Genomic DNA, 115343 nt, shown 5'->3' with positions numbered 1-115343 from the left:
CAACATCACCATTCCCTTCACCCCCGGTGCAATAATAAATTGCTCCTGAGACTGCGCCATAAAGGTCAGGTATTCGCGGTAGCATTCGGTTTTGCCATGCTTCTGGCAACCAATTGCCATATACATTTCAGCGGTGGTTTTACCCGGCAGAATTTCCCGCAACCACTCAACCATCGCGGCTGGCAGTGGCGCGTAAACCATAAAATAAGAGCGGGCAAAACCAAACACGATACTGGCTTCAGCCTTGCTGGTCAGGCAGGTATCAATAAACAGTGCGCCAGAATCACTATGATGGATCGGCAGCAGGAACGGATAAACACCGTCGGCCAAACGCAACTTCCCAACCAACCAGGCCGCTTTGTTACGGTAGAACAGTTCATTGGCGATTTGGAACGTCATCCCGGCCAATTGTTGCGAACTGAAGGTTTGCAGCAGAGCCTGGGAGATAGAGCGGATATCACGTGGCAGATCTTCCCAAGGCAAACGCAACGGTAAATCGGTCAGCAAGCTGTGCAGCATGGCCGCCAAATCACCATTGGGGGTAAAGTTGCGGGCCAAAGGCCGTGGAATATCACGAAAACGCCTTTCCGGCTGCGAACTGAAGACGAACAGTTTTTCCGGGGTTAAATCCCGGTGCTTGAACAAACGGCAGTAAACCGAGTTGAAGAAGCTTTCGGCAATCTCAAAACGTGGATAGTCCGGCAACAGGTCGGTATAAACCGCTTTTACCCGGTTTGGGAAATCCGTATCGTAAATTTTCTGCCCGGTAATGCAATTCAATTGTTCGACCACCAGACCGACATGGTGATCGTAAAGATGGATACGCTGTTTCATCGCCTGTTGCACAGCGGGCCAGTCTGCCTGCTCAAAGCGCTGTTGCGCACCGGCGGTCACTTCAAGAAAGCGACCATATTGTGCATCAAAGCCCTGCAGGATCGTTTGTGCAATCAACAGTTCCAGTTTTGCAGCCATCTTTGCCTCTGCCATCAACACGCGATGAAACAAGGGCTTGGCATGCCAAGCCCTGCATAAGTTCTCTCTGAAAAATCAGAACTGCTGTTCTTCGGTGGAACCGGTCAACGCCGTTACGGAAGAAGCACCGCCCTGAATTATGGTGGTCACTTTATCGAAGTAACCGGTCCCCACTTCCTGCTGATGCGAGGCGAAGGTATAGCCACGCTCGACTGCGGCAAATTCCGGTTGCTGCACTTTTTCCACATAGTGCTTCATGCCTTCACCACGGGCGTATGCGTGGGCCAGATCAAACATGTTGAACCACATGCTATGGATCCCGGCCAGCGTGATGAATTGATACTTGTAGCCCATGGCAGACAGCTCATCCTGGAAACGGGCGATGGTCTGATCGTCCAGGTTTTTCTTCCAGTTAAAGGACGGCGAGCAGTTATAGGCCAACAGCTTGCCCGGGAATTTGGCATGGATGGCATCGGCGAAACGTTTGGCCGCTTCCAGATCTGGTGTTGATGTTTCGCACCAGACCAGGTCGGCGTAAGGGGCATAGGCCAGACCACGGCTGATCGCCTGCTCAATACCGGCATGGGTACGGTAGAAACCTTCCGCAGTGCGTTCGCCAGACACAAAGGCGCTGTCATATGGATCGCAATCAGAAGTCAGTAAATCTGCTGCATCAGCATCAGTACGGGCAATCAACAGAGTTGGCACGCCGAGCACGTCTGCGGCCAATCGTGCTGCAACCAGCTTCTGAATAGCTTCCTGAGTCGGCACCAGCACCTTGCCGCCCATATGGCCACACTTCTTCACCGCCGCCAGTTGATCTTCAAAGTGCACCCCCGCCGCACCGGCTTCAATCATCGCCTTCATCAGCTCAAAAGCATTGAGGACACCGCCGAACCCGGCTTCTGCATCTGCCACTATCGGCAGGAAGTAATCGGTATACCCCTTGCTGCCCGGTTCAATCTGATTCGCCCACTGGATCTGATCGGCCCGGCGGAAGGTGTTGTTGATGCGCTCTACCACTACCGGAACGGAATCTACCGGATACAGAGACTGGTCTGGATACATGGCGGCGGCAGTGTTGGCATCGGCGGCGACCTGCCAACCAGAAAGATAAATCGCTTCCACCCCGGCTTTCGCCTGTTGCAGCGCCTGGCCACCGGTCAACGCTCCAAGGCTGTTGACGTACCCTTTGCGGGATTTACCGTGCAGCAGTTCCCAAAGCTTGGCGGCACCATTTTGTGCCAGCGTGCAAACCGGGTTTACCGATCCACGCAGATTGATCACATCTTCGGCGCTATACGGGCGGGTAATCCCTTCCCAGCGTGCCGATTTCCATTCCTGCTCCAGTTGTTGGATCTGTTGGGTACGAGAGGTCGTCATATTTTTTCCTTTTCAAGACTTGTAGGGTTGATGTTCAGGAACGGTTTCAGGCCAGCAATTCATAGCCAGGTAGAGTCAGGAAATCGATTAATTCATCTTGTGTGGTGATTCGTTCCATCAGGCACGCGGCCTCATCGAACCGGCCTGCGCGATAACGCGCCTCGCCTACTTCCTCACGGACGACCAACATCTCTTCCTTCAGCATCTGACGGAACAGATCTTTGGTGACCAGTTGACCATTGCTCAGGCTTTTCTGGTGGTGGATCCATTGCCAGATAGAAGTGCGTGAAATTTCTGCGGTAGCGGCATCCTCCATCAGGCCATAAATGGGTACACAGCCGTTGCCGGAGATCCAGGCCTCAATGTATTGCACCGCTACGCGGATATTGGCGCGCATACCAGTTTCGGTACGTTCACCATCACAAGGTTCCAGCAACTGGGCCGCAGTGATGTGAGCGTCATTTTCACGCAGCACGTCCAATTGATTCTGGCGATCGCCAAGGATACGGTTAAACACTTCCATCACCGTATCTGCCAGCCCCGGATGCGCAACCCAGGTGCCGTCATGGCCATTAGTCGCTTCCAGCTCTTTATCGGCACGAACCTTGCTCAATACCACCGCGTTTTGTTCTGCGTCCTTACTTGGGATAAATGCCGCCATCCCCCCATCGCAAAGGCACCGCGTTTGTGGCAGGTTTTGATCAGCAAGCGTGAATAGGCGCTGAGGAACGGTTTGTTCATGGTGACAGACTGGCGATCCGGCAAGACGCGATCGCCATGGTTCTTCAGCGTTTTGATATAGCTGAAGATGTAATCCCAACGACCACAGTTCAGCCCGACGATATGGTCACGCAGGTGATACAGGATCTCGTCCATCTGGAATACTGCTGGCAGGGTTTCGATCAATACGGTGGCCTTGATGGTGCCGCGTGGTAGCTCGAAACGATCTTCAGTAAAGCTGAATACCTCACTCCACCAGGCCGCTTCTTGCCATGACTGGGTTTTCGGCAGATAGAAATACGGGCCACTACCTTTTGCCAACAGTTGGCGATAGTTATGGAAGAAATACAGGGCAAAGTCGAACAGCCCTCCCGGAATGGCCTCTCCCTGCCACTGCACATGCTTTTCTGGCAGATGCAGACCGCGCACACGGGCGATCAGGACAGCCGGATTTGGCTTGAGCTGGTAAATTTTGCCGGCTTCATTGGTATAAGAGATGGTGCCATTCACTGCATCGTGCAGGTTGATTTGGCCATCAATGACTTTGTCCCAGCTTGGAGCCAGCGAGTCTTCAAAATCGGCCATAAACACTTTGACGTTGGCGTTCAGGGCATTGATCACCATTTTGCGCTCAACAGGGCCGGTAATCTCTACCCGCCGGTCGCGTAAATCGCTGGGGACACCGCGGATCTTCCACTCACTATTACGAATGGAATCCGTTTCCGAAATAAAATCGGGAAGTTCGCCCCGATCGATTTTCTCCTGCCCACAGGCACGTGCAGCCAACAGCTTATTGCGCTGAAGGGTAAATTGCCCCACCAGTTCCGCCAGGAAGTCGACTGCATCATCCGTTAATACCTGCCGCTCAGCTGCGCCGAAAGCCTGTGTAAACGTTAATTCCGTGCCTACCATCTGTTGCGTCATTATGTTAATCCTTTCCATCATTTCGCCCCGTTCTAGCTGGCTGGGCGAAGTATTGTTTTCAGAAATCACGGCAATTCAGCGGTGAAAAAGCGACCTCGGACTGGTCAGATGTCATCCCGATTACCCCTAGAATAACCAACAAAAATTAAAAATCAAAAACGATTTCCATTTTTTTATTAAATATTTTATTAACCTTTTATTATCAATCAATTAGAATATTTATCATGCATAACAAACCAGGAAACCGGTTCCACTACAAAAACGATGGGTTTATAGCTGGTTGTTTTTAAAAGAATTGTTTCTGCTGAAACGTTGCAGGGAAGGGAGGGAAAACAGGAAGGGATTACAAGGCGGCCTCGATTCAGCCGCACCAGGTAAGAAAGAAATGTTACTCGAGGGTAGGATTCATATGGCGCAGATCGAATGGCGTGATCTGATACACGTAGTAGTTTAACCAGTTGGAAAACAACAGATGACCATGGCTGCGCCATGAGGCTGCTGGCGTCAGTTCGGGGTTATCATCAGGGAAGTAATTTAGCGGTATGGCCGGGTTAAGGCCTGCATCATTATCACGACAATACTCACCCGCCAGCGTTAAAGTGTCATATTCCGGATGCCCGGTCACAAATGCCAGACGCTTGTCGCGACTAGCGAATAGATATGCACCAGCCAGCGCCGACTCGGCCAGGATCTCCAGATCGGTATACTGGCGGATAATATCCGCTGGGAAGTCAGCATAACGTGAATGTGGGGCCAGGAAGGTCTCATCAAACCCTCGGGTCAACAAGGCATGTTGCTGCAGTGTCTGATGCTGGTAAACGCCAGAGAGCTTGACCTCGCGCGTCTGCTTCGGGATCCCGTACAGGATGTTCAGCGCGGCTTGTACTGCCCAACAGACAAACAGCGTGGAAGTCACATGTTCCTTGGCCCAGGCGATAACACGTTCGATCTGCGGCCAATAGGCAACATCACAGAAATCGACCAGGCCGAGCGGCGCACCGGTGACGATCAACCCGTCAAAGTTCTCTTCCTGAATATCTTCAAAGTTACAGTAGAAATTATTCAGGTGTTCTGCAGGTGTGTTCTTCGACTCGCGGCTATCAATACGCAGCAGTTGGATATCGATCTGTAGCGGAGAGTTGGAGAGCAAACGCAGAAACTGATTTTCAGTTTCGATCTTTTTTGGCATCAGGTTGAGGATTAGCACCTTTAACGGCCTGATTTCCTGTGTTTTTGCACGTGAGGATGTCATGACAAAAACATTCTCATCACGCAAGAAATTGACCGCAGGTAACTCATCAGGAACACGAATCGGCATTGCTTAACCCTCACACATCCGTTTATACGTTTAGACTTCTAGATGCCCGAAGATAGCTTTTTTTAGCCTGATGTCGAGGATTCAACGGAAAGGTGAAAATGTTTCATTGCCGGGGATGGGATTAGGATTGGGATGGCGTTTGCGCAGGCAATTTTGTTGGCCAGAAAAGCAAAAAGGCCATCCTTACGGATGGCCCCTTGGCCGAGTTGATCTTGGCAGTGCCCTACATTATTCGTCTCGTCCTGAGACGCCTCATTAGGTATAAAACAAAAAGCCCTACGCTTTCACGTAGGGCTTGTTGCTTTAATTGATGCTTGGCAGTGTCCTACTCTCGCATGGGGAGACCCCACACTACCATCGGCGCTACGGCGTTTCACTTCTGAGTTCGGCATGGGGTCAGGTGGGACCACCGCGCTATTGCCGCCAAGCAAATTCTTTAATTCTTTTTTTGCCGAACTTCTAAACCACTTTAAATAAAGTGGTGCTGATACCCAGAGTCGAACTGGGGACCTCACCCTTACCAAGGGTGCGCTCTACCAACTGAGCCATATCAGCACACTAATTTGATGCCTGGCAGTGTCCTACTCTCGCATGGGGAGACCCCACACTACCATCGGCGCTACGGCGTTTCACTTCTGAGTTCGGCATGGGGTCAGGTGGGACCACCGCGCTAAGGCCGCCAGGCAAATTCTGTTTTATCAACCCGCATCACTTCCGTCATGCCAGCCAATCCAATCTCGGAACTTCGCTGAAAATCAATTCTCATCTCTCTAAAACACCTTCGGTGTTGTAAGGTTAAGCCTCACGGTTCATTAGTACTGGTTAGCTCAATGCATCGCTGCACTTACACACCCAGCCTATCAACGTCTTAGTCTTAAACGTTCCTTCAGGGACCTTAAAGGCCCAGGGAAGACTCATCTCGAGGCAAGTTTCGCGCTTAGATGCTTTCAGCGCTTATCTTTTCCGCACGTAGCTACCGGGCAGTGCCATTGGCATGACAACCCGAACACCAGGGGTGCGTTCACTCCGGTCCTCTCGTACTAGGAGCAACCCCTCTCAATCTTCCAACGCCCACGGCAGATAGGGACCGAACTGTCTCACGACGTTCTAAACCCAGCTCGCGTACCACTTTAAATGGCGAACAGCCATACCCTTGGGACCTACTTCAGCCCCAGGATGTGATGAGCCGACATCGAGGTGCCAAACACCGCCGTCGATATGAACTCTTGGGCGGTATCAGCCTGTTATCCCCGGAGTACCTTTTATCCGTTGAGCGATGGCCCTTCCATTCAGAACCACCGGATCACTAAGACCTACTTTCGTACCTGCTCGAGCCGTCACTCTCGCAGTCAAGCTAGCTTATGCCTTTGCACTAACCTCACGATGTCCGACCGTGATTAGCTAACCTTCGTGCTCCTCCGTTACTCTTTGGGAGGAGACCGCCCCAGTCAAACTACCCACCAGACACTGTCCTCACCCCAGATTATGGGGCCGAGTTAGAACATCAAACATTAAAGGGTGGTATTTCAAGGTTGGCTCCATGCAGACTGGCGTCCACACTTCAAAGCCTCCCACCTATCCTACACATCAAGGCTCAATGTTCAGTGTCAAGCTATAGTAAAGGTTCACGGGGTCTTTCCGTCTTGCCGCGGGTACACTGCATCTTCACAGCGAGTTCAATTTCACTGAGTCTCGGGTGGAGACAGCCTGGCCATCATTACGCCATTCGTGCAGGTCGGAACTTACCCGACAAGGAATTTCGCTACCTTAGGACCGTTATAGTTACGGCCGCCGTTTACTGGGGCTTCGATCAAGAGCTTCGCCTTGCGGCTGACCCCATCAATTAACCTTCCAGCACCGGGCAGGCGTCACACCGTATACGTCCACTTTCGTGTTTGCACAGTGCTGTGTTTTTATTAAACAGTTGCAGCCAGCTGGTATCTGCGACTGGCTTCAGCTCCAGGAGTCAATCCTTTCACCTACGCGCCAGCGTGCCTTCTCCCGAAGTTACGGCACCATTTTGCCTAGTTCCTTCACCCGAGTTCTCTCAAGCGCCTGAGTATTCTCTACCTGACCACCTGTGTCGGTTTGGGGTACGATTCAATGTTACCTGATGCTTAGAGGCTTTTCCTGGAAGCTTGGCATCAACTACTTCTGCACCGTAGTGCATCGTCATCACGCCTCAGGGTTAATAGCATTCCGGATTTACCAGGAACACCCCCTACACGCTTAAACCGGGACAACCGTCGCCCGGCTAGCCTAGCCTTCTCCGTCCCCCTTCGCAGTAACACCGAGTACGGGAATATTAACCCGTTTCCCATCGACTACGCCTTTCGGCCTCGCCTTAGGGGTCGACTCACCCTGCCCCGATTAACGTTGGACAGGAACCCTTGGTCTTCCGGCGAGCGGGTTTTTCACCCGCTTTATCGTTACTTATGTCAGCATTCGCACTTCTGATACCTCCAGCAGACCTCACAGTCCACCTTCAACGGCTTACAGAACGCTCCCCTACCCAACAACGCCTAAGCGTTGCTGCCGCAGCTTCGGTGCATGGTTTAGCCCCGTTACATCTTCCGCGCAGGCCGACTCGACCAGTGAGCTATTACGCTTTCTTTAAATGATGGCTGCTTCTAAGCCAACATCCTGGCTGTCTATGCCTTCCCACATCGTTTCCCACTTAACCATGACTTTGGGACCTTAGCTGGCGGTCTGGGTTGTTTCCCTCTTCACGACGGACGTTAGCACCCGCCGTGTGTCTCCCGTGATAACATTCTTCGGTATTCGGAGTTTGCATCGGTTTGGTAAGCCGGGATGGCCCCCTAGCCGAAACAGTGCTCTACCCCCGAAGATGAGTTCACGAGGCGCTACCTAAATAGCTTTCGGGGAGAACCAGCTATCTCCCGGTTTGATTGGCCTTTCACCCCCAGCCACAAGTCATCCGCTAATTTTTCAACATTAGTCGGTTCGGTCCTCCAGTTAGTGTTACCCAACCTTCAACCTGCCCATGGCTAGATCACCGGGTTTCGGGTCTATACCTTGCAACTATTCGCCCAGTTAAGACTCGGTTTCCCTACGGCTCCCCTATACGGTTAACCTTGCTACAAAATATAAGTCGCTGACCCATTATACAAAAGGTACGCAGTCACCCAACAAAGTAGGCTCCCACTGCTTGTACGTACACGGTTTCAGGTTCTATTTCACTCCCCTCGCCGGGGTTCTTTTCGCCTTTCCCTCACGGTACTGGTTCACTATCGGTCAGTCAGGAGTATTTAGCCTTGGAGGATGGTCCCCCCATATTCAGACAGGATGTCACGTGTCCCGCCCTACTCATCGAACTCACACCTTGTGCATTTTAGTGTACGGGGCTATCACCCTTTGCTGCGCGACTTTCCAGACGCTTCCACTAACACACAAACTGATTCAGGTTCTGGGCTCCTCCCCGTTCGCTCGCCGCTACTGGGGGAATCTCGGTTGATTTCTTTTCCTCGGGGTACTTAGATGTTTCAGTTCCCCCGGTTCGCCTCGTATGGCTATGTATTCACCATACGATAGTGCAACGGATTGCACTGGGTTTCCCCATTCGGGTATTGCCGGTTATAACGCTTCATATCAGCTTACCGACACTTTTCGCAGATTAGCACGCCCTTCATCGCCTCTGACTGCCTAGGCATCCACCGTGTACGCTTAGTCACTTAACCTCACAACCCGAAAGTGTCTTTTCTTTATTGGTGTGGCTGCGAACACACTCTGCTGCGTTGTTCCGTGCGCGCAATCCTCATGGACCTTAAGTCCACTGCGGTTGCTGTGCGCGGTACGCCTTGCCGAGTATCTTCTCGCTCACACTGCAACAAGGAAGATGACCTTCGCATTGCAATTATTTGAGAGACTCTATGACAGGTTACTGCTTACCCCAATAGTTCTACGGAGGGATAAGTTTCAGCTGTCATGTTTCAATTTTCAGCTTGTTCCAGATTGTTAAAGAGCAAAATACTTCGCAGCATACTGTCACCAGTACACTCTGAAGTATTCTTCGAGGACTATATGGTGGAGCTAAGCGGGATCGAACCGCTGACCTCCTGCGTGCAAGGCAGGCGCTCTCCCAGCTGAGCTATAGCCCCATACAGTCACTGGCAGAAACCTTTATTTACCACTCGGAGAGTTACATTCGCCTTAAAATGCAAATGTAATTTCTTTTCAGGCAAGGCATGTGAAAGGGCAGTTTACTTCGGTAAACGACCGCGCACATCACGCAGCATGAGAAGAAATTTGGTAGGCCTGAGTGGACTTGAACCACCGACCTCACCCTTATCAGGGGTGCGCTCTAACCACCTGAGCTACAAGCCTATAAAGGGTTTCCTGCTCGTTACTTTTTCATCAGACAATCTGTGTGGACACTGCACTCAACCAATATCTTTAGGTAAGGAGGTGATCCAACCGCAGGTTCCCCTACGGTTACCTTGTTACGACTTCACCCCAGTCATGAATCACAAAGTGGTAAGCGCCCTCCCGAAGGTTAAGCTACCTACTTCTTTTGCAACCCACTCCCATGGTGTGACGGGCGGTGTGTACAAGGCCCGGGAACGTATTCACCGTAGCATTCTGATCTACGATTACTAGCGATTCCGACTTCACGGAGTCGAGTTGCAGACTCCGATCCGGACTACGACATACTTTATGAGGTCCGCTTGCTCTCGCGAGTTCGCTTCTCTTTGTATATGCCATTGTAGCACGTGTGTAGCCCTACTCGTAAGGGCCATGATGACTTGACGTCATCCCCACCTTCCTCCGGTTTATCACCGGCAGTCTCCTTTGAGTTCCCACCATGACGTGCTGGCAACAAAGGATAAGGGTTGCGCTCGTTGCGGGACTTAACCCAACATTTCACAACACGAGCTGACGACAGCCATGCAGCACCTGTCTCACAGTTCCCGAAGGCACTAAGCTATCTCTAGCGAATTCTGTGGATGTCAAGAGTAGGTAAGGTTCTTCGCGTTGCATCGAATTAAACCACATGCTCCACCGCTTGTGCGGGCCCCCGTCAATTCATTTGAGTTTTAACCTTGCGGCCGTACTCCCCAGGCGGTCGACTTAACGCGTTAGCTCCGGAAGCCACGCCTCAAGGGCACAACCTCCAAGTCGACATCGTTTACAGCGTGGACTACCAGGGTATCTAATCCTGTTTGCTCCCCACGCTTTCGCACCTGAGCGTCAGTCTTTGTCCAGGGGGCCGCCTTCGCCACCGGTATTCCTCCAGATCTCTACGCATTTCACCGCTACACCTGGAATTCTACCCCCTCTACAAGACTCTAGCTTGCCAGTTTCAAATGCAGTTCCCAAGTTAAGCTCGGGGATTTCACATCTGACTTAACAAACCGCCTGCGTGCGCTTTACGCCCAGTAATTCCGATTAACGCTTGCACCCTCCGTATTACCGCGGCTGCTGGCACGGAGTTAGCCGGTGCTTCTTCTGCGAGTAACGTCAATGCCCAGTGCTATTAACACTGAACCCTTCCTCCTCGCTGAAAGTGCTTTACAACCCGAAGGCCTTCTTCACACACGCGGCATGGCTGCATCAGGCTTGCGCCCATTGTGCAATATTCCCCACTGCTGCCTCCCGTAGGAGTCTGGACCGTGTCTCAGTTCCAGTGTGGCTGGTCATCCTCTCAGACCAGCTAGGGATCGTCGCCTAGGTGAGCCATTACCCCACCTACTAGCTAATCCCATCTGGGCACATCCGATGGTGTGAGGCCCGAAGGTCCCCCACTTTGGTCCGAAGACGTTATGCGGTATTAGCTACCGTTTCCAGTAGTTATCCCCCTCCATCGGGCAGTTTCCCAGACATTACTCACCCGTCCGCCGCTCGTCACCCAGAGAGCAAGCTCTCCTGTGCTACCGCTCGACTTGCATGTGTTAGGCCTGCCGCCAGCGTTCAATCTGAGCCATGATCAAACTCTTCAATTAAAAGCTTGATTTGCTGCAACTCGTGCAGCGATGCTCGAAAATTAACTTTCGTAATAATTCATTCGCATGAATTACTGCTTGGTCACTCTTCAAGACTTGATATTTTTTTGCCACCGAGGTGGCTGGATATCGTCTTGTGAGTGCCCACACAGATTGTCTGATAAATTGTTAAAGAGCAGTGAGTTACGCGCTTTCGCTTGCTAACTCGAGGTGGCGTATAATACGCTTTCCTCTTTCAGAGTCAACCTTAATTTCAGGTTTTTCTCTGCGACCCCCGGAGACTCTGTGAAGTTGTTCACATGTTCCGTGTCGATGGAGGCGCATTATAGGGATCCTTGTTTTTTCCACAACCCCTTTTTAGATCTTTTCTCACTGACTGCGCACTTTTCAGCCCTTTCGTGTGGATCTTGCCCGATCGAGGTCATTTAACAAGGGATCCGCACGGTAGAACGATTGTAATTCCACCATCAGAGTCTAGTATTGCCGGTAATATGATCCTGATGTGAGGCTTTACCATGTCCAATAATGTGCGTTCTTATCTTCATTACTCCCCTCAAATTGGCCTGCGCGTCATGATCGATCCTTCCAGCGTAGTGATCGGCAACGTTGAACTGGCTGATGATGTGAGCATCTGGCCCCTGGTAGCCATCCGCGGTGATGTTAATGCGGTGAAGATCGGCGCACGCAGCAATATTCAGGACGGCAGTGTTCTGCATGTCACACATCAATCCAATTATAACCCGGCGGGTTTTCCTCTATTGATTGGCGAAGACGTCACGGTTGGGCACAAAGCGATGCTGCACGGTTGCAGCATCGGTAATCGCGTTCTGGTTGGGATGGGGTCAATTCTGCTTGATGGTGCAATAATAGAAGATGATGTGATGATTGGTGCAGGTAGCCTCGTCGCCCCCGGCAAACGCCTGGAAAGTGGCTACTTATATGTTGGTAGCCCTGCACGCCGAATCCGCCCTTTAACCCCAGAAGAATTAGAGGGTTTACTCTACTCCGCCAATAACTATGTCCGTTGGAAAGACGAATACCTTTCCGAAGATATCTGACCACCCGCCCTGCTTAACAGAGCGGGGCAAATCTCAAACCGCCATTTCCTTACGCAGTTGCTGCAACACCGGTTCGATCTCCGGCATAACGCCGTGCCAAAAAAGAAAGCATGTGCAGCCTGCGCCACCAGCATTCCCAAACCATCGGCGTACTGTTGCACACCCAGTTGCTGTGCCCAAGCCAAGAAGGGAGTAATGCCTTGCTGGTAGAACATGTCATAACAGCGGGTTGAGCTATTCACGATGCTGTCAGGCAGAGCCGGGATCTCGCCGTTGATCCCAGCAGCGGTAGCATTGATCACTAAGTCGAAATGCTGTTGATCAAGACGATCCATCGGCAAAGCGACGATCTCCCCCAGATGTTGGAACACCTCGGCCAATTTCTGCGCCCGGCTAAATGTCCGATTAGTCAGTACCACCTCACAACCAAAAGATAGCAACGGTAAAATAACGCCTCGCGCAGCACCACCGGCCCCAATCAGCAGCACACGGTCGTTTGGCCGTATAAGTTGCTGACATTCCAGATCCGACAGTAAACCAATGCCATCGGTGTTATCTCCTGACAACTGCCCACCTGGCAATATCTTGAGCGTATTTACCGCACCGGCCATTGCAGCCCTTTCACTCAGCTCGGTGGCCAACTCATAGGCACGTTCTTTAAACGGCACGGTGATATTGGCCCCTTTGCCACCAGCAGCAATAAACTGTTGTAAAGTGGAGTCGAACTCTTCTAACGGGGCCAACACGGCGCCATAAGGGTGCTCGATCCCCGTTTGCTGTGCGAAAAGCGCATGGATACGGGGAGACTTACTATGAACAATGGGATTACCTAATACCGCGAACTTCTCCATACACCTAACCTCTAGCCCTGTCGGATCAGCTCACCGGTCAAAGCATCTTTTATTTCAGAAGGGTTCAATCTCCCCCACGTTACCTGCCAATATCGGGAAAGAACCACCAAACTGCTGCATCACTTCTGCAACGGTACGGCATGGCTCCTTACCACTTAGGTTGGCACTGGTAGAAACCAGTGGTTTGCCAAATTGACGACAGAGTTGCTGCACCAGAGGATGATCGCTGACGCGAACCGCCAGCGAACTGAACTGCCCGGTAAGAAAACGTGGCGTTTGTGATTTGGCCGGGATCACCCAGGTTACCGGACCGGGCCAGGTAGCAAAAATTGCGCTACGCTGCCGATCACTCAGCAAGCTGTCGTCAATATAAAGCGTTAGCTGCGCATAATCAGCAGCTATCAGGATCAGACCCTTTTCCCAAGGGCGCTGTTTCAAGGCCAGCAACTCCCTGACGGCCTGTTCGCTATCAGGATCACACCCAAGGCCAAATACGGCTTCTGTGGGATAAGCGATAACTTGCTGATTTTCCAGCGCGGTAATAATTGGGATGAATGAGGAAATGTGTTCTGAGCTCATGGCGTGATTATTCTGTGATTGCGACGGGTTTTCCGCACAGTTTACTGGCGCAACAAAGCGTCGGGCCTTTTGCCGTGCGCTTTTCCATCAGTAACGGATAGTGACAATAGGCACATTCACCGGCGACAGGTTTAAAATTGAGGACAAATTGGCATTCAGGGTAGCGATCGCAACAGTGGAACACTTTGCCAAAACGGGACTTACGCTGCAGCAGTTTGCCTTGACCACACTGAGGACAAGCGATGCTGGTTTCATCCGGTTTGTCGATCACTTCAGTATGATCGCATTCAGGATAGTGGCTACACCCGATAAACATCCCATAACGCCCTTGGCGCAGCACCAGAGTCGCCTGACACTTCGGGCATTCCTGGCCCTCCAGAACTTTGACAATATGGCCGTCAGCCTGCGCTTTTAAAGGCCGAATATATTGGCATGCAGGATATTGGGAACAGCCAAGAAAGGGGCCGTGGCGACCACTACGGATCACCAGTTCGGCCCCGCATTCCGGACAAGGTTCATTTTGCCTGGCGGCAAAAATCGCGGTTTTTGTCATAACTTCTTCATATGTTTGTTACCGGCTCAGTGCAAGTAACCTTCGTTTACTTCAAATAACAGTTCTTCCATCTGCTGATAAGCGCTCTCATACCCAGGGATATTGAACAACACCATCAACACGACCCATTTCAGATCTTCGAGATCGAATTCCGTATTATCTAACGCCATAACACGATCGATAACCATTTCACGGGTTTCGAGGTTCAATACCTGAATCTGTTCTAGGAACAGGAGAAAACCACGGCAACTGGCATCTAAACGCACGCCCTCTTCTTCGGTGTAGATCCGCATAGCCAACGGATCGGCATCCATAAAATAAGGTGCATTCTCACCTTCCTGGAGGTCTGCAAGCTTTTCGAGCCAATTCAATGCATTGAAGATATCATCTCGGTCAAATCCTGCTTCGGCAAGATCGTCGGTCAAGGTATCTTGGTCAACCCGCATCTCTGGCTCATTGTGGATATAAGTTTCAAACAAATACATGAGTACGTCGAACATGGCCTGCCCTCCTAATTCGGACATAGCCGCCGGGTACAGCTGCGATCCACCCTGCTAACTCCAGATCGAGTAACTTGATTACCACCTCTGGCACAGGTTGGCCGGCACGTTCAGCGACGACGTCAACAGGTGTCACCTCATCTCCTACGTTAGCCAACACATCAGCAAATGGCAATTCAACTTGAGCCTCTGATGCAGAAATAGTTGTATTTTCGCTCACACGCAACCAACTCAGGCCACTTCCCAGCTGTTCCGCGATATCTTTTGGCCCGGTCACCAGGCTGGCTCCCTGCTGGATCAGCCAATGCGTTCCTTCGCTCATTGGATTCCCTAACGCGCCCGGCAATGCAAACACTTCGCGTCCTTGTTCCAACGCGTAGCGGGCGGTAATCAGTGACCCGCTACGCAAAGAAGCCTCTATGACCACAACCCCCACACTTAACCCGCTGATAATACGATTACGGCGTGGAAAATGCTCAGCCAAGGGTAAATCCGTCACTAAATACTCCGAAATAACGGCCCCCCTCGCTCAATGATGTGTTCAGCAAGATGCCGGTGCCGACGCGGGTAAATATTTGCCAGGCCGCTACCCAGCACGGCAACCGTAATCCCCTGAGCGGCTAATGCTGCACGGTGGCAGAAGCCATCAATACCCATGGCCAGGCCGCTGGTTACGGCAAAGCCGCAATGGACTAGACCGGTAGCAAAATAAGTGCCCCAATGTTCACCATAGTGGCTGAACTGGCGGCTACCGACCATGGCGATCTGCGGTAGCTGTAAAGCCGTAATATCGCCCTTTATCATCAGTAATAACGGCGCATCATCGATATGCAGCAAGGATTCGGGGAAACCCGGTTCACCGTAAAGCACCATCTGGTTCCCCGGTTGTTCCAGCCACTTAAGCGTGGCTTTTAGATACTGCCCATGCCCCTTCTGGAACTGTGTACATTGTTTGTCATTCAACCCCAATGGCCTTAGCAACGGGTAAGGATCGCCACTTTCAGTAATCAGTTGCTTGATAATATGGCTGGCCCGCTGCGCGTTTATCCCTGTCACCGCATGCATACGTAAACCGATTTCTTCTGGCTGCATCCTGCATTCCCTCGCTAATTATGGGTATTACCAATTCGTGCAATTGGGTATGGATGCTGTCAATCAGGCCAAGAAATGTCTAGAATAGATACTAATCACCCTTTATCACTCGGATACAGATCTAAAGATATATGTCAGTCTTGCAGGTATTACATTTCCCAGACGAGCGGCTACGCAAAATTGCGGCCCCGGTAAAAGAAGTCAATGCAGATATCCAGCGCATCGTGGATGATATGTTTGAAACCATGTACGCAGAGGAAGGCATTGGCTTGGCTGCGACACAGGTGGATATTCATCAGCGCATTATCGTCATCGATGTTTCTGAAAATCGCGATCAACGCCTGGTGTTGATCAACCCGGAACTGCTGGAAAAGAGCGGTGAAACCGGTATCGAAGAAGGCTGTCTTTCCATTCCTGAGCAACGTGCGCTGGTGCCACGCGCAGAGAAAGTGAAGATCCGCGCTCTTGATCGTGAAGGACAACCTTTTGAACTTGAGGCCGATGATCTGCTGGCTATCTGTATCCAGCATGAAATGGACCATCTGGTTGGCAAGTTGTTTGTCGATTACCTCTCGCCTCTGAAACGCCAGCGTATCCGTCAGAAACTGGAAAAAATGGCCAAGCTTGAAGCTCGCGCCTAACCGATCAGGAAATCAACGTGTCTGACTCTTTACGGATTATTTTTGCCGGCACTCCGGACTTCGCAGCGCGTCACCTAGACGCGCTGTTGTCATCTGGGCACCAGATTGTAGGAGTATTCACTCAGCCCGATCGCCCGGCTGGCCGTGGAAACAAACTGACGCCAAGCCCGGTTAAAGTATTGGCCGAACAACACCAAATCCCCGTTTTTCAGCCTAAATCTCTGCGTCCGCAAGAAAATCAGCATCTGGTGGCCGATCTCAATGCAGACGTTATGGTCGTGGTTGCCTATGGCCTTATTCTGCCAAAAGCCGTGCTGGATATGCCGCGCCTGGGTTGCATCAACGTTCATGGTTCTCTTCTACCACGCTGGCGTGGTGCTGCCCCGATCCAACGTGCTTTATGGGCAGGTGACAGCGAAACCGGCGTGACGATCATGCAGATGGACGTGGGTCTTGATACTGGCGACATGATGCATAAAATCGCTTGTCCAATCGAAGCCACAGATACCAGTGCCAGCCTGTACAATAAGCTGGCTGAGTTGGGGCCAAAAGGGTTGCAGGCTACTTTGCAACAATTAGCCGCCGGAACGATCAAGCGGGAAGTCCAAGATGAAGCACTGGTTACCTACGCAGAAAAATTGAGTAAGGAAGAAGCCCGTCTCGACTGGGGCCTTTCTGCTGAACAGCTGGAGCGCTGTATCCGAGCGTTCAACCCGTGGCCAATCAGCTATTTCACCATTGAAGATCAGCCAGTGAAAGTCTGGCAGGCAACCGTTATTTCCGAAACCGCCAACGCAGAACCAGGTACCATCGTGCATGCCGACAAGCACGGCATTCAGGTTGCCACTGCAGAAGGTATTCTGAACATGACGCAATTACAGCCTGCGGGTAAAAAGCCAATGTCGGCGCAGGATTTACTGAATTCACGTCGCGAATGGTTCATACCGGGTAACCGGTTATAAACCACACCTATTGCCCGGCTGCCTATGCCGGGCTGTTTCTTTCTTAATGCCGATCGTTATCAGCTTCAGCCTATGAAAAATAATTACAATCTCCGCAGCATTGCAGCCAAAGCCATCGGCCAGGTTCTGGATCAGGGGCAATCACTCAGCACCATTTTGCCGGTATTACAAAAGAACATTTCTGACAAAGACCGGGCGTTATTGCAGGAGCTTTGTTTTGGTACGCTGCGCGTGTTACCGCAACTCGAATGGTGTATTCAGCAACTGATGGCAAAACCAATGACCGGCAAACAGCGCACGTTGCACTATTTGCTGATGGTTGGACTTTATCAGTTGTTATATACCCGCATTCCCCCACGCGGTGTTGGCAGAAACGGTAGAAGGCGCCGTCGCTTTGAAGCGCCCACAGCTGAAAGGGTTGATAAATGGCGTGCTGAGACAGTTCCAACGCCAGCAGGAAGAGTTGTTAGCGCGTGCAGCCAATAACGAAAGCCGCTATCTGCACCCAAGCTGGCTGCTTAAACGCATCAGACATGCTTACCCTGCCCAGTGGGAGCAAATTGTTGATGCCAACAACCAGAAACCTCCCATGTGGTTACGCGTCAATCGTTTACACCACACACGCGAAGATTATCTGCAGTTGATGCAGCAAGCGGGTATTGCTGCCGAACCTCATCAAGAATATCGCGATGCCGTGCGTTTGCTTTCACCTTGCGCTGTGACAGATTTACCTGGCTTTGCAGAAGGTTGGGTGACCGTACAGGATGCTTCGGCCCAAGGCTGTGTTGATCTGCTGGATCCACAGGATGGCGAACAGATCCTCGATCTGTGCGCGGCCCCGGGCGGAAAAACTACCCACATTCTTGAAGCTGCCCCCAAGGCCCAAGTTATGGCCGTAGATATTGATGAACAACGTTTGAGCCGCGTGAAAGAGAACCTGCAACGCTTGCGGCAGCACGCAGAAGTTCGGCAAGGTGACGGCCGGACACCACAGCAATGGTGTGGCGACAAAATGTTTGATCGTATTCTGCTGGATGCTCCCTGCTCCGCCACCGGTGTTATTCGCCGTCATCCCGACATTAAGTGGTTGCGCCGTGAAAGTGATATCGCGGAGTTGGCAGCCTTGCAGGGCGAAATTCTAGAGGCTATCTGGCCACGCCTGAAGCCTGGTGGCGTGTTAGTCTATGCAACCTGTTCCATTTTGCCGCAAGAAAACAATGAGCAGATAGCCGCATTCTTGCAACGCCACAATGATGCCAAGCTGGTTGAAACTGGCGATATCCAATCACCTGGTAAACAGAATCTTCCTCATCCTGAGGATGGCGATGGTTTCTTTTACGCTAAGCTGATTAAAATATAAGTGTAAGAGGGTACCTTTGTTATCGGTGCTCTCAACTATCGGCTGCGGCCGTTGCAGATCGAGCAGAGAATTCGATGAAAATAATTATTCTTGGCGCTGGTCAGGTGGGCGGAACACTGGCGGAGAACCTGGTTGGCGAAAATAACGATATTACCGTTGTCGATACTGACACCGGGCGTTTGCGCCAACTGCAAGACAAGTTTGACCTGCGAGTCGTTCAAGGGCACGGTTCTCATCCCCGCGTATTGCGCGAAGCTGGTGCCGAAGATGCCGATATGCTGGTAGCCGTCACCAATTCTGATGAAACCAATATGGTTGCCTGCCAGATTGCCTATTCGCTGTTTAATACCCCGAACAGAATTGCCAGGATCCGGGCACCGGATTATATCCGCGAATCAGAGAAGTTATTCCATCCGGAAGCTGTGCCGATCGACCACTTGATTTCACCAGAGCAGTTGGTCATCGATTACATCTATAAATTAATCGAATATCCCGGTGCGTTACAGGTGGTCAACTTTGCCGAAGGTAAAGTCAGCATCGCCGCGGTCAAAGCTTATTATGGTGGCCCACTGGTGGGTAATGCCCTGTCTTCTATGCGCGAGCATATGCCGCATATTGATACACGTGTGGCTGCCATTTTTCGACAGGATCGGCCAATTCGGCCGCAGGGTTCGACCATCATCGAAGCAGGGGATGAAGTCTTCTTCGTGGCTGCATCCCAACATATTCGCGCGGTAATGAGTGAGCTGCAACGCCTTGAAAAACCGTATAAGCGTATCATGATAGTCGGTGGTGGTAACGTTGGTGCAGGGCTGGCGCAGCGGTTGGAAAAGTCATACAACGTGAAGTTGATTGAGCGAAACCAACAACGAGCTGCCGATCTGGCAGAACAGTTACACGACACTATTGTGTTTTACGGTGATGCCTCCGATCAGGAACTGTTGGCTGAAGAACATGTTGAGCAGGTGGACGTATTTATAGCTATCACCAACGATGATGAAGCCAATATCATGTCTGCCATGTTGGCCAAACGCATGGGGGCCAAGAAGGTCATGGTGTTGATCCAGCGCCGCGCCTATGTCGACTTGGTGCAAGGCAGCGTGATTGATATCGCTATTTCGCCACAGCAAGCCACAATCTCTGCACTGCTGGGCCACGTGCGTAAAGCCGATATTGTCAGCGTCTCCTCATTGCGCAGAGGGGTTGCCGAAGCCATCGAGGCTATTGCTCACGGTGATGAAAGCACTTCCAAAGTGGTAGGCCGCAAGGTGGAAGAAATCAAATTACCGCCAGGCACCACCATTGGCGCCATTGTACGCGGTGATGATGTGATTATTGCCAGTGGCAATAGCAGAATTCAGCAAGGCGACCACGTCATCATGTTTATTACCGATAAGAAGTTTGTACCGGACGTTGAGCGCCTGTTCCAACCAAGCCCGTTCTTCCTGTAGACACATTAATCATGTGAATGCTTCTGGCATATCATCGGCTGCTGAGATAGGAAAAACGCAAAACTTTTCTATACTCATTATGTCAAAGGGACGTTGCTTTGTTAAACTTGTGTTATCAATTTCTTAAGGGGTGTTCTGATGGGTATGTTAAAAGAGTTCCGCGAGTTTGCCATGCGTGGCAACGTGGTCGATCTGGCAGTCGGTGTGATCATTGGGGCTGCATTCGGTAAAATCGTTTCCTCTTTGGTTGCCGATATCATCATGCCGCCATTGGGTATGCTGCTAGGGGGAGTCGATTTCAAACAGTTCCATCTGGTATTGCGTGAAGCCAAGGACAATATTCCGGCCGTTGTGATGAATTACGGTTCGTTCTTGCAGAATATTTTCGATTTCGTCATTGTCGCCTTCGCTATCTTTATGGCAATCAAATTAATGAACAAAATGCGCCGTAAAGAAGTTGAGGAGCCGGCTGCACCGCCAGCACCAACGGCAGAAGAGAAGCTATTAACCGAAATCCGCGACCTGCTGAGCCAGCAACAGCAACCAAAACTGTAATTGGTTCTTTATAATAAAGTAAGCCATCTTGCGAGATGGCTTTTTTGTGACTTAAAACCAGAAGGCCAGTGGTAAATTGCTGTTGGATAATTTACCACTGGCCTCCCAGTTACCCCCTTTTGCGTGTTTGCTCTTACGCTGGTAGCTGCCCTTCCCTTTATTGTTCTTCTCAATGCGTTGGCGGAAGAGAGGATCGTGTAGCAACGCCTCAATGGCATTGTCCTGTATCTGGCCTTTGGTATGGCGGTATTTGGTCATAATAGTCTTCCTTTAGTTGATGATAATAACCGCGCTGATAATACTGCTGGAAAGGTCAAAATTAAAGCCCGCGAGCATTCAAACCGCGCTTTTTGTTTTCTCTTCACTCGCTCCCTGCTCCAGCGCCTCCAGGATAGAACAATAATTGCTGGCGTGAGCGCTCCCGCAACAGGCATCGCTGAGTCGTTTAAGCGATTCCCGCATTCTGGTTAATTCAGTCAATCTATCTTCAACCTCACGCAAGCGTGCATCAACGATAGATTTAGATTCCTGGCAAGTATGATGTTCTGGATCTACACGGATCGATAATAGCTCCGCGATAGTCTCCAGCGTAAAGCCTAACTGCTTGGCATAACGAATGAAACGCAGGCGCTGCAAATCCTGATCGTTATACAAACGATAGCCACCTTCCGTACGGACATTATGATCCATCATGCCCTGCTTTTCGTAATACCGCACCGTATCTGGTGTTACATCGGCAAGTTTGGCTAATTGACCAATCTTGAGCATAGCGACTCCTCCGAAGGGAATTTATTACTTAGCGTCTTTTAATATTCTCTATATAAGCCCACATACCACAAGCAACGCTTCATCAACACTTTAACAAAAAAACGTACTTTCAGAGCATCAGGAATATGGCAACAAATAAATATCCAGCAAACATACAGCCGAACAGATTGTAGCCTTAGCATAGCGGATATAAGGAGGGATTTGACCGTGGTCGGGGGAAAAGCATATTTGCTCTGTGGCAGATGTAAAAAAACCGGGCAAGCCCGGTTTTTTTACGCGTCTACAGATTACTCTGCAGTTGCCACTTCTGCTTGAGACTCAGCACGATCAACCAGCTCGATGTATGCCATCGGCGCGTTGTCGCCTGCGCGGAAGCCACACTTCAGAATGCGAGTGTAACCACCGGCACGGCTCGCGAAACGCGGGCCTAGCTCGTTAAACAGTTTTGCCACGATCTCGTTATCACGAGTACGGGCGAATGCCAGACGACGATTAGCTACGCTGTCGGTCTTGGCAAGAGTAATCAGCGGCTCAACAACGCGACGCAGCTCTTTCGCTTTTGGCAGGGTCGTCTTGATGATTTCATGACGAACCAAAGAGCCGGCCATGTTACGGAACATAGCCTGGCGATGGCTGCTGTTACGGTTCAGTTGACGACCACTCTTACGATGGCGCATGACCTTATCCTTCTCAGTAAAACCTTAACCTGTGATCCGGTTACTCGTCAGCAATGCTTGCCGGTGGCCAGTTTTCCAGGCGCATGCCCAGTGACAAACCACGGGAGGCCAGCACATCTTTAATCTCAGTAAGAGATTTTTTACCCAGGTTAGGCGTTTTCAACAGCTCAACCTCGGTACGCTGTACCAGATCACCGATGTAGTGGATAGCTTCTGCCTTGAGGCAGTTAGCAGAGCGGACAGTCAATTCCAGATCGTCAACAGGGCGCAGCAGGATCGGATCAAACTCTGGTTTCTCTTCTTTCACTTCCGGCTGACGTACATCACGTAAGTCAACGAAAGCTTCCAGTTGTTCAGCCAGAATGGTTGCCGCACGGCGGATCGCCTCTTCAGGATCGATCGTGCCATTGGTTTCCATTTCGATTACCAGCTTGTCCAGGTCAGTACGCTGTTCTACACGCGCTGCTTCAACATTGTAGGCAATACGCTCTACAGGGCTATAGCAGGCGTCAACCAACAGACGACCAATCGGGCGCTCATCTTCTTCCGAATGAATTCGGGCAGAAGCCGGCACATAACCACGACCGCGCTGAACTTTGATACGCATGCTAATAGCAGCGTTTTCATCGGTCAGGTGGCAGATAACGTGCTGCGGCTTGACGATTTCGACATCACCATCATGGGTGATATCGGCAGCGGTCACAGGGCCAATGCCAGATTTATTCAGGGTAAGGATAACTTCATCTTTCCCTTGAACTCTCACCGCCAGCCCTTTCAGGTTGAGCAGGATCTCCAGGATATCTTCCTGTACGCCTTCTTTGGTGCTGTACTCATGTAGTACACCATCAATCTCAACCTCGGTCACCGCGCAACCCGGCATAGATGAAAGCAGAATACGGCGCAGTGCGTTGCCAAGAGTATGGCCAAAGCCACGCTCTAAAGGCTCAAGGGTCACCTTGGCGTGCGTCGAACTGACTTGCTCGATATCTACCAGGCGCGGTTTTAGAAACTCTGTCACAGAACCCTGCATTGTGTCCTCTCTTTGAAACTCAAGCCTTACTTGGAGTAAAGCTCGACGATCAGGTGTTCGTTAATGTCGGCGGACAGATCAGTACGTTCAGGAATACGTTTGAACACACCTTCCATCTTCGCAGCATCAACTTCCAGCCAAGTCGGCTTTTCACGCTGCTCAGCCAGCTCCAGAGAAGCCTTAACACGAGACTGCTTTTTAGCTTTCTCGCGGATGCTGACTACGTCATTCGGAGATACCTGATAAGAAGCGATGTTAACAACGCGACCATTTACCATAACTGCTTTGTGGCTAACCAACTGACGTGATTCTGCACGAGTGGCGCCGAAGCCCATACGGTAAACTACGTTGTCCAGACGACCTTCCAGAAGGGCTAACAGGTTTTCACCAGTGTTACCTTTCAGGCGGGTTGCTGCTTTGTAATAGTTACGGAATTGACGCTCCAGAACACCGTACATACGGCGAACTTTTTGCTTTTCACGCAACTGCACACCGTAGTCAGACAGACGCGGTTTACGCGCACCATGTTGACCAGGTGGTTGTTCAATTTTGCATTTTGAATCTATCGCGCGAACGCCAGACTTCAGGAACAGGTCTGTGCCCTCGCGGCGGCTAAGCTTGAGCTTAGGACCCAAATATCTTGCCATTTTCTTTCTCCAACAATCCGAAAAGCAGGGGCGTTACACGCGACGCTTTTTCGGCGGACGACAACCGTTATGAGGGATCGGAGTCACATCAGTAATATTAGTGATGCGGAAACCAGCCGCGTTCAGAGCGCGGATAGTAGACTCACGACCAGGACCAGGTCCTTTAACCATAACTTCCAGGTTCTTGATACCGTATTCTTTTACTGCGTCAGCACAACGTTCGGCTGCAACCTGAGCTGCAAACGGAGTTGACTTACGAGAACCACGGAAACCGGAACCACCGGCAGTTGCCCAACCCAAAGCATTACCCTGACGATCGGTAATAGTCACAATGGTGTTGTTGAAAGAAGCATGGATATGAGCCACGCCGTCAGAGACTTGTTTTCTTACACGCTTACGTGTACGAACAGGTGCCTTTGCCATTATTCAATCACCCCGATTATTTCTTGATCGGTTTACGCGGACCCTTACGGGTACGTGCGTTGGTCTTAGTACGCTGACCGCGCACTGGCAGACCACGACGATGACGCAAACCACGGTATGTACCAAGATCCATCAGACGCTTGATGCTCAGGGTAACTTCACGACGCAAATCACCTTCAACAGTGAATTTGGCAACCGCTTCACGCAGTTGTTCAATTTGCTCTTCAGACAGCTCACTGATCTTAACATTTTCAGCAATACCCGTTGTAGCACAGATAGACTGTGAACGAGTTTTGCCGATTCCGAAGATCGACGTTAACGCGATAACGGTATGTTTATGATCAGGAATGTTAATGCCTGCTATACGGGCCACTATGCACTCCTACTAATTTTTACGGCAACACCATTCTGAAAAGCCCGTTTTCAGGATACTCAAATAATGTTGCAGCTACATACAAAAGATTGGCTGGCTAATCTAGCCAGCTCAACCCAACTTTGCAAGAAAAATATGCGAGATAATCAGCCTTGACGCTGTTTATGCTTCGGCTCGGCGCTGCAAATCACACGAACGACACCGTTACGCTTAACGATTTTGCAGTTACGACATAATTTCTTGACGGAAGCACGAACTTTCATTTTTACTCTCCGTAACTTCTCAAACGCACCAGATTAGCGGTTATAGCCTTTCAGGTTTGCTTTCTTCAATGCAGACTCGTACTGACTTGACATCATCAGAGTTTGCACTTGAGCCATAAAGTCCATGATGACGACAACAACGATCAGTAGCGAGGTACCACCAAAGTAGAATGGTACTTTCATCGCATCACGCATGAACTCCGGGATCAGGCAGATGAAAGTAATGTACATCGCGCCCACCAGGGTTAAACGCGTCATTACTTTATCGATATACTTCGCCGTTTGCTCTCCCGGACGAATTCCTGGTACGAAGGCACCGGACTTCTTCAGGTTATCTGCTGTTTCACGCGGGTTGAAAACCAACGCCGTGTAGAAGAAACAGAAGAAGATGATTGCAGACGCATAGAGTAACACATAAAGCGGTTGCCCAGGCTGCAAATACAGCGAAATCGTTGTCAGCCAGTTCCAACCGGTACCGCCCCCAAACCATGATGCAATCGTGGCAGGGAACAGAATAATGCTGGAAGCGAAGATTGCCGGGATAACCCCTGCCATGTTCACTTTCAACGGTAAGTGTGTGCTCTGTGCTGCGTAAACTCGACGACCTTGTTGACGTTTCGCATAGTTAACGACGATACGACGTTGACCACGTTCGATGAAAACAACGAAGAAGGTTACTGCAAACACTAATACTGCAACCAACAGCAACAGGAGGAAGTGCAGGTCGCCTTGCCGAGCTTGCTCAATAGTATGGCCAACTGCCGGCGGAAGACCCGCCACAATACCCGCGAAGATAATGATCGAGATACCGTTACCGATACCACGTTCAGTAATCTGCTCACCCAGCCACATCAGGAACATTGTCCCGGTGACCAGACTCACTACCGCAGTAAAGTAGAATGCAAAGCCTGGATTTAACACCAGGCCCTGCATACCAGGCATATTCGGAAGACCGGTAGCAATACCGATCGACTGGAATATGGCTAATACCAGCGTACCGTAACGGGTGTACTGGCTAATCTTGCGACGGCCAGCCTCCCCTTCTTTCTTGATTTCTGCTAACGCTGGGTGAACCACCGTTAATAGCTGGATAATGATCGACGCCGAAATATACGGCATGATCCCCAGAGCGAAGATAGAAGCACGGCTGAGAGCACCACCAGAGAACATGTTAAACATTTCAATGATAGTGCCCCTCTGCTGCTCGAGCAATTTGGCAAGCACAGTGGCATCGATACCAGGAATCGGAATAAAAGAGCCGATGCGGAAAACAATCAGCGCGCCGATAACAAACAAAAGTCTGCGCTTCAGCTCGCCGAGTCCGCCTTTAGCACTTTGAAAATCTAATCCTGGTTGCTTAGCCATCTGCTACTTATTCCTCAATTTTACCGCCAGCAGCTTCGATAGCAGCACGAGCGCCTTTGGTGACACGCAGACCACGCAGAGTAACCGGACGAGCGATTTCGCCAGAAAGCATAACTTTCGCGAACTCGATCTGGGTACCAACAACGTTAGCGGCTTTCAGCGTGTTCAGGTCGATTACGTCGCCTTCAACAAGAGCCAGTTCAGACAGACGAACTTCTGCCGTGATCATAGCTTTGCGAGAGGTGAAGCCGAATTTCGGCAAACGACGATATAAAGGCATCTGACCACCTTCAAAACCACGACGTACGCCACCACCAGAACGAGAGTTCTGACCTTTGTGACCACGACCAGCGGTTTTACCCAGGCCAGAACCAATACCACGACCTACACGCTTCGGCGCATGCTTGGCACCTTCAGCCGGAGACAGAGTATTTAAACGCATCTGTTACTCCTCAACTTTAACCATGTAGGAAACCAGGTTGATCATACCGCGTACAGCAGGAGTATCCTCGCGCTCTACAGTGTGACCAATACGACGCAGACCCAGACCGAGCAGTGTAGCTTTATGCTTCGGCAGACGGCCAATGGAGCTGCGAACTTGTGTAACTTTGATAGTCTTAGCCATGGTCAATTACCCCAGAATGTCTGCAACGGATTTACCACGCTTGGCAGCGACCATTTCAGGAGACTTCATATTTGCCAAAGCGTCGATAGTTGCACGAACCACGTTGATCGGGTTGGTGGAACCATAAGCTTTAGCCAATACGTTGTGCACCCCAGCAACTTCGAGAACGGCGCGCATTGCACCACCCGCGATGATACCGGTACCTTCATGAGCTGGCTGCATGAACACACGGGAACCCGTATGAGCACCTTTAACAGGATGCTGCAGGGTGCCGCTGTTCAGCGCGACATTCATCATGTTGCGACGGGCTTTTTCCATCGCTTTCTGGATCGCTGCTGGAACTTCGCGTGCTTTGCCGTAGCCAAAACCAACGCGACCGTTACCATCACCAACAACTGTCAGTGCGGTAAAGCTGAAAATACGGCCACCTTTTACGGTTTTAGATACGCGGTTTACCGCGATCAGCTTTTCCTGCAGTTCGCCAGCTTGTTTTTCGATGTGAGCCATCTTAAACCTCTTCCTTAGAACTGAAGGCCAGCTTCACGGGCAGCATCTGCCAGTGCCTGGACTCGACCATGATATTGGAAACCGGAACGGTCAAAGGATACTTTCGCAATCCCTTTTTCCAACGCGCGCTCAGCCAGAGCTTTACCTACGGCTGCTGCTGCGTCTTTGTTACCGGAGTACTTCAGTTGCTCACTGATAGCTTTTTCTACAGTAGAAGCGGCTACCAGTACTTCAGAACCATTTGGAGCAATTACCTGTGCGTAAATATGACGCGGGGTACGATGTACCACCAGGCGGGTTGCACCCAGTTCTTTGAGCTTACGGCGTGCGCGGGTCGCACGACGGATACGAGCAGATTTCTTATCCATAGTGTTACCTTACTTCTTCTTAGCCTCTTTGGTACGCACGACTTCGTCGGCGTAACGGACACCCTTGCCTTTGTATGGCTCAGGACGGCGGTAGGCACGCAGATCTGCAGCAACCTGGCCAATAGCCTGCTTATCAGCGCCTTTCAGCACGATTTCAGTTTGGCTTGGACATTCAGCAGTAATACCTGCTGGCAGCTGGTGATCGATTGGGTGAGAGAAGCCCAGGGCTAAATTCACCACGTTGCCTTTAACGGCAGCACGATAACCAACACCTACCAGTTGAAGCTTCTTGGTGAAGCCTTCGGTAACACCGACAACCATTGCGTTCAGCAGAGCGCGCGTGGTACCCGCGAGGGCCCATGCGTTGGCAAAACCTTCGCGCGGTGCGAAAGTCAGTGCATTAGCTTCTTGCTTCACTTCAACGGCGTCATGGACTGTACGAGTCAGCTCGCCGTTCTTACCCTTAATCGAAATAACCTGACCGTTGAGTTTTACCTCTACGCCGGCAGGAATGACGACGGGTGCTTTTGCAACACGAGACATTCTTTCCTCCCGAATTAAGCTACGTAGCAGATAATCTCGCCACCAAGACCAGCTTGGCGAGCTGCACGATCGGTCATAACACCTTTAGAGGTAGAAATAACAGCGATACCCAGACCGGCCATAACTTTTGGCAGCTCATCTTTTTCTTATAGATGCGCAAACCTGGACGACTGATACGCTGAATGCTTTCTACCACTGCCTTGCCCTGGAAGTACTTCAGTACCAGTTCCAGAACAGGCTTGGCATCGCCTTCGACTTTGAAATCTTCAATAAAACCTTCTTCCTTCAGCACGTTGGCAATTGCCACTTTCAGCTTGGAGGAAGGCATGGTGACCGCAACTTTGTTCGCGGCTTGACCGTTACGGATACGGGTCAGCATATCCGCGATCGGATCTTGCATGCTCATCTGTCTTTACTCCCGTGATTCAATTGGTAATTACCAGCTAGCCTTTTTCAAGCCTGGTACTTCACCGCGCATAGCGGCTTCACGTAGCTTGATACGGCTCAACCCGAATTTGCCCACATAACCATGTGGACGGCCAGTTTGGCGGCAGCGTTTACGCTGACGAGACGGGCTGGAATCACGCGGCAGAGTTTGCAGCTTGAGAACAGCATCCCAACGATCTTCGTCGGATGAGTTCACACCAGAAATGATAGCTTTCAATTCCTCGCGTTTCGCGCGGTACTTGTCAGCCAGTTTCACGCGAACGACTTCGCGTGCTTTCATTGATTGCTTAGCCATCAGTAACCCTGCCTTACTTGCGGAACGGGAAGTTAAAAGCAGCCAACAGCGCGCGGCCTTCATCATCAGATTTCGCAGTAGTGGTAATGGTAATATCCAAACCACGAACGCGATCGACTTTGTCGTAGTCGATTTCTGGGAAGATGATTTGCTCACGCACACCCATGCTGTAGTTACCACGGCCATCGAATGACTTAGCGGACAAGCCACGGAAGTCACGGATACGTGGAACAGCAATGGAAATCAGACGCTCAAAGAACTCCCACATGCGTTCGCCACGCAGAGTTACTTTACAGCCGATCGGATAGCCCTGGCGGATTTTGAAGCCTGCAACAGATTTGCGTGCTTTGGTGATAAACGGCTTTTGACCGGAGATTGCTGCCAAGTCAGCTGCTGCATTATCCAGCAGTTTCTTGTCAGCGATCGCTTCACCAACACCCATATTCAGGGTGATCTTCTCGACCCGAGGGACTTGCATGACAGAGTTGTAATCAAACTGAGACATCAGTTGTTTGACTACCTCGTCTTTGTAGTAATCATGCAGTTTCGCCATCGTCATACTCCAAATTACTTGATAGTTTCGCTGTTAGATTTGAAGAAACGGACTTTTTTGCCGTCTTCGAATCTAAAGCCTACACGGTCAGCCTTACCGGTAGCCGCGTTGAACAGTGCAATGTTGGAAACCTGAATAGAAGCTTCTTTTTCAACAATGCCACCTGGTTGGTTCAGGGCCGGTACAGGCTTCTGATGTTTCTTAACCAGGTTGATACCTTCAACAATGACCTTACCAGCAGACAGGACATTTTTTACTTTACCGCGCTTACCTTTGTCTTTCCCGGTAAGAACGATAACTTCGTCATCACGACGGATTTTCGCTGCCATGGTTCGCTCCTTAGAGTACTTCTGGTGCCAGAGAGATAATTTTCATGAACTTCTCATTACGCAGTTCACGAGTTACCGGCCCAAAAATACGCGTACCGATAGGTTGCTCGCTGTTATTGTTTAAAATAACGCATGCATTACCATCGAAGCGAATGACAGAACCGTCCGGGCGACGTACACCCTTCTTGGTGCGCACCACTACCGCCTTCAGCACATCGCCTTTCTTCACCTTACCGCGAGGAATTGCTTCCTTGATGGTAATTTTGATGATGTCGCCGACGCCTGCGTAGCGACGGTGCGAGCCACCTAGAACCTTGATACACATTACGCGACGTGCACCGGAGTTGTCGGCCACGTTCAGCATAGTCTGTTCTTGGATCATGTTAGTGCTCCGCTAATGTCAACTACAACTTTAGGACCCATTACTAGGTCGTTGAAAAGCCCCATAACCGAGGGCGCAGCATTATAACACCGCTTCCAAAGTATGGGTAGAAAAAATAAACGGCTCATTTTCTGAGCCGTTTATTAAGTAAGAGCCAGCTACTCTATTACAGAATCGCTTTCTCTACAACGCGAACCAACGTCCAGGACTTACTCTTGGACAGTGGACGGCATTCGCGGATTTCAACCACGTCACCGATACCACATTCGTTGTTCTCGTCATGTACATGCAGCTTAGTCGTACGCTTGATGAATTTCCCATACATTGGGTGCTTCACCGTGCGCTCGATAGCAACAACCATGGATTTCTCCATTTTGTCACTAACAACACGACCTTGCAGAGTACGGATAATATCAGTCATTTACGCACCCGCCTTTTCAGTCAGTAAAGTCTTAACGCGTGCGACATTACGGCGCACTTGTTTCAACAGGTGAGTTTGTTGCAGTTGGCCACTCGCCGCCTGCATGCGTAAGTTAAATTGCTCACGCAGCAGGTTGAGCAGCTCAGTGTTCAGCTCTTCAACACTTTTTTCACGCAGCTCTTGTGCTTTCATTACATCACCGTCTTAGTTACAAAGGTGGTTTTGATCGGCAGTTTCGCTGCTGCCAGCTTGAATGCTTCACGGGCGACTTCTTCCGGTACACCGTCCATTTCGTACAGGACTTTACCAGGTTGGATCAGGGCAACCCAATACTCCACGTTCCCCTTACCTTTACCCATACGCACTTCAAGCGGCTTCTCGGTGATCGGTTTGTCCGGGAATACACGGATCCAGATCTTACCTTGACGCTTAACTGCACGAGTCATTGCACGACGAGCTGCTTCGATTTGACGAGCAGTCAGACGGCCACGGCCAACAGCTTTCAGACCGAAAGTGCCGAAGCTAACATCCGTACCTTGCGCCAGACCACGGTTGCGGCCCTTGTGCACCTTACGGAATTTTGTACGCTTTGGTTGTAACATCAGCGACTCTCCTTACTTGCGGCCTTTACGCTGCTGCTTTTTAGGTTGAGCAGCCGGTTCCGGTTGTTCAACTGCAGCCATACCACCCAGGATCTCACCTTTGAAGATCCATACCTTAACGCCGATTACACCGTAAGTGGTGTGCGCTTCAGATGTGTTGTAATCGATATCCGCACGCAGTGTGTGCAACGGAACACGACCTTCACGGTACCATTCGGTACGCGCGATTTCAGCACCGCCAAGACGGCCGCTTACTTCAACTTTGATACCTTTAGCGCCAAGACGCATTGCGTTCTGTACAGCACGCTTCATAGCACGACGGAACATAACGCGACGTTCCAGCTGTGAAGTGATGCTGTCAGCAACCAATTTTGCGTCCAGTTCCGGTTTACGGACTTCGGCGATGTTAATCTGCGCAGGAACGCCAGCGATATCCGCTACGACCTTACGCAGTTTTTCGACATCTTCACCTTTCTTGCCGATAACGATGCCTGGACGAGCAGTGTGAATAGTCACACGGATGCTCTTCGCAGGACGCTCGATAACGATGCGAGAAACGGAAGCTTTCGCCAGTTCTTTAGTCAAGAATTGGCGAACTTTAAAGTCGCTGTCCAGGTTGTCAGCGAATTCTTTGGTATTCGCATACCAAGTAGAGTTCCAAGGTTTGACAATACCCAGGCGAATACCATTAGGATGTACTTTCTGACCCATTGCTAGTCTCCAGAGTCTCAGCGATCGGACACAACCACAGTAATGTGGCTGGTGCGCTTCAGGATGCGATCTGCACGACCTTTTGCACGCGGCATAATGCGCTTCATGCTTGGGCCTTCGTCTACGAAGATTTTCGTGACTTTCAGATCATCGATGTCAGCGCCATCGTTGTGTTCTGCGTTAGCAATGGCAGACTCCAGTACCTTCTTAACCAGACCAGCAGCTTTCTTGTTGGTGTAGGTCAGAGTTTCCAGAGCTTGCGACACTTTCTTACCGCGGATCAGGTCTGCAACAAGGCGAACCTTCTGAGCAGAAGAACGAGCGTGGCGATGTTTAGCGATAGTTTCCATCTCTTCCTCCTACCTTAGCGCTTTTTAGCTTTTTTATCAGCCGCATGGCCGCGATAAGTACGAGTCGGCGCGAATTCACCCAGTTTGTGACCGACCATTTCATCGGAAACGAACACTGGTACGTGCTGACGACCATTATGGACAGCGATGGTCAAACCGATCATGTTAGGAAAGATCGTTGAACGACGGGACCAAGTGCGCAAAGGCTTCTTGTCACCGCTTTCCACCGCTTTCTCTACCTTCTTCAGCAAGTGCAGGTCAATAAAAGGACCTTTCTTGAGAGAACGTGGCATGGCTTATCCTCTAATTATTTTTTACTACGGCGACGTACGATGAACTTGTCAGTACGCTTGTTGCTACGGGTCTTCTTACCTTTGGTCTGAACGCCCCACGGAGTTACCGGGTGCTTACCAAAGTTACGACCTTCACCACCACCGTGCGGGTGATCTACTGGGTTCATCGCCGTACCGCGAACGGTAGGACGAACACCACGCCAACGTGCAGCACCTGCTTTACCCAGAACGCGAAGCATATGTTCAGCGTTACCGACTTCACCCAGGGTGGCGCGGCAATCAACTGGAACTTTACGCATTTCGCCAGAGCGCAGACGCAGAGTTACGTAGGAACCATCACGTGCAACGATCTGAACGTAGGCACCAGCAGAACGAGCCATTTGGCCGCCTTTACCTGGTTTCATTTCTACGTTATGAACCGTTGAACCTACTGGGATGTTGCGCATAGGCAGGGTGTTACCCGCTTTGATTGCAGCATCAACGCCAGATTGGATCTGGTCACCAGCTTTCAGGCCTTTCGGCGCAAGGATATAACGGCGTTCGCCGTCTTTGTACAGAACCAGCGCGATGTTCGCGGAACGGTTCGGATCGTACTCCAGACGCTCAACCACAGCAGGGATACCATCTTTGTTGCGTTTGAAGTCAACCAGACGATAATGTTGCTTGTGGCCACCACCGATATGACGGGTGGTGATACGGCCATTGTTGTTACGACCACCACTTTTGCTCAATTTCTCAAGCAGTGGGGCATAAGGTTTACCCTTGTGCAGCTCAGGGTTAACCACTTTAACAACGTGGCGACGACCCGGAGATGTAGGTTTACATTTAACAATTGCCATTGTTCTTACTCCTCCGACTTACTCTGCGCCGCCGATGAAGTCCAGATTCTGGCCTTCTTTCAGGGTGACGTAAGCTTTTTCCAGTCGCTACGACGACCAACACGCTGACCTTGACGCTTCACTTTGCCTTTAACCAGCAGGGTGTTAACGTCTTCGACTTCGACTTCAAACAGTTTCTGCACTGCAGCTTTGATTTCTGCTTTGGTCGCGTCTTTGGCAACTTTGAGAACGATGGTGTTGCTTTTTTCCATCGCAGCGGATGCTTTTTCAGATACGTGCGGTGCACGCAGCACTTTCAGCAAACGTTCTTCACGGATCATGCCAGCATCTCCTCAACTTGCTTCACAGCATCAGCAGTCATAACCACTTTGTCGAAGGCGATCAGGCTAACTGGGTCGATACCTGCTACATCGCGCACGTCAACCTTATACAGGTTGCGAGCTGCCAGGAACAGATTCTCATCCAGTTCACCGGTCACGATCAGCACATCTTCCAGAGCCATATCTTTCAGTTTCTGTGCAAGCAGCTTAGTTTTAGGCGCTTCTACAGAGAACTTCTCGACAACGATCAGACGATCTTGACGTACCAGTTCGGACAGGATGCTTTTCAGCGCGCCGCGGTACATCTTTTTGTTTACTTTCTGACTGTGGTCTTGTGGCTTAGCAGCGAAGGTTACACCACCAGAACGCCAGATCGGGCTCTTTACAGAACCTGAACGCGCACGGCCAGTACCTTTCTGGCGCCACGGTTTTTTACCGGAACCAGTCACTTCAGCACGGGTCTTCTGAGCACGGGTACCTTGACGGGCACCTGCTGCATAAGCAACAACAACCTGGTGTACCAGCGCTTCGTTGAAATCACGACCGAAGGTAGTTTCGGAAACAGTCAGCGCGCTTTGCGCGTCTTTCAATACTAATTCCATTGCTATCCCCTTACGCCTTCACAGCTGGTTTAACGATCAGGTTGCCACCGGTTGCGCCCGGTACCGCACCTTTAACCAGCAGCAGGTTGCGCTCAGCGTCAACACGTACTACGTCCAGGCTTTGAACGGTTACACGTTCGTCACCCAGGTGGCCAGCCATTTTCTTGCCTTTGAACACTTTGCCCGGAGTCTGGTTCTGACCGATAGAACCCGGAACGCGGTGAGACAAGGAGTTACCGTGGGTAGCGTCTTGGGTACGGAAGTTCCAGCGCTTTACAGTGCCAGCAAAACCTTTACCTTTAGAAGTACCGGTAACATCGACTTTTTTAACTTCAGCGAAGATTTCTACGCTGATTTCTTGACCTGCAGTGAACTCTTGACCTTCTTCAAGGCGGAATTCCCACAGACCACGGCCAGCTTCAACGCCAGCTTTAGCGAAATGGCCCGCTTCCGGCTTGGTCACACGGTTAGCTTTTTTGCTACCGGTAGTGACCTGAACGGCACGGTACCCGTCGTTAGCCAGGTCTTTAACCTGAGTCACGCGGTTCGCTTCAATTTCAATCACGGTTACTGGGATAGAAACGCCATCTTCAGTGAAGATACGAGTCATGCCCACTTTTTTACCGACTAAACCAATCATTGTTTCAACCTCTCAATCGCTCAATGACCTGATTAACCCAGGCTGATCTGCACGTCTACACCGGCAGCCAGATCCAGACGCATCAGAGCATCAACGGTTTTCTCGGTTGGCTCAACGATGTCAACCAGACGCTTGTGAGTGCGAATCTCGTACTGATCACGCGCATCTTTGTTGACGTGCGGAGAGATCAGAACGGTAAAGCGCTCTTTGCGAGTTGGCAGCGGGATCGGACCACGGACTTGCGCACCAGTGCGCTTAGCAGTCTCGACGATTTCCGCAGTTGATTGATCGATCAGGCGATGATCAAACGCTTTCAGGCGGATACGGATTCTTTGGTTCTGCATGAGACCAGAGCTCCAATTATTTATAAACGTAAATAATTACTCCTCACACCCATTTCGATTGATGGGGGAGTGTAATCGTCAACATATAACCCCCATATCGGGAGTATTGTTCGAAAGACAAAAAGGTCTTGTCAGTCGACTGATTCGCTAAAATCAGGCTTACCAAGATTAGGTAAGCCCGCGCATTATACGCAAAATGGGGCAGGTTGCAAGCCACGGATGGAAATATGCTCAAAATGAGCGGCAATTTGGCGGGGCATGGGATTCAGCTGAGGGAAATACGGCGAGAAAGAAAACCGGCTCCCCCGGCCCTAGCGCTTTAAGGGGCAAGCATGCGGGGGAGCAAATGGGAGATATCAAATCAGTCTTTGCGTTCCAACACCTGTGCTTGCGCATAGTTTTGAATACCCAGCCGCTCAATCAGGCTCAATTCGGTTTCCAACCAATCGATGTGCCCTTCCTCATCGGCCAGTATCTCTTTCATCAGATCGCGGCTGACATAATCATGGATAGAATCAGCATAGGCGATACCTTCCCGCAGATTTTTGGCTCCTTCCAGCTCGAGAACCAAATCAGATCTCAGCATCTCTTCAATATCTTCGCCGATATTCAGTTTACCGAGATCCTGCAGGTTAGGTATCCCTTCAAGAAATAGAATACGCTCGATATAGCGATCGGCATGTTTCATCTCATCGATAGACTCGTGGTATTCCTTGTCGTTGAGACGCATCAAACCCCAGTTTTTGAACATTCGCGCGTGCAGGAAGTATTGATTGATGGCAACTAGCTCGTTACCGAGCAGTTTGTTTAGATGAGCAATGATTTTTTTATCGCCTTTCATAGGTAAATCCTCCTGGGCAGTTCTAACAGTGTAGAACCTGTAGACCAAGAGTCAAAAAATAACCTTACCTTTAGTTAGGCAACTTCGTGCATATGAATAATGGTTCCGCTTTCCTCCACCATAATCTGTCTTGCCTGGCGAATGCATTTTCCACAATCAGTACCAATCGGCACAAGTTCACGCAGTTGTTTCATGGTATGAGGATTATGCTGACGCACGACTTTACGAATAGCGCTGTCAGTCACGGCATTACACAGGCAAACATACATAGAGAGACTCACTTCTTAACCAATGCTGTAAGTCTAAATAGGAATGCTTTTTATTTCAATTAAGATTTGAGGGAATTGCATAAAAAAAGGGCACCGAAGTGCCCTCTTTTTGTGTCGAAAAATTATCAGCGATTAAGCGATAACTTTAGCAACAACACCAGCGCCAACAGTACGGCCGCCTTCACGGATTGCGAAACGCAGACCGTCGTCCATCGCGATTGGGTGGATCAGGGTAACAACCATGTTCACGTTATCGCCAGGCATTACCATCTCTACGCCTTCTGGCAGTTCGATGGTACCGGTCACGTCAGTGGTACGGAAGTAGAACTGTGGACGGTAGCCTTTGAAGAATGGCGTATGACGACCACCTTCTTCTTTGCTCAGGATATACACTTCTGAGTCAAATTTGGTGTGTGGCTTGATAGAACCTGGTTTGGCCAGAACCTGACCACGTTCGATATCTTCACGCTTGATACCACGCAGCAGAACACCAACGTTCTCACCCGCACGGCCTTCGTCCAGCAGTTTGCGGAACATTTCTACGCCAGTACAGGTAGACTTAACGGTGTCTTTGATACCAACGATTTCAACTTCTTCGCCAACTTTAACGATACCGCGCTCAACACGACCGGTAACAACGGTACCACGACCAGAGATGGAGAATACGTCTTCGATTGGCAGCAGGAACGGCTTGTCGATAGCACGCTCTGGTTCTGGGATGTAAGAATCCAGGTGACCAGCCAGCTCGATGATTTTAGCTTCCCACTCAGCTTCGCCTTCCAGTGCTTTCAGCGCTGAACCACGAACAACCGGCAGGTCATCACCAGGGAAGTCATAAGCAGACAGAAGTTCACGAACTTCCATTTCTACCAGTTCCAGCAGCTCTTCATCATCAACCATGTCACATTTGTTCATGAATACGATGATGTAAGGAACGCCAACCTGACGACCCAGCAGGATGTGCTCACGAGTCTGAGGCATAGGGCCGTCAGTCGCTGCTACAACCAGGATAGCGCCGTCCATCTGAGCAGCACCGGTGATCATGTTTTTCACGTAGTCGGCGTGCCCTGGGCAGTCAACGTGCGCGTAGTGACGAGTCGGGGTGTCATATTCAACGTGAGAAGTGTTGATGGTGATACCACGAGCTTTTTCTTCTGGTGCGTTATCGATCTGGTCGAAAGCACGTGCAGAACCACCGTAGGTTTTAGCCAGAACGGTAGTGATTGCGGCAGTCAGGGTAGTTTTACCGTGGTCAACGTGGCCGATAGTACCAACGTTAACGTGCGGTTTGGAACGTTCAAATTTTTCTTTAGACACGGCTATATTCCTTAACTCTTATGCTCCCCCTCATGGAGAGAGCACTGGATCAATGTTTTAAACCCGAAAGCTTATTTACCACGGGCTTCGATAACGGCCAGAGCGACGTTGTTCGGCGCTTCAGCATACTTCAGGAACTCCATGGAGTATGAAGCACGGCCCTGGGTCTGAGAACGCAGGTCAGTAGCATAACCAAACATTTCAGACAGCGGAACCTGAGCGCGGACGGTTTTACCGGTGGCAGTATCATCCATGCCTTCGATCATACCGCGACGACGGTTCAGGTCACCAATTACGTCACCCATGTAATCTTCAGGGGTTTCGATTTCAACTTTCATGATTGGCTCAAGCAGAGCTGGTTTAGCTTTCTTGAACGCTTCTTTAAATGCCAGAGAAGCGGCCAATTTAAACGCCAGTTCAGAGGAGTCAACATCATGGTAAGAACCGTAATGCAGACGGACCTTGATATCAACAACCGGGTAGCCAGCCAGAGGACCAGACTTAAGCTGTTCCTGCATGCCTTTATCAACGGCCGGGATGAATTCCTTAGGAATCGTACCACCCACGATATCGTTGACAAATTCATAGCCAACACCGCCTGGTTCCAGTGGCATCATATCGATCACAACGTGACCGTACTGACCACGACCACCAGACTGCTTGGCGTGTTTACCTTCAACGTCTTTAATCGTTTCACGGATCGTTTCACGGTAAGCAACCTGCGGCTTACCGACGTTCGCTTCAACGTTAAATTCGCGACGCATACGGTCAACCAGGATATCCAGGTGAAGTTCACCCATACCTGCGATGATGGTCTGACCTGATTCTTCGTCAGTCCATACGCGGAATGATGGATCTTCCTTCGCCAGACGGCCCAGAGCCAGACCCATTTTTTCCTGGTCAGCTTTGGTTTTTGGTTCTACCGCAACGGAGATTACCGGCTCAGGGAACTCCATACGCTCCAGAATGATCACATTACTTGGATCACACAGAGTGTCACCGGTAGTTACGTCTTTCAGACCGATAGCCGCAGCGATGTCGCCTGCACGAACTTCTTTGATCTCTTCACGCTTGTTAGCGTGCATCTGAACGATACGGCCCAGACGCTCGCGCTGCGATTTTACTGAGTTCAGCACGGTATCACCGGAGTTAACCACACCGGAGTACACGCGGAAGAACGTCAGGTTACCCACGAATGGGTCGGTAGCGATTTTGAACGCCAGTGCAGCAAACGGCTCTTTGTCGTCAGAATGACGAACCGCCGGAGTGTCTTTACCGTCGTCCAGGATACCGTTGATGGCTTCAACGTCATTCGGCGCTGGCAGATATTCGATAACCGCATCCAGCATTGCCTGTACGCCTTTGTTCTTGAACGCAGAACCACAGGTAACCAGAATGATTTCGTTTTTCAGCACACGCTGACGCAGAGCTTTCTTGATTTCTTCCTCGGTCAGCTCTTCGCCGCCCAGGTATTTGTCCATCAGCTCTTCTGAAGCTTCAGCAGCAGACTCAACCAGATTCTGGCGCCATTCATCAGCCAGATCCTGCATGTCAGCCGGGATGTCTTCGTATTCGAAGGTCACGCCCGCGTCAGCTTCGTTCCAGTTGATGGCTTTCATTTTCACCAGGTCGATAACACCGGTGAATTTCTCTTCTGCGCCGATAGCCAGTTGCAATGGAACTGGGTTGGCTGCCAGACGAGCTTTGATCTGACCAACAACTTTCAGGAAGTTAGCACCCATACGGTCCATTTTGTTAACGAACGCGATGCGTGGAACTTTGTATTTGTTAGCCTGACGCCATACAGTTTCAGACTGTGGCTGAACACCACCAACAGCACAGTAAACCATTACCGCACCATCAAGAACACGCATAGAACGTTCTACTTCGATAGTGAAGTCAACGTGCCCTGGGGTGTCGATGATGTTTACGCGGTGCGGCTCAAACTGTTTGGCCATACCAGACCAAAAAGCAGTGGTCGCTGCAGAAGTAATGGTAATACCACGCTCCTGCTCCTGTTCCATCCAGTCCATGGTGGCAGCGCCGTCATGAACTTCACCGATTTTGTGGTTTACACCGGTGTAGAACAGAATACGTTCGGTAGTGGTAGTCTTACCGGCGTCGATGTGAGCACTGATACCGATATTGCGGTAGCGCTCAATGGGTGTTGTACGAGCCATTTGATTCCTCTATTGCCTTAGGCGTTCAAGTTCAGTTAAGCCAAGCGGGTTGGCTTTTAGAAGCGCCCACCTGGTTAGCATAACTACAGCAGGATATTACCAGCGGTAGTGGGCGAACGCCTTGTTGGCTTCTGCCATACGGTGAACGTCTTCACGCTTCTTAACAGCAGAACCTTTGTTCTCTGCTGCATCAGACAGTTCGTTCGCCAGGCGCAGAGCCATGGATTTATCACCACGTTTACGAGCAGCATCAACGATCCAACGCATTGCCAAGGCATTACGACGAACCGGACGAACTTCAACTGGTACCTGGTAAGTAGAACCACCAACGCGGCGAGACTTAACTTCTACAGTCGGGCGTACGTTGTCGAGAGCGACTTCAAAAGCTTCCAGGTGACCTTTACCAGAACGCTGAGCCAGGGTTTCCAGCGCGGTATATACGATCGTTTCTGCAGTAGACTTCTTACCATCTACCATCAGAATGTTTACAAATTTGGCCAACAGCTCGGATCCGAACTTAGGATCTGGCAGGATTTTACGTTGGCCGATTACGCGACGACGTGGCATGGAAATACTCCGTTGTTAATTCAGGATTGTCCAAAACTCTACGAGTTTATTTTGACATTAAAGTGAAAATGTTTGGCCTTACTTAACGGAGAACCATTAAGCCTTTGGCTTCTTCACGCCGTACTTGGAACGAGATTGCTTACGGTCTTTAACACCGGAGCAGTCAAGTGCACCACGGACGGTGTGGTAACGCACACCTGGCAAGTCTTTAACACGACCGCCACGGATCAGGATCACGGAGTGTTCCTGCAGGTTGTGGCCTTCACCACCGATGTAGGAAGTCACTTCGAAACCGTTAGTCAAACGCACACGACATACTTTACGCAGTGCGGAGTTTGGTTTCTTTGGAGTGGTAGTATATACGCGGGTACATACGCCACGTTTCTGCGGGCAAGCTTCCAGCGCTGGAACGTTGCTTTTAGCAGCCTTCACAGAGCGTGGTTTGCGAACCAGCTGATTAATTGTTGCCATTAAAAAGCTCCTGGGTTTTGCTTCGTTTCTTGCTTCGTAAACATGTGATAAATCCCCCGTATGCACTACTGGCAAAGTACGAGGACGCAGAATTTTAGGGCTGACCAGTAGAGGTGTCAAGAAATATACAACATTACACTCATTACCATGCCATTTGGCTGCGGTGCTTTTCGGTTAATTCGACGAAATGAGTATAACCGATGACCGCTATTTTGTGCGAAATATGACCAGCCAACCCTCTGGCATCCAGGTCATCCTGCAATGCAAAGAGAGAGATGGGGGCATTTAGCAGTAAATCAAGACTGGCGCTGCCGGTCAGGCCAGCCAGTACGCCATCCTGCAACAGCAACAAAGCGTCACCTTGTGCGGTGAGCCTTAATAACGCGGGTAAATCACATTGAGTTGGGGAATGGCTGAGGGTATACAGCATCAAAATATCCTAGAAAGTCATCACCACATCGTAGCTAGCCAGTTTTTGACGTAGGGCATCCGCTGGCAGAATCTCTGCCTCCAGCACCCAGTCAGTAACCTGCTGCAAGCCGCGCTCCTGCAAGGCGACTTCACAAAGGTAGCGATTTTCGATGTCATACAATGGCAACACGCCGAAAGTGGCGATGTAATCGCGGGCCAGGATCTTTTCCGGCTGCTGCCCAGGCAGCAATTGCAGTACGCCGTCGCCGATAAAGAACGCACCGATGTCCTCGCTCAGCGCCGAAGCCGCAAGCATTGCATCCAACCCTTCCCTGCCCGCAGCATTGCCATGCGGCCCCTGAGTAAAAACAAACGCAATTCGTTTCATCTTGCCCACTTAAAACTGCACCAGACGATCGCAGCTCAGCGCCGCTTCGGCCAACGCACCCAAACCACTGAGGGTAAACCCCGGCTGTAGATTGGCCGCCAACAGTTGAAGCTGCGACGCCTCTTGTCTGTCGGCCACGCCACGGCGCAAAGCCGCCGCCACGCAGACGTTCAGCTCAACGGTGTGTTGCTGCGCCAAGGTAACCCATGCGCGCACCAAATCGAACTCATCGTTTGCCGGAGAGGTCAGCTGATTGGCGTTCAGTACCCCCTCGCGATAGAAAAAGACGCTGGTAATGCGATGGCCAGCGGCCAGCAGAGACTGGGCGAACTGCCAGGCGCTGCTGGCTTGCTGAGTCCCATATGCAGGGCCGGTAACCAACAGACAGTAATTAAGCATTAGCGTTCATTACCCAGCAGATCGCCGCTTTTAAACTGGCGGATATACAGGTACACGGTGTGTTTGGAAATATTCAGGCGGTCGGCAACTTGGTTGATCGCATCCTTGATATCAAAGATGCCTTTTTCGTAGAGATTGAGCACGATCTGGCGATTTTTGGCGTTATTGGACACGTTACGATCGGCGTTAACCTCTTCAATGGTGAACTCCAGCGTCTGCGCTACCAGGTCGTCCACCGAAGAGGCAAAGTTGACCGAGGAGGCCACTTCTTGCGTCTCTGGCGGCATGAAGGTCTGTATTATCTGTGAGAACGGAACATCAAGGTTCATGTTGATACACAACAGACCGATAACCCGCTGCTCACGGTTACGGATGGCGATCGTCACCGACTTCATCAACACGCCACTTTTGGCCCGGGTAAAATAGGCTTTGGATACGCTGCTGTCATCGCCTGCCATATCGTGCAGCATACGTAGCGCCAGGTCGGTGATAGGCGAACCGATTTTACGCCCGGTATGCTCACCATTGGCGATGCGCACGGCAGAACATTTCAGATCTTCCAGTGAATGGAGCACGATCTCACAGTGCCCGCCAATCAGCATAGCCAGCCCATCGACCACGGCTTCGTACGATTTCAGGATTTCATGGTCCGTCTGACTAAACGGACGCTCATTCAGCAAATCAAGTTCGCTGGCTTCGCCGGATAAAAGCGAATTAGACATCGAAGATACCACCCTCATAGATCGTCTGAGCCAGGGGACGCAGCTAAAACTGCTCATGTAGCCGCTTCTGGAGGATAAACACAATCCGCCGACGGGGCAAAGAACAGTTTTAGGTACACGCCCTAAGGGGCAGACGCATGATTTATAAGCACGGACCGAGGATCTGACGAAACAGCCAGATCAGAGCCCATGCATTTACACATGACAATGACGTTAAGCCCGATGCCCCGCAGGCGTCAAGTAATCAGTAGGAGGGAGAAATAAAAGTTTCAGGAAATGTTGCCGTCTTGAGGTTGGCATAAATGACAATCGCCGCGAAGAATATCCGCGGCGATTGGGAAAACTACGGACTTATTTGGCTTTGGTATCAACTGGCGCTTCATCAGCCGCTTTTTCTGTCTTGTCTTCAGCTTTTGCAGCTGGCTTCACATCCAGCAGCTCAACTTCGAAGACCAGCGTAGAGTTCGCAGGGATACCTGGGACGCCAGTTTTGCCGTAAGCCAGGGCCGGTGGAATAGCCAGCTTGATTTTGCCGCCTTTCTTGATGTGCTTGAGGCCTTCGGTCCAGCCTGGGATCACACCGTCCAGACGGAATGACAATGGCTCGCCACGATCGTAAGAGTTGTCAAATACGGTGCCGTCGGTCAGGGTCCCTTTGTAGTTCACTACCACGGTATCGCTGTCTTTTGGCGCTTCACCCGTACCTTCTTTCTCTACCAGATACAGCAGGCCAGATTCGGTTTTCTTCACGCCTTTCTCTTTGGCGAAGGCGTCACGATATTTGGTGCCTTTATCTTCGTTCTCTTTCGCGTCCTGCTCCATCTTGGCCTGAGCAGACGCCTTCACGCGCGCTTCAAAACCTTGCAGGGTTTTCTCGATATCTGAGTCATTCAGTTTGCTCTGGTTGGCAAACGCGTCCTGAACACCAGCGATCAACTGATCTTTATCCAGCTTGATGCCCAGTTTTTCTTGTTCTTTCAGCGAGTTTTCCATGTAACGGCCAAGAGATGCGCCCAACGCGTAAGCAGCCTGCTCGTCATCATTTTTAAACTTGCCAGTGCTTGGTGCTTCTGCTGGCTTAGCCGTTTCAGCAGCGGCAGCGGCATCAGCAGGTTTAGCAGCATCTGCCGCCATAACGTGGGTCGCATTCAGAGCAAAGGCCATAGTGGTTGCCAGAAGCGTGACTTTAAACAAAGATTTCATCCATTTCTCCAGTGTCTGAAGCGGTGCCCCAAACAATTATCAAGTAAGTTAACCAAGCTACTATAGCTGCCTGAAACAAAACAAAACAGTCACACAGGTAACCAATCGCGCTAAGTTGTGACCGCGTATTGGCGCAGAAGTTTCCAATCTTCTTGCAGCCGACTGATAATTAATAGTTTTATTCACTCGTGGGCGCTATTAAATGTTTATGAGACGCCGCTTTGCGAAATAGCGCAGCACAAAACCAACGGCGACTGCTAACATAGCGCCAGAATTCACGGTTTAACAGTGCCAGAGGTAACGCCATGCACAACATAGACAACGAGAGCTTGCTACGGCGGCTGGAAGAGTTGGAAAGTCGCCAGGCTTTTCAGGAAGTAACGATTGAAGAGCTCAATCAAACCGTCGTGAAATATCAGCTCGAGATGCTGAAACTACAGGAGCATCTGCGCCTGCTGACCGACAAACTGCGCGCCACCCAACCTTCGATGATCGCCTCGCAATCGGAAGAAACGCCGCCTCCTCATTATTAAAAAAGGCCGCCGAAGCGACCTTTTTGCAGTAGCAGCACCAGATTAGTGGCAACCGCAACCACCGTTACCACCGCAACCGCCTTTCTTACCGTGCTCGTGGTCATGATCGTGATCGTGGCCATGACCGCCGCAGCAGCCTTCACCGTGCTCGTGGTGATGATCGTGCTCACCGTGGACATGCCCATGAGCCAGTTCTTCTTCCGTAGCTTCACGGATCGCAATCACTTCTACGTTGAAGTTCAGGTTCTGACCAGCCAACATGTGGTTGCCGTCAACCACAACGTGGTCGCCGTCCACTTCCGTGATCTCGACAGGAACCGGGCCCTGATCGGTATCAGCCAGGAAGCGCATGCCTACCTGCAGTTCGTCAACGCCCATAAAGACGTCTTTTGGTACGCGCTGCACCAGGTTTTCGTCATAGTTGCCATAAGCGTCATTAGCGCCCACGTTAACGTCAAAACGATCGCCAACATCGTGGCCTTCAAGCGCTTTCTCAAGGCCTGAGATCAGGGAACCATGCCCGTGCAGATAGTCCAACGGTGCACTCACCGGAGACTCATCAACCAAAACACCGTCTTCTGTACGTACTTGGTAAGCCAGGCTGACCACCAAGTCTTTTGCTACTTTCATGATATCTCCTACCGTTGGATACCCTTCTTACTTGAAGCTGCAGGGGTATTGGCTGTGGACGCTCACCCCAATCACTGACTTGAGCAAGCTCATGGGGACTCACGCCCTTGCCGCCTATCTGCAACTGCAAGTACTTTGAGTAAAATATAAATCGGTGGAGATTGTATCGGAAATCTACACCGCTGTACCCTTCAGCATAAAAAATCGCGGCGGATAACGCTACTCTGGATTGAAAATACCGATCACCTGCTCTTGCGGGCGAACGTGTTTTTCTACCTGTTGCTCGGTCTGGCGCTGATGGTGGCCGCACTTGACGCACTCGACCACCTCCACCTGATCTTCACGCCAAACTGCCAGGGTATCCATAGCGTTACAGCTCGGACAAACCGCTCCGGCAATAAATCTTTTACGTGTTGCAGACATCGTTATGCTCCGAATTATTCGTATTCATCCCAACCGTCAAATTGCCTTTTTTCTTTTTGCATTTCACGGTGGAAAAGTTCTTCCAGTTCGCGCCGGGCCTCTTTCACACGGGAAATCTGGGCCACATCGCCCTGATGCGGTGGCATCAGCTCACGCAACATGCGCATATCCAGCCGGCGGAAATGTTGCTGGGCACGATAAGCCTGATGAGGGTGCATTCCCAATTCAGCTAACGCCTTACGCCCCAGTTCCAGCGCACTGGAGAAAGTCTCCCGGCTGAACTGTTTCACCCCGGCCTGCAGCAGTTCATGAGCTTCTACACGCCCCCGCGCTCGCGCCAAAATGGAGAGATTGGGGAAATGCTGCTGACATAGATGGACGACAGCCAGGGTATCTTCCGGCTCGTTACAGGTAATGACAATGGATTTGGCTTTCTCCGCGCCCGCCGCCCGTAACAGCTCCAACTCGGTGGCATCCCCGTAGTAAACCTTGTAACCATAACGGCGCAGCACGCCGACTGCGCTAACATCGCGCTCAAGCACGGTAATACGCATCTTGTTGGCCATCAGCAGCCGGCCTATCACCTGCCCGAAACGGCCAAAGCCGACGATAATCACCTGCGGATCATCATCCTCCACATAGGGTGTTTCTTCGTCCTCATCTTTGGCGTTGTAGCGACGAGCCAGAATACGATCGACAATCTGCATCAACAGCGGGGTAGTCATCATCGAAAGTGTGACGATCACCAGCAGCAAGGCCAGTTGTTCGGAGTCCAAGACATGTTGCACCGAAGCGGCCGAAAACAGTACGAAGGCAAATTCACCGCCCTGGCTCAGTACGCTGGAAAACTGCAGGCGAACCGAACGCCGCAGGCCAAACACACGTGCCAGAGAATACAGCACACCTGACTTGACCGTGACCAGGATCAGTACACCCAGCAGCACTTCTGCCAGATGGGTGTAAAGCACCCCGATATTCAGCGCCATCCCTACCGAAATAAAGAACAGCCCAAGCAACAGCCCTTTGAAAGGCTCGATAGCAATTTCCAGCTCATGGCGGAATTCACTTTCGGCCAATAACACCCCGGCGATAAAGGTACCCAACGCCATCGACAGGCCAAGGGCATCCATAAACAGCGCGGCGCCCAGCACCACCAGCAGGGCTGCGGCCGTAAAAATCTCACGTACACCGGAAGAGGCAATATAACGAAACAGAGGGCGCAGCAGGAAGCGGCCACCAATCAGCATCCCGCCAAATGCCGCGACTTTCAGCGCGATTTTCGCCCAATCATCGCTGGTTCCCCCGCCTCCGGCCAAGATTGGGATCAACGCCAGCGCCGGGATCACCGCCATATCCTGAAACAGCAGCACCGAGAAGCCTAGCTGGCCGCCTTCGTTGCGGTTCATGCCCTTCTCGCGCATCATCTGCAATGCCATTGCCGTCGAAGACATCGCCAGGCCAATCCCGCCTATCACTGCCGCCTGCCAGGCAAAATGGCTGAAGTAAAGCAACGCACCCAGCACTGCCGCCGTGATCAACACCTGCCCGGCGCCCACGCCAAAGATCGAGCGGCGCAGTTCCCATAGCTTGCTCGGGTTCAGTTCCAGCCCGATGATAAACATCAGGAACACCACACCCAATTCGGAGAAATGCAGGATCTCATCCACGTCACGGATGAACCCCAACCCCCAGGGGCCGATAGCAATACCGGCAATCAGATAGCCTAAAACGGCCCCGATGCCCAGGCGGCGGGCAATTGGCACCGTCACCACTGCGGCAAACAGGAACAACAGTATGGCGGTCAGTAACGTTGAGCCTTCCATCACGGCCTCCCGATATGCGGCAATGGGTTACGCAGCCAATCCCCATAAGCGCTGGCATGGCTGCTCAGCACCTCCGGTTTCTGGCGGCGCGCCCAGTAAATAATGATTGGCGTCAGCCAGTGCATATGGCACATGGCGGCGGTAAGCTCAAAAGGGCGCAGAATATCTTCTATCGGATAACGGTTATAGCCCCCGGTACGGTAAGCCCCTTCCGGTTCTCCGGTGGTGATCACCGAGCGCCAGTACTTACCGGCCAGCGCATTACCGCCAACCCCACTGGCAAAACCACGGGACAAAACCCGATCCAGCCACTCTTTCAGCAAAGCCGGGCAGCTGTAGGTATATAAAGGATGTTGGAAAACAATGATCTGATGGTCGCGCAGCAGTTGTTGTTCGTGATGGATATCAATAAAAAAGTCAGGATAGTGCGCATACAAATCGTGCACGGTGACATGTTCCAACTGCTGTGCCGGTTGTAACAAAACCCGATTTGCTACCGAGTCTTGGGATTCCGGATGGGCATACAGCAGCAAAACCTTGGGCGGCTGCGACATCATTCCCCTCCAAAGCGTCGTCAGGGTGGCGGATTTCCGTTACCATGCAACGCAAAGACTAATAATAGGGCCGCATACCCGTCGTTTTTCAAGCTGCAGTGTTGTTACCTGCACTCACTCCCCCAGTCACTTACCTAAGTAAGTTCCAGGGATGAGGAAGCCGGGTGCCTAGCTGCAACGCGAAATCCATAAGGGATAGTGCCCTGTTAACTTAAACTCCATCAATTTAACATACTCTGAACATACGGCGCTTTATGATTGTTTTCTCCTCGCTACAAATCCGACGCGGCACCCGCGTCCTGTTGGACAACGCCACGGCGACGGTTAATCCAGGTCAGAAAGTCGGCCTGGTGGGCAAAAACGGTTGCGGTAAATCCACGCTGCTGGCGCTGCTGAAAGGCGAGATCGCCGCAGACGGCGGCAGCTTTACCTTCCCTGGCAACTGGGCCCTGGCCTGGGTCAACCAGGAAACACCGGCACTGGACGTGCCCGCCATTGAGTATGTTATCGATGGTGATCGAGAGTTTCGCCAGCTTGAAGCCGAATTGCAGTTGGCAAATGACAACAACGACGGCCACGCCATCGCCACGCTGCATGGCAAACTGGATGCCCTTGATGCCTGGACTATTCGCTCCCGCGCCGCCAGCCTGCTGCATGGCTTAGGCTTTTCCAATGAGCAGTTGCAAAGCCCGGTGCGAGCCTTCTCGGGTGGCTGGCGTATGCGTCTTAATCTGGCACAAGCTCTGGTTTGTCGCTCAGACCTGTTGCTGCTGGATGAACCCACCAACCACCTGGATCTGGATGCGGTTATCTGGCTGGAACGCTGGCTGAAAAGCTACCCGGGCACGCTGGTGCTGATTTCGCACGACCGTGATTTCCTCGACCCGATTGTCGATAAAATCCTGCATATCGAAAATCAGACCATCAACGAATATACCGGTAACTATTCGTCGTTTGAGCGCCAGCGCTCAACCAAGCTGGCACAGCAGCAATCGCTGTATCAAAGCCAGCAGGAAAAAGTGGCGCACCTGCAAAGCTACATCGATCGTTTCCGCGCCCAGGCCACCAAAGCCAAGCAGGCGCAGAGCCGTATCAAAATGCTGGAACGTATGGAGCTGATTGCCCCGGCGCACGTCGATAACCCGTTCAGCTTCAGCTTCCGCGAGCCGGAAAGCCTGCCAAACCCGCTGTTGCGGATGGAAAAAGTCAGCGCAGGTTATGGCGACAAAGTGATCCTGCAGTCGATTAAACTCAATTTGGTGCCTGGTTCGCGTATTGGCCTGCTGGGGCGCAATGGTGCCGGTAAATCGACGCTGATCAAAATGCTCGCCGGGACGCTGGAGCCGCTGAGCGGGGAAATCGGCCTGGCAAAAGGCATCAAGCTGGGTTATTTCGCCCAGCATCAGTTGGAATTCCTGCGCGCCGATGAATCGCCGCTACAGCATCTCAGTCGCATCGCTCCCCGCGTGCTGGAACAACAGTTACGTGATTATCTTGGCGGTTTCGGCTTCCAGGGCGATAAGGTCACCGAAGTCACCGAGCGTTTCTCTGGCGGTGAAAAAGCACGCTTGGTGCTGGCGTTGATCGTCTGGCAGCGCCCAAACCTGCTGCTGCTTGATGAACCGACCAACCACCTGGATTTGGATATGCGCCAGGCACTGACCGAAGCGTTGATCGATTTCGAGGGGGCGTTGGTGGTTGTTTCGCACGATCGTCACCTGCTGCGCTCCACCACCGACGACCTGTACTTGGTTCACGACGGCCAGGTGGAAGCGTTCGAAGGCGATCTGGACGATTACCAGCAGTGGCTTAGCGATTTGCAGAGGCAGCAGGCGCAGCAGGACGCCGCACCAAAACAGGACAACGGCAACAGTGCCCAGGCGCGCAAGGACCAGAAGCGCCGTGAAGCCGAGTTCCGCACCCAAACCCAGCCGCTGCGCAAACAAATCACCAAGCTGGAACAGCAGATGGACAAGCTGGGTGCCGAGCTGGCCGTGATAGAAGAAAAGCTGGCGGATTCGGCGTTGTATGACATCAGCCGCAAGGCGGAACTCACCGATTGCCTGCAAAAACAGAGCCAGACCAAATCCGCCCTGGAAGAGACGGAAATGACCTGGCTGGATGCGCAGGAACAGTTGGAAACGCTGACCCAGGCGTTTGAATCCGGGGAGTCACTCACTCAGTAATAACTTATCCGCGATAAAACGGCTTATCTCCCAAGATTGTCGCACGGTGCATAATGCGCCGCTGCGGCAGATAATCCGCGTTGGCGTAATGCTGCGTCACGCGGTTATCCCATATCACAATATCATTGGCCTGCCAGCGCCAGCGCACCTGAAACTCCGGCTTGGTGATATGCGCAAACAACATGTTCAGCAATGCGTCACTTTCCTTGCTGCTCAACCCCGTAATGCGGGTAGTAAACCCTTCATTGACGAACAGGGCCTGCTTGCCCGTCACCGGATGAGTACGGATCACCGGGTGCAACAACGGTGGGTTATTCCGTACCGCCAACTGCCAGCGCTGATGTTCTTCTTCACTGCCGCGATGTTTGTATTCCGGGAAGGATTTGGTGAAATCATGCTCCGCCTGCAACCCCGCCAACAACTGCTTAAACGGCTCGGATAATGCCTCATAGGCGGCGATCCCGCTGGCCCAGAGGGTATCACCGCCGGTGGTTGGTAACTGTTTGGCGGCTAAAATCGCCCCCAGCGGCGGGTTTTCAATAAAGGTGACGTCGGTATGCCAGTTGTCGTTATCCGGCGGGTTATCGTCATGGGTATCCAGTACAATAATCTCTGCTACATCGGGGGCCTGCGGATACACCGGGTGAATATGCAAATCACCAAAACGCCCAGCCAGTTCACGCTGCTGCAGTGGCGTGATAGGCTGCTCGCGCAGGAACAGCACCTGATGCTTAAGCAACGCATGGTAAAGTTGCTCAAACTGACCGTCACCCAGTGGGCGAGCCAGATTAACGTTTTCAACCAGCGCACCGATATAAGGCCCTAACGGACTAATCACCAGACGTTCATTCATTGCTGTACTCCATGCCAGGGGGTCAACCGACGCTGCAAGGCGCGCAGCCCCAATTCCAGACCGAATGCAATTATCGCAATCACGCTAATACCGGCTATCACCACATCGGTGGCCAAAAACTCTCCGGCGGACTGCACCATAAATCCCAGGCCACGCGTGGCGGCAATCAGTTCGGAAGCCACCAACGTTGACCAGCCAACGCCCAAGCCAATACGCAGACCCGTCAAAATTTCCGGCAATGCACTTGGCAGCACCACAAAGCGCAACAACTGCCAGCGACTGGCTCCCAAAGCCTGGGCTGCGCGAATTCGCACCTGCGCCACGCTGCGCACACCGGCCAAGGTGGAAAGCGCCACCGGGGCAAAAATCGCCAGGTAGATCAGCAGAATCTTTGAGGTTTCACCAATGCCAAACCAGATCACCATCAACGGCAGATAAGCCAATGGCGGCACCGGGCGGTAAATTTCAATCAGCGGATCAAGGATGCCGCACACCGTCTCACTCAGCCCCATCGCGATCCCCACGGGGACACCGATGAGCACCGCAGCCAGCAATGCCACCAGGATCCTGCCGAGGCTAGCAGCTAGATGCTGCCACAGCGTGGCATCCATAAACCCCTGCGGGCTGGCGATCACCATCAACTGATGTAACACCTGCTGCGGCGCAGGCAGGAATAACGGGCTGATAAGCTGCAATGCGGCCACCGCCCACCAAACCGCCAGTATGACCAATACGGTAACCGTACTCAGCCAGAGGCTGCGTGGCAGGGTGACACGAGGCCGCCGCACCGCCAATGGCAGCGAGGCTTTCAAAACGGAATGCAGGCTCATAGCAATGCCTCGCGCTGTTGGAATACCTTGCCCAGCACATATTCACGCTGTGCGATAAATTCAGGATCGGATTTGATTGATCGGCAAGCCTCGCCAGCGGCATAGCGCTGGCCAAAGTTCAGTGATAGCCGCTCGACCACCTGCCCCGGGCCAGGGAAAGTAGCAGCAGCTCGCTGGCAAGAAACACCGCCTCTTCAATATCGTGGGTGATCAACAACACCTGCTTGCCGGTATCACGCCAGATATTCAGCAGCAGTTCCTGCATCTGCTCGCGGGTGAATGCATCCAGCGCGCCGAAGGGTTCATCCAGCAGCAATAGACGTGGATCGGCGGCCAAGGCGCGGGCAATACCCACACGCTGGCGCATACCGCCGGAAAGCTGCCAGATGAACTGCTGCTCATAACCTGCCAGCCCCACGCGCAGCAACATCTGCTGCGCCACCTGGCGGCGCACTGGTTTGGACACTCCGGCCAACTGCAGGCCAAACTCCACGTTATCCACCACGTTGCGCCACGGCAGCAAACCTTCATGCTGGAACACCACTCCACGCTCGGCACCTGGACCGCTGACGGGCACACCATCCAGCGTAATGCAGCCCGCTGTCGGCGCAATAAATCCGGCGATCAGATTGAGCAGCGTGGTTTTACCGCAGCCCGACGGCCCCAGCACCACAACCAACTGCCCTGCGGCAATCTGGAACGACACATCGCGCAGTGCCGGGCGCCCCTGATATTCGGCGCAAAGATGGCTAACGTTCAGCATTCCAACCCCTTACGACTGCGGCGCAGCCTGTACCTGTTTGACAAAGCGGTCGGTCACATAAGCACGGTAATCACTGTCTACCTGGGGGATCTTGCCCTGCTGCTTAAGGAACTCGGCGGTATCGCGAATGGCTTTATCAACCGGTTGGCCCAGTTGCGAAATCTGCTCTGCCACGGGCAGATAGCGATTACCCTTCACCAGTTCCGGCACCTGCTCCTGCGGCACTCCACTGAGGCGAGCCAGCGTGTCGAGATTCTGTTGATCCTTCAGCCAGCGGTCTGGCTGGGCCAGATAGGCTTTCTGTGCATCAAGCGCGCTGGTTGCAAAAGCGGTCACCACTTCCGGGTGCTGCTCAGCAAAATCTTTACGCACCACCCACACATCCAGCGTTGGTGAACCCCATTGGCCGACCTGTGCGGAATCGGTCAGCACCTTGCCTTGCTTGGCCAGTTCATTGACCACCGGAGCCCACACGTAGGCTCCATCGATATCGCCACGCTGCCAGGCGGCCGCAATCGCCGGGGGTTGCAGATTGAGGATCGTCACTTGCTCAGGTTTTATGCCCCAGTGTTTCAAAGAAGCCAGCAGACTGTAGTGAGTGGTGGAAATGAACGGCACCGCAATGCGCTTACCGATCAGATCCTGGGGTGATTTGATGTCCTTCTTCACCACCAGCGCTTCAGAGCTACCGAGCTGTGAGGCAATCAGAAACACTTCAATGGGGAGCTTCTGGCTGGCAGCGACCGCCAGCGGACTGGAGCCGATATTGCCAATCTGCACGTCACCGGAGGCCAGCGCACGCAGCACGCTGGAGCCGCTGTCAAACTTGCGCCAGTCAACGGTAGCGCCAGACAGCTTGGCAAAGCTGTTTTCCGCCTGTGCCACTTTGGCCGGTTCGGCGGATGTCTGGTACGCCACGGTGACGTCCACTGCCTGGGCACTGGCCGCACCGAGCGATAAAGCCAACAGCACTGCACTGCGTAATGAGAAAAGTTTGCTCGCCATGATCCGCTCCGTTGATAAAGTTCTGCTCTGTGGCTAACAGTTTTATCTGAGCGAATCACGGCAATAAAGGAATAAAAAATTATTCTTTATTACTTATTGCGATAAAAATTCAACCCATGCCCCTCCGGCGGCACTGCTGCGCTGGGCGGCGTCGATAAACGCCATGCCTTGTACGCCAGTTTCAATCCCGGGCAATAAAGGCGCGGCTAACGGCCCCTCCCGCAGACGCTGGGCGGCTTCACGGTAAATCTGGCCGAACCCTTCCAGATACCCCTCAGGATGTCCCGCTGGCACCCGTGCCAACTGGCGATTCTCGCTGTACTGAAATGCAGCAGCCCGGGTAATACAGTAAGCCGGGGCATCAAAAGGCCGCATCCAAAGCTGATTGGGGTTTTCCTGGCAAAATTCCAGGCTGCCCTCACTGCCATAAACCCGCAACTTCAGGCCGTTTTCATGACCGCAGGCTACCTGGCTGGCCCACAGGCGGCCCTTCGCCCCATTGCCGTAGCGCATTTGTACCCGCACATCATCGTCCAACCTGCGCCCGGGAATAAACGACGTCAGCTCGGCACTAATCGCCTCCGGCAGCATACCGCTGACAAACTGCGCTAGCTGCCAGGCATGAGTCCCCACATCACCAATGCAGCCAGCACCGGCCTTTTCTGGCTGAGCGCGCCAACCGGCCTGCTTGTTGTCGGTCAATTCTACCGGCACTGCCAGCCACTGTTGCAGATACTCCACCTCAATAAAGCGGATCTCCCCTAACTCCCCTGCCAATACCCGGCTGCGGGCTTCGCGCACCAACGGATAAGCGCTGTAGTTATGGGTCAGGATCAGTTGCCTGCCGCTTTGGCGTACCGTTTCCGCCAGTTGCAGCGCCTGCTCATAGGAAGTGCATAACGGTTTATCGCAAATCACATCAATGCCAGCATTGAGGAACACCGTGGCTACCGGAGCATGCAAATGATTGGGAGTGACGATCGCCACTACGTCTATCCCGTCGGCTCGGGCCGCTTCCGCCGCGGCCATTTGGTTGAAATCTGCATAACAACGTTCCGGTTGCAGATGCAGTAAGGCCCCGGTACGTCTGCCATTTTGCTCATCGGAAGAAAAAGCCCCGGCAACCAGTTCAAACTCATCGTCCATTCGTGCTGCCAGCCGGTGCACTGCGCCAATAAATGCCCCCTCGCCGCCGCCAACCATACCCAGTTTCAATCTCATGATACGTCCTCCACGCCCAGCATAGCCCTTACCCGTGCGCGATCGGTGTCCACAGCGGCAAAGTCATCAAATGCCCGTTCCGCTACCGGAATAATATGGCGGGCGATAAATGCAGCACCTTCTCGAGCCCCAGCTTCCGGCGATTTAATGCAACATTCCCACTCCAGGGTAGCAACGCCAGGGAAACCGTACTGCGCCAACTTGCTGAAAATGGCCGGGAAGTCGATCTGTCCATCCCCCAGCGATCGGAAACGCCCTGGCCTTTCCAGCCACGGCTGATACCCGCCGTAAACCCCGCTGCGGGGGCTGGGATGGTATTGCGCATCTTTAACGTGAAATGCGCGGATGCGCTGGTGATAGCAATCGATAAAGCCCAGATAGTCCATCTGCTGCAAATGCAGATGGCTCGGGTCGTAAAGAATATGGCAACGCGGGTGATTGCCAACCTTGGCAAGGAAACGCTCAAAGGTCACGCCATCATGCAAATCCTCCCCTGGGTGTAGCTCGTAACAGACATCCACACCGGCGTGATCAAAGGCATCAAGGATCGGTAACCAGCGCTGCGCCAACTGATCAAAGGCCTCTTCCAGCAGCAATGCATTATGCGGTGGCCAAGGATAGAAATAGGGCCACGCCAACGCACCGGAGAAGGTGGCATGCGCGGTCAGCCCAAGCCGTTGCGAAGCCTGCGCCGCCAGCAATAACTGCTCCGTCGCCCAGGCTTGCCGCTGCTGCGGCTTTCCTCGCACAGCTTCGGGAGCAAAACCGTCGAACGCCAGATCGTAAGCCGGATGTACCGCCACCAGTTGCCCCTGCAAATGCGTCGAAAGCTCACTGATGCGGATGCCATGTTGCGCCAGCCGGTTTGTTATCTCATCGCAATAATCCTGGCTACGCGCCGCCAATGCCAGATCGAAGATCGCCGGCTCCAAGGTGGGGACCTGGATGCTGGTAAATCCAAGCCCGGCCGCCCATTGCGCCAACCCGTCCAACGAATTGAACGGAGCCTGCTCACCAATAAACTGGGCCAGGAACAACCCCGGCCCTTGCAGAGTTCTCATCCTTCTCCTCCCAATACCACCGTTCGTTGAGTGCGTACCGCTTCGTCCGCAGCCAGCACTACCCGCAAGCTGTTAAGCGCATCCTGCAGGTGCTGGTGCAGATCCGCCCCTTCCGCGATCGCCTGCAGGAAATAACGCTGTTCACTGAGGCAAAGAGCCAGGTGATCCGGTTCATCCTGGCAATCAATCCAGCGATCGCGCTGCTTAAAGCGGTTTTCTTCGTCTAGCTCGGCATAATGCACCCGCAAAGATTCGGTTCGGGTATGCCCCCCGACATCATCCGAAGCCCCCTCGGCGTGGCGAGCCACGATCGAAACCGCCCCACGTGGCCCGATAACATCCTTCACAAAATAGGCGGTTTCACTGATCATTGGCCCCCAACCGGCCTCATACCAACCGACCGAACCGTCGGCGAAACGCACCTGCAATTGGCCGTAGTTATACATGGCTTCCGGTAAGTCATCCGTCAGCCGGGCACCAATGGCGCTCACACTGACAGGTTCTGCCTGCGTCATCTGACACATCACATCCAGGTAATGCACCCCGCAATCCACGATGGGTGACAGCGACTGCATCAGGTTGCGGTGTACATTCCACATCTGCCCGTGGCTTTGCTGGTTGAGGTTCATCCGCATCACCAAAGGCTTACCTAAATCCCGCGCCAGCGCGACAAACTGCTGCCAGGATGGGTGATGGCGCAGAATATAGCCCACCACCACCTGCCGCCGTGCCAGCCGGGCAGCAGCAATGACGTTTTCGGCCCCCGCTACCGTGGTAGCAAGCGGCTTTTCGATAAACAGATGACACCCAGCGGCCAAAGCAGCCAATGCGTAAACGTCGTGGGTGTCTGGATAGGTCGTCAGGCACACAGCGTCTGGCATCGTTTGCGCCAACGCCTGCTCAAAATCGCTGAACGTAGGATAACCGCCGCCCAAACGCTGGTTAAGCACATCACGCGAAGCCCCTCGGGCCACCAGGCCGCAGATCTCAACGCCAGCCATGTGGTGATAAGCCTCCGCATGGGAAGCGCCCATATTGCCGCAACCCACCACCAATACCCGCAGATCAGCCATCTCGTTTCTCCCCTGCCGGAATATCCCGGTAATTGAAGGTGAAGAAGAACAACGCGGCAATAACCAGTGCGCCTATCGCCGGGAACCACCAGAAGTGCTGCCATTGTGGCAGTGCCGCTGCGCCCTCCGCCGTGACCCTATCGTTGAACAGCGCGCCGCTGATCTGCGAACCTATCAGCATGCCAAGGCCGTAGGTGAACAGCACCAGCAGGCTTTGCGCCTGGCCCTTCACTTTCTCGCCCGCCACTTTATCGGTATAGATAAAGCCGATAACAAAGAAGAAGTCGTAGCACATGCCGTGCAGGATAATGCCGATGTAAATCATCCAGCGCAGTTCTTCGGTAATGCCCAGTGCAAACATCAGATAGCGCAGAGACCAGGAAAGCATGCCGATCAGCAGCATCACCTTGATGCCCAGACGGGCAAACAGGAACGGGATCAGCAGCATGAAGAACAGCTCAGACATCTGCCCCAACGACATTATGCCGCTCACGTTGGTAAAGCCGGTCGCCGCCACGAACGGTGCGGCATAAGCGTAGTAAGCCGCCAGCGGGATCGAGATCAACATCGCGCAGATAATAAACACCAGGAAATGGCGCTGTTTGAGCATCGCGAAGGCATCGGCACACAGCAGATCGCGCATCGCTACCGGCTTGCCACGTTCCGGGGCCGGAGTATGGGGCAAGGTGAAGCTGTATATTGCCAACACCAATGAGGCAAAGGCCGCCAGCGTGAAAATGCCGGTGCTGTCAGAAAGACCGCTGGCACCGACGATCAACCCGGCGACAATCCAGCCAATGGTGCCAAACGCCCGCACCACCGGGAAAGCTTTCTCGCTGTTGCTCAGGCTGTAAAATGCCACGTTGTTGCTCAGGGCAATGGTTGGCATATAGCACAGCATATAACCGAAGATGATCCACAACAGCCCGCTCTGCCCTTCAGCAAAGAAGCCTGGCATCAACCACAGCAGCCCAGCCCCAATCAGGTGTAAAACCCCAAGCACTTTTTGCGAGGCAAAGAAGCGGTCAACCACCATCCCCAGCACAAAAGGCGACAGGATAGAAGCGATCGGCCCGGTGGAGTAGGCATCACCAATGATGGCGGCCAAACCGTACTTGCCCATCACCACGCCGAGCGTGACGTACCAGGCTCCCCAGACAAAAAACTGCAGGAACATCATCAGTGCCAACCGCGGCACCACCCATTTGAACGTGGTGCTTTTGGCCCCCTGGGCCAGGCTATCTGTTTGCATAACTCCCCCATCGGTACTTGTTGTTGTGTCTAACCGCTTTCCGGCAAGAAAGATGGCATAACCACCCCGCCGGGTTGCTGCGCCAGGCCTTTCACCTGTGCAAGATGTAATTCACAAATCCGTCCCCCCAGCGCAGCAGAACCTGGCTAAGTGCGGAACGTTGCGCTGGCACCAGCACCACCGGCGTCGTGCCGCGATGGTGGTGATCCAGCATCCAACTAAGTAATTCGAGGGCAATCTCTTCTCTATAGCAGCACCCAGGGCCCAGCATGCGTGAGGCCGGGTGCGCCACTGAAGCCAGATAACCGCCAATACGCCCATCCTGCTCCCACACGGCAACCCGCCATAATCCGCTGGTATCATTGAGGAAATAGTCAATATCGCACTGGCGCTCGATGCCCAGCAGTTCGCGTTCGAGCTGCAAGATGGCTGGCCGATCGGCCAGTTGGGCACGGCGCACCCGGCCCTGCGTCAGGCGCGGAAAAGTAAATCCCTGTGCAGGCACCGGGATCGCCATATCCTGATAAATCGCATAAGGGGTAAAACCTGCGCGGTGATAGAGCGAATAAGAATCCAGATTCAATGCGCTGGACAGCAGGCGCACCGGTAAATCACCTGCCAGTTCCTCGGCCTTGGCCAATAATCTGCTGGCGATACCTTTGCCAAAGTAATCGGGATGAACATTCATGATGCCCAGCCCCAGATGAGTTTCACGCGGGTGGAAGAAACAGGAACCGCAAATGACGCCCTGTTCATCACGGGCAACCCAGTGGTACCCGGCATCCAGTTGCTGGTAAACATCAACAAACAGGCCGCAGCTTTCCGCCTCGGCGGGGAATATCGCCCCCAACCCATGGCGCTGATACCAGGCATTGGTTGAACGCTGGATCAGAGTGGCGATCTCACTGCGATCGCCCGCTTGTGCTACCTGCAGCCATATGTCCATTTGCCACCTCTCTCGGGTAACTATTCGCTGAAATGTGGTTACAATCTAAAATGTAATCGATTTCATTTTAGTCATGAGCAAAATGTAATCGATTTCTTTATTTCGGCAACCGGATTAAGGGAGATAAAAGCATTCAGAGGATGAATTTGTAATCGCGGTCACAATCTGCCTGCGGGGATCGTACTTTTTATTGTGTTGCCGCATACTGTGCGTGGCAAACGGGCAAAAGGAACAGCAAACCATGTCGATTGAAAAGGTGGCGAAAATCGCTGGCGTCTCTGCCGCCACCGTCTCCCGGGTATTGAATGGCCAACAGATCGTCAAACCGGCAACGCGCGATAAGGTGCTGGCGGCCATCCGTGAATGTGATTACCAGCCAAACCTGCTGGCACGCCAGCTACGCACCTCCCGCAGCCGAATGTTGCTGGTGCTGGTTTCCAATATTACCAACCCCTTTTGCTCACTGGTGGTACGCGGTATTGAAGAAGAGGCCGAACGCCACGGTTACCATATTCTGTTATGTAACTCTGAATCCAACCCTACCCGCGAATCCGCCTACCTCAGCCTGCTAAGCGGCAAAGTGGTGGATGGGGTGATCACCATGGATGCCATCAGCTGTTTGCCAGGGTTGACCGCCATGATCGGTGACTTCCCTGGGTGCAATGCGGCGAGGGTGACACCGAATTCCGAGCCTCCTCCGTGACCATAAATAACTATGATGCCGCCAAAGCCTGCATACATCATCTGGCTGCCAAAGGCCGAACACGTATTGCGCTGATTAACAGCGATATGCGTTATCTCTATTCACAACAGCGGGAACAAGGCTACCGGCAGGCATTGGCCGATCTTGGGCTGGCTTATTGCCGGGTGGAGTATATCGAAGAGCTGGATTATACCGCTGGCGCCGAGGCTATGACCGTTCTGCTGGCAGACGGGCCACGGCCAGATGCCGTATTTGCCATCTCGGATGTGATTGCCGGGGGGCAATGAGCACTTTGCATCAGCAGGGTTTGCGTATTCCGGCGGATATCGCAGTAATGGGTTTTGACGGCGTGCCATTCGGCAGCGTCACCATCCCGCCACTGACCACCGTTGTACAACCGATGCACCAGTTTGGCGTGCGGAGCGTGCAGTTGCTGCTGGCTAAAATCAAAGACCAGCAGTTGCCTCCTTGCCACGAAATGCTGGATTGGCAACTGCTGGAACGGGGCTCAACCTGAATTACAGGGTGATTTCACCCCGTAAGAAGACTTGTGCGTCGCCGCCCAAAAGCGTGCGTTCCCCCTGCAGCTCGCAGAACAGCTCACCACCGCGTGATGATATCTGTTTGGCATGCAGTTGATGGCGGCCAAGGCGTGCCACCCAGTAAGGCATCAGCGTGCAATGTGCCGATCCCGTCACCGGATCTTCACTGCGATCCAGCGAGAAATAACGCGAGACAAAGTCCACCTCGTCACCCGATGCAGTGACGATCACACCGCAGCCAAAGTGGCCGATCAACGCCCCAATATCTGGCTGCAATGTTTTAACCTGCGCCTCGTTAGCCAACACCACCATCAATGCGTTAGCCTGCCACACTTCCTGCGGCTGGGCACCGAGCAAAGCGGCCAATTGGGCCGGTTCGGCGATTTTTTGTGGTGGCCGAGATGGGAAGTCCAGGATCAGGCGCTCACCGTTGGTTGCATCACGTCTGACGTACAGCTCACCGCTGGCAGAACGAAAGCGGATATCGCCTAACGCCGGATTGATCACATTTAACAGCACATGCGCCGTTGCCAGCGTGGCATGCCCACAGAGATCCACTTCCCGCGTTGGCGTAAACCAGCGGATCGCATGCATATCGCCATCTTCCCAGACAAAGCTGGTCTCCGGCAGTGACAGCTCATTGGCGATCGCCTGCATTTGCGCCGTTTCCAGCGGTTGTTTCAGCAGGCAGACACCCGCCGGGTTACCCCGCAGCCCGGCACCGATAAAAGCATCAACGTGAAAATAATTCTCTCTCATCCGCGTACCCTCAGTGCCAAATCAGTAAGACGCAGGCCGCCGTTAGCAACCCCATCGAAACGTTAAAGATAATCCAGGCTTTCTTGCTGCGCAGCAGGCGGCCAATCACCGTACCAAACCCCAGCCAAATCACGCCGGCCACGATATTCACCACCAGGATCCCAAAGGCGATCGCCAGAATGGAGTGATTGTATTTGTCACCTGCCAGGCTAAAGCTGGCTACTGCCCCCAGCGCCATCAGCCAGGCTTTCGGGTTCAGAAATTGCAGCAACCAGCCCTGGTAAAAGCGAACCGGCTTTGGCGGGGCGATATCGGTTTCCAGCTTTTCATAGGCCGCCGTAGCCACTTTCCACGCCAGCCACAGCAGATAGAGGCTGCCGAGGATTTTCAGGATCAGGTGCAAAGAAGGGTAAATCAGGATCAGGCCGCCGACGCCAAACGCCACCAGCACCAAGATGCTTTGCATACCAAGCATAATGCCGATCATCAGCCACAAAGAGCGCATAAAGCCAAAGTTGGCTCCGGAAGTGGTGAGTAACATATTATTTGGGCCAGGTGTAATGGCGGCAACCCAGAGGAAACCTAACATCGAAAGAAATAAACTCAGTTCCATGAAGCGGGTGCTCCTCACCCAAATGATTTTTTTGCAGTATGATTGTTAGCACATGACTTTGAAGCTAACAGTGTGGTTCTGATCACACAATAGCCGCCAACAAGATTTTTTTCACTATGTATGAATCCTTTCGCCCCCTGACCGGGGCCAGCAATCCCCACCTGCAAACCCTGCTGCCAAGGCTGGTGCGCCGCCGCGTGCTGCTGCAACCCTATTGGCAACGGCTGGAATTACCCGACGGCGATTTTATCGATCTGGCCTGGAGTGAAGATCCGCAACTGGCAGGCGAAAAACCGCGTGTGGTGCTGTTCCACGGGTTAGAAGGCAACTTTTACAGCCCCTACGCCCACGGGCTACTCAATGCCTGGCGCGAACAAGGCTGGCTGGGCGTAGTGATGCATTTTCGCGGCTGCAGCGGCGTACCTAACCGCAAGCAACGCATCTACCATTCTGGCGAAACTGAAGATGCCCGTTTCTTCCTGCGCTGGCTGCGTGAAAACTTTGGCGACGTGCCAACGGCGGCGGTGGGGATTTCTCTGGGCGGCAATATGCTGGCTTATTATCTGGCTCAGCAAGGGAATGACAGCCTGTTACAGGCGGCGGTGGTGGTTTCCGCCCCGCTGATGCTGGAACCTTGCGCGATTCGAATGGAACAGGGCTTCTCACGCATTTACCAGCGCTACCTGCTAGGCCAGTTGAAGCAAAACGCCACGCGCAAGTTATTGTATTACCCCGGCTCGTTACCGCTGGAGTTGTCGCAGTTGAGCAAATTGCGGCGTATTCGCGAATTTGACGATGTGATCACCTCACGTATTCACGGTTTCAGCGATGCGGTTGATTATTATCGCCGTTGCAGCGCGTTACCGCTGTTACCGCAGATCACTACGCCACTGCTGATCATTCACGCCAAAGACGATCCCTTTATGACCGATGAGGTGATCCCCGATCTCACCAGGCTACCCGCCAATATCGAATATCAGTTGACCGAGTGCGGGGGCCACGTCGGCTTTGTCGGCGGCAGCTTGAAAAAACCACAAATGTGGCTGGAACAACGTATTCCTGCCTGGCTATCCCCTTTTCTGGAACCGAACAAGTGATTATTCCCTGGCAAGAAATTGAGCAAGAAACCCTGAACAACCTGATCGAGTCCTTTGTATTGCGAGAGGGAACCGACTACGGCGAGCATGAACGTTCACTGGAACAGAAAGTGGGTGACGTGCGCCGCCAACTGAAAAGTGGCGAAGTGGTGCTGGTTTGGTCTGAGCTGCATGAAACCATCAACATCATGCCACGCGGGCAGATCCGTGCCGGGCAGGAAGAAATTTAGTCGCAATCCGGCCTATGACTGGCGCAAAAAATCAGGTAACAATGCAGTATTGCTAACTCACGCGCACAGTTAATACGGAGTGACACCCCATCATGTCTGCCAAACATCCCGTTATCGCGGTGACCGGTTCGAGCGGAGCTGGCACCACCACCACCAGCCTGGCGTTCCGCAAGATTTTCCAACAGCTGAATCTGCGGGCGGCCCAACTGGAAGGTGATAGCTTCCACCGCTACACCAGACCTGAAATGGATGCGGCAATCCGTAAAGCACGCGATATGGGTCGCCATATCAGCTATTTCGGCCCGGAAGCTAATGACTTTGGCCTGCTTGAGCAGAGTTTTATCCAATACGGCAAGAACGGCACTGGCCGTTCACGCAAATACCTGCACACCTACGATGAAGCGGTACCTTATAACCAGGTGCCTGGCACCTTTACCCCCTGGGAACCTCTGCCTGCGCCGACGGATGTGTTGTTCTACGAAGGGCTGCATGGCGGCGTGGTGGCCGAGCAGATTGACGTGGCCAAACATGTGGATCTGCTGGTCGGCGTGGTGCCCATCGTTAACCTGGAGTGGATCCAGAAACTGATCCGCGATACCGGCGAGCGCGGCCACTCCCGCGAGGCGGTGATGGATTCTGTAGTCCGTTCAATGGAAGATTACATCAGCTACATCACACCACAGTTTTCACGCACCCACATCAACTTCCAACGCGTTCCTACGGTCGATACCTCTAACCCGTTTGCCGCCAAAGCCATCCCCTCTCTGGACGAAAGCTTTGTGGTTATCCACTTCCGTGGATTGGATCAGATTGATTACCCCTACTTGCTGGCGATGCTGCAAGGGTCATTTATCTCGCATATCAATACGCTGGTAGTGCCTGGCGGCAAAATGGGATTGGCGATGGAGCTGATCATGGCACCGCTGGTGCAGCGCTTGTTAGAAGGCAAGAAGATCGAATAATCCCCCACACCGTGGTCTTTCAAGCTGTAACGTGAAGCCTGGAGGGTACAGGCGCGGTTAGGGATCACCACCGCGCCCGTGTTAATCAGCCCATCAGCAGATGGTGAATAAAACCAACGTGCAGCTTCACGCCAATCTGCAATGCCGCTTCATCGAGCTTAAAGCGTGGATTATGCACACCGTAAGTCGCACCTATCGCCTCATTGCCGCTGCCGATAAACAGGAAACAGCCGGGCACTTTCTCCTGATATGACGAGAAATCCTCACTGCCAAACATCGCGCTAGTCAATTCCCGCAATGCCTGCGGCCCCACGGCTTCTGCCACCACCTTACGCGCAATGCTGCAGGCATCGGGATGGTTATTGCCGATGGTATAGCCGCGCGTCCAGTCAATCTTGTAGCCTGCCTCATGCGCCTGGCAGATCCCAGCAACGGTCTGTTCGACCAAACGTGGCACTTGCTCCCGCACTTCCGGGCTATGGGTACGCAGGGTTCCGGCCAGCCGAGCGCTGTCTGGAATAACGTTATAGCTATCACCAGCCTGAAAGGTCGCCACCGTCAACACCGGCGCATTTAACGGGTTCAGCTTGCGCGCCACAATCTGCTGCAATGCGGTGACCACCTCCGCACCAATAGGGACCGGATCGATACACAGATGCGGCATCGACCCGTGCCCCCCTTGCCTTGTAGCACAATGTCGAAGTTATCGCTGGAACCGCTGAATACGCCCTGTTTTATCGCCACTTCACCGGTAGGGAAATTGGGCAGTACATGCAGGCCGAAGATCATTTTCACGCCATCCAGAACGCCCAGATCCACCAGTTGCTGGGCACCTCCCGGCGGGACTTCCTCGGCATGCTGGAAGATAAAGCGTACCGACCCCTGCAGTTGTGATTGCAACTGGCACAGCACGCTGGCGGCACCCAACAACATGGCGCTATGGGCATCGTGGCCGCAAGCATGCATCACCCCTGGCCTGGTCGAGCAGAAAGATTCGTCGCTTTCTTCCTGAATGGGCAACGCATCAATATCGGCACGCAAGGCGTAACATGGCCCTGGGGCCATACCGGTTAATTCAGCGACCACGCTATTGGGGGTTGGGCGGGTTATCTTCAACGGGCCAAAACTGGCCAGTTGTGCAGCAATATAATCGGCGGTCTGCGCCTCTTGGAAGGACAACTCCGGGTTGGCATGCAAATGACGGCGCCATTGCACTACCTGCTGTTCCACGCTGGCGATCAGCCTTTCAATGTTCATTTTCACACTCCTTAATTCAATGCCGGTTGGCGTGGCTTGCCAGCCAACGGCAGGATCACCAGCCCGGAAACCACCATAGCCAGTGCTAAAAAGATAAAGGTTGTCATATAGTCGTGACTGAGAGTGATCAAATACCCCATGGCGATCGGGGCGACAAAACCCCCCAATGTCCCGCCGGTATTGATCAGCCCCATCGCGGCTCCCATCACTTCCGTAGGCAGGCGCTTCATAGGCAGAGTAAACACCGTGACGAACGACGCCATCAGGAAGATATAGCCGAGGAACAGGAACAGGCTGGCGGCCAGCGCCGACTCGCTGGTAAACACCAGCCAAATGCACAGTGCGCTGAGTAAAGAGCTGAAAAAGATAACCAGGGGCTCACGCCCTTGCAGATAGCGCCCCACCAGCCAGCCGGTGCCGAGCGAAGAGATCCAGATCCCCAAACCGCCGGCGGCCACCACCATGCTGGAAATGCCAATCGGCATTCCACGCTGCTGGACCAGGAATTTCGGCAGCCATGCCATCAGGCCGTATGAAGGGATGTTGATGCAAAAGATCGCCACAAACAGCAGCAGGACAATCGGGCTTTTCAGCAAGGCTTTATAAGTGACTCCCGCCGCTCCCGGCTGAGCACGTTCCGCCTGAGGGGGTTAGGCACCAGCCACAGGATGCAGGCTGCAATCACAAAGGCCAGCAGGCCAAGGGCTGAGAACGAACCGCGCCAACCGATATGATCCAGGCAGTACACCGCCACCAGCGGCCCAAGGGTCATCGCCAACCCGGCGGAGGAAAGCAGAATAGATTGCGCAAACGTCCGCTCTTCCAGCGGGAAATTCGCCACCACCGCCTTGGCGCAGGAACATGGATAACCGGAATGGCCAATGCCGGACAGGAAACGGAAGGTGACCAGCAGCCCCAGGCCGAAGCCCAACACGCCGAAGCACAGGGCAAATCCCCCTAGCAACAATAGCGAGCTGCACAACACCTTCTTAAAGCCAAAGCGGTCATTAAGCCAACCCGCCGGTATCTGGAACAGCGAATACGCCAGGAAAAACATGCCGGTGATATAACCCAGCTGTTCCGCCTGCAAATTAAACTCACGCTCGATGGGCAACAGTGCAAAACCCATCACGGTTTTATCGATGTAAACCACGACATAACCTACAAACAGCAAAAAAATCATCAGTGAACGATTTTTCATCGCTGATATTCCTTTAAGTTATCACCCAGGTAAGCCTCCGGCAGGGCAGGCGTATTATGATAGTGTGATCTGAATCACTTTATATTTTTAATAACAATCACTTATATCAACAACATCGAAACTAGCGGCTTTTTAATGGCGGCATAAGATACAATTTTGTAAGGGGTGATACTTTTTACTGATAGGGACAGGAATGCGCTACTTACCGAAGTTACAGCAGCTAAAGGTATTCCAGCAGGTGATCCGCAGCGGCAGTATTCGCGGGGCTGCGCGTGCGCTGGGGCAATCTCAACCGGCGGTGAGCCGTACCATCCGCGAACTGGAACAGATCCTGGAAACCCAATTGATCATTCGCAGCAGCCAGGGGATGACGCTGACCGAAACTGGCCGGGCATTTGCCCTGCGGATGCAGTTGATTCTGGAAGAATTACAACGTGCCGCCGACGAGATCCAGCAGTTGAACCAGCATTCGCAAGGCAGCGTGGCTATCGGTTGCTCTTCTTTATTGGCACTCACGGTATTACCCGCACTGGTCGAAGACTTTAAACAGCCGTTCCCGCAGGCCAATGTGCTGATCCGCGAGGCGCAGCTTTCCACCTTGCTGCCCGCCCTGCGCGAAGGGCGTCTGGATTTTGCCGTAGGCACCGTAAGCCAGGAGCTACCCCTGGAAGATTTGGTTCGCGAACCGCTGTTCAGCGCATCATTTTGCATCATCGCCCGCCAGGGCCATCCGCTGGGACAGGCGACATCGCTTGATGAGCTTTGTGAGGCCAAATGGTTATTACCGGAAACTGATATGGGGTATTACCAGCAACTGCAATCGGTGCTCGGCTCGTTCTATCAGCAATTGATCCACGCGCCTATACGTTCAGACTCGGTGGTATGTGGGTTGAATATGGTTATGCAGACCAACTATCTGACCATCGTGGCACGGGCGATGAGTGCGCCGTTTAATTTGCAGCACCAACTGGTGACGTTACCTATCGACAGCCTGCCGCAGGCACAGTATTGCGTGTTGTATTCGCAGAAATCGCCACTGACCGTAACGGCGCGGCGATTTCTGGATTTATTGCGCCTTCATTGCCAGCGCTACGCCTGGTAAGGCTCAGGCTACTTCGCGGATTTCAAAGCTGTGGGTGATGTTGGCAGCTTTGCCCAGCATCAGCGAAACGGAGCAGTACTTCTCGGCAGAAAGGTCAACCGCGCGCTCTACAATCTTATAGGTCAGCCCTTTGCCGCTAACAATAAAATGCAGGTTGATATGGGTAAACAAACGAGGGGCTTCCTCACGACGCTCAGAGGTCAGCTTCACCTCGCAATCACGAACGTCGTTACGGCCTTTTTGCAAAATAGCCACCACATCGATGGCGCTGCAACCGCCTACGGACATCAACACCATCTCCATTGGGCTGGGTGCTTTATCACCAGCGTTTCCATCCATCAAAATCTGATGGCCAGACGCAGATTCACCCAAGAATGTCAGTCCTTCCACCCACTTAACTCTTGCCTGCATTTTGTACACTCCGGTTAATTTCTCAAAAACAGGGTACGCTTTCGTATAGAAACTGGCAACGGAACCTGACGCTAATCATGCTGAAGCGAGACAACACAAGACACCCGCCTCACTCTGTGCTACAAACAGAGCCGCAACAACTCTTTCCAGGTCACCGATTTCAGGGAAATGTCCAAGGAAAGGCCCCTATATTGGTATGTTAACAGAATGTAGCTTGCAGCACTTCGCGCAAGTTAATATGCTAGAGCACAAGCGTATTTCTATAACACGCCTCAAAACCTGTTGATAGCCACAACTAAAACCCCAGGCTATAAGCACGTTTTACAGGGAACTCTGACCCCTGTGATACAAGGCAGCGATAACAACAGAGGATAACAGCGAATGGTTCTCGGCAAACCGCAAACAGACCCGACTCTTGAATGGTTCCTGTCTCATTGTCATATCCACAAATATCCATCAAAGAGTACGCTGATTCACCAAGGTGAAAAGGCCGAAACGCTTTACTACATCGTGAAAGGCTCCGTTGCGGTGCTGATTAAAGATGAAGAAGGTAAAGAGATGATCCTGTCCTACCTTAACCAGGGGGATTTCATCGGCGAGCTTGGATTATTTGAAGAAGGCCAGGAACGTAGCGCCTGGGTAAGGGCAAAAACGGCCTGTGAAGTGGCTGAAATTTCCTACAAGAAATTCCGCCAGTTGATCCAGGTTAACCCGGATATTCTGATGCGCCTGTCCGCTCAGATGGCAAACCGCCTGCAAATTACCTCAGAGAAAGTGGGTAACCTCGCCTTCCTTGATGTTACCGGCCGCATCGCGCAAACCTTGCTGAACCTGGCAAAACAGCCTGATGCCATGACTCACCCAGATGGCATGCAGATCAAGATCACCCGCCAGGAAATTGGCCAGATCGTCGGTTGTTCACGTGAAACCGTTGGTCGTATTTTGAAGATGCTCGAAGATCAGAATCTGATTTCCGCTCACGGCAAAACCATTGTCGTGTACGGTACACGTTAATCCCTGAAGAAGCGGCGCATCAATGCGCCGTTTTTTTGCCTGCTGAATAGCAAACCATGTGGCGCCGCCTGATTTACCACCCGGAAGTCAACTATGCACTGCGCCAAACGCTGGTGCTGTGTTTACCGGTGGCTTTTGGCCTGCTGATTGGTAACCTGCAATTGGGCATGATGTTCTCGCTGGTTCCCGCCTGCTGTAATATCGCCGGGCTGGATACGCCTCATAAACGCTTTTTCAAACGCCTGATGGTTGGCGGTTCGCTATTCGCCATCAGCAGCATTTTGCTGCAACAGGCTCTGCTTTGGCACCTCCCACTCCCCTTACTGATGCTGGTTATGGCGCTGCTGCTTGGTGTCAGTGGTGAAATTAGCCCACTGCATGCCCGCCTGCTGCCTGCAGCACTGGTTGCCGCCATCTTCTCTCTCAGCATGGCCGGTACCGTCCCGATATGGCATGCCCCCTTGCTGTATGCCGTAGGCACCGCCTGGTACGGGCTGTTTACCTGGTTCTGGTTCAAATTGTGGAAAGAGCAGCCGATGCGCGAATCCCTGAACCAGCTCTATCGGCAGCTAGCCGACTATTTTGAAGCCAAATACTCGCTGCTGACTCAACACACCGATCCAGAAACTGCTCTGCCACCGCTGCTGCAACGCCAGCAGAAAGTGATGGACCTGATTAGCCTGCTGTATCAGCAGCTCAACTTTCTGCCCCATACCAATAATCTGGAGCAAAAACGCCTGCGCCGCACTTTCCAGGTAGCGCTCGATCTGCAGGAGCACATTACCGTCAGCCTGCATCTGCCGGAAGAAGTGCAAAAGCTGGTTGAGCAGAGCCAGGCCGAAGCAATTATCCGCCGTAACGCCCAGGTGATCGCGGCACGCCTGCGCATAGTGGCCGACGATATTCTCTATCATCGGCACTCTGCCCGTTTCAGCATGAAGAACGAGCTGGCCGCGCTGGAGAAAGTGGCCGCTCAGCATGCCGATAATCCGGTTGGTCAGTTCTGTTATTATCACTTCAGCCGCATAGCGCGCCTGCTGCGCACCCAGCACCCGCTGTATCGCCGCAACCTGATGGCCAACCAGACACGCCTGCCGTTCTGGCCTGCGGTAGCCAGCTACCTGTCGTTTAAATCCAACGCCCTGCGTAATGCGGCCCGGCTAGGGGTGATCTTGGCGGTAGGCAGCAGCCTGGGCATGATTTTCAACCTGCCGAAACCCTATTGGATCTTACTGACCATCATGCTGGTCAGCCAGAACGGCTATAACGCCACACGGGTAAGGATCCAGCACCGTGCGCTCGGTACGCTGGCCGGGCTGGTGATTGCCGCCGGGCTGTTACAACTGCAACTGCCAGAGAATGTAACGCTGAGCATCATGCTGGCAATGACTCTGGCGGCCTATCTGATCTTGCGTAAGAACTACGGGTTGGCGGTAATGGGGTTCACCGTTACGGCGGTCTACACGTTGCAAATATTGGCACTCGACGGCAGCCATTTCCTGATCCCCCGGCTGATCGACACCCTTATTGGTTGCGTGCTGGTGTTTGGCGGCACCATCTGGCTATGGCCCCAGTGGCAGAGTGGCCAACTGCGTAAAAACGCCCATCAGGCGCTGGAGCAAGAACAGACGGCATTGCGTTTGCTGCTCAAAGAACAGGAACCGGACGCCACCCAGTTGGCCTATGCGCGTATGCAGGTCAATCAGGCGCACAATGCGCTGTTTACCTCGCTCAATCAGGCGATGCAGGAACCGGGGTTTGAATCGGACTATCTGGCAGATATGCGGCTGTGGATCACGCATAACCAGTTTATTGTCGAACACCTGAATGCAATGACCATTTTGGCCCGCGAGCACTATATGCTGACGCCGAAACTGGCGCAGGAGTATCTGCAAAGTTCTGAAATTGCACTGCAAAGTTGCCAGCAGCGGCTGGAATATGATGGCCCGAGCACCAACAACAGCATTATGCGTTTACCGGATCTGCACCCGGATATGCCAGTCACCGAAATGGAGCGCCACCTGCGGCGTATTCTTTCGCACCTGAGCGTGATGCATACCATTTCGTCACTGGCCTGGCGCCAGCGGCCGCACCACGGGATCTGGCTGAAGCGGAAATTACGGGAAAGCTGATAGTGCAGGAGCGTAATCCTTGAAGATGCTGGCTTATACTCAAAGTAAGTCGAGTTGGCGGCTCTTGCGCATCCCTGCGCTCGCGGCATTTATCCCTCCCTGTCCAGCAGCGGCAGGCGGCAAGTCTGGGAAACCCCAGGAACAGAGATAAACGCGGTGACTGGGGTGACCAATCTGTCGGGCAAAATCGGTCAGGAACCGAGTTGAGTGCCGCAGGCGATTCGTAAAAATATGATTTATAACAGATTTAAACGCTGATTGCGGCGCCCCTGACAGGATCAGGTCCACGGATGGACCTGATAGCCAAGCGTCGCCAACACGCCTGCGACTTGAAGTATGGCGAGCAGACGCCTGCACATTTCTCAGACGTTGATCACATCCTGTACCGCCAGTTCGAACAGTGCCATGCCTTCATCAATATCTTTCAGTTCCACCACCAGCGAAGGAGCAAAACGGATCACATTCGGCCCGGCATTGAGGATCATCAAGCCACGCGCAGCGGCAGCGGTAAGGAAATCACGCGCCTTGCCGTGATAACCCGCTTTCAACTCTGCGCCAATCAGCAAGCCCATGCCGCGAATATCGCTGAAAACATCATACTTCTTGTCGATCTCCTGCAAGGCCTGGACAAAAACCCCACGGCGCTGCTCAATACCGCTTAAGACTTCCGGCGTATTGATCACGTCCAATGCCGCCTCTGCCACCGCACATGCCAGCGGATTGCCGCCATAGGTGGTGCCATGCGTGCCAACCTGCATCACCGAAGCGATCGCTTCCGTGGTCAGCATCGCACTTACCGGGAACCCACCCCCCAACGCTTTGGCGGTCGTGAGGATGTCTGGCGTAATGCCGTAATGCATATAGGCAAACAGCTTGCCGCTGCGGCCCATCCCGCTTTGTACCTCATCAAACACCAGCAATGCCTGATGCTTGTCACAAAGCTCACGCACTCCCTTGAGGAAGGCAGCATCAGCCGCAGTGATCCCGCCTTCCCCCTGGATCGGCTCCATCACCACCGCACAGGTGTGATCGTCCATTACCGCTTTCACTGCCGCCAGATCGTTAAAGGGTACATGCACGATATCGGCAGGTTTTGGCCCGAAGCCGTCAGAGTATTTCGGTTGGCCACCGACAGAAACGGTGAACAGCGTGCGGCCATGAAAAGCGTTGTTGAAGGCAATTATCTTGGTTTTATACGGGCTGTGGCGGGTGATGGCGTAATGACGAGCCAGCTTGAATGCGGCCTCATTGGCTTCCGCCCCCGAGTTGGCAAAAAATACCCGGTCGGCGAAGGTGGCGTTGATCAGTTTGGTGGCCAGGCGCAGCGCAGGTTCATTGGTGAATACGTTACTGGTATGCCACAGCGTTTCGCCCTGCTGCTTTAAGGCTTCTACCAGCGCCGGATGGCAGTGGCCTAACGCCGTCACCGCAATACCCCCGGAGAAGTCGATATACTCTTTCCCCTGCTGATCCCATACGCGGCTGCCTTTGCCCTTCACCGGTACAAACTGGGCCGGTGCATAAACAGGCAGGATAACCTGATCAAAGGTACTGCGCGTGACTGCGGTTTTTTCGGTCATTACTGGCTCCAGACTGATAGCTATTGAATGAAAATATAATCACAAAATATGCATAAAAATCCATTCAATGGCAAACCTAAATCACCACTTCCAATAAAAAACTAACTTTTAAGGAAATTACCCAGCAGTTGATGCCCCTGCTCACTGAGGATGCTTTCCGGATGGAATTGCACGCCTTCCAGCGCCAGTGTGCGGTGGCGAATCCCCATGATCTCATCCCGCTCGCCGTTACGTTCACTCCAGGCGGTCACCTCAAAGCAATCAGGCAACGTGGCAGCATTCAGTATCAGCGAATGGTAACGGGTCACGGTCAACGGATTATTAAGGCCGCTGAAGACACCCTGGTTATTATGCCGAATGGCGGAGGTTTTGCCGTGCATCACCTCGCGGGCGCGAACTACCTCGGCACCAAAGGCCTGGCCGAGCGCCTGATGCCCAAGACAGACCCCGAGGATCGGTAGCTTACCGGCAAAATGGCCAATAGCAGCCAGTGATACGCCTGCCTCATTCGGCGTACAGGGACCAGGGAGATCACCAGGTGCTGCGGTGCCAACCGTTCAATATCGGCCAGTTGCAGTTCGTCGTTACGCTTTACCAGCACTTCTGCACCCAACTCGCAGAAGTACTGGTAAAGGTTATAAGTAAAAGAGTCGTAGTTATCGATCAGCAGCAGCATATTATTTCCAACAGGCATCATTGCAGGGGCACATAGCTTCTCCCCGATTTACACCGGCGCAGTATACAACGCGCCTACAATATTGCCGCTGTCGATAATTCCAGCCTACTTTTTGCGGCCACCCATGATCGAACCCAGGACACCGCGCAAGATCTGACGCCCCAGGTCGCGTGCCATGCTCTTGGCGGCGGTCTGGACGATACCGTCATGCTTGCCACCGCGTGGGCCGGTAGAACCAAACAAGATCTCATTCAACCCACCCATCAACCCCCCGCTTTGCTGCCCTGCGGCTGGCTTTTGCTCTGGCTGGCCTGGTTGCTGAGCACCCACGGTGGCAAATCCCCCGCAGAAAGCTTCTCGTACGCAGATTCGCGATCCACCATATCTTCGTAGCGCCCGTAGAGCGGCGATTTATTGATCGCGCTGTTTAACCCTTCGGCCCCCAGCATCCCCATTTTCGATTCAGGCGCGATCACCATCGCACGCTCCACCACGTTTGGCCGCCCTTTCTCATCCAGGAATGAGACTAACGCCTCGCCCACCCCTAATTCAGTGATCGCCGTTTCCGCATCAAACGCCGAGTTGGCCCGCATGGTTTGTGCCGCAGCTTTCACCGCTTTCTGGTCACGCGGCGTAAAGGCACGCAACGCATGCTGAACACGATTGCCCAACTGCCCCAAGACACTGTCGGGAATATCCAGCGGGTTCTGGGTGACAAAGTAGATCCCCACCCCTTTAGAACGGATCAAACGCACCACCTGCTCGATTTTAGTCAACAATGCTGGTGGCGCATCGTTAAACAGCAGGTGAGCTTCATCGAAGAAAAACACCAATTTTGGCTGTTCTGGATCGCCCACTTCCGGCAAATGCTCGAACAGCTCTGCCAATAACCACAGCAGGAACACCGCATACAGCTTCGGCTGGTTAATCAGCTTGTCCGCGGCCAGCAGGTTGATGATACCGTGACCATTACTGTCGGTTCTCATCAGGTCCTGGATATCCAGCATCGGCTCGCCAAAGAACTGGTTGGCCCCCTGCTGTTCCAAAGTCAGTAAACCTCGCTGGATCGCGCCGATCGAGGCCGAAGAAATATTGCCGTATTGGGTCTGGAACTGTTTGGCGTTATCACCAACGAACTGCAATATCGCGCGTAGATCTTTCATATCCAACAGCAGCAGCGCGTTGTCATCGGCGATCTTGAACACCATTTGCAACACACCGCTTTGCACCTCATTGAGATCCAGCAAACGGCCTAGCAGCAGCGGGCCGAGATCGGAAATGGTGGCGCGGATGGGGTGGCCTTTTTCGCCAAAAATATCCCAAGGGATGATCGAACAGGCCTGGGGCTGCCAGTCGGTAACGCCGATACCGGCCAAACGCGCCTGCAATTTTTCAGAAGGGACGCCCTCTGCCGCAATGCCTGAAAGATCGCCTTTCACATCAGCCAGGAATACCGGAACGCCAATGCGCGAGAACTGCTCTGCCATCTTTTGCAGGGTGACCGTTTTGCCGGTGCCCGTTGCGCCGGTGATCAACCCGTGCCGGTTGGCCAGAGCGGGCAAAATCACCAGATCCTGCACCGGTTTCCCGGCATTCATCGCTTTGGCTATAATCCGTGCTTCACTCATCTGTTTTTCCTTTAACCCTATGCGACGCAAAAGCGCCCGTTGATGTCATAAAGCTATAAGCGAGATGTAACCCCGTCAAGGGCCAACAAAAAGGACATTGCCAGGGTGCCCTGATGCCACACTGCCGAGCTGAAAATTACCCGCGTAACCCCAGCTCTTCTTTCAATGATTTCAGATAACGGCGGCTAACTGGCACCGGCTCGCCCACCGGCATGATCATTTCTGCCGCGCCGCTCTCTTCAAAACGGATCTCTATTACCTGTTCAAGATTAACCAGATATTGCCGATGGCAGCGCACCAAAGGAGTGCGGCTTTCCAGGGTGCGTAGCGTCAGTTCGGTGAAGCACTCCATTCCGTCATTTCGCACGACATAAACGCCGGTGGACCGCGAACGAATGGCTATCACCTCATCAAAGCGCAGCAGATAAATACGGCTGTGACCAGTGCAAGGGATGTACTTGAGGTATCCAGCACTTTCTTCCAATGCCGCAATGTTCTGCGGCGCGCGGCGCTGGTGCAGACGCTGTAGGGTTTTATTCAGTCGAGTGGGTTCTGCCGGTTTCAGCAGGTAATCGAAAGCATGCTCTTCAAAGGCCTGCACTGCGTATTCGTCATAGGCGGTCAGGAACACGATGTAGGGCATGCGGTTGGGATCGAGCATACCGACCATTTCCAAGCCGCTGATGCGTGGCATCTGGATATCCAGAAATACCACGTCCGGCTGCAGGCTATGAATTTGGCTAATGGCCTCAATCGCATTGGCACATTCACCAATAATGGTGATCCCTTCCTCCGCTTCCAGCAGATGGCGTAGGTTATCGCGGGCCGAAGGCTCATCGTCAACAATCATTACGCTCAACATCAGGCGGCCCTCGCCAACGGCACGTGAAGGGTGATACAGGTAAATGCCTCCGGTTCGCAGGCCACTTGCACACCATAATCATCGCCATAACGCACGCGGATGCGCCGGTCTACCAGGTTCATGCCCAATCCGCTGCCGCCAACCTGCTGGCTGAATAGCCCGGCATTATCCGTAACCTGTAACAGCAAATGATTGCCCTCCAACCTGGCACCAATATCGACACGGCCAATCCCCAGCAAATGCGAAGTCCCATGCTTGATGGCATTTTCAACAATAGGTTGCAGCGAGAAAGCGGGCAACCGCACCGCCAGCAGCTCTTCCGGCAGCGAAACCGTAATCTCCAGCCGATCGGCAAAGCGTGCCTTTTCAATTTGCAGATAAGCGTTCACATGCTCAATCTCGTCCGCCAGGCTCACTTCATCATCGGAGCGTTTCAGGTTTTTACGGAAGAAAGTGGAGAGATACTGCACCAGCTCACAGGCGCGATCGCCATCGCGCCGGATCACCGCCACCAGAGTATTGAGGGCATTGAACAGGAAGTGTGGATTGACCTGAGCATGCAGCAGCTTGATTTCTGATTGTGCCAGCAACTGTTTGTGACGCTCATATTGCCCGGCCATAATCTGCGCCGACAGCAGGCTGGCAATCCCTTCGCCGAGGGTACGGTTGATGGTGCTGAACAGTTTGGTTTTGGGTTCGTACAATTTGATGGTACCGATGACCCGTTGGTTCTCGCCGCGCAGCGGGATCACCAGCGTCGACCCCAGTTTACAATTGGCATGAATGGAACAACAGTAAGACAGCTCATTACCGTCGGCATACACCACTTCGTTATTATCGATGGCCCGGTGGGAATGCACCGAGGAGATTGGCGTGCCAGGCAGGTGGTGATCGTCGCCAATGCCGATAAAGGCCAGCAGCTTGTCACGGTCGGTGATCGCCACGGCACCAATACCCAATTCCTGATAAATCACCCGCGCCACCTTCATACTGTTTTCCTGATCGAACCCTTGGCGCAGAATACCTTCGGTACGTTCAGCGATCTTCAAGGCCTTGGAAGAAAAGGCGCTGGTGTATTTTTCGAACATTGCCCGCCTGTCCAACAGGATCTGCATAAACATGGCGGCACCGACCGTATTGGCGATCATCATCGGCAGGGCAATATGCTCCACCAGCAGCACCGCTTCCGGGAACGGGCGCGCAACCAGCAGAATAATGGCCATCTGCAATACTTCGGCGGCTAACGCCACGCCCGCGACAAACAGAGGATTGAATAGCAGATCGATACGCCCACGCCGCATGGCAATGCTGTGCACAATCCCGCCCACCAATCCTTCGGTTACCGTGGAGATGGCACAGGCAACGTCGGTCATCCCACCCAGCGTATAGCGATGCAATCCGCCGGTCAGCCCCACCAGAAACCCGACGGAAGGCCCACCCAGCAGCCCGCCCAATACGGCACCAATAGCGCGGGTATTGGCAATAGAATCCTGAATATGCAGGCCAAAATAAGTGCCCATAATGCAGAATACCGAGAAGATGACATAACACAGTAGCTTGTGCGGCAGGCGGATGGTCACCTGCATCAGCGGGATAAACAGCGGCGTCTTGCTTAATAGATAGGCGATAACGAGATAAACGCACATCTGCTGTAACAGCAGTAAAACCTGGTTAAATTCGTACATAACAGCAGCTCTTCCTGAACGGCAGGGGCAAAGATTAGTGCCGGATACCCGGTCTGGTTATATACCCGTCGTCTTTCAAGCTACGCTTGAAATCCATAGGGGTTAAGGTGGGCAATTAAATCATGCGAGGCGGAAAAAAACAGTGATGCAGGCAAAGCTTCAAAGAGGATAAAACAGGCCAGCCCCGTGCAGGGGCTGGACTCAATCGCTTTATGGCAGCACTTTCGCTGACAGGATCACGATCGGTTTGCTTGGTACATTCTGGTAAGGGCCCACGTTACCGGTCGGCACCTGGGACATTTTGTCTACCACATCCATACCTTTTACGACCTTGCCAAACACCGCATAGCCAAAGTCACGCTGGCCGTGATCGAGGAAGGCATTGTCTGCCACGTTCAGGAAGAACTGGCTGGTTGCGCTGTCTTTATCCGCGGTACGCGCCATGGAAATAGTGCCACGCAGGTTACGCAGGCCATTGTCGGCCTCGTTTTTAATCGCTGCATTGGTGGTTTTCTGCTGCATGTCTGCAGTAAAGCCGCCGCCCTGCACCATAAAGCCCGGGATCACGCGGTGGAAAACGGTGTTGTTGTAGTAACCGCTGTTCACGTAGTCAATAAAGTTCTTGGTGGAGACTGGTGCCTTCTGGCTGTCGAGCGCTAATTCGATATTCCCTGCCGAGGTAGTCAGCATGACGTGTGTTTCACCGGCTGCCAATGCAACGGGTGCCATTGCTGTCAGGGAACACAGCGCAACGAAGGTCACTAAAGTACGTTTGAACATGAACGGGTCCTTTCTCTGAGAGACAAACAACGGAAAAGCGCTCCAATTCTAAAGAGCTGCATCCGGTAGCGCCAGCCATTTACCTATATTTACTTAATTGCGGACATTTCTGAATACGGCCAGCTTGTTCCTGCCGACAGTATGATCGCCACATCCATTTTTGCCAAGCCGATCACGCAATATTTACCCGTTTATCCCTTTCATCATTTTTTGCGATACAAATCCCGGTTTGGTTCTACAATCTCGTTACATTTACCAAATGAGAGCGCTCTCATTTTGCACTGACCACCCTAACAATACTGGAGAGCAATAATGAAAAAGATTGTGCTGTGCTGTGCCGCGGGAATGTCCACCAGCATGCTGGTCAAGCGCATGCAAACCGAAGCGCAAAAACGCGAGCTGGCCATTGAAATCGTGGCGGTGCCCGCTGCAGATTTTGAAGCCCAACTGACCAGCGCCAGTGTGGTGCTGTTGGGGCCACAGGTGAAGTATGAACTGACACGCTTTAGTAAACTCGCCGAGCCGCATGGCCTCCAGGTTGCCGTCATCGACATGATGGATTACGGCACCCTGCGCGGTGACAAGGTATTAGACAAAGCCCTCAGCCTGATAGCCTGACTCTGCGGAGAAAACCATGAGCCTATACGCTTCCCTGATGCGCGTGGTGGAAAGCCATATCGCCCCCTTGGCTGGCCGTATCGGCAGCCAGCGCCATATCATCGCCATTCGCGATGGCTTTATCAGCGCCATGCCGTTTCTGATCGTCGGCAGTATCATGTTGATCATCGCCAACCCACCGTTTGACGCGACGACAACATCCAGCTTCGGGCAGGCCTGGATCGGGTTCGCCAAAAAACACTGGGACACCATCACCATGCCGTTCTTTATGACCATGGGCCTGATGAGCGTGTTCGTCTCTGTTGGTACCGCCTACAGCCTGGCAAAACACTACGGTTTGGATGCTCTGACCGCCGGGTTGCTGTCGCTGATGGCGTTTCTGCTGGCCGCAGCGCCGCAGATTGATAACAAGATGTCCCTCGATTTCCTGGGCGGCCAAGGGGTATTTACCGCCTTGATCTGCGCCATCTGGTCGGTTGAACTGATCCGCCTGCTGAAAAAATACAACATTACCATCCGCATGCCGGAGCAGGTTCCACCCGCTATTGCCCGTTCGTTCGAGCTGTTGTACCCGGTGGTGGGCATCCTGCTGACGGTCTACCCCATCAGCATCCTGATGCAAAGCGAATTCCAACTGCTGCTGCCTGCAGCCATCATGCAGGTGTTCCAGCCGCTGATCTCCGTTGGCGATACGCTGCCGGCCATCCTGTTGGCGGTGCTGATCGCCAACCTGCTGTGGTTTGCCGGTATTCACGGTGACAATATCGTTACCGGCCTGTTGAACCCGATCTTTATGGCCAACCTTGCTACCAACGCCGCCCTGGTAGCCCAGGGTGACGTCATGACGCAAACGCTCACCGCACCGTTCTGGTCGTTCTATGTCTGTATCGGCGGTTCGGGATCTACGCTGGTGCTGGCGTTCCTCTATCTACGCAGTCGATCCATCCACTTGCGCACCATTGGCAAGCTGAGCGTGGTGCCAGCCGCCTTCAACATCAACGAACCGCTGCTATTCGGCTCGCCAGTCGTGATGAACCCCACCCTGTTTATCCCGTTGATTGTTGTGCCGATGGTCAACGCTACCCTGGCTTACTTTGCCCTGCACTGGGATCTGGTGGAGAAAATGGTGGCCCTGGCACCCTGGACCGCACCGGCGCCGCTGGGGGCGATGATCTCCGCCTCTTGGGACATCCGTGCCGCCGTGCTGGTGCTGGTCTTGATGGCCATTGACCTGGCGATCTGGCTACCGTTCTTCAAAGTGTATGAAAAACAATTATTGGCGCAGGAACATGAGCAGGCAGAAGCAGAACGTGAAGCTGCCAACGCCGCCGCTGCGCAGTAACGGGAGAAAAGACGTGACTGAGCTGATGGCTGAAGTCAGCCAGGATTTTGAAAGCACCATCATGGAGCTACTGGTTTTCGCCGGTAGTGCCCGCAGCAGCGCACTGATGGCATTGCAACAGGCCCGAGCCGGTGATTTCACCGCCTCTGCCGAGCATATGGCCGAATCAAAGCAAGCGGTGAAGCATGCTCACCATATTCAAACCCAACTGATTGGCATGGACGAAGGTGGCGGCAAACTGACCATCACCCTGATTACCGTCCACGCTCAGGATCACCTGATGAACGCCATGGTCATTCAGGATCTGGCCGATGACATGATTGAACTTTATCGCCGTCAGGCGCAACTGGAGGCCCACTCATGAGCTCATTAAAAATCGCCATCATTGGCGGCGGCAGCAGCTACACGCCGGAACTGGTGGAAGGGTTGATCCAGCGTATTGAAGCGCTGCCGGTGACCGAACTGGCGTTGGTCGATGTTGAACCAGGCCGCGAAAAGGTGGAGATTATTGCCGCCCTGACCAAACGTATGCTGGCCCGTAACGGGTTGGAACAGGTGAAAGTCAGCATACATTTTGAACTGGACGAGGCGATTCGCGGGGCCAGCTTCGTACTGACCCAACTCCGTGTTGGGCAGTTACCTGCTCGGGCTGCCGATGAACGTCTGGGCCTGAAGTACCATCTGATCGGCCAGGAAACCACTGGCGTTGGCGGCTTTGCCAAGGCATTGCGCACTATTCCGGTGATGCTGAATATTGCGCGCAAGGTAGAGCAACTGGCGCCAGAGGCCTGGATCATCAACTTTACCAACCCGGCAGGCATCGTTACCGAAGCCATCTCCCGCCACACCAAGGCAAAAATCATCGGCCTGTGCAACGTGCCTATCAGCATGCATCACATGATCGCCAACATGCTGAAAGCCCCTTATGACGAGGTGCAGTTACAGTTCGCCGGGCTGAACCACATGGTGTGGGTACACCAGGTGCTGCAAAACGGTAACGACGTGACTGGCAAGGTGATCGACATGCTGTGCGACGGTGCGACACTGACCATGAACAACATCAAAGAAGAACCCTGGCCGCCCGAGTTCCTGCGCGCCGTTGGGGCAATCCCATGCCCATACCACCGCTATTTCTACCAGACCAAAGAGATGCTGGAAGAAGAAGTGGCCGCCGCGGCCGAGCGCGGAACCCGCGCCGAACAGGTGATGAAAGTCGAGAAGGAACTGTTCGAACTGTATGCTGACCCCCATCTCGACAGCAAACCTGAGCAGCTCAGCTTCCGGGGCGGTTCCTTCTATTCTGAGGTCGCATTGGAGCTGATCCGCGCCATTCATAACAATCTTGGCACGCAATTAGTGGTGAATACCGCAAACCGTGGCGCTATTCGCGGTTTACCAGACGATGCTGTGATAGAAACTAACTGCATTGTCGATGCGCAGGGAGCTCATCCTCTGGCCTTTGGTCAACTGCCAGAAGAGATGCATGCCCTGACCCAGCAGGTGAAAGCTTATGAGCGCCTGACGATAGAGGCCGCTGTCCATGGCGACCGCCGCAGTGGTCTGCTGGCGCTGGTCACCAATCCATTGGTCGCCAATGCCAAGATTGCCCACCCGCTGCTCGACGAAGTGATTAAGGTGAATCAAGCCTATCTGCCACAGTTTCATTAATAGCGACCAATCCGGGATCCGGTGCGCCGGATCCCTCTTATCTTTCCCCGTCTTTCTGTCTACAATCTGAAAAGCGAAAGGGATAACCCCGTTAATCAGGAGCCGGAAAAATGGTGACTCTGGAAGATGTTGCAGCGATAGCCGGAGTATCCCGCGCAACTGTGTCACGCGTGGTAAATGGCGACAGCAACGTTAAAGCCCTCACCCGCGAGAAAGTCGAACGGGCGGTAGCCGAACTGGGCTATACCCCTAACCCGGCAGCCAGAGCCTTGGCCTCGAGCCACAGTAATACCCTGGGCTTGGTGACGACCTCTTATCGCGGTGGTTTTTTTGGTGCGCTGATGGACTTTGTGCAAACCGAAGCAGAATCACACGGTAAGCAACTTCTGGTGACCCAAGGCCGTAATAGCGCCGAAAACGAACTGCTGGCGATCCAGCGCCTGTTCAGCCTGCGTTGTGACGGGGTGATCCTGCATGTTCGCTGCCTCAGCGACGAACGGTTACGTCAGTTGGCCGCAGAATCACGCCACTTCGTGCTGTTGGACCGCCAGGTGCCCGGCCTGGAAGATCGCTGCGTCACCTTCGATCACGTCTATGCCAGCCAGATCGCCACCCAATACCTGATCAACGCTGGCCATCGGCGCATTGCCTGTATCAGCGGCCCGGCGCAGCGCGCCTCCAGCCAGTTACGCCTGCAAGGTTTTCTCAGCGCAATGCAGGCCGCCAACCTGCAACCGCTGGACTGCCCGGAAGGGGTGTACGACTTGGAAAGCGGCTATCAGTGTGCCGATCGGTTACTGCGCCGCAAAGTACTGCCAACGGCCATCTATTGCTGCAACGAGGAAATGGCCATTGGTGCCCTGCTGGCCATAAATGAACAACATCTGCGCGTACCGCAGGACATCTCACTGATTTGTTATGACAGTGGCGAACGGGCGCCTTTTGTCCGCCCCGCGCTAACCAGCATCCATTTTCCGATCACCGAGATGGCACAATATGCGGCTCGCCTGTTGATAGACCCGCACACGCCGCCGGTTAAGTTTGAACCAACAATTGTACACCGTGATTCAGTCGCGACCATTAGTCATTAGATCACAGGAATACTTCACAGCCTTTCATTCATTGCATTAAAAAATCGACACCCGTCACAAAAACTCCCGTTGTCTATGCTAGGATCCGCCTCCTGATGGCCTGCTCGGGATCTTTTTCTGTTTTTACCAGAAGAAGCCAGCGGCCTAAGACCAGTGCTATAGCCAAAGTAATTGGAGTTGCGGCCAGACTGCAGCTTCAAGCACCAAGGATATAAATCTCAACTGACATAATCAGGCTAATTACATGAATGACAGCAACCGCATCCGGCTAACGTGGATCAGCTTCTTCTCTTATGCGCTGACCGGTGCATTAGTTATCGTCACAGGGATGGTGATGGGAAACATTGCAGAATATTTTAATCTGCCGGTTTCCAGCATGAGCAATACCTTTACTTTCCTTAATGCCGGTATTTTGATTTCAATCTTCCTCAACGCCTGGCTGATGGAAATCATCCCGCTGAAACGTCAGTTGATCTTTGGCTTTATCCTGATGGTGCTGGCAGTCGCCGGGCTGATGGTAGGCAAAAGCCTGACGGTGTTCTCGTTGTGCATGTTTGTACTTGGCGTGGTCAGCGGCATCACCATGTCGATTGGTACCTTCCTGATCACCCATATGTACTCTGGCCGTCAGCGCGGCTCACGCCTGTTGTTTACCGACTCGTTCTTCAGCATGGCCGGGATGATCTTCCCGATTATCGCCGCAATGCTGCTGGCACGCAGCATTGGCTGGTACTGGGTTTATGCCTGCATCGGGGTGCTGTATCTGGCCATCTTCGTGCTTACGCTGTGCTCTGATTTCCCGGTTCTGGGTAACAAAGGGGCTGAAAGTGGTGAGCCGGCGGTGAAAGAGAAGTGGGGCATCGGCGTGCTGTTCCTGGCCATCGCCGCCCTGTGCTACATCCTTGGCCAACTGGGCTTTATCCAGTGGGTTCCAGAATACGCCACCAAATCCTTCGGCATGGATATTGGCCAGGCGGGCAAAGTAGTCAGCGATTTCTGGACCTCATACATGATTGGCATGTGGGTGTTCAGCTTTGTTCTGCGCTTCTTCGATCTGCAACGCATCGTTACCGTGCTGGCGGCTCTGGCAACCGGCGCCATGTACCTGTTTATCAGCACCGATAACCCGGAGCACCTGAGCTATTACATTATGGCTCTGGGCTTTGTTTCCAGCGCTATTTACACCACGCTGATCACGCTGGGTTCGCTGCAGACCAAGGTTTCCTCACCAAAACTGGTTAACTTTATCCTCACCTGCGGCACTATCGGCACCATGCTCACCTTCGTGGTTACCGGCCCGATCGTGGCCAAAGGCGGTGCCCATGCCGCACTGACTACGGCTAACGGCCTGTATCTGGCGGTGTTTGTGATGTGCCTGCTGCTCGGCTTTGTCACCAAGCACCGCAGCCACGGGCATGCAATGCATTAAGTTTAAATAATTCAAGCATCAGGGTTCTGCCAACGCAGAACCCTTTTTTATCCTTAACGCCGGAAATCGACCTGCTCTTCCTGTTCCAGATATAAAGTGGTTTGCGCTGGCTGAGTCGCGGCGATCACCGCACCCTTGCGAATTGAATAGCGTACCGGCGTCTGGCGGCGTACCGCGTCAAAACCGCTTTCTGCCGGCAGGATCACCAGATTGGCACTCTTGCCCGCACTCAAGCCATAATCCTCAAGATGCATGGTGCGCGCACTGTGGGTGGTGATCAGGTTCAGCCCGTCATTAATCTGCCCGTACCCCATCAGTTGGCAGACGTGCAGCCCCATATGCAGTACCTGCAGCATGTTGGCGGTACCCAGAGGGTACCAGGGATCAAACACATCGTCGTGACCGAAGCAGACGTTGATATCAGCCTCCAGCATCTCTTTCACCCGCGTAATACCGCGCCGTTTAGGGTAAGTATCGAAGCGCCCCTGCAGGTGAATATTCACCAACGGATTGGCCACAAAGTTGATGCCAGACATTTTCAGCAACCGGAACAACCGCGAAGTGTAGGCACCATTGTAGGAATGCATCGCGGTGGTGTGACTGGCGGTTACTTTTGCCCCCATTCCCAGCTTCAGTGCCAACGCCGCCACGGTTTCAACAAAGCGGGATTGCTCATCGTCAATCTCATCACAGTGTACGTCCACCAGCCGATCGTACTGCTGTGCCAGAGAAAAGGCTTTATGCAGTGACTCCACACCATATTCACGGGTGAATTCAAAATGCGGGATAGCCCCAACCACATCGGCACCGAGCCGCAGAGCCTCTTCCAACAGCGCTTCACCATTGGGATAAGACAGGATCCCTTCCTGTGGGAAAGCAACTATCTGCAGCGTAACCCAGGGGGCCACCTCCTGTTTAACCTCCAGCATGGCGCGCAGGGCGGTCAGCGTAGGATCGGAAACGTCAACGTGGGTACGGACATACTGCACCCCGTTGGCAATCTGCCATTTCAACGTCTGCCAGGCACGCTGCTTCACATCTTGATGCGTGAGCAGAGCCTTACGCTCTGCCCAGCGCTCAATGCCTTCAAACAACGTACCAGACTGGTTCCAGGCGGGTTGCCCGGCAGTTTGCGTGGTATCCAGATGGATATGGGGTTCAACAAAGGCTGGCAGCGCCAACCCACCCTGGGCATCCAAAACATCGCTGCGCCACTCGAGCCCTTCAGGCTGTGGAATGATATGCGCAATACGCCCTTGTTCAATGGCCAGTTGCCATAATCCTTCATGCCCGCTCAAGCGCAGGTTGTCGATAAACTTCACCGGATTGTTCGCCAATTTTCACCTCTGCAAGGTCCGCCGTTTTATTCATCATACAGCTCTGCTCGCTGTCATCCCTCTCACTACTCCTCAATGGTTACAATTTTTATTGACTGTATCGATTCAGCTAAAGTCGAATAAAAACCGCAACTTAACAAATAACGATATAAATCATGGGAATACCACCTTTTGGGTATATAAGGCCTATCTTGATTTGCATCAATAAACTGCCCTCAAGGAAGAATAAGGTACACCCAGGAAATTAGAATTTTTGAGGCAATAATGAGCAGAGTCCAACTCGCTGTCATCGGTAACGGTATGGTCGGCCACCGTTTTATCGAAGACCTGCTGGAAAAAGCAGATAAAGACCAGTTTGAAATCACCATCTTTTGTGAAGAACCGCGCATCGCCTACGATCGTGTCCATCTCTCCTCCTACTTCTCTCACCACACCGCTGAAGAACTTTCGCTGGTCCGCGAAGGCTTTTACGAAAAACATGGGGTGAAAGTGCTGGTAGGCGAACGCGCGATTACCATTAACCGCGCAGAGAAGGTGATCCATTCCAATACCGGCCGCACGGTGTATTACGACAAACTGATCATGGCGACAGGTTCTTATCCGTGGATCCCGCCCATCAAAGGTTCTGAGAGCCAGGACTGCTTTGTTTATCGCACTATTGAAGATCTGAATGCCATCGAATCCTGCGCCCGTCGCAGCAAGCGCGGTGCGGTAGTCGGCGGTGGCCTGCTCGGCCTGGAAGCCGCCGGGGCGCTGAAAAGCCTGGGTGTTGAAACCCACGTGATCGAATTTGCTCCGATGTTGATGGCCGAACAGCTCGATCCGATGGGAGGCGATCAGTTACGCCGCAAGATCGAACGTATGGGCGTCAAAGTCCACACCGGCAAAAACACCACCGAGATCCTCAACGGCGGACAGAGCGCACGCAAGACCATGCACTTTGCCGATGGCAGCGAGCTGGAAGTCGATTTTATCGTGTTCTCCACCGGCATCCGTCCGCAGGACAAACTGGCTCACCAATGTGGGTTGGCAACGGCGCCTCGCGGCGGTATTGCGATTAATGACAGTTGCCAGACTTCCGACCCGGACGTTTACGCCATTGGTGAATGTGCCTCTTGGCAACAGCGCACCTTCGGCCTGGTGGCCCCAGGCTACAAGATGGCACAGGTTACTGCCGATCATCTGCTAAACCGTGAAAACAGCTTCCAGGGTGCAGATATGAGCGCCAAATTGAAGCTGCTGGGCGTTGACGTTGGCGGGATTGGCGATGCGCACGCACGCACCGAAGGGGCCCGTAGTTACGTCTATCTGGACGAAAGCAAAGAGGTGTATAAACGCCTCGTCGTTAGCGCAGACAACAAAACGTTGCTCGGCGCAGTGCTGGTTGGCGATACCAGCGACTATGGCAATCTGCTGCAACTTGCACTGAATAATATCGAACTGCCGGAAAACCCGGACAGCCTGATCCTGCCAGCCCATGCAGGCAACAAACCGGCGATCGGCGTGGATTCACTGCCAGACATCGCACAAATCTGTTCCTGCTTTGACGTCAGCAAAGGCGATATCATCAAAGCGGTAGGTATGGGTTGCCATACCGTGGCCGCCATCAAGTACGAAACCAAGGCCGGTACCGGCTGCGGCGGCTGTATTCCACTGATTACTCAGGTGCTGAATGCGGAGCTGAGCAAGCAAGGCATTGAGGTCAACAATCACCTGTGCGAGCACTTTGCCTATTCCCGCCAGGAGCTTTACCACCTGATCCGGGTTGAAGGCATCAAAACCTTCGAGGATCTGCTGGCGAAATACGGCAAAGGTTACGGCTGCGAAGTGTGCAAACCCACCGTGGGTTCCCTACTGGCTTCCTGCTGGAACGAATATATCCTCAAACCACAGCACACGCCGCTGCAAGACACCAACGACAACTTCCTGGGCAATATCCAGAAAGACGGGACCTATTCGGTGATCCCTCGCTCTGCCGGTGGTGAAATTACCCCGGACGGACTGATCGCCGTTGGCCAGATCGCCAAAGAATATAACCTGTACACCAAAATGACCGGTTCAATGCGTATCGGCATGTTCGGGGCGCAAAAAGGCGATCTGCCTGCTATCTGGAGCAAACTGATCGCTGCCGGTTTCGAAACCGGGCACGCCTATGCCAAAGCACTGCGTATGGCGAAAACCTGCGTCGGCAGCACCTGGTGCCGCTATGGCGTTGGCGATAGCGTCGGCTTCGGGGTTCAGCTTGAGCACCGTTACAAGGGTATCCGCACCCCGCATAAGATGAAGTTTGGCGTCTCAGGCTGTACGCGTGAATGTGCCGAGGCCCAGGGGAAAGACGTGGGCATTATTGCTACCGAAAACGGCTGGAACCTCTATGTCTGCGGCAACGGCGGCATGAAACCACGCCATGCAGACCTGCTGGCGGCCGATCTTGATAGCGAAACGCTGATGCGTTACCTCGATCGCTTCATGATGTTCTACATCCGTACCGGCGATAAATTGCAGCGTACTTCAGTCTGGCTGGAAAGCCTGGAAGGTGGCATCGATTATCTGCGCAAGGTGATTATCGACGACAAACTGGGGATCAACGCCCAGTTGGAAGCCGAAATCGCCCGTCTGCGTGAGACAGTGATCTGCGAATGGAAAGAAACCGTTGAGCATCCTGGATCGCAGGTGCGCTTTGCCCACTTTATCAACAGCAGCCAACGTGACCCTAACGTTCAGGTTGTCGCTGAACGTGAACAACATCGCCCTGCACGCCCTGATGAGCGCATCCCCGTCACCCTGCTGGAAACTGAGGAGAACAACGCATGAGCCAGTGGATCACCGTTTGCCCGCTTGCAGATATCCTGCCCGGTACCGGCGTATGTGCGCGAGTGGGTAACCAACAGGTGGCGGTATTCCGCCCCTATGCCGATGAACGACTGTTCGCCATCAGCAATATCGACCCCTTTGCCCAGGCCAGCGTGCTTTCTCGTGGCCTGATCGCCGAGCACCAGGGCGATCTGTGGGTCGCCAGCCCGCTGAAAAAACAGCATTTCCGCCTGTACGATGGCCACTGCCTGGAAGATGAGAGCCGCTCCGTGGCCAGCTTCACCTGCCGGGTGGTCGACGGTAGGGTCCAGGTGGCTGACAGAACGGACTAAGTTATTGCTACGTCATAGTTTCTAAAAACTCACTAACACTTTTATCTGCTACCCAATGGATTTCAGATTGTAGCCAGGCAGCAGGCGAATGAGTTCCCTGGCGCTTACTCAGGTAAGTGACTGGGGTGAGTTCGTGCCGCTAACAACGCTTCGATCCGAAAGACAGAGGGTATAATTTCCAGGGAAATCCATGTTCACCGACACCATCAACAAATGTGCCGCCAACGCGGCGCGCATCGTCAAACTGGCGAAAGAAAGCCCACTTGGCTTTTGGATCAGTTCAGCCATGGCCGGGGCCTACGTCGGCCTTGGCATCATCCTGATCTTCACGCTTGGCAATCTGGTCGATCCTTCTATCCGCCCGCTGGTTATGGGTGCCACCTTCGGCATCGCGCTGACGCTGGTGATCATCGCGGGTTCCGAACTGTTCACCGGCCACACCATGTTCCTGATGCTAGGCGTAAAAGCGGGTACCATCAAACAGAGCCAGATGTGGGCCGTATTGCCGCAAACCTGGTTGGGTAATTTGGTAGGTTCAGTGCTGGTCGCGCTGATGTATTATTACGGCGGCGGCAGCTTGCTGCCGGTGGATACCAGCCTGGTGCATACCGTGGCATTGGCAAAAACCACGGCCCCGGCAGAAGTGCTGTTCTTCAAAGGCGTGCTGTGTAACTGGTTGGTTTGTCTGGCAATCTGGATGGCATTGCGCGTTGAAGGTGCCGCCAAATTTATTGCCATCTGGTGGTGCTTGCTGGCGTTTATCGCTTCTGGCTATGAGCATTCCGTTGCCAATATGACGCTGTTTGCCCTGTCCTGGTTCGGCCATCACAGCGAAGCCTATACCCTGAGCGGGATTGGCCATAACCTGCTGTGGGTGACGCTAGGTAACATGGTGTCCGGTGCCGTCTTGATGGGCCTCGGCTACTGGTATGCCACGCCGCGTGCACAGCGCCCGCAGCCAGCGATAGCCGCTGATCGCCAAACCGCATAATCAATCAGGGGGAGTTATCCCCCGTTAGCCACTTCCCCAAGGATTGCCGATGGATTACTTACCGATTTTCTGCCAACTGCAACAAAAAGCCTGCCTGCTGGTAGGGGGTGGGGAAGTCGCTGAGCGCAAAGCTCGCCTGCTGTTGGATGCCGGTGCACGGTTAACGGTCAATGCCCTCCAGTTCACTCCACAATTCCATATCTGGGCCGAGCTTGGCCAGGTGACGTTGGTGGCCGGTGAGTTCTCGGCCGATCTGCTGGCAGAAAAATGGCTGGCCATTGCCGCCACTGATAGCGTGGAAGTTAACGCCCTGGTCTATCAGTTTGCCAATCAACAGCGGGTGTTCTGCAACGTGGTGGATGACCCTAAACGCGCCAGCTTTATCATGCCTTCGATCATCGATCGTTCGCCGATTATGGTTGCCGTCTCCTCCGGTGGGAAAGCGCCGGTGCTGGCCCGCCTGCTGCGGGAAAAACTCGAGGCAGTCCTGCCCCAACATCTTGGGCAACTGGCTCAATTGGCTGGCTCTTTGCGCCAACGGGTGAAACAGCAGTTCGCCAATATCGGCGCGCGCCGTCGCTTCTGGGAAAAGTTGTTCGCACACGACAGGCTGGCACAATCCCTGGCTAACGCTGACAGCGTGCTGGCTGACCAGCAGGTCGAACAGCTGTTTGCCGATCGGCCTGAAGAACAGGGTGAGGTGGTATTGGTCGGTGCCGGGCCAGGGGATGCCGGGTTACTGACTTTGAAAGGCCTGCAGCAGATCCAGCAGGCTGACGTTGTGGTTTACGATCGCCTGGTCTCTGATGAGGTAATGGCGTTGGTGCGCCGCGATGCCGAACGCATCTTTGTTGGTAAACGTGCCGGATACCATTGCGTCCCACAGGAGCAAATCAACCAAATCCTGCTAGCACAGGCCAGACGGGGTTTGCGCGTCGTCAGGCTGAAAGGCGGCGATCCCTTTATCTTTGGCCGTGGGGGCGAAGAACTGGAAACGCTGGCTGAAGCAGATATCCCCTTCTCGGTGGTTCCGGGGATCACCGCGGCATCTGGCTGTTCAGCCTATAGCGGCATCCCCCTTACCCACCGCGATCATGCCCAAAGCGTGCGGCTGGTCACCGGCCACGCCAAAGCCGATGGCGGGCTGGATTGGGCACAGCTTGCCGCTCAGCAGCAGACACTGGTGTTCTATATGGGGTTGACCCAGGCAGCAGAGATCCAAAAGCAGTTAATGGCCTATGGTATGGCTGCCTCCATGCCCATCGCCCTGGTTGAAAACGGCACCTCAACCCGCCAGCGGGTGATTGAAGGTAAGCTGGAGCAGTTAGGCGCATTAGCGGCACAAGCCGCCAGCCCAAGCCTGATCATTGTGGGTAGCGTAGTCAACCTGCGCAGCAAACTGAACTGGTTTGCCAGCGGTGAAGGTTCGGCAGAACGCAGTAAAATGGCGTAATTGGCGATAAAATAATCAGTGCCATTCGTTGCCACCAGGCGCGCCAGCCCATGACGAAGAACTTAAACGTCAGTTAAACAGTTGCCCGTTACTGACCTGTCGGCTCGCCGCGCGCAGGTCACAAAACGTACTGACGTACAATGAAAAACCCGCTTATCCCACAAATAATCAACAATTCACCAACAATTTAGATCTTGATCTGCCAAAGCGAGCTGGTTATTTTTCACCCTCTTTTTGCTTAGTATTTAATCTCTATTATTGTTATGAAATTGAAATCTCTCGCTACTTATGCCCTGCTTTTATTTATGATTCTGCTGGTAAACCCTGCATTCGCTTCTCCTTTCAGAGATGGGGGTTCGGTAAGCCCGAAAACGTCCTTGCCTGATGAAAAGGAAATGCGCGATAAAATCCTCGCCGAGTTCGCCCGTTGGGAAGGCGTAAAATACAAGCTTGGCGGGACATCGGAAAAAGGCATCGACTGTTCGTCGCTGATGCAGGAAATCTATCATACCGCCTTCGCGGATACGCTGAATGAGCGCCTGCCGAGAACCACGGCACGACAGATAAATCACGGCGTCGGCACAATGCGTGCCAACCTGCGGCCTGGCGACCTGGTCTTCTTCCGTATGGCATCTTCAGAGCGTCATGTCGGCGTTTACATTGGTGATGCGCAGTTTATTCATGCCTCAACCAGTAAAGGGGTCATGATTTCCAGCCTGCAAAATGATTATTGGGTGAAACGCTACACCACCGCACGCCGCATTATTGTGTAGCCTGTGCCGGCGAGGCTGTGGCCGCGCTATCTAACAGATCGCTATCACCCACCTGGCAAACCAGCGTATCAGGGAAACGTTTACCCAACTTAAACGCCAGATTCAGATTGTCGCTGTCGTTTTCCACAACCTGCCCCGGCTGCATACAGTTTATGGCTCGCGATTTCATCAGGCTCCAGCCCCCGTCACGTTCCGGACGCTTGCGCAGACTGGAGAACGTGACAGCAATAGAAAAATCGTCAGCCAAATGCCATTCCTTCAGCGGGGCCAGTTGGTAAGTAAACTGCTCAATTGAGCGGCTGTCAGTAAAGTAGCCGTAGGACCTCTCTAATATCATCAGCGGCTGATCGTATTTAATATTGATGATATTGCTACCCGCAGCGATTTTTCCGCTAAAAGCAGCCTGGTAAAGTGGGAGTTCGCTCTGATCCCAGATCGGTGATCTCCAGGTATGGCTCTTATCTACTGTCACGATCGTGGGTTGCAGCGTCCCCGCGACTCTCGCTTCAACCGGCGTGTTGGCTGGCATAACAAAAACAAACGCCAGCTCCGCTGGTTTATCAGACGTAATGTAATAAATCGCCTGAACTTTGCAGCGCTGATAGTCGCAATCAATATTCAGTTTTTCTTTCTGCACGGTCAGTTGGCGGTCTGGTGGGGTGGACAAAGAAAATGAGGGAGCTTGTAAAATATGCATCGGCGCACGCATATTGGCTTGCACCATAGAGGAAAAGGTCATTATTGCCGCAACAAGCACAACTCCAGGTATCAACATGAGAACTCCTTTTCAGATCGGCTTTATACCCGCGTTATCAGCAATGCAGGGTGGGAGTGCGGGCGGGAAGTAGACAGTTAATGCCTTAGCGTATAAACCCCCTTTGTCCACACGGATTAAAACAGAAGTTATATTCCATACCTGCACAGCTACCCGAAAAACCGGCGTTTCAAAATGCCTATAAGCAAAAAGCGACCAAAGGCCGCTTTTTGCTGTTGCGCAGTATCTCTGTTACGCGTGTGGCACAAAGCCGACGGCTTCATACACTTTCGCCAAGGTTTCCTGCGCACGGGCGCGGGCCTTCGCCGCACCATCACGCATAACCTGTTGCAGGAAAGCCTCATCACTGCGGAAACGGTGATAACGCTCCTGCAGTTCGCCCAGCATGCCAGAAACGGCTTCTGCCACCGCGCCCTTCAGATGGCCATACATCTGGCCCTCAAACTCGGCCTCCAACTGGGCAATGCTCTTGCCAGTAACACCAGAGAGGATATCCAACAGGTTGGAAACCCCCGCTTTGTTCGCCACGTCGTAACGAATGACGGGTGGCTCTTGCGAGTCGGTCATCGCGCGTTTGATTTTCTTGGTCACCGCTTTCGGATCTTCCAGCAGGCCGATCACGTTGTTACGGTTTTCATCCGACTTGGACATCTTCTTGGTCGGTTCTTGCAGCGACATCACGCGCGCGCCAGATTTTGGAATAAACGGCTCAGGCACTTTGAACACGTCACCGTACAGCGCATTGAAACGCTGGCCGACGTCACGGCTCAGCTCCAGATGCTGCTTCTGGTCTTCACCTACCGGCACCTGATTGGTCTGGTACAGCAGAATGTCTGCCGCCATCAACACCGGGTAGCTGAACAGACCGGCGTTGATGTTCTCCGCATAGCGCGACGATTTGTCTTTGAACTGGGTCATGCGGCTCAGTTCGCCAAAATAGGTGTAGCAGTTGAGCACCCAGCTCAGTTGCGTATGTTCAGGCACATGGGACTGAACAAAAATGGTGCTTTTTTCCGGATCGATACCGCAGGCCAGGTATAGCGCCAGCGTATCCAGCGTGGCCTTACGCAGTTTCTGCGCATCCTGGCGCACGGTGATGGCATGCAGATCAACGATGCAGTAGATGCAGTCAAACTCATCCTGCAACTGTACCCACTGGCGCAATGCCCCCATGTAGTTGCCAATGGTCAGTTCACCAGATGGCTGCGCGCCGCTGAATACGATGGGCTTACTCATGTTTAAATTCCTGATTCTCTAAAAATGACAGCCCGAGAGCGGGCAACAAATCGGCAAAGCGCTCCAACACGCGGTCGGGATGGCTCAGGGCGATCGCTTCACCGTAGTTATATCCGTAAGTCAGGCCAACGCTCGGGCAACCTGCCGCCTGCGCCGCCTGAATGTCGTTACGTGAATCACCGACGAACAGCACCTCATTGGCTCGCAAGCCAAGTTTGCCGAATACCAGATACAGCGGAGCAGGATGCGGCTTTTTCTCCACCACATCATCACCGCCAATAATCAGCGAGAAATAATCGATAATGCCAAGTGCCTGTAGCAAAGGGGCGACAAAGGGCGTCGGCTTATTGGTGACCAGCGCCATCGGGTAGCCATGTTCGGCCAGGCGGGCAAGGGTGGCTTTCACTTCGGGGAACAGGCGGCTGCCGCTATCAACGGTTTGTGCATAAAAATGGTCAAAACGTTGGCGTACTTGCTGGCAATGTTCTGCGGTGGCATCCACTTCCGCCCAACGCAGAGCACGTTGCACCAGCACATCGGCGCCATTGCCAATCCAGGTTCCGACAAGCGCTTCACCAGCCTGCGGCAACCCCATTTCAGCCAAGGCCAGATCGATAGCCGCCGCTAACCCTGGAGCACTGTCTACCAGCGTGCCGTCCAGATCAAAGGCCACGCCCCGGATAGCACTGAAATCAGCCACGGCTCACCTTCGCCAACTCACTGCGCATTTCATCGATCACGGTCCGGTAATCCGGCTTGCCGAAGATGGCAGAACCCGCAACGAACATGTCTGCGCCCGCGGCTGCGATCTCGGCAATGTTGTCCACTTTGACACCGCCGTCGACTTCCAGGCGAATGTCACGGCCGCTTTCATCGATAAGCCGGCGTACCTGACGCAGCTTGTCTAAGGTGCCGTGGATAAAGGATTGCCCACCAAAGCCAGGGTTGACTGACATCAGCAGGATCACGTCGATTTTATCCATCACATAATCGAGATAGCTCAACGGTGTTGCCGGGTTAAATACCAGGCCTGCCTTGCAGCCGTTCTCTTTGATCAGTTGGATGGTACGGTCGACATGTTCGGAAGCTTCGGGATGGAAAGAGATATAGGTTGCCCCGGCTTTGGCAAAGTCCGGCACGATGCGATCAACAGGTTTTACCATCAGATGGACGTCAATCGGCGCGGTAATGCCATAATTTCGCAACGCTTCGCACACCATTGGCCCGATGGTCAGATTAGGCACATAGTGGTTATCCATTACGTCAAAATGCACCACATCGGCGCCAGCGGCCAACACCTTGGCAGTGTCTTCGCCTAACCGGGCAAAGTCTGCCGACAGAATGGACGGGGCAATCAAAAACTTTTTCATCCGCTTTCTCCAAACGTAGGGTTCAAATTGTTATACCCGTCGTCTTTCAAGCTACAGCGTTGTTACCTGCACGAACTCACCCCAGTCACCGACTTAAGTAAGCTCCAGGGGATGAGTGAGCTGAGTGCCTAGCTGCAACTCGAAATTCATAGGGTATATACCCGCCGGGACGCACCTAGCGGTACAGAGCCAGAAGCTCATTCACCTTACTGCGGCCTAGAATATTCCGGCTGATGGTGCGGCGAGCCTTCACCACATACAGCGAAGCGTGCTGATACCAGTCACGCGTCAGTTCGGTGTCATGGTTGGAAATCAATACTGGCACCTGGCTCTCTACCGACAGTTGGTGCGCAATCCGCGCCAACCCCTGCTGATCGGCCAAGCTGAAGCTATTGGTGTGGTAAGCAGTAAAATTCGCCGTAGCCGAAAGGGGGGCATAAGGCGGATCGCAATAGACCACCGCACCTTGCACTGCCTTCACCATGGTATCGTGGTAATGCTCACAGACAAAGGTGGCATTGCGCGATTTTTCCGCAAACCAGTACAATTCTTCTTCCGGAAAGTAAGGCTTCTTATAACGCCCAAAAGGGACATTGAACTCACCACGCAGATTATAGCGGCACAGGCCGTTATAGCAGTGCCGGTTCAGATAGAGGAACAACAGTGCGCGCCGATAGGCGTCGGCGCTGCTATTGAACTCTTCGCGCAGCAGGTAAAACTGGTCTGAATTATTAAATTCATCAGTGAAAAGCATGCGGGCATCGCGCACGAAATCATCCGTGCGCAGCTTAACGATGTCATACAAATTGATAAGATCGCTATTGATGTCGGCGAGAATATAGGCGTCATAATCAGTGTTCAGGAATACTGAACCTGCCCCCACAAAGGGTTCGATTAAGCAGTCACCCTCTGGCAAATGACGACGGATCTCATCTATCAGCGGGTATTTTCCACCAGCCCATTTTAAAAAAGCGCGGTTTTTCTTCATGCCGTCAGTTAGCTACTTATACAATTCAGAGCGGCGGATTGTACTCTGTTTCAAACAGCACATCAGCGCACAAAATTTAAATGATTTATTTTTTAAGATCTTGCTGTACTTGATGTACAGGGCGGACCCACGGTTTTTTCGCCTGAACATCCGCCGGTAACGTAGCAATCGCGCGCTTGGCATCCGCTGAGGAAGCATAGTTACCACTCACCAGCACATACCACGGCTTACCATCACGCTTGGTTTCGTACACCATATAGTGTTGCAGATTCTGTTGCTTGGCATAGGCATTCAACGTATCGGACCGTGAAGCACTGCTCAATTGCAACGTGTAATGGCTACCTGGCGCGGTCTTTAGAGAACCTGCGCTACCGCTCACCACGCCACTTTTGCTGGCAGCAGGAGGAGTATAAACCGTAGTGGAGGTTGAAGACGGCTTAGAGGCCGTCGCCGGTTTAGAGGCTGCCGATTTGGTCGCTGGTGTCTTTTGCTGCTGTGTGGTTGAAGCCGTGTTGCCATGCACCGGGCGCGTTGCTTCACGCGCGGCGGCACCGCCCATCACGGTAGCGGGAGCGGTTGGCAAACTGGAAACCGGGGTGTTCATGTTCTGTGCTGCAGCATCAATCTGGCCCTGTTGTGATGACAGTGCATCGGCCATGTTGCCAGGCAGATCGACACGCTGCTGTGCACCACCGGGGGCAGGCTGCGGTGACGCCTCGGTCGGCGTGCCGGAAATTGGCGGGACGCTGATGGTCTGCGGCTGCTGTGGTTGAGAATTACTCACACCGTTATTGTCGTTGGTATCGGTAACACCGCCTGCAACACCAGTGTTACTGGTCGTCAGCGATGACGAACCCGACAGATTGATGTCACGGCTTGCCCCCTGTTGCGCAGCTTCATGCTGGGTTGGTGCCTTCAGGGCCGATCCAATGCCGATAATCAGCAACAGCAGCACCAGAATACCAATACCAATCATCATATGCTGGCGCGAGACGGCAAAACGCGGCCCAGTAGCTTGCCGGCGCGCACGGGTAGGACGCCGATCGCTGGTGTCAGGCCTGAGATCGTCTTCCGGTTTAAACTCATCCATCTGAAACCCCTCCAACTAGAGGCAAAAGCTCACCACCCAGGATCCGGTATGGTTCGAGACTATTAAGCCGATGATGGCAAGGCGACGTCTGCCTCGCTCTGCACATTAATTACTATAGATACTAACAGCAGCCAAGCCACTGTTATACCCCTCATCTTTCAAGCTTATGCGTTTGCTGGCTTGGTTAACGTGATGGCGGCAGGCAATCGGTTATCGATGCCAGCACCATGTCATGGGCTATGCCACCACGCACTTCAGCCTCACCGATTGCCGTTGGCAATACCAGACGCAATGCCCCGCCCAAGACCTTCTTGTCACGCAGCATGTGTGGTAAATAGGCCTCAGCCGCCATTTCCTGCGGCCCGCATACCGGCAAACCAGCACGCAACAGCAGCGCTTTGACTCGTTCTATATCGTCCGCAGAGAATTGGCCCAGGCGATGAGCGGTTTGTGCGGCCATGACCATACCCGCCGCCACGGCTTCACCGTGCAGCCATACGCCATAGCCCATTTCCGCCTCAATGGCGTGGCCGTAGGTATGACCCAGGTTGAGCAATGCCCGCAAACCGTTTTCGCGCTCATCGGCGGCAACAACTTCAGCCTTCAATTCGCAACAACGACGGATACAGTACGCCAGCGCGTCCATATCCAAGGCAACCAGGGCATCAATGTTGTTTTCCAGCCAGACGAAGAAATCGCGATCGAGAATAATCCCGTACTTGATGACCTCCGCCAAACCAGAGGAGAGTTCACGCGCCGGTAAGGTACGCAGGCAGTCCAGATCCACCACCACCGAAGCGGGTTGGTAGAAGGCGCCTATCATGTTTTTACCGAGCGGGTGGTTGACGGCAGTCTTGCCACCCACGGAGGAATCCACCTGCGAAAGCAGCGTGGTAGGAACCTGAATAAAACGCACACCGCGTTGATAGCAGGCTGCGGCAAAGCCGGTCAGATCGCCAACCACACCGCCGCCGAGGGCAAGCAGTGTGGTGTCGCGACCATGGGGCTTTTCCAACAGCGCCGAGAACACCTGCTCAAGCACAGCCAGAGATTTGTACTGTTCGCCATCAGGCAAAATCACCTGATCCACCACAACGCCACCCTGCTCCAACACCTTCCGGATAGGCTCCAGATATAGCGGCGCCAGAGTGTGGTTGGTGACCAGCATGACCTGTTCACCCGCCTTTAGCGGCATAAAAGAAGCCGGATCGTTGAACAATCCGGCGGCTATGGTAATCGGGTAGCTTCGCTCCCCAAGCGTTACGGTAATTCTCTCCATGTCGCGCTCAGTTCTCGGTGTGGTTTATCCCCGCCAACGCGGGGAACACAATCAGAATTTCCGCATTTGCTCGCGGCTAACACGGAAACCGCTATCAGTTACTTTCCAGCATGTTGATAATCTGGTTGGCAACTACTTTAGCGCTTTGATCGTCTGTGCGGATAGTGACATCTGCGATTTCTTCATACAACGGATTGCGCTCTCTTGCCAGCGCTTCCAGCACCTCACGCGGAGGAGAGTCCACCTGTAGCAGCGGACGTTTTTTGTCGCGCTGGGTACGGGCCAACTGCTTCTCGATGGTGGTTTCCAGATAGACCACGACGCCACGTGCCGACAGGCGGTTACGCGTTTCACGCGACTTAACCGAGCCACCGCCGGTAGCCAGTACAATCCCTTGTTTTTCCGTCAGTTCATTAATGACTTTTTCTTCACGATCGCGGAAACCTTCTTCGCCTTCCACGTCGAATACCCAGCCCACGTCAGCTCCGGTACGTCGCTCAATTTCTTGATCGGAGTCGAAAAACTCCATATTGAGTTGCTGAGCTAACTGACGGCCAATAGTGCTTTTGCCGGCACCCATAGGCCCAACCAGAAAGATATTGCGTTTCTCTGCCATGTTTTTCGGTATTACTAAGACAATTCGTTAATGATAACCCGCCCCGCCAATCAAATCAGCGACGGGACCTAAACTGAAACCTCATGAGCGATAGTGCGAGATCAGACGGAAAATTATCTCAACACTCTTGGTAGTTTGGCAACCGATTAAATCGCTATCCACGCCGCAGGAGGGAAACCATACGTTTTTAACGGCGTCTTAGCATTACAAAAAAACCTCGGAGCTCAATTCGGTAACCCTTGTAAGCTAAATCGGTCGCAGCGTCAAACGCAGATACCTCCAAGGCGATAAAAAAGTGCTTCTGCGCATCAACTTTTAAGGCTTTTCAACGGGTAGGAAATTTAACCAATACCTAATCAACCGGGCGCTCCAGCAGGCGATAACCCCTGGAGTTTATCTGAAAAAGCAATGGGATGACGAGATCCGCAGGATCAGTGGCAGTTTAGACCTTGATCAGCGTCGGAGTGATGAAAATCACCAGCTCGCGCCTTTTGTGCTGTTTAGTGCTGTGTTTAAACAGCGATCCCAGTATGGGAACCTCGCTCACCCCGGGAACTTTATCCGCCCCCTGAGTGCTTTGCCGCTGGAATATGCCCCCTAATACAATGGTTTCACCGTTCTTCACTGTCACCTGAGTTTTAATTTCCTGCTTGTCGATGGCCAAAGCCTCCCCAGAGCCCTGTTTTATTGAACGCCCCGGCATGTTCTGGCTGATCTGCAGCGTCAGGGTGATGCGGCCATTAGGTAAAATCTTTGGCGTCACTTCCATCCCCAACACGGCCTCCTTGAATTCGACTGAGGTGGCTCCGCTGGCACCGCTCGATACTTCATAAGGGATTTCCGTGCCCTGTTTGATGCTGGCAGTTTGCTGATGCGCGGTAAGCAGACGTGGGCTGGCGATAATCTCCACCTCGTTCTCCTGCTCCAGTGCCGACAACTCCAGATCAAGCATGCGCCCGCTGATGCGTGCCAGATGAAAACCTGCCGTCACCGGGCTGTTCTCCAGCGGTAAGCCCACGTTGAAGTTATCGATTCGCAGTGCCCGTGCTGGTCTATCTTCTGTACCTAGCCCCCAGCGCACGCCTAACTCGCGCAGGTTTTCACTGCTGATGGTCACAATATGAGCCGCCAGCTGAACCTGTTCCATCGGCGCATCCATCTCCAATACCCAGGATTTCATCTGGGCAAGAGCCTTTGCGGTGTCACGCAGCAACAGTGCATTGGTCCTTTTATCCACCATCACGATGCCACGTTCGGTCAATAATTTACCCCGCTGATTATCCAGGCTTTGTGCTATTTCGCTGGCTTCTGCGTGGTGCAGTGTGATTGTCAGATTGTGCAGCGGCTGCTGCTGCACCAAGGCCTGTTGCCGCCGTTGCAGCTCCTCTTCATCCGGTTCCGGGAAAACCATCATGACGTTCCCTTCAATGGTCATCGTCAGCTTGCCCATACGCAGGACCACCGCTAACGCTTGCTGCCAGGGGACATCCTCCAGGCGCAGCGTCAGGTTGCCATCAACGCCTTCACCTGCCACCAGATTCAACTGCTGGTACTCCGCCAACGCCTGTAAAATCAGGCTTACCGGTGTATCGTGAAACGCCATCGACACCGGTTTTTCTTTCTGCACCGCCCCCATCACGACCAAAGGAAGCCATAACACCCCAGCCCAAAGCCAGCGGTATCCTTTCATTTCATTGTCCTTTCCTGAGGTTTTTTGCCTAATGTGAGTACGATATTGTCCGTAAACTGCGGACAGGCACTGCCCACATCCTGAAAGCCAAGCTCAAGTTGCCGGGGCTGGATCTGTACCACCTGCCACTGCCCATCCAACAACCGCTGCTGGGGCAATAGCCCCAACCACTGGCCCTGCGGTGTTTCTACCCAGCCGTAACGTAAATCCGGCGTACCGATAATACCTTTCAGCCGCCAGCCTTCTGGTGATGAGGCTGAGCGGTTACAGGGCACCACCTGAGGAGGCTGGAAGGGATCGCGGTAATGCTCAGCCCAAAGCGAGGTGGAGAGCATCAGCCAAAGCCATCCGGCTTTATTCATCTTCGGCCTCCGCGGTAGCCAGCAAGGTCAATTGGATGACCAGCCCTTCGGGTTGCCGCTCAATCTTCATCTGGCCAATCTGCCTGGAAGGTGGCATCCTCGCCAGTAAACGCAGTAACCCTTCAAAGCCCAGTTGCAGGCTTACCTTTTGCTGTGCCGGTTTTTCCTGCTGTTGCCAGCGTAGCAATACCCCTCCAACCTGATAGAGGTGGCTACCGATATCCTCCTGCCCCTCGGGCCGCTTTACCCTTTGCTGCTGCACGCTTTTTGCAATTCCTCGAGCGCCGGTAGCTGGCTCAATTGCTGCCGACGCTCGGTTATTTGCCGCTCGAGTTGCTGCCGCTGCTCATACAATTGCTCACGCAGTTGCCACTCACCCGACACCAACAGCGTGCTGGCTAACAACACCACGCCCGCCAACACCAGCCATTGCGCAGCTAATAATTGCCAGCCAGGCCGATTGAGCCAGGGGATTAGCCAATCCGCCAAAGGTTTATCCATCCTGCCCCCAGCGTGCCGTCAGGGTGAATGCCAACCCCCTCTTTATGCTGTGTCACTTCAGCCAAGCGGCTACCCTGCAACAATGGCGAGGCGGCCAACCGCTGTTCAAAGATGGCGATCTCCGCATAATGCCTGCCAATTCCGCGCAGCGAGATCCCCTTGGCGCTCTCTTCAAACCCGGTAAGCCATAGGGTTTCGGGCAACGCACGCGATAGTTGCTGTAACAATGCAAGATAACGCTGGTTATGCGCATGATTCTGCCGGTAACGAGCCTCCTTTGCGCCGAGACGTGCCAGCTCGCCCATAATTTGCTGCCTCTGCTGGAGTTGCTGGCCAATATCGCTGTATTGCTGCGCAAGAGCTTGCAGAACCTGGCGGTGCTGATCTTGCTGATAACCCAGCACCCCGAAGGTGAGAACAAGAATAAGCAGCGTCGCAAAAAGCTGAACGCAGAAGCAGCATAGCCAGAATAGGTAACGCTGCCGCTGCCGCCGGATGCGCCAGGGTAGAAGATTGACCTGATACATCAGCCATCCTCGCGGCGCAATGCCAGCCCACCGGCAAGAACAAACGCCATCGGTAGCGCGGGCAATGGCGGGTGTAACTGGCTGAAAGCGGTGAGCGGCGACCAGGGTATAACGCCTTCGGGTAAGGCTTCGTCCAGCACACTGCTGTAATACACCTCTTTTACCCCCAATGCCGGGCAGGTTAAGCGCATGTTGGCCAGTGCCTGCTTCACGCTGCCTGCTAGCCCACAAGGCAGAACACCGTAAGTGAATGGCACCGTGCGGGGAGCCACCCATAACCACTCTTGCTCCAGCCGGTGCAGCAGCCCCGCCTCAGGAGCCAGGCCAGCAAACTCTGCCATCATGCACAAGGCATTAGGGGCAATATCAATCACCTGTGGTTGCAGATCGGCCTGTTGCAAGCACCGCAACCACTTTTGAATCTCCTGCTGACGGGCCGCAGTTAGCAGCAACTGGTGGGTATTGGGATGGGCCTGACGGTAATCCATGACCAACGTCTGGCTGTCTAACGGAAACTGTTTCAACCCTTGGGTGGTGATATAGTCATGGCGAACCGACTCCCGCAGCCGGTCATCCGGCAGCGGTAACGTCTGTTGCAAAACCCGCTGAGCAGGCAAGGCAATGCGTAAGGAAATATGTCTTGGTAACCGGATACGCCATTGCTTTAGCACCGCCACCAGCATTTCAGATTCTGCCATAACCCCTTCATGCAACACCGGTTGCGCCAAGGCCTGTTGCCACCAGTGACGTAGCTGCCAACCGTTACGCCGACGCTGCACGGCCAATGCCATGATGCAGTTGTTCTGTATATCCAGCCCCACCTGCCATGCTTGAGAAAACATATTTCAGCCCGCCTCCATACCGTCAGATGACAAAAGAACATATCCATGTTGCAGGCTTGCCTTTATACTACCGCGCGGTTGTTTATAAACTGCCCAATTGACATGAAATGGGAAATCTCAGGTGAAGTTCGTAAAGTATTTTCTAATCCTTGCAGTGTGTTGCATCTTGCTGGGAGCAGCCTCGGTTTTTGGCTTGTACAAATATGTCGAGCCACAGTTGCCCGACGTGGCAACGCTCAAAGACGTGCGACTGCAAATCCCGATGCAGGTTTACAGCGCCGATGGCGAGTTGATCGCCCAATTCGGTGAGAAACGCCGTATCCCACTCAAGCTGGATCAAATCCCGCCGGTGATGGTGCACGCCTTCATCGCCACAGAGGACAGTCGTTTCTATGATCATCACGGGATCGATCCCGTCGGTATCTTCCGTGCTGCGTCAATCGCGCTGGTCTCCGGCCATGCTTCGCAGGGTGCCAGTACCATCACCCAGCAGTTGGCCAGAAACTTCTTCTTGAGCCCGGAACGCACCCTGATGCGAAAAATCAAGGAGGTCTTCCTGGCGATCCGCATTGAGCAGATGCTGAGCAAAGATGAAATTCTTGAGCTGTATCTGAACAAAATCTATCTGGGTTATCGTGCTTATGGTGTTGGTGCTGCTGCACATGTCTATTTTGGTAAAGATGTCAGCCAGCTTACGCTGAGTGAAATGGCGACCATTGCCGGGTTGCCCAAGGCCCCTTCCACCTTTAACCCGCTTTACTCTCACGACCGTGCCGTAGCGCGCCGTAACGTGGTGTTGTCGCGCATGCTGGATGAGCACTACATCACTCAGGCGCAGTACGACCAGGCACGTAGCGAAGATCTGGTAGCCCATTATCACGCGCCGGAGATCAGCTTCTCCGCACCTTATCTGTCAGAAATGGTGCGCCAGGAAATGATCAAGCTTTACGGTGAGAATGCCTATACCGACGGTTACAAGGTGTACACCACCATCACCAAGAAATTGCAGTTGGCGGCACAAGAGTCATTACGTAACAACGTAATGAACTACGATATGCGCCATGGCTACCGTGGCCCGTCGAACGTGCTGTGGAAAGTGGGCGAGGCGGCTTGGGCTCAGAAACAGATTGTCGATTCCCTGAAAAATCTGCCTAGCTACGGCCCACTGTCTCCGGCGGTGATCACCCAGGCGGATGCAGAGCAGGCGACGGCAATGCTGGCCGATGGCAGCAGCATCGCGCTGCCAATGTCCGGTATGCGCTGGGCACGCCCGTTCAGGAGTGATACCTCACAAGGTCCAACACCGAAACGTGTCACCGACGTAGTTCAGGCTGGCCAGCAAGTCTGGGTTCGCAAGGTGAATGAGGTCTGGTGGCTGGCACAGGTGCCGGACGTCAACTCTGCGCTGGTGTCTATCGATCCCAACAATGGCGCAGTCAAAGCGCTGGTCGGCGGTTTCGACTTCAACCAGAGCAAGTTTAACCGTGCCACCCAGGCGCTGCGCCAGGTGGGGTCCAACATCAAGCCGTTCCTGTATACCGCCGCGATGGATAAAGGCCTGACGCTGGCCACTATCCTCAACGATCTGCCGATCACACGTTGGGATGCTGGTGCCGGCACCGACTGGCGACCAAAGAACTCCCTCCCACCTACGACGGTCCGATCCGCTTGCGCCAAGGCCTTGGGCAATCGAAAAACGTGGTGATGGTTCGCGCAATGCGCGCCATGGGCGTTGATTACGCGGCAGAATATTTGCAACGTTTCGGCTTCCCGGCACAAAACATCGTGCATTCTGAATCGCTGGCACTGGGTTCCGCTTCGTTCACCCCGCTGCAGGTTGCGCGTGGTTATGCCGTGCTGGCAAACGGCGGCTACCTGGTCGACCCGTACTTTATCACCAAGATTGAAGACGATACCGGCAAAGCGGTATTTGAAGCCAAGCCGAAAGTGGTTTGCGATAGCTGCAACCTGCCAGTGATCTATGGCGACACGCATCGTTCGGCAGTGCTTTCTGAAGATAACGTTGAAAATGTTGCGGTCTCGCAGGAAGGCAGTAATGCCAACGTGCCCATGCCACAACTTGAGCAGGTAACCCCTGCCCAGGTGCAGCAGGATAACGATCAGCAATATGCACCACATGTGATCAGCACCCCGCTGTCATTCCTGATCCGTGATGCGTTAAACACAAATATCTTCGGCGAGCCGGGTTGGATGGGGACGGGCTGGCGCGCTGGCCGCGACCTCAAACGCCGTGATATCGGCGGCAAAACCGGTACCACCAACAGTTCGAAGGATGCCTGGTTCTCCGGCTACGGCCCGGATACCGTGACGTCGGTCTGGATTGGCTTTGACGATCATCGCCGTAATCTTGGCCGTGCGAGCGCCTCTGGCGCCATCCCGGATCAAATATCTGGCGGCGAAGGGGGGCGAAGAGTGCGCAACCAGCCTGGGATGACTTTATGAAAGTAGCGCTGGAAGGCCTTCCAGAGCAGAAAGTCACGCCACCACCGGGGATTGTCAGTGTGACCATCGACAAGAGCACCGGCAAGCTGTCCAATGGCGGCGGCGGGAGCCGTTCAGAGTACTTTATCGAAGGCACTCAGCCGACCGACTACTCAGTCCACGATGCAGGCACTACGCTGACGGACCCAGGTGGTGAGAGCCACGAGCTGTTCTAAAAACGACAATGGCCAGAGCAATCTGGCCATTTTTTTATCTCATGTTAGCCTAACCTTAACGCGAACCGCGAAGGAACGCCTCGGTCAGGAACAATGCACTGACGTTACGTGCCTCACGGAAATCCGGTTCTGCCAATAAGGCCATCATGTTGGCTATCGGCCAGCGCACCTGCGGTAGCGGCTCGGGTTCATCCCCTTCCAGGCTTTGCGCATAGAGATCGTGCGCCAGTACGATATTCATCTGGCTGGAAAAGTAGGAAGGCGCCATGGTCAGCTTACTGAGGAAATCAAAACGCCTGGCCCCAAAACCAACCTCTTCCATCAGTTCGCGGTTAGCGGCTTCCAGCACCCCTTCACCAGGATCGATCAACCCCTTAGGGAACCCCAGTTCATAGGATTCGGTACCCACGGCATATTCACGGATCAACAGCAAATCATCCCCGATAACGGGCACAATCATCACCGCTTCACGTTCTGAAGGGCGCATACGCTCATAGACCCGCCTCACACCGTTACTGAATTCAAGATCGACCGACTCTACGTTAAATAAACGCGAGCGCGCGACCGTTTCTACTTTCAGAATTTTAGGTTTTTGCAGGTGTTTATCCATGATTGCCTCAAAGAGGTTAACCGCAATCTCTCTGTATAATCAGAGCTGGCATGCGGATAACCTGGGTAATTATGTGCTGGTTGCGCCAGGCAGGAAATTGTTCAAACGCTGGCTGAATTCGATCTTGATCACATTGTGCGTTAATGGGAACCTTTGCCGCAACGAGCTTTGCTAGTAATTTACTTTTATTTAACAAGCGTAGCCAGCGCGACACCATTTTTCCTACCAACCGATCTAAAACTGTATAAGAAAATAGGATAACGCTGATATCAGGCCCTAGGGGGGTTGCTATGATTTCATAGATAGATAGAAGAATGTGCGATCATGTGTTGTCAGGCGCTTGAATGAGAGTTATCTAACGCCGCTCTATCTCTGGGTCGTTAACTCCGTATAATATCTCTTGTTTAATAAGGTCGGCGGTTTCATGGGTTCAAGATGAGGATAGCATGAGCACAATAGCGTTAATATTGGCCTTGGTGCTAGCCTGCCTGATCGCCGCAGGCATCTATTTCTGGTTTAGGCTGCGCAAGCGCCTAGCCTTGGCAGGCTCACTGCCATTCATCAAACCGACGCACCGAAAGCTGACTGCGCAAGAGCGCTCGGCAATTGAGTATTATCTCAACCAGCAAAACCGTCTGGGTAACAAACTGTTGCCAGGCTCCTCTGCACTGCCTTCAGCCAAACTGACACTGTCTGCGCACAGCGATAACGTCTACCCTATCACCCATGCCATTACCCGCTATGGCCTGGCAAGCGATGAACCCAATAACTGGCGCTACTACCTCGATTCGGAAGAGATCCATTTGCCGCCGTTTTGGGAGCAATACATCAGTGCCGATAACCATGTGGAAGTGATCAAGACCCAAACCTTGCCGTTGGTGATCTCCCTCAATGGCCACTCGTTACTTGATCATATTCACGATAGCCCACCTTCGCCGGTAGTCACTGCTGCCCCAACGAGGAACGCCTCCATTCGCAAGGAAGAAAGCGAACATATCGAGCTAGTGAATATCCGTAAAGAAACACGCGAAGAACACGCTCTCAATTGTCCGAACGGCATCAAGGAAGCCGCCATCATTTCTGTTGCCCTGCTGCTGCTGTTTTTCAGTTTGATAAGCCCGGTGGTGGTTATCCCCTGGATGATTTTCATCGCGGTGCTGATGATCGCCTGGGGGACATGGAATCTGTTTCGCCGCCCAGCTGAAAGCGAACTCAAAGAAGTGCACTGCCTGCGCGGTACGCCAAAGCGCTGGGGGCTGTTTGGCGAGTCCAATCAGGGGCAGATCAGCAATATCTCTTTGGGGATTATCGATTTGATTTATCCCCCGCACTGGCAGCCTTACCTCACTTCGGATCTGGGCAAGACTACCAACGTGGATATCTATCTCAACCGCCAGGTAGTTCGTCAGGGGCGCTATCTCTCCTTGCATGATGAAGTGAAAAACTTCCCGCTACAGCAATGGGGCAAGAATGCCGTGCTGGTCGCCAGTTCGCTGGTGGTGCTGTTATTGCTGCTGACCTACATCCCCCTCAGCCTGCCCGCGAAATTAAGCAGCGCATGGTTGCAAGGGGCGCAGAAAACCGAAGTCACCAACGTACAGGCATTGGAAGCAACGCCGCTGCATATCGGCGATACGCTAAAAGTGCAAGGAAATGGCATGTGTTACGTTCCTTCGGGCAATAGCAGCACCGCACCAAGCTTTATGCCCTTCGATTGCTCAGGCATCTACTGGAATACCGCAGCGCCTCTGCCACAGCCGGAATCAGAGGTGATCGACAAAGCTACCGCGCTGATCACCACGATCAATAACCAACTGCACCCAAGCGGTACCGATCAAAAGATTAACCCGCAGTTGGCCAGTGCGATCGAGAAATCAGGCATGATCCTGCTGGACGATTTTTCAGATATCGTTTTAAAAACACAGGATTTATGCGAAACAGAATCCGACTGTGTCCGTTTGAAGAATGCCCTGGTTAATCTGGGCAACGCTAAAAACTGGCCTAGCCTGGTGAAACGGGCCAAATCAGGCGCGCTGAAAGGCGTTAACGTCCTGCTGAGGCCAGTCAGTGCCGAATCACTGGAAAACCTCAGCAATGCGGCAACCTCAGCCTTTGTCACCCGGGAAACCCGCCAGGCCGCAGCGGCCCTCAACAGTCCGCCACCGGGCGGTTTTCTGATCACCAGCGACGAAGGCAAGCAATTAGTTGACCACCCGTTACCCACCCAGCCATTGAACGAGTTCAACGCGCTGGATCAATGGAACGAGTTACAGCGCCTTAGCAGTATGTTGCTACACACGCCATTCCGGGCGCAGGGGGTAATCACCAATATCTTTGTCGATGCCAACGGTACTCGGCATATCGCCCTGCACAGCGAGCCGGATATGGTCACCCTGTGGCGTTACCTCGGCACCAGCTTGCTGCTGCTGGCACTGGTTGCCATCTTTAGCCACAACACCTGGCGGCTGGTACAGCGCTGGCGCAGAAACCAACACCGCCTGGCCGATATCCAGCGTTACTATGAAAGTTGCTTCAACCCGCAACTGACCCCGATATCAATACGTCCGATGACGTAGTCTTCCTCCTGCCATCCAGTATGCTAGGCTAACGCTATTATCTGCGGGCCTCGATCCGCCTATGGAGTTTTCACATGGTTCCTGAGTTTGACTGGCACGATATTGATACCGTACTGCTGGATATGGATGGCACCCTGCTGGACTTGGAATTCGACAACTATTTCTGGCAAAAACGGGTACCGCAGGCATTAAGTGAGCAACGAGCCATCTCTTTCGATGACGCCCGTAAAATCATTTATGACGAATACCTGGCCGTGCAACACACGATGAATTGGTACTGTTTTGATTACTGGTGTGAACGGCTTAATCTGGATATCTACCAGATGACCAACGAAGTCGGTAACCGCGCACGCTTGCGTGAAGATACCAAGCCTTTTTTACAGGCATTACGCGATGCAGGGCAGCGGACTATTCTGCTGACCAACGCCCATCCGCATAGCCTGGCGGTGAAAGTTGAACACACGGGTTTGGACCAGCACCTTGATTTATTACTTTCCACCCACACATTTGGTTATCCGAAAGAAGATCAGCGGCTGTGGCAGGCGGTGCAACAGCAAACCGGTTTTGATCCGCAGCGCACGCTATTTGTGGATGATGGTGAACCTATTCTGGACGCTGCCCGCACGTTTGGTATCCGCTACTGTCTGGGTGTGCAGAACCCGGATTCCAGCATGGCGAGTAAAACTTTCCAGCGTTATCCTTCAATGAGCGATTACCGCCAGTTGATACCCGCGTTGGAACGGAGGGAGCAATGAAAGCCAAAGCAACACCGGATGACGATGCCGTACGCCTGGATAAATGGCTATGGGCAGCCCGTTTTTATAAAACTCGCGCGTTAGCCCGCGAAATGATTGACGGCGGTAAAGTGCATTACAACCGCCAGCGTGGCAAACCGAGCAAGGTGGTCGAGGTTAATGCCGAAATCAAGCTGCGCCAGGGCAACGAAGAACGCACCGTGATTGTGCTAGCCGTCACCAGCCAGCGGCGGGGAGCCAGTGAGGCTCAACAGATGTATCAGGAAACACAAGACAGCATCGCCAATCGCGAGAAAATGGCGCTGGCACGCAAGATGAATGCGCTGACCATGCCTCACCCGGATCGCCGGCCGGACAAAAAAGAGCGGCGCGATTTGATTAAATTTAAATTTGGTGAGCCGGAATAAACCCTCACCTCGATGAGAGAAAACTATGTCCAACCATGACCAATTGCACCGTTACCTGTTCGAAAACTACGCGGTGCGCGGTGAGCTGGTTACCGTCAGCGAAACCTATCAGCACATCCTGACCAATCATGACTACCCCGCTCCGGTACAGGCGCTGCTTGGTGAGCTGCTGGTTGCCACCAGCCTGCTGACAGCAACGCTGAAGTTTGACGGTGACATTACCGTACAGGTTCAGGGCGATGGCCCGCTGAAGCTGGCGGTGATCAACGGCAATAATCGCCAGGAGATGCGTGGCGTTGCTCGTGTCGAAGGGGACATTGCAGCAGAAAGTACCCTGCACCAGATGCTCGGTAACGGCATTATGGTGATCACTATCAGCCCATCTGAGGGTGAGCGCTATCAGGGGGTCGTTGGCCTGGAAGGTGACACGCTGGCCGAATGTCTGGAAGGGTATTTCCGTCAGTCAGAACAGCTGCCAACGCGCCTGTTTATCCGTACCGGTGAAGCCGAAGGTAAACCAGCCGCCAGTGGCATGCTGCTGCAGGTGCTGCCAGCCCAGGACGGTAATGCCGATGATTTCGACCATCTGGTGCAACTGACCGCCACCATCAAGAATGAAGAGCTGTTCACCCTGCCAGCTAACGAAGTGCTGTATCGCCTGTACCACCAGGAAGAAGTCACCTTGTATGAGCCGCAGGACGTCATCTTCCGTTGCACCTGCTCGCGCCAGCGCTGTGCCGATGCCTTGATCACGCTGCCCACGGAAGAAGTTGCCGAAATGTTAGAAAAAGATGGCAACATTGATATGCATTGTGATTACTGCGGCAATCATTACGTATTTGACTCAGTGGACATTGCCAGCCTCTATGCGGGTACAACCGACAGCAATCCACAGTTGCACTAAGTTATACCCACCCCTTGGCGTGCGCCATAAGGCGCACGCCAACCCACACCGTTTGCAGGCTTGCTTTTTTCCGTGTGCTACATCTCATAACGTAACTAAAAAACGTTTAAAACGTTAAATATTTGATACCTATCGCTGTTACTGTGGGCTGATTCCCTACAATTGTCGCCAGAAATTCTGTGATCAAGGAGCAGTGACATGCGTGTTAAAGGTATAACCCACCAGGATCTTGCCGCTTATGGTATTCATAACGTTGGTGAAATCGTTCACAATCCAAGTTATGAATTACTGTTTAAGGAAGAAACGGATCCTTCTCTTGAAGGATTTGAGCGTGGTGTAGTAACCCAATTAGGGGCCGTGGCCGTTGATACCGGCATCTTTACCGGCCGTTCTCCAAAAGATAAATACATCGTCCGCGATGATATCACCCGGGACACCGTCTGGTGGGCCGACCAAGGTAAAGGCAAGAACGACAACAAACCTCTCAGCCCTGAAGTCTGGGCAGACCTGAAAAAACTGGTTACCGAGCAACTCTCTGGCAAGCGTCTGTTTGTCGTTGATACCTTCTGTGGCGCCAACGCAGATTCCCGCCTGAAAGTACGCTTTATCACCGAAGTGGCTTGGCAGGCACACTTCGTGAAGAACATGTTTATCCGCCCAAGCGAAGAAGAACTGCAGGATTTTGAGCCTGATTTCGTGGTGATGAACGGCGCCAAGTGCACCAACCCGAACTGGCAGCAGCAGGGAATGAACTCCGAAAACTTCGTGGCATTCAATCTGACTGAACGCATGCAGCTGATCGGTGGCACCTGGTACGGCGGCGAGATGAAGAAGGGTATGTTCTCAATGATGAACTACCTGCTGCCATTGAAAGGCATTGCCTCTATGCACTGCTCGGCCAACGTGGGCGAGAAAGGCGATGTGGCGGTATTCTTCGGCCTGTCCGGCACAGGCAAAACCACGCTTTCCACCGACCCGAAACGCCAGTTGATCGGCGATGACGAGCACGGCTGGGATGACGACGGCGTGTTCAACTTCGAAGGTGGCTGCTACGCCAAGACCATCAAGCTGTCTGAAGAAGCTGAGCCAGATATCTACCACGCCATCAAACGCGATGCACTGTTGGAAAACGTCACCGTGCTGGCCGACGGCACCGTGGATTTCAACGACGGTTCAAAGACCGAGAACACGCGTGTTTCTTACCCGATCTATCACATCCAGAACATCGTCAAGCCGGTTTCAAAAGCGGGCCATGCTACCAAGGTGATCTTCCTGACAGCCGACGCCTTCGGCGTACTGCCGCCAGTATCACGCCTGACAGCCAACCAGACCCAGTACCACTTCCTGTCCGGTTTCACCGCGAAACTGGCCGGTACTGAGCGCGGTGTTACCGAGCCGACACCTACCTTCTCCGCCTGTTTCGGTGCCGCATTCCTGTCACTGCACCCGACTCAGTACGCCGAAGTGCTGGTCAAGCGCATGCAGGCCGCTGGCGCCCAGGCTTATCTGGTCAATACCGGCTGGAACGGCACTGGCAAGCGTATCTCGATCAAGGATACTCGCGGTATTATCGATGCCATTCTCAACGGTGAAATCGATAAGGCAGAAACCATCACGCTGCCAATCTTCGATCTGGCCATGCCAACCGCCTTGCCTGGCGTTGATCCTGCCATTCTTGACCCACGCGCTACCTATGCCAGCATAGAGCAATGGGAAGAGAAGGCGCACGATCTGGCGAACCGCTTTACGACCAACTTCGACAAGTACACCGATACACCGGCAGGCGCGGCTCTGGTCAGCGCAGGTCCGAAACTGTAACACCCTCTGGCAGGGGCAAATATCCCCTGCCCAAGCCATGCCAAGACGCGGTTAGCCGCGTCTTTTTTTATGTTCTTTCCGGGAGCCGTTCAGTTCTATCGGCAATCAATAATGATAGCGCTGCACAAGGCAGCACTATCCGAAGGGAGAAAAACTAGGCGTTATCTTTGGCAGTCTGCTGCCCGCTGGAGGCTTCTTTCTTCTCGATGGGTAACGGGATATAAGCACGGATGCGCAATCCACCACGTTCACTGGTGCCGATCTCCAGCATACCTGCATGCGCATCGATAATTCGTTGTACGATCGCCAACCCTAGTCCGGTACCGCTGGTGCTGCGCGCACTGTCACCACGCACAAAAGGCTGGAACAGGTGCTTGAGCTCTTCCGGCTTGATACCGGGGCCATCATCCTCCACCTGGAACCAGCCGCGTTGCAACTCGCGCCCGCTGCTGACCTTGATCCAGCCGTTGCCATAGCGGGTCGCATTCACCACCATGTTCACCGCAGCACGTTTGATGGAGAGCGGGTGAACATTCATCATCAGCTCACCCGGCAGGATATCGGTTTCAATCACTCGCTCGTAACCGCTTTCTGCGGCAACCACTTCGCCCAGAATGGCATTCAGATCGCTGATTTCGGTCTGCATTTCCTGGCCGGTGCGCAGGTAATCAATAAACTGCTCGATAATAGCGTTACATTCTTCGATATCTTTATTGATCGACTCCGCCAGGTAGCCGTCTTCGGCACTCATCATTTCCGTTGCCAGCCGGATACGCGTCAATGGAGTCCGCAGATCGTGGCTCACCCCGGCCATCAGCAATGTACGATCGTCGGCAAGCTGCTTCACACCTGAGGCCATCTGGTTGAAGGCCCGGGTGACGGAACGCACCTCTGAAGCACCATATTCACGCAGCGGTGGCGGGATAATACCTTTCCCGACCTGCACGGCGGCATGCTCCAGCTCTACCAGAGGGCGGTTCTGAATGCGGATAAACAGCCAGGCCCCGCCTATCGCCAGCAACATAATCGCCAGGGTATAGCGGAACAGCGGCGAGAAATCGCCCTGATGAATTTCAGTCAGCGGCACACGTACCCAGATGTCTGGCTGCAACCAGGTTTTCAGCCAGACCACCGGAGTATTTTTATTTACCTCGACTCGTACTTCGGTTGGCCCACCCAGTTGCTGCGCCATCTGCTGGCTGAGGAACTGGTAGTGTTGCGCCCAGCGCAACCCACTCTCTTCCGCAGCCGCGTTGGTGTAAAGCGAAATCCCCAGCTCACGGTAGATCTCGCGCCGAAACGCTGGCGGCACCTCAAGCAAAGTGCCATCTTCCAGCTGCAGCCGGTCAGTCATCAGCATACGGACTTCATATGCCAGGACCTTGTTAAACTGCTGCAGACTGGGCAGGATAGCGAAGTTGAGCACCACCAGATAGGTAGTCACCAGGCTGACGAACAGCAAGGTGACAATCAACAGCAAAGTTCGGGCAAACGAGCTACGCGGTGAAAAGCGTAATCGTCTCATGCCTTGGTGCCATCCGGCACGAAGACGTAGCCAAGACCCCATACGGTCTGGATATAGCGTGGATGAGCCGGATCTTCTTCAACCATGCGGCGCAGGCGCGAAATCTGTACGTCGATGGAGCGCTCCATCGCGCTGTATTCACGGCCACGGGCCAGATTCATCAGTTTATCGCGTGACAGCGGTTCGCGAGGGTGG

110 protein-coding genes, 3 tRNA genes, 4 rRNA genes and 14 pseudogenes (2 of these 131 only partly in view) are annotated in these 115343 nt (G+C 53.2%); 32 read left to right on the top strand and 99 right to left on the bottom strand.

From position 1 onward, the window contains the following. The 11 genes and pseudogenes from aceK to ACQ86O_RS07560 all read right to left on the bottom strand — a co-directional run. On the bottom strand, positions 1-972 hold the 5' portion of the coding sequence (gene aceK, locus ACQ86O_RS07610; RefSeq protein ID WP_431224722.1) for a bifunctional isocitrate dehydrogenase kinase/phosphatase. 789 nt of this gene lie to the left of the window's left edge; only the first 972 of its 1761 coding nucleotides appear in the window; it begins with the start codon at positions 970-972; its stop codon lies beyond the left edge, outside the window. Between the two features lie 75 nt (positions 973-1047). Next, on the bottom strand, positions 1048-2355 hold the full coding sequence (gene aceA, locus ACQ86O_RS07605; RefSeq protein WP_431224721.1) for an isocitrate lyase: 1308 nt from the start codon (positions 2353-2355) through the stop codon (positions 1048-1050). A gap of 46 nt (positions 2356-2401) precedes the next feature. Further along, a pseudogene (gene aceB, locus ACQ86O_RS07600) lies at positions 2402-3999 on the bottom strand (malate synthase A). 388 nt (positions 4000-4387) lie between these two features. Beyond that, positions 4388-5317, bottom strand: coding sequence for a homoserine O-succinyltransferase MetA (gene metA / locus ACQ86O_RS07595; RefSeq protein WP_431224720.1), 930 nt, complete (start codon positions 5315-5317; stop codon positions 4388-4390). Positions 5318-5629: 312 nt separating this feature from the next. Continuing rightward, positions 5630-5745 (bottom strand): 5S ribosomal RNA (gene rrf, locus ACQ86O_RS07590). Positions 5746-5796: 51 nt separating this feature from the next. Further along, positions 5797-5872: transfer RNA gene (locus tag ACQ86O_RS07585), tRNA-Thr, on the bottom strand. Positions 5873-5885: 13 nt separating this feature from the next. After that, positions 5886-6001, bottom strand: a 5S ribosomal RNA gene (gene rrf / locus ACQ86O_RS07580). A gap of 107 nt (positions 6002-6108) precedes the next feature. Then, positions 6109-9015: ribosomal RNA gene (locus ACQ86O_RS07575) — 23S ribosomal RNA — on the bottom strand. Between the two features lie 344 nt (positions 9016-9359). After that, positions 9360-9435, bottom strand: a tRNA-Ala gene (locus ACQ86O_RS07570). 149 nt (positions 9436-9584) lie between these two features. Beyond that, positions 9585-9661 (bottom strand) — tRNA-Ile (locus ACQ86O_RS07565). A 74-nt stretch (positions 9662-9735) separates the two neighbouring features. Continuing rightward, positions 9736-11277 (bottom strand): 16S ribosomal RNA (locus ACQ86O_RS07560). The 16S, 23S and 5S rRNA genes sit together here with 3 tRNA genes alongside, the layout of an rRNA operon. Before the next feature lie 515 nt (positions 11278-11792). Between ACQ86O_RS07560 and ACQ86O_RS07555 the strand changes: the two genes are divergently transcribed. Next, positions 11793-12335, top strand: coding sequence for a gamma carbonic anhydrase family protein (locus ACQ86O_RS07555; protein ID WP_431224719.1), 543 nt, complete (start codon positions 11793-11795; stop codon positions 12333-12335). Between the two features lie 33 nt (positions 12336-12368). On the opposite strand, the pseudogene aroE reads toward ACQ86O_RS07555, so the two are convergent. The 5 genes and pseudogenes from aroE to dprA all read right to left on the bottom strand — a co-directional run bounded on the left by aroE (position 12369) and on the right by dprA (position 15910). Next, a pseudogene (gene aroE, locus ACQ86O_RS07550) lies at positions 12369-13186 on the bottom strand (shikimate dehydrogenase). 11 nt (positions 13187-13197) lie between these two features. Beyond that, positions 13198-13765 (bottom strand): annotated as a pseudogene (gene tsaC / locus ACQ86O_RS07545) (L-threonylcarbamoyladenylate synthase type 1 TsaC). 7 nt (positions 13766-13772) lie between these two features. After that, the gene (locus ACQ86O_RS07540) at positions 13773-14318 is read right to left on the bottom strand and encodes a topoisomerase DNA-binding C4 zinc finger domain-containing protein (RefSeq protein ID WP_431224718.1); all 546 of its coding nucleotides are present in this window, start codon (positions 14316-14318) and stop codon (positions 13773-13775) included. 26 nt (positions 14319-14344) lie between these two features. Continuing rightward, positions 14345-14818 (bottom strand): DUF494 family protein Smg, encoded by a 474-nt coding sequence (gene smg, locus ACQ86O_RS07535; protein WP_431224717.1) that lies wholly within the window; start codon positions 14816-14818, stop codon positions 14345-14347. Continuing rightward, positions 14790-15910: pseudogene (gene dprA / locus ACQ86O_RS07530) on the bottom strand (DNA-protecting protein DprA). The gene smg and the pseudogene dprA overlap by 29 nt, the downstream one beginning before the upstream one ends. A gap of 131 nt (positions 15911-16041) precedes the next feature. Here dprA and def point away from each other — a divergent pair. The 5 genes and pseudogenes from def (at position 16042) to mscL (ending at position 20879) form a co-directional block, all read left to right on the top strand. After that, the gene (gene def / locus ACQ86O_RS07525) at positions 16042-16551 is read left to right on the top strand and encodes a peptide deformylase (RefSeq protein WP_431224716.1); all 510 of its coding nucleotides are present in this window, start codon (positions 16042-16044) and stop codon (positions 16549-16551) included. 17 nt (positions 16552-16568) lie between these two features. Beyond that, a complete protein-coding gene (gene fmt / locus ACQ86O_RS07520; protein ID WP_431224715.1) occupies positions 16569-17513 on the top strand; it encodes a methionyl-tRNA formyltransferase in 945 nt (314 codons plus the stop codon). 72 nt (positions 17514-17585) lie between these two features. Beyond that, positions 17586-18873 (top strand): annotated as a pseudogene (gene rsmB / locus ACQ86O_RS07515) (16S rRNA (cytosine(967)-C(5))-methyltransferase RsmB). 74 nt (positions 18874-18947) lie between these two features. Beyond that, on the top strand, positions 18948-20324 hold the full coding sequence (gene trkA / locus ACQ86O_RS07510) for a Trk system potassium transporter TrkA (protein WP_431224714.1): 1377 nt from the start codon (positions 18948-18950) through the stop codon (positions 20322-20324). Between the two features lie 138 nt (positions 20325-20462). Then, complete coding sequence (gene mscL, locus ACQ86O_RS07505) at positions 20463-20879, top strand: large-conductance mechanosensitive channel protein MscL (RefSeq protein WP_431224713.1); 417 nt, start codon at positions 20463-20465, stop codon at positions 20877-20879. A gap of 51 nt (positions 20880-20930) precedes the next feature. Here the strand turns inward: mscL and ACQ86O_RS07500 are convergent, their stop codons facing one another. The 41 genes and pseudogenes from ACQ86O_RS07500 to fkpA all read right to left on the bottom strand — a co-directional run bounded on the left by ACQ86O_RS07500 (position 20931) and on the right by fkpA (position 44364). Next, complete coding sequence (locus ACQ86O_RS07500; RefSeq protein WP_431224712.1) at positions 20931-21137, bottom strand: alternative ribosome-rescue factor A; 207 nt, start codon at positions 21135-21137, stop codon at positions 20931-20933. Positions 21138-21215: 78 nt separating this feature from the next. Further along, positions 21216-21647 carry a Zn(2+)-responsive transcriptional regulator gene (gene zntR, locus ACQ86O_RS07495; protein ID WP_431224711.1) on the bottom strand — a complete coding sequence of 144 codons (432 nt, stop codon included), beginning with the start codon at positions 21645-21647 and terminating at the stop codon, positions 21216-21218. A gap of 287 nt (positions 21648-21934) precedes the next feature. After that, positions 21935-22324, bottom strand: coding sequence for a 50S ribosomal protein L17 (rplQ, locus tag ACQ86O_RS07490; protein ID WP_004929726.1), 390 nt, complete (start codon positions 22322-22324; stop codon positions 21935-21937). Positions 22325-22364: 40 nt separating this feature from the next. After that, positions 22365-23354: a DNA-directed RNA polymerase subunit alpha gene (locus tag ACQ86O_RS07485; protein WP_002919219.1), complete on the bottom strand. Its 990-nt coding sequence runs from the start codon at positions 23352-23354 to the stop codon at positions 22365-22367. A 26-nt stretch (positions 23355-23380) separates the two neighbouring features. Then, positions 23381-24001, bottom strand: a complete 621-nt coding sequence (gene rpsD, locus ACQ86O_RS07480) for a 30S ribosomal protein S4 (protein ID WP_431224710.1) — start codon at positions 23999-24001, stop codon at positions 23381-23383. A gap of 33 nt (positions 24002-24034) precedes the next feature. Further along, positions 24035-24424 carry a 30S ribosomal protein S11 gene (rpsK, locus tag ACQ86O_RS07475; RefSeq protein ID WP_004929731.1) on the bottom strand — a complete coding sequence of 130 codons (390 nt, stop codon included), beginning with the start codon at positions 24422-24424 and terminating at the stop codon, positions 24035-24037. A 16-nt stretch (positions 24425-24440) separates the two neighbouring features. Further along, positions 24441-24797 (bottom strand): 30S ribosomal protein S13, encoded by a 357-nt coding sequence (rpsM, locus tag ACQ86O_RS07470; protein ID WP_380676858.1) that lies wholly within the window; start codon positions 24795-24797, stop codon positions 24441-24443. 146 nt (positions 24798-24943) lie between these two features. Further along, a complete protein-coding gene (rpmJ, locus tag ACQ86O_RS07465) occupies positions 24944-25060 on the bottom strand; it encodes a 50S ribosomal protein L36 (protein WP_002227352.1) in 117 nt (38 codons plus the stop codon). Between the two features lie 33 nt (positions 25061-25093). Further along, entirely contained in the window at positions 25094-26425 is a 1332-nt protein-coding gene (gene secY, locus ACQ86O_RS07460; protein WP_021182218.1) for a preprotein translocase subunit SecY, read from the bottom strand. A 7-nt stretch (positions 26426-26432) separates the two neighbouring features. Further along, positions 26433-26867 (bottom strand): 50S ribosomal protein L15, encoded by a 435-nt coding sequence (gene rplO, locus ACQ86O_RS07455; RefSeq protein WP_020837232.1) that lies wholly within the window; start codon positions 26865-26867, stop codon positions 26433-26435. A 3-nt stretch (positions 26868-26870) separates the two neighbouring features. Continuing rightward, on the bottom strand, positions 26871-27050 hold the full coding sequence (rpmD, locus tag ACQ86O_RS07450) for a 50S ribosomal protein L30 (protein ID WP_004956161.1): 180 nt from the start codon (positions 27048-27050) through the stop codon (positions 26871-26873). A gap of 6 nt (positions 27051-27056) precedes the next feature. Continuing rightward, entirely contained in the window at positions 27057-27557 is a 501-nt protein-coding gene (gene rpsE / locus ACQ86O_RS07445; protein WP_004929747.1) for a 30S ribosomal protein S5, read from the bottom strand. A 14-nt stretch (positions 27558-27571) separates the two neighbouring features. Continuing rightward, a complete protein-coding gene (gene rplR, locus ACQ86O_RS07440) occupies positions 27572-27925 on the bottom strand; it encodes a 50S ribosomal protein L18 (protein WP_431224709.1) in 354 nt (117 codons plus the stop codon). A gap of 9 nt (positions 27926-27934) precedes the next feature. Then, a complete protein-coding gene (gene rplF / locus ACQ86O_RS07435; protein WP_431224708.1) occupies positions 27935-28468 on the bottom strand; it encodes a 50S ribosomal protein L6 in 534 nt (177 codons plus the stop codon). A gap of 14 nt (positions 28469-28482) precedes the next feature. Further along, positions 28483-28874: pseudogene (gene rpsH / locus ACQ86O_RS07430) on the bottom strand (30S ribosomal protein S8). Between the two features lie 30 nt (positions 28875-28904). Beyond that, complete coding sequence (gene rpsN / locus ACQ86O_RS07425) at positions 28905-29210, bottom strand: 30S ribosomal protein S14 (RefSeq protein WP_037425862.1); 306 nt, start codon at positions 29208-29210, stop codon at positions 28905-28907. 13 nt (positions 29211-29223) lie between these two features. Then, positions 29224-29763: a 50S ribosomal protein L5 gene (rplE, locus tag ACQ86O_RS07420; protein ID WP_004951155.1), complete on the bottom strand. Its 540-nt coding sequence runs from the start codon at positions 29761-29763 to the stop codon at positions 29224-29226. Between the two features lie 14 nt (positions 29764-29777). Then, entirely contained in the window at positions 29778-30092 is a 315-nt protein-coding gene (rplX, locus tag ACQ86O_RS07415) for a 50S ribosomal protein L24 (RefSeq protein WP_431224707.1), read from the bottom strand. A 10-nt stretch (positions 30093-30102) separates the two neighbouring features. Further along, positions 30103-30474 carry a 50S ribosomal protein L14 gene (gene rplN, locus ACQ86O_RS07410; protein ID WP_000613954.1) on the bottom strand — a complete coding sequence of 124 codons (372 nt, stop codon included), beginning with the start codon at positions 30472-30474 and terminating at the stop codon, positions 30103-30105. A 166-nt stretch (positions 30475-30640) separates the two neighbouring features. Continuing rightward, entirely contained in the window at positions 30641-30895 is a 255-nt protein-coding gene (rpsQ, locus tag ACQ86O_RS07405; protein WP_431224706.1) for a 30S ribosomal protein S17, read from the bottom strand. After that, positions 30896-31087 carry a 50S ribosomal protein L29 gene (gene rpmC / locus ACQ86O_RS07400; RefSeq protein WP_002218942.1) on the bottom strand — a complete coding sequence of 64 codons (192 nt, stop codon included), beginning with the start codon at positions 31085-31087 and terminating at the stop codon, positions 30896-30898. It lies immediately after the preceding gene. Then, positions 31087-31497 (bottom strand): 50S ribosomal protein L16, encoded by a 411-nt coding sequence (gene rplP, locus ACQ86O_RS07395; protein ID WP_004929764.1) that lies wholly within the window; start codon positions 31495-31497, stop codon positions 31087-31089. Before rplP ends, rpmC begins: the two co-directional genes overlap by 1 nt. Positions 31498-31509: 12 nt before the next feature. After that, the gene (gene rpsC / locus ACQ86O_RS07390) at positions 31510-32208 is read right to left on the bottom strand and encodes a 30S ribosomal protein S3 (protein ID WP_004956187.1); all 699 of its coding nucleotides are present in this window, start codon (positions 32206-32208) and stop codon (positions 31510-31512) included. A 17-nt stretch (positions 32209-32225) separates the two neighbouring features. After that, the gene (gene rplV, locus ACQ86O_RS07385; protein WP_002223844.1) at positions 32226-32558 is read right to left on the bottom strand and encodes a 50S ribosomal protein L22; all 333 of its coding nucleotides are present in this window, start codon (positions 32556-32558) and stop codon (positions 32226-32228) included. Positions 32559-32572: 14 nt separating this feature from the next. After that, positions 32573-32851 (bottom strand): 30S ribosomal protein S19, encoded by a 279-nt coding sequence (rpsS, locus tag ACQ86O_RS07380; protein ID WP_004929772.1) that lies wholly within the window; start codon positions 32849-32851, stop codon positions 32573-32575. Between the two features lie 14 nt (positions 32852-32865). Continuing rightward, positions 32866-33690 carry a 50S ribosomal protein L2 gene (rplB, locus tag ACQ86O_RS07375; RefSeq protein WP_073534774.1) on the bottom strand — a complete coding sequence of 275 codons (825 nt, stop codon included), beginning with the start codon at positions 33688-33690 and terminating at the stop codon, positions 32866-32868. 18 nt (positions 33691-33708) lie between these two features. Next, positions 33709-34010, bottom strand: a pseudogene (gene rplW, locus ACQ86O_RS07370) (50S ribosomal protein L23). Then, complete coding sequence (rplD, locus tag ACQ86O_RS07365) at positions 34007-34612, bottom strand: 50S ribosomal protein L4 (RefSeq protein WP_004929779.1); 606 nt, start codon at positions 34610-34612, stop codon at positions 34007-34009. The pseudogene rplW and the gene rplD overlap by 4 nt, the downstream one beginning before the upstream one ends. A 10-nt stretch (positions 34613-34622) precedes the next feature. Continuing rightward, the gene (gene rplC, locus ACQ86O_RS07360) at positions 34623-35252 is read right to left on the bottom strand and encodes a 50S ribosomal protein L3 (RefSeq protein ID WP_431224705.1); all 630 of its coding nucleotides are present in this window, start codon (positions 35250-35252) and stop codon (positions 34623-34625) included. 32 nt (positions 35253-35284) lie between these two features. Continuing rightward, positions 35285-35596 (bottom strand): 30S ribosomal protein S10, encoded by a 312-nt coding sequence (gene rpsJ, locus ACQ86O_RS07355; RefSeq protein WP_001181005.1) that lies wholly within the window; start codon positions 35594-35596, stop codon positions 35285-35287. 361 nt (positions 35597-35957) lie between these two features. Continuing rightward, entirely contained in the window at positions 35958-36437 is a 480-nt protein-coding gene (bfr, locus tag ACQ86O_RS07350) for a bacterioferritin (protein ID WP_431224704.1), read from the bottom strand. A 74-nt stretch (positions 36438-36511) separates the two neighbouring features. Beyond that, entirely contained in the window at positions 36512-36706 is a 195-nt protein-coding gene (bfd, locus tag ACQ86O_RS07345) for a bacterioferritin-associated ferredoxin (protein WP_431225676.1), read from the bottom strand. 132 nt (positions 36707-36838) lie between these two features. Then, positions 36839-38023: an elongation factor Tu gene (gene tuf / locus ACQ86O_RS07340; protein ID WP_431224703.1), complete on the bottom strand. Its 1185-nt coding sequence runs from the start codon at positions 38021-38023 to the stop codon at positions 36839-36841. A 71-nt stretch (positions 38024-38094) separates the two neighbouring features. Further along, the gene (fusA, locus tag ACQ86O_RS07335; RefSeq protein ID WP_431224702.1) at positions 38095-40203 is read right to left on the bottom strand and encodes an elongation factor G; all 2109 of its coding nucleotides are present in this window, start codon (positions 40201-40203) and stop codon (positions 38095-38097) included. A gap of 96 nt (positions 40204-40299) precedes the next feature. Continuing rightward, positions 40300-40770, bottom strand: coding sequence for a 30S ribosomal protein S7 (gene rpsG, locus ACQ86O_RS07330; RefSeq protein ID WP_431224701.1), 471 nt, complete (start codon positions 40768-40770; stop codon positions 40300-40302). A 96-nt stretch (positions 40771-40866) separates the two neighbouring features. Further along, positions 40867-41241 (bottom strand): 30S ribosomal protein S12, encoded by a 375-nt coding sequence (gene rpsL / locus ACQ86O_RS07325; RefSeq protein WP_025122329.1) that lies wholly within the window; start codon positions 41239-41241, stop codon positions 40867-40869. Positions 41242-41383: 142 nt separating this feature from the next. After that, positions 41384-41671 (bottom strand): sulfurtransferase complex subunit TusB, encoded by a 288-nt coding sequence (gene tusB / locus ACQ86O_RS07320; protein WP_431224700.1) that lies wholly within the window; start codon positions 41669-41671, stop codon positions 41384-41386. 9 nt (positions 41672-41680) lie between these two features. Further along, on the bottom strand, positions 41681-42040 hold the full coding sequence (gene tusC, locus ACQ86O_RS07315; protein ID WP_431224699.1) for a sulfurtransferase complex subunit TusC: 360 nt from the start codon (positions 42038-42040) through the stop codon (positions 41681-41683). A gap of 9 nt (positions 42041-42049) precedes the next feature. After that, positions 42050-42439 carry a sulfurtransferase complex subunit TusD gene (gene tusD, locus ACQ86O_RS07310; RefSeq protein ID WP_431224698.1) on the bottom strand — a complete coding sequence of 130 codons (390 nt, stop codon included), beginning with the start codon at positions 42437-42439 and terminating at the stop codon, positions 42050-42052. Then, positions 42439-43161 (bottom strand): helix-turn-helix transcriptional regulator, encoded by a 723-nt coding sequence (locus tag ACQ86O_RS07305; RefSeq protein WP_431224697.1) that lies wholly within the window; start codon positions 43159-43161, stop codon positions 42439-42441. Before ACQ86O_RS07305 ends, tusD begins: the two co-directional genes overlap by 1 nt. 351 nt (positions 43162-43512) lie before the next feature. After that, on the bottom strand, positions 43513-44364 hold the full coding sequence (gene fkpA / locus ACQ86O_RS07300) for an FKBP-type peptidyl-prolyl cis-trans isomerase (RefSeq protein ID WP_431224696.1): 852 nt from the start codon (positions 44362-44364) through the stop codon (positions 43513-43515). 305 nt (positions 44365-44669) lie between these two features. On the opposite strand from fkpA, the gene ACQ86O_RS07295 reads away from it, so the two are divergent. Next, a complete protein-coding gene (locus ACQ86O_RS07295) occupies positions 44670-44897 on the top strand; it encodes a protein SlyX (protein ID WP_431224695.1) in 228 nt (75 codons plus the stop codon). Positions 44898-44939: 42 nt separating this feature from the next. On the opposite strand, the gene slyD is transcribed toward ACQ86O_RS07295, so the two are convergent. The 4 genes from slyD to kefG all read right to left on the bottom strand — a co-directional run bounded on the left by slyD (position 44940) and on the right by kefG (position 48327). Further along, on the bottom strand, positions 44940-45527 hold the full coding sequence (gene slyD, locus ACQ86O_RS07290) for a peptidylprolyl isomerase (protein WP_431224694.1): 588 nt from the start codon (positions 45525-45527) through the stop codon (positions 44940-44942). Between the two features lie 219 nt (positions 45528-45746). Next, entirely contained in the window at positions 45747-45950 is a 204-nt protein-coding gene (locus ACQ86O_RS07285; RefSeq protein ID WP_431224693.1) for a YheV family putative zinc ribbon protein, read from the bottom strand. Positions 45951-45964: 14 nt separating this feature from the next. Then, positions 45965-47773 (bottom strand): glutathione-regulated potassium-efflux system protein KefB, encoded by a 1809-nt coding sequence (gene kefB / locus ACQ86O_RS07280; RefSeq protein ID WP_431224692.1) that lies wholly within the window; start codon positions 47771-47773, stop codon positions 45965-45967. Beyond that, positions 47773-48327 carry a glutathione-regulated potassium-efflux system ancillary protein KefG gene (kefG, locus tag ACQ86O_RS07275; protein ID WP_431225675.1) on the bottom strand — a complete coding sequence of 185 codons (555 nt, stop codon included), beginning with the start codon at positions 48325-48327 and terminating at the stop codon, positions 47773-47775. Before kefG ends, kefB begins: the two co-directional genes overlap by 1 nt. A gap of 254 nt (positions 48328-48581) precedes the next feature. Here kefG and ACQ86O_RS07270 point away from each other — a divergent pair, with 254 nt between their 5' ends. Beyond that, complete coding sequence (locus tag ACQ86O_RS07270; RefSeq protein ID WP_431224691.1) at positions 48582-50513, top strand: ABC transporter ATP-binding protein; 1932 nt, start codon at positions 48582-48584, stop codon at positions 50511-50513. Between the two features lie 4 nt (positions 50514-50517). Here the strand turns inward: ACQ86O_RS07270 and tauD are convergent, their stop codons facing one another. The 9 genes and pseudogenes from tauD to ACQ86O_RS07225 form a co-directional block, all read right to left on the bottom strand. Continuing rightward, positions 50518-51366 carry a taurine dioxygenase gene (tauD, locus tag ACQ86O_RS07265; RefSeq protein ID WP_431224690.1) on the bottom strand — a complete coding sequence of 283 codons (849 nt, stop codon included), beginning with the start codon at positions 51364-51366 and terminating at the stop codon, positions 50518-50520. Further along, positions 51363-52196, bottom strand: a complete 834-nt coding sequence (gene tauC / locus ACQ86O_RS07260) for a taurine ABC transporter permease TauC (RefSeq protein WP_431224689.1) — start codon at positions 52194-52196, stop codon at positions 51363-51365. The genes tauD and tauC overlap by 4 nt, the downstream gene beginning before the upstream one ends. Next, positions 52193-52959 (bottom strand): annotated as a pseudogene (gene tauB, locus ACQ86O_RS07255) (taurine ABC transporter ATP-binding subunit). Before tauB ends, tauC begins: the two are co-directional and overlap by 4 nt. Positions 52960-52968: 9 nt before the next feature. Continuing rightward, positions 52969-53964, bottom strand: a complete 996-nt coding sequence (tauA, locus tag ACQ86O_RS07250; RefSeq protein WP_431224688.1) for a taurine ABC transporter substrate-binding protein — start codon at positions 53962-53964, stop codon at positions 52969-52971. Between the two features lie 93 nt (positions 53965-54057). Further along, a complete protein-coding gene (locus ACQ86O_RS07245; protein ID WP_431224687.1) occupies positions 54058-55185 on the bottom strand; it encodes a Gfo/Idh/MocA family protein in 1128 nt (375 codons plus the stop codon). Next, positions 55182-56246 (bottom strand): sugar phosphate isomerase/epimerase family protein, encoded by a 1065-nt coding sequence (locus tag ACQ86O_RS07240; protein WP_431224686.1) that lies wholly within the window; start codon positions 56244-56246, stop codon positions 55182-55184. The genes ACQ86O_RS07245 and ACQ86O_RS07240 overlap by 4 nt, the downstream gene beginning before the upstream one ends. Beyond that, entirely contained in the window at positions 56243-57319 is a 1077-nt protein-coding gene (locus ACQ86O_RS07235) for a Gfo/Idh/MocA family protein (RefSeq protein WP_431224685.1), read from the bottom strand. The genes ACQ86O_RS07240 and ACQ86O_RS07235 overlap by 4 nt, the downstream gene beginning before the upstream one ends. After that, positions 57312-58571 (bottom strand): MFS transporter, encoded by a 1260-nt coding sequence (locus ACQ86O_RS07230; RefSeq protein WP_431224684.1) that lies wholly within the window; start codon positions 58569-58571, stop codon positions 57312-57314. The genes ACQ86O_RS07235 and ACQ86O_RS07230 overlap by 8 nt, the downstream gene beginning before the upstream one ends. Before the next feature lie 91 nt (positions 58572-58662). Continuing rightward, positions 58663-59517: a GNAT family N-acetyltransferase gene (locus tag ACQ86O_RS07225; RefSeq protein WP_431224683.1), complete on the bottom strand. Its 855-nt coding sequence runs from the start codon at positions 59515-59517 to the stop codon at positions 58663-58665. Positions 59518-59758: 241 nt separating this feature from the next. Between ACQ86O_RS07225 and ACQ86O_RS07220 the strand changes: the two are divergent. Beyond that, positions 59759-60737: pseudogene (locus ACQ86O_RS07220) on the top strand (LacI family DNA-binding transcriptional regulator). A gap of 1 nt (position 60738) precedes the next feature. Here the strand turns inward: ACQ86O_RS07220 and ACQ86O_RS07215 are convergent. Both ACQ86O_RS07215 and ACQ86O_RS07210 read right to left on the bottom strand, forming a co-directional pair. Beyond that, positions 60739-61521, bottom strand: coding sequence for a PhzF family phenazine biosynthesis protein (locus tag ACQ86O_RS07215; protein ID WP_431224682.1), 783 nt, complete (start codon positions 61519-61521; stop codon positions 60739-60741). Between the two features lie 10 nt (positions 61522-61531). Next, on the bottom strand, positions 61532-62134 hold the full coding sequence (locus ACQ86O_RS07210) for a LysE family translocator (protein WP_431224681.1): 603 nt from the start codon (positions 62132-62134) through the stop codon (positions 61532-61534). Positions 62135-62250: 116 nt separating this feature from the next. On the opposite strand from ACQ86O_RS07210, the gene ACQ86O_RS07205 reads away from it, so the two are divergent. The 3 genes from ACQ86O_RS07205 (at position 62251) to ACQ86O_RS07195 (ending at position 64423) form a co-directional block, all read left to right on the top strand. Further along, positions 62251-63231, top strand: a complete 981-nt coding sequence (locus ACQ86O_RS07205; RefSeq protein WP_431224680.1) for a hydrolase — start codon at positions 62251-62253, stop codon at positions 63229-63231. Continuing rightward, positions 63228-63461, top strand: a complete 234-nt coding sequence (locus ACQ86O_RS07200; RefSeq protein ID WP_431224679.1) for a YheU family protein — start codon at positions 63228-63230, stop codon at positions 63459-63461. The genes ACQ86O_RS07205 and ACQ86O_RS07200 overlap by 4 nt, the downstream gene beginning before the upstream one ends. Positions 63462-63553: 92 nt before the next feature. Then, positions 63554-64423 (top strand): phosphoribulokinase, encoded by an 870-nt coding sequence (locus tag ACQ86O_RS07195; RefSeq protein WP_431224678.1) that lies wholly within the window; start codon positions 63554-63556, stop codon positions 64421-64423. 85 nt (positions 64424-64508) lie between these two features. On the opposite strand, the pseudogene ACQ86O_RS07190 reads toward ACQ86O_RS07195, so the two are convergent. Next, positions 64509-65680, bottom strand: a pseudogene (locus tag ACQ86O_RS07190) (amidohydrolase). 11 nt (positions 65681-65691) lie between these two features. After that, positions 65692-66809: pseudogene (locus tag ACQ86O_RS07185) on the bottom strand (MFS transporter). Positions 66810-67074: 265 nt separating this feature from the next. Here ACQ86O_RS07185 and ACQ86O_RS07180 point away from each other — a divergent pair. Beyond that, positions 67075-67983: a LysR substrate-binding domain-containing protein gene (locus ACQ86O_RS07180; RefSeq protein ID WP_431224677.1), complete on the top strand. Its 909-nt coding sequence runs from the start codon at positions 67075-67077 to the stop codon at positions 67981-67983. Between the two features lie 3 nt (positions 67984-67986). Here ACQ86O_RS07180 and ACQ86O_RS07175 read toward each other — a convergent pair whose 3' ends face one another. Further along, positions 67987-68394, bottom strand: a complete 408-nt coding sequence (locus tag ACQ86O_RS07175) for an OsmC family protein (protein WP_431224676.1) — start codon at positions 68392-68394, stop codon at positions 67987-67989. A 381-nt stretch (positions 68395-68775) separates the two neighbouring features. Here ACQ86O_RS07175 and crp point away from each other — a divergent pair, with 381 nt between their 5' ends. Beyond that, positions 68776-69408, top strand: coding sequence for a cAMP-activated global transcriptional regulator CRP (crp, locus tag ACQ86O_RS07170; RefSeq protein ID WP_004718520.1), 633 nt, complete (start codon positions 68776-68778; stop codon positions 69406-69408). Positions 69409-69464: 56 nt separating this feature from the next. Further along, positions 69465-71540, top strand: coding sequence for a YccS/YhfK family putative transporter (locus ACQ86O_RS07165; protein WP_431224675.1), 2076 nt, complete (start codon positions 69465-69467; stop codon positions 71538-71540). 362 nt (positions 71541-71902) lie between these two features. Here ACQ86O_RS07165 and argD read toward each other — a convergent pair whose 3' ends face one another. The 6 genes and pseudogenes from argD to ppiA form a co-directional block, all read right to left on the bottom strand. Continuing rightward, entirely contained in the window at positions 71903-73120 is a 1218-nt protein-coding gene (argD, locus tag ACQ86O_RS07160; RefSeq protein ID WP_431224674.1) for a bifunctional acetylornithine/succinyldiaminopimelate transaminase, read from the bottom strand. Positions 73121-73221: 101 nt separating this feature from the next. Next, a pseudogene (locus ACQ86O_RS07155) lies at positions 73222-73796 on the bottom strand (aminodeoxychorismate synthase component II). A gap of 105 nt (positions 73797-73901) precedes the next feature. Beyond that, positions 73902-75424: pseudogene (locus tag ACQ86O_RS07150) on the bottom strand (helicase HerA-like C-terminal domain-containing protein). 136 nt (positions 75425-75560) lie between these two features. Next, positions 75561-76286, bottom strand: a complete 726-nt coding sequence (btsR, locus tag ACQ86O_RS07145; RefSeq protein ID WP_431224673.1) for a two-component system response regulator BtsR — start codon at positions 76284-76286, stop codon at positions 75561-75563. After that, on the bottom strand, positions 76286-77971 hold the full coding sequence (locus ACQ86O_RS07140; protein WP_431224672.1) for a LytS/YhcK type 5TM receptor domain-containing protein: 1686 nt from the start codon (positions 77969-77971) through the stop codon (positions 76286-76288). The genes btsR and ACQ86O_RS07140 overlap by 1 nt, the downstream gene beginning before the upstream one ends. Positions 77972-78181: 210 nt before the next feature. Further along, positions 78182-78751, bottom strand: coding sequence for a peptidylprolyl isomerase A (ppiA, locus tag ACQ86O_RS07135; protein WP_431224671.1), 570 nt, complete (start codon positions 78749-78751; stop codon positions 78182-78184). A 312-nt stretch (positions 78752-79063) separates the two neighbouring features. On the opposite strand from ppiA, the gene ACQ86O_RS07130 reads away from it, so the two are divergent. The 6 genes from ACQ86O_RS07130 (at position 79064) to tsgA (ending at position 84899) form a co-directional block, all read left to right on the top strand. Continuing rightward, complete coding sequence (locus ACQ86O_RS07130) at positions 79064-79369, top strand: PTS sugar transporter subunit IIB (protein WP_431224670.1); 306 nt, start codon at positions 79064-79066, stop codon at positions 79367-79369. A 16-nt stretch (positions 79370-79385) separates the two neighbouring features. Further along, entirely contained in the window at positions 79386-80711 is a 1326-nt protein-coding gene (locus ACQ86O_RS07125; RefSeq protein ID WP_431224669.1) for a PTS sugar transporter subunit IIC, read from the top strand. 25 nt (positions 80712-80736) lie between these two features. Beyond that, entirely contained in the window at positions 80737-81075 is a 339-nt protein-coding gene (locus ACQ86O_RS07120) for a PTS lactose/cellobiose transporter subunit IIA (protein ID WP_431225674.1), read from the top strand. Beyond that, complete coding sequence (locus ACQ86O_RS07115) at positions 81072-82379, top strand: 6-phospho-beta-glucosidase (protein ID WP_431224668.1); 1308 nt, start codon at positions 81072-81074, stop codon at positions 82377-82379. Before ACQ86O_RS07120 ends, ACQ86O_RS07115 begins: the two co-directional genes overlap by 4 nt. A 110-nt stretch (positions 82380-82489) precedes the next feature. Next, on the top strand, positions 82490-83470 hold the full coding sequence (locus ACQ86O_RS07110; RefSeq protein ID WP_431224667.1) for a LacI family DNA-binding transcriptional regulator: 981 nt from the start codon (positions 82490-82492) through the stop codon (positions 83468-83470). Between the two features lie 244 nt (positions 83471-83714). Continuing rightward, entirely contained in the window at positions 83715-84899 is a 1185-nt protein-coding gene (gene tsgA, locus ACQ86O_RS07105) for an MFS transporter TsgA (RefSeq protein ID WP_431224666.1), read from the top strand. A 53-nt stretch (positions 84900-84952) separates the two neighbouring features. On the opposite strand, the gene ACQ86O_RS07100 is transcribed toward tsgA, so the two are convergent. Continuing rightward, positions 84953-86221, bottom strand: coding sequence for a cytosine deaminase (locus ACQ86O_RS07100; protein ID WP_431225673.1), 1269 nt, complete (start codon positions 86219-86221; stop codon positions 84953-84955). Positions 86222-86500: 279 nt separating this feature from the next. Here ACQ86O_RS07100 and nirB point away from each other — a divergent pair, with 279 nt between their 5' ends. From nirB to ACQ86O_RS07075, 5 genes are all read left to right on the top strand, one after another. Then, entirely contained in the window at positions 86501-89050 is a 2550-nt protein-coding gene (nirB, locus tag ACQ86O_RS07095) for a nitrite reductase large subunit NirB (RefSeq protein WP_431224665.1), read from the top strand. Further along, entirely contained in the window at positions 89047-89382 is a 336-nt protein-coding gene (nirD, locus tag ACQ86O_RS07090; protein ID WP_431224664.1) for a nitrite reductase small subunit NirD, read from the top strand. Before nirB ends, nirD begins: the two co-directional genes overlap by 4 nt. A 190-nt stretch (positions 89383-89572) precedes the next feature. Beyond that, a complete protein-coding gene (nirC, locus tag ACQ86O_RS07085) occupies positions 89573-90373 on the top strand; it encodes a nitrite transporter NirC (protein ID WP_431224663.1) in 801 nt (266 codons plus the stop codon). A 49-nt stretch (positions 90374-90422) separates the two neighbouring features. After that, entirely contained in the window at positions 90423-91826 is a 1404-nt protein-coding gene (gene cysG / locus ACQ86O_RS07080) for a siroheme synthase CysG (RefSeq protein ID WP_431224662.1), read from the top strand. 395 nt (positions 91827-92221) lie between these two features. Beyond that, positions 92222-92599, top strand: a complete 378-nt coding sequence (locus tag ACQ86O_RS07075; RefSeq protein WP_431224661.1) for an NlpC/P60 family protein — start codon at positions 92222-92224, stop codon at positions 92597-92599. Here ACQ86O_RS07075 and ACQ86O_RS07070 read toward each other — a convergent pair. The 14 genes from ACQ86O_RS07070 to pilM form a co-directional block, all read right to left on the bottom strand. After that, positions 92589-93374, bottom strand: a complete 786-nt coding sequence (locus ACQ86O_RS07070; protein WP_431224660.1) for a hypothetical protein — start codon at positions 93372-93374, stop codon at positions 92589-92591. The genes ACQ86O_RS07075 and ACQ86O_RS07070 overlap by 11 nt on opposite strands. Before the next feature lie 231 nt (positions 93375-93605). Beyond that, a complete protein-coding gene (trpS, locus tag ACQ86O_RS07065) occupies positions 93606-94610 on the bottom strand; it encodes a tryptophan--tRNA ligase (RefSeq protein ID WP_431224659.1) in 1005 nt (334 codons plus the stop codon). Continuing rightward, complete coding sequence (locus tag ACQ86O_RS07060; RefSeq protein WP_431224658.1) at positions 94603-95310, bottom strand: phosphoglycolate phosphatase; 708 nt, start codon at positions 95308-95310, stop codon at positions 94603-94605. Before ACQ86O_RS07060 ends, trpS begins: the two co-directional genes overlap by 8 nt. Further along, positions 95303-95980 (bottom strand): ribulose-phosphate 3-epimerase, encoded by a 678-nt coding sequence (rpe, locus tag ACQ86O_RS07055; RefSeq protein ID WP_431224657.1) that lies wholly within the window; start codon positions 95978-95980, stop codon positions 95303-95305. Before rpe ends, ACQ86O_RS07060 begins: the two co-directional genes overlap by 8 nt. Positions 95981-96155: 175 nt before the next feature. Then, positions 96156-96968, bottom strand: a complete 813-nt coding sequence (gene dam, locus ACQ86O_RS07050; RefSeq protein WP_431224656.1) for an adenine-specific DNA-methyltransferase — start codon at positions 96966-96968, stop codon at positions 96156-96158. Between the two features lie 85 nt (positions 96969-97053). Beyond that, positions 97054-98058, bottom strand: coding sequence for an SPOR domain-containing protein (locus ACQ86O_RS07045; protein ID WP_431224655.1), 1005 nt, complete (start codon positions 98056-98058; stop codon positions 97054-97056). A gap of 184 nt (positions 98059-98242) precedes the next feature. Next, positions 98243-99337 carry a 3-dehydroquinate synthase gene (gene aroB, locus ACQ86O_RS07040; protein WP_431224654.1) on the bottom strand — a complete coding sequence of 365 codons (1095 nt, stop codon included), beginning with the start codon at positions 99335-99337 and terminating at the stop codon, positions 98243-98245. A 94-nt stretch (positions 99338-99431) separates the two neighbouring features. Beyond that, on the bottom strand, positions 99432-99953 hold the full coding sequence (gene aroK, locus ACQ86O_RS07035) for a shikimate kinase AroK (RefSeq protein WP_005271698.1): 522 nt from the start codon (positions 99951-99953) through the stop codon (positions 99432-99434). Between the two features lie 442 nt (positions 99954-100395). Beyond that, positions 100396-101643: a DNA uptake porin HofQ gene (gene hofQ / locus ACQ86O_RS07030; protein WP_431224653.1), complete on the bottom strand. Its 1248-nt coding sequence runs from the start codon at positions 101641-101643 to the stop codon at positions 100396-100398. Continuing rightward, the gene (locus ACQ86O_RS07025; protein WP_431224652.1) at positions 101640-102005 is read right to left on the bottom strand and encodes a hypothetical protein; all 366 of its coding nucleotides are present in this window, start codon (positions 102003-102005) and stop codon (positions 101640-101642) included. Before ACQ86O_RS07025 ends, hofQ begins: the two co-directional genes overlap by 4 nt. After that, positions 101998-102267 (bottom strand): hypothetical protein, encoded by a 270-nt coding sequence (locus ACQ86O_RS07020; RefSeq protein WP_431224651.1) that lies wholly within the window; start codon positions 102265-102267, stop codon positions 101998-102000. Before ACQ86O_RS07020 ends, ACQ86O_RS07025 begins: the two co-directional genes overlap by 8 nt. Next, entirely contained in the window at positions 102249-102506 is a 258-nt protein-coding gene (locus ACQ86O_RS07015; RefSeq protein WP_431224650.1) for a hypothetical protein, read from the bottom strand. Before ACQ86O_RS07015 ends, ACQ86O_RS07020 begins: the two co-directional genes overlap by 19 nt. Next, on the bottom strand, positions 102479-103033 hold the full coding sequence (locus ACQ86O_RS07010; protein ID WP_431224649.1) for a PilN domain-containing protein: 555 nt from the start codon (positions 103031-103033) through the stop codon (positions 102479-102481). The genes ACQ86O_RS07015 and ACQ86O_RS07010 overlap by 28 nt, the downstream gene beginning before the upstream one ends. Continuing rightward, positions 103033-103875: a type IV pilus biogenesis protein PilM gene (pilM, locus tag ACQ86O_RS07005; protein WP_431224648.1), complete on the bottom strand. Its 843-nt coding sequence runs from the start codon at positions 103873-103875 to the stop codon at positions 103033-103035. The genes ACQ86O_RS07010 and pilM overlap by 1 nt, the downstream gene beginning before the upstream one ends. A gap of 121 nt (positions 103876-103996) precedes the next feature. Here pilM and mrcA point away from each other — a divergent pair. Then, positions 103997-106553, top strand: a pseudogene (gene mrcA, locus ACQ86O_RS07000) (peptidoglycan glycosyltransferase/peptidoglycan DD-transpeptidase MrcA). 55 nt (positions 106554-106608) lie between these two features. On the opposite strand, the gene nudE reads toward mrcA, so the two are convergent. Beyond that, positions 106609-107163: an ADP compounds hydrolase NudE gene (gene nudE, locus ACQ86O_RS06995; RefSeq protein WP_025122391.1), complete on the bottom strand. Its 555-nt coding sequence runs from the start codon at positions 107161-107163 to the stop codon at positions 106609-106611. A 446-nt stretch (positions 107164-107609) separates the two neighbouring features. On the opposite strand from nudE, the gene ACQ86O_RS06990 reads away from it, so the two are divergent. The 5 genes from ACQ86O_RS06990 to pckA all read left to right on the top strand — a co-directional run bounded on the left by ACQ86O_RS06990 (position 107610) and on the right by pckA (position 113623). Beyond that, on the top strand, positions 107610-109739 hold the full coding sequence (locus tag ACQ86O_RS06990) for an intracellular growth attenuator family protein (protein ID WP_431224647.1): 2130 nt from the start codon (positions 107610-107612) through the stop codon (positions 109737-109739). 74 nt (positions 109740-109813) lie between these two features. Then, entirely contained in the window at positions 109814-110494 is a 681-nt protein-coding gene (gene yrfG / locus ACQ86O_RS06985) for a GMP/IMP nucleotidase (RefSeq protein ID WP_431224646.1), read from the top strand. Beyond that, positions 110491-110901: a ribosome-associated heat shock protein Hsp15 gene (gene hslR, locus ACQ86O_RS06980; RefSeq protein WP_431224645.1), complete on the top strand. Its 411-nt coding sequence runs from the start codon at positions 110491-110493 to the stop codon at positions 110899-110901. Before yrfG ends, hslR begins: the two co-directional genes overlap by 4 nt. 25 nt (positions 110902-110926) lie before the next feature. Further along, positions 110927-111805 carry an Hsp33 family molecular chaperone HslO gene (gene hslO / locus ACQ86O_RS06975; RefSeq protein ID WP_431224644.1) on the top strand — a complete coding sequence of 293 codons (879 nt, stop codon included), beginning with the start codon at positions 110927-110929 and terminating at the stop codon, positions 111803-111805. 198 nt (positions 111806-112003) lie between these two features. Continuing rightward, complete coding sequence (gene pckA, locus ACQ86O_RS06970; protein WP_431224643.1) at positions 112004-113623, top strand: phosphoenolpyruvate carboxykinase (ATP); 1620 nt, start codon at positions 112004-112006, stop codon at positions 113621-113623. A 154-nt stretch (positions 113624-113777) separates the two neighbouring features. Here pckA and envZ read toward each other — a convergent pair whose 3' ends face one another. Together envZ and ompR are read right to left on the bottom strand one after the other, a co-directional pair. Continuing rightward, complete coding sequence (gene envZ, locus ACQ86O_RS06965; RefSeq protein WP_431224642.1) at positions 113778-115148, bottom strand: two-component system sensor histidine kinase EnvZ; 1371 nt, start codon at positions 115146-115148, stop codon at positions 113778-113780. Beyond that, positions 115145-115343: the final stretch of an osmolarity response regulator transcription factor OmpR gene (gene ompR / locus ACQ86O_RS06960; protein ID WP_037402839.1), read on the bottom strand. 521 nt of this gene lie beyond the right edge of the window; only the last 199 of its 720 coding nucleotides appear in the window; its start codon lies beyond the right edge, outside the window; its stop codon occupies positions 115145-115147. The genes envZ and ompR overlap by 4 nt, the downstream gene beginning before the upstream one ends.

The sequence above is a fragment of the Serratia sp. L9 genome (assembly GCF_050632285.1).
Taxonomy (GTDB): Bacteria; Pseudomonadota; Gammaproteobacteria; order Enterobacterales; family Enterobacteriaceae; genus Chania.
The sequence above is the reverse complement of the archived record's forward strand: the minus strand, read 5'-3'. Positions and strand labels throughout refer to the sequence as shown.

Coding starts and splice junctions, on each gene's coding strand:
- bfr (WP_431224704.1), bottom strand. CDS start 36,437: ATGAAAGGCGATAAAAAAATCATTGCTCATCTAAACAAACTGCTCGGT.
- ACQ86O_RS07270 (WP_431224691.1), top strand. CDS start 48,582: ATGATTGTTTTCTCCTCGCTACAAATCCGACGCGGCACCCGCGTCCTG.
- rpsE (WP_004929747.1), bottom strand. CDS start 27,557: ATGGCTCACATCGAAAAACAAGCTGGCGAACTGCAGGAAAAGCTGATC.
- rpmC (WP_002218942.1), bottom strand. CDS start 31,087: ATGAAAGCACAAGAGCTGCGTGAAAAAAGTGTTGAAGAGCTGAACACT.
- rplF (WP_431224708.1), bottom strand. CDS start 28,468: ATGTCTCGTGTTGCAAAAGCACCCGTCGTCATTCCTGCCGGCGTAGAG.
- ppiA (WP_431224671.1), bottom strand. CDS start 78,751: ATGTTCAAACGTACTTTAGTGACCTTCGTTGCGCTGTGTTCCCTGACA.
- ACQ86O_RS07165 (WP_431224675.1), top strand. CDS start 69,465: ATGTGGCGCCGCCTGATTTACCACCCGGAAGTCAACTATGCACTGCGC.
- ACQ86O_RS07285 (WP_431224693.1), bottom strand. CDS start 45,950: ATGTCTGCAACACGTAAAAGATTTATTGCCGGAGCGGTTTGTCCGAGC.
- hslR (WP_431224645.1), top strand. CDS start 110,491: ATGAAAGCCAAAGCAACACCGGATGACGATGCCGTACGCCTGGATAAA.
- hslO (WP_431224644.1), top strand. CDS start 110,927: ATGTCCAACCATGACCAATTGCACCGTTACCTGTTCGAAAACTACGCG.
- ACQ86O_RS07230 (WP_431224684.1), bottom strand. CDS start 58,571: ATGCAAACAGATAGCCTGGCCCAGGGGGCCAAAAGCACCACGTTCAAA.
- ACQ86O_RS07245 (WP_431224687.1), bottom strand. CDS start 55,185: ATGAGATTGAAACTGGGTATGGTTGGCGGCGGCGAGGGGGCATTTATT.
- ACQ86O_RS07555 (WP_431224719.1), top strand. CDS start 11,793: ATGTCCAATAATGTGCGTTCTTATCTTCATTACTCCCCTCAAATTGGC.
- mscL (WP_431224713.1), top strand. CDS start 20,463: ATGGGTATGTTAAAAGAGTTCCGCGAGTTTGCCATGCGTGGCAACGTG.
- ACQ86O_RS07485 (WP_002919219.1), bottom strand. CDS start 23,354: ATGCAGGGTTCTGTGACAGAGTTTCTAAAACCGCGCCTGGTAGATATC.
- envZ (WP_431224642.1), bottom strand. CDS start 115,148: ATGAGACGATTACGCTTTTCACCGCGTAGCTCGTTTGCCCGAACTTTG.
- yrfG (WP_431224646.1), top strand. CDS start 109,814: ATGGTTCCTGAGTTTGACTGGCACGATATTGATACCGTACTGCTGGAT.
- secY (WP_021182218.1), bottom strand. CDS start 26,425: ATGGCTAAGCAACCAGGATTAGATTTTCAAAGTGCTAAAGGCGGACTC.
- ACQ86O_RS07180 (WP_431224677.1), top strand. CDS start 67,075: ATGCGCTACTTACCGAAGTTACAGCAGCTAAAGGTATTCCAGCAGGTG.
- rplC (WP_431224705.1), bottom strand. CDS start 35,252: ATGATTGGTTTAGTCGGTAAAAAAGTGGGCATGACTCGTATCTTCACT.
- aroB (WP_431224654.1), bottom strand. CDS start 99,337: ATGGAGAGAATTACCGTAACGCTTGGGGAGCGAAGCTACCCGATTACC.
- ACQ86O_RS07240 (WP_431224686.1), bottom strand. CDS start 56,246: ATGAGAACTCTGCAAGGGCCGGGGTTGTTCCTGGCCCAGTTTATTGGT.
- rplD (WP_004929779.1), bottom strand. CDS start 34,612: ATGGAATTAGTATTGAAAGACGCGCAAAGCGCGCTGACTGTTTCCGAA.
- rplX (WP_431224707.1), bottom strand. CDS start 30,092: ATGGCAGCGAAAATCCGTCGTGATGACGAAGTTATCGTTCTTACCGGG.
- crp (WP_004718520.1), top strand. CDS start 68,776: ATGGTTCTCGGCAAACCGCAAACAGACCCGACTCTTGAATGGTTCCTG.
- smg (WP_431224717.1), bottom strand. CDS start 14,818: ATGTTCGACGTACTCATGTATTTGTTTGAAACTTATATCCACAATGAG.
- ACQ86O_RS07500 (WP_431224712.1), bottom strand. CDS start 21,137: ATGACCAAATACCGCCATACCAAAGGCCAGATACAGGACAATGCCATT.
- rpmD (WP_004956161.1), bottom strand. CDS start 27,050: ATGGCTAAGACTATCAAAGTTACACAAGTTCGCAGCTCCATTGGCCGT.
- ACQ86O_RS07540 (WP_431224718.1), bottom strand. CDS start 14,318: ATGACAAAAACCGCGATTTTTGCCGCCAGGCAAAATGAACCTTGTCCG.
- rplO (WP_020837232.1), bottom strand. CDS start 26,867: ATGCGTTTAAATACTCTGTCTCCGGCTGAAGGTGCCAAGCATGCGCCG.
- ACQ86O_RS07010 (WP_431224649.1), bottom strand. CDS start 103,033: ATGTATCAGGTCAATCTTCTACCCTGGCGCATCCGGCGGCAGCGGCAG.
- rplV (WP_002223844.1), bottom strand. CDS start 32,558: ATGGAAACTATCGCTAAACATCGCCACGCTCGTTCTTCTGCTCAGAAG.
- ACQ86O_RS07225 (WP_431224683.1), bottom strand. CDS start 59,517: ATGGACATATGGCTGCAGGTAGCACAAGCGGGCGATCGCAGTGAGATC.
- nirB (WP_431224665.1), top strand. CDS start 86,501: ATGAGCAGAGTCCAACTCGCTGTCATCGGTAACGGTATGGTCGGCCAC.
- def (WP_431224716.1), top strand. CDS start 16,042: ATGTCAGTCTTGCAGGTATTACATTTCCCAGACGAGCGGCTACGCAAA.
- ACQ86O_RS07175 (WP_431224676.1), bottom strand. CDS start 68,394: ATGCAGGCAAGAGTTAAGTGGGTGGAAGGACTGACATTCTTGGGTGAA.
- pilM (WP_431224648.1), bottom strand. CDS start 103,875: ATGTTTTCTCAAGCATGGCAGGTGGGGCTGGATATACAGAACAACTGC.
- tauC (WP_431224689.1), bottom strand. CDS start 52,196: ATGAGCCTGCATTCCGTTTTGAAAGCCTCGCTGCCATTGGCGGTGCGG.
- ACQ86O_RS07115 (WP_431224668.1), top strand. CDS start 81,072: ATGAGCTCATTAAAAATCGCCATCATTGGCGGCGGCAGCAGCTACACG.
- ACQ86O_RS07205 (WP_431224680.1), top strand. CDS start 62,251: ATGTATGAATCCTTTCGCCCCCTGACCGGGGCCAGCAATCCCCACCTG.
- rpmJ (WP_002227352.1), bottom strand. CDS start 25,060: ATGAAAGTTCGTGCTTCCGTCAAGAAATTATGTCGTAACTGCAAAATC.
- rpe (WP_431224657.1), bottom strand. CDS start 95,980: ATGAAAAAGTTTTTGATTGCCCCGTCCATTCTGTCGGCAGACTTTGCC.
- rpsS (WP_004929772.1), bottom strand. CDS start 32,851: ATGCCACGTTCTCTCAAGAAAGGTCCTTTTATTGACCTGCACTTGCTG.
- ACQ86O_RS07125 (WP_431224669.1), top strand. CDS start 79,386: ATGAGCCTATACGCTTCCCTGATGCGCGTGGTGGAAAGCCATATCGCC.
- trpS (WP_431224659.1), bottom strand. CDS start 94,610: ATGAGTAAGCCCATCGTATTCAGCGGCGCGCAGCCATCTGGTGAACTG.
- rpsN (WP_037425862.1), bottom strand. CDS start 29,210: ATGGCTAAGCAATCAATGAAAGCACGCGAAGTCGTTCGCGTGAAACTG.
- fusA (WP_431224702.1), bottom strand. CDS start 40,203: ATGGCTCGTACAACACCCATTGAGCGCTACCGCAATATCGGTATCAGT.
- ACQ86O_RS07195 (WP_431224678.1), top strand. CDS start 63,554: ATGTCTGCCAAACATCCCGTTATCGCGGTGACCGGTTCGAGCGGAGCT.
- pckA (WP_431224643.1), top strand. CDS start 112,004: ATGCGTGTTAAAGGTATAACCCACCAGGATCTTGCCGCTTATGGTATT.
- ACQ86O_RS07140 (WP_431224672.1), bottom strand. CDS start 77,971: ATGTACGAATTTAACCAGGTTTTACTGCTGTTACAGCAGATGTGCGTT.
- ACQ86O_RS07070 (WP_431224660.1), bottom strand. CDS start 93,374: ATGTTGATACCTGGAGTTGTGCTTGTTGCGGCAATAATGACCTTTTCC.
- ACQ86O_RS07025 (WP_431224652.1), bottom strand. CDS start 102,005: ATGAATAAAGCCGGATGGCTTTGGCTGATGCTCTCCACCTCGCTTTGG.
- zntR (WP_431224711.1), bottom strand. CDS start 21,647: ATGCTCAAGATTGGTCAATTAGCCAAACTTGCCGATGTAACACCAGAT.
- trkA (WP_431224714.1), top strand. CDS start 18,948: ATGAAAATAATTATTCTTGGCGCTGGTCAGGTGGGCGGAACACTGGCG.
- rplE (WP_004951155.1), bottom strand. CDS start 29,763: ATGGCGAAACTGCATGATTACTACAAAGACGAGGTAGTCAAACAACTG.
- rpsD (WP_431224710.1), bottom strand. CDS start 24,001: ATGGCAAGATATTTGGGTCCTAAGCTCAAGCTTAGCCGCCGCGAGGGC.
- rplP (WP_004929764.1), bottom strand. CDS start 31,497: ATGTTACAACCAAAGCGTACAAAATTCCGTAAGGTGCACAAGGGCCGC.
- rpsQ (WP_431224706.1), bottom strand. CDS start 30,895: ATGACTGATATTATCCGTACTCTGCAAGGTCGTGTTGTTAGTGACAAA.
- aroK (WP_005271698.1), bottom strand. CDS start 99,953: ATGGCAGAGAAACGCAATATCTTTCTGGTTGGGCCTATGGGTGCCGGC.
- ACQ86O_RS07235 (WP_431224685.1), bottom strand. CDS start 57,319: ATGGCTGATCTGCGGGTATTGGTGGTGGGTTGCGGCAATATGGGCGCT.
- argD (WP_431224674.1), bottom strand. CDS start 73,120: ATGACCGAAAAAACCGCAGTCACGCGCAGTACCTTTGATCAGGTTATC.
- ACQ86O_RS06990 (WP_431224647.1), top strand. CDS start 107,610: ATGAGCACAATAGCGTTAATATTGGCCTTGGTGCTAGCCTGCCTGATC.
- nudE (WP_025122391.1), bottom strand. CDS start 107,163: ATGGATAAACACCTGCAAAAACCTAAAATTCTGAAAGTAGAAACGGTC.
- rpsJ (WP_001181005.1), bottom strand. CDS start 35,596: ATGCAGAACCAAAGAATCCGTATCCGCCTGAAAGCGTTTGATCATCGC.
- ACQ86O_RS07015 (WP_431224650.1), bottom strand. CDS start 102,506: ATGGATAAACCTTTGGCGGATTGGCTAATCCCCTGGCTCAATCGGCCT.
- rpsK (WP_004929731.1), bottom strand. CDS start 24,424: ATGGCAAAGGCACCTGTTCGTACACGTAAGCGTGTAAGAAAACAAGTC.
- rpsL (WP_025122329.1), bottom strand. CDS start 41,241: ATGGCAACAATTAATCAGCTGGTTCGCAAACCACGCTCTGTGAAGGCT.
- ACQ86O_RS07295 (WP_431224695.1), top strand. CDS start 44,670: ATGCACAACATAGACAACGAGAGCTTGCTACGGCGGCTGGAAGAGTTG.
- rplB (WP_073534774.1), bottom strand. CDS start 33,690: ATGGCAATTGTTAAATGTAAACCTACATCTCCGGGTCGTCGCCACGTT.
- ACQ86O_RS07045 (WP_431224655.1), bottom strand. CDS start 98,058: ATGGATGAGTTTAAACCGGAAGACGATCTCAGGCCTGACACCAGCGAT.
- fkpA (WP_431224696.1), bottom strand. CDS start 44,364: ATGAAATCTTTGTTTAAAGTCACGCTTCTGGCAACCACTATGGCCTTT.
- cysG (WP_431224662.1), top strand. CDS start 90,423: ATGGATTACTTACCGATTTTCTGCCAACTGCAACAAAAAGCCTGCCTG.
- slyD (WP_431224694.1), bottom strand. CDS start 45,527: ATGAAAGTAGCAAAAGACTTGGTGGTCAGCCTGGCTTACCAAGTACGT.
- ACQ86O_RS07215 (WP_431224682.1), bottom strand. CDS start 61,521: ATGAGAGAGAATTATTTTCACGTTGATGCTTTTATCGGTGCCGGGCTG.
- btsR (WP_431224673.1), bottom strand. CDS start 76,286: ATGTTGAGCGTAATGATTGTTGACGATGAGCCTTCGGCCCGCGATAAC.
- kefG (WP_431225675.1), bottom strand. CDS start 48,327: ATGTCGCAGCCGCCCAAGGTTTTGCTGCTGTATGCCCATCCGGAATCC.
- nirD (WP_431224664.1), top strand. CDS start 89,047: ATGAGCCAGTGGATCACCGTTTGCCCGCTTGCAGATATCCTGCCCGGT.
- rpsC (WP_004956187.1), bottom strand. CDS start 32,208: ATGGGTCAGAAAGTACATCCTAATGGTATTCGCCTGGGTATTGTCAAA.
- ACQ86O_RS07305 (WP_431224697.1), bottom strand. CDS start 43,161: ATGTCTAATTCGCTTTTATCCGGCGAAGCCAGCGAACTTGATTTGCTG.
- rpsG (WP_431224701.1), bottom strand. CDS start 40,770: ATGCCACGTCGTCGCGTAATCGGCCAACGTAAAATCCTGCCAGATCCT.
- kefB (WP_431224692.1), bottom strand. CDS start 47,773: ATGGAAGGCTCAACGTTACTGACCGCCATACTGTTGTTCCTGTTTGCC.
- aceA (WP_431224721.1), bottom strand. CDS start 2,355: ATGACGACCTCTCGTACCCAACAGATCCAACAACTGGAGCAGGAATGG.
- rplN (WP_000613954.1), bottom strand. CDS start 30,474: ATGATCCAAGAACAGACTATGCTGAACGTGGCCGACAACTCCGGTGCA.
- ACQ86O_RS07120 (WP_431225674.1), top strand. CDS start 80,737: ATGGCTGAAGTCAGCCAGGATTTTGAAAGCACCATCATGGAGCTACTG.
- rplR (WP_431224709.1), bottom strand. CDS start 27,925: ATGGATAAGAAATCTGCTCGTATCCGTCGTGCGACCCGCGCACGCCGT.
- ACQ86O_RS07130 (WP_431224670.1), top strand. CDS start 79,064: ATGAAAAAGATTGTGCTGTGCTGTGCCGCGGGAATGTCCACCAGCATG.
- metA (WP_431224720.1), bottom strand. CDS start 5,317: ATGCCGATTCGTGTTCCTGATGAGTTACCTGCGGTCAATTTCTTGCGT.
- hofQ (WP_431224653.1), bottom strand. CDS start 101,643: ATGAAAGGATACCGCTGGCTTTGGGCTGGGGTGTTATGGCTTCCTTTG.
- dam (WP_431224656.1), bottom strand. CDS start 96,968: ATGAAGAAAAACCGCGCTTTTTTAAAATGGGCTGGTGGAAAATACCCG.
- ACQ86O_RS07075 (WP_431224661.1), top strand. CDS start 92,222: ATGCGCGATAAAATCCTCGCCGAGTTCGCCCGTTGGGAAGGCGTAAAA.
- tusD (WP_431224698.1), bottom strand. CDS start 42,439: ATGCTTAATTACTGTCTGTTGGTTACCGGCCCTGCATATGGGACTCAG.
- tauD (WP_431224690.1), bottom strand. CDS start 51,366: ATGAATGAACGTCTGGTGATTAGTCCGTTAGGGCCTTATATCGGTGCG.
- bfd (WP_431225676.1), bottom strand. CDS start 36,706: ATGTATGTTTGCCTGTGTAATGCCGTGACTGACAGCGCTATTCGTAAA.
- nirC (WP_431224663.1), top strand. CDS start 89,573: ATGTTCACCGACACCATCAACAAATGTGCCGCCAACGCGGCGCGCATC.
- tsgA (WP_431224666.1), top strand. CDS start 83,715: ATGAATGACAGCAACCGCATCCGGCTAACGTGGATCAGCTTCTTCTCT.
- rplQ (WP_004929726.1), bottom strand. CDS start 22,324: ATGCGCCATCGTAAGAGTGGTCGTCAACTGAACCGTAACAGCAGCCAT.
- ACQ86O_RS07110 (WP_431224667.1), top strand. CDS start 82,490: ATGGTGACTCTGGAAGATGTTGCAGCGATAGCCGGAGTATCCCGCGCA.
- ACQ86O_RS07210 (WP_431224681.1), bottom strand. CDS start 62,134: ATGGAACTGAGTTTATTTCTTTCGATGTTAGGTTTCCTCTGGGTTGCC.
- tusC (WP_431224699.1), bottom strand. CDS start 42,040: ATGAAACGAATTGCGTTTGTTTTTACTCAGGGGCCGCATGGCAATGCT.
- tusB (WP_431224700.1), bottom strand. CDS start 41,671: ATGCTGTATACCCTCAGCCATTCCCCAACTCAATGTGATTTACCCGCG.
- tauA (WP_431224688.1), bottom strand. CDS start 53,964: ATGGCGAGCAAACTTTTCTCATTACGCAGTGCAGTGCTGTTGGCTTTA.